Raw genomic sequence first — 113,940 nt, 5'->3', positions numbered from 1 at the left:
GGTGGCGGCCGAGCCAGTGCCATCGGTGGTCGCACCGGTCGGATCGGGGTGCCGCCCGACGGGTTCGGCGTCGGTCAGTTCCTGGTGCTGCTGGCGGCGACGCTGCTCGTCGCGGCGGCCATGGCGGCGCGACGGCTGTCGGCGCGGCTGGCTTCGACTGTGGCGCTGACGATCTCGGTGGGCATCGCGGTCCTGGAGGTGTGGTACGTCAAGCTGTACGTGGCCGCACCGGTGAGTGCGGCCTACGGGTTGTGGGTGGGGGCGGGCGCCACGCTGGTCGCGGTGGTGTTGTCGGTGTGCGCGATGGTGGCGGCGTGGTCTGATGCGGAAGGGCGGTCATGACGGGCGATCTCGAGGTGGCACCGGTGGTGCTGCGCGGTGAGTGGGTGGTGCTGGAGCCGTTGACGACGGCGCACGTCGCCGAGATCGCCGACGCGAGCACCGACGGCAACCTCGGCGACCTGTGGTACACGACGGCGCCGTCGAGTGCGACGGCGGGTGACTGGGTGGCCGCCCGGCTGGCCAATCAGCAGCCCTCGACGGGGCTGACGTTCGTGGCCCGCACGCCTGGGGGCAAGGTCGTCGGGTCCACCAGTTACCTCAACGTCGACGGCCGCAACCGGCGGCTGGAGATCGGTCACACGTGGTTCTCGGAGTCGGTGCGCCGCACCGGGGTGAACACCGAGGCCAAGCTGCTCATGCTCACTCGTGCGTTCGAGACGCTGGGTGCGGTGGGCGTCGAGTTGCGGACCCACGTCATGAACACGCAGAGCCGCGCGGCCATCGAGCGGTTGGGCGCCAAGCTCGATGGGGTGTTGCGCAGTCACATGCTGCTGGCCGACGGGTCGCGCCGCGACACGGTGGTGTACTCGATCATCGACGTCGAATGGCCTGCGGTGCGCAACAACCTGCGATTCAAGTTGACGCGTGGGGGCCGTCCCGGCCGCGAGGTCTGAGGCTCGGGTGCGGCCCGCGATTGGCGCGACGATCGCGGGATCCGCACGGGGACAGGGGTTTCGCGCCAGGATGGTTACGCCTCGACGGTGGTCTCGATGGACTTGCGGTCGTCGGCGCGGGTGATCTCGACCTTGCGGGCCTTCGCCTTCTCGGCCACCGGGATGGTGATGGTGAGCACGCCGTTCTCGTACGAGGCGGTGATCCCGGTGGAGTCGATGCCGTCGCCGAGGGACAGCTGACGGCGGTAGGTGCCGAAGAAGCGTTCGCTGGCCAACCATTGCACGCCGTCCTCCGAGCGCGCCGTGCGGTGCGCGGAGATGGTGAGCGTGCCGTTGTCGACGTCGACGTCCACCGAGCCGGGGTCCACACCGGGCAGGTCCGCGGTGAGCAGGTAGTGGTCGTCGACCTTGCAGAGGTCCATCGGCATGAACCGAGGACTACGAGTCGATCCGGTCTGGCTGTTCAGCAGGCCGCGGGTCAAGGCGTTGATGTCGGCATTGAAATCGCTGAAGGGATCGAAACGGAGCACAGCAATCCACCTCCTATGTTCAGTCCCGGCTGCCCACCCCGTGGTGGACAGGACAATCACTGTGCACTTCCATTTTTAGCACTCTCCCGTCGAGAGTGCCAAGAATTTTCTCGGCCTAGTTCGGGTCGGGCGTCACGGTGCCGCCCGTCAGCGCCTCGGCGCACTGATCGCAGGTCAGGACGCCCCGGAACGGGCTGCCGCAGGCCACGTGGTCGAGCAGCACCGCCGGGCCCTCCGGGGCCGCACGAGCGCGCTGCGCCCACTGCAGGGCGGTGATCAACACGGGGAACACCGCGCGGCCCTTCTCCGTCAGCACGTACCGCCCTCCGACCGCCCGCAGCACGCCGCGGTCGGTGAACGTCGCCAGCCGGTCGGCCAGCGAGGCGGGTGGAGCCCCCAACCAGGTCTGGAACTCGCCGAAGCGCGTCGCCCCGACGAACGCCGCGATCAGCAGGGCGAACCCCCACCGGTTTCCCAGGAACGCCATGGTCTCCGGGAACAGGCCGGCTCCGTCGGTGGTCGACCGGCGGCGCGTGGTCTGGGCGGGCATCGAGCGCGCCCACGAGCCGCTGGGACCCCACCGCACGTCGACGTCCTTCTCCGACACCGGATCCCCGCAGCTGCCGCAGGCGGTCACCGGCACGCAGTGCGCACCGCACGTCAGGTGCCGCAACGCGGGCAGCCGCTGCTGGGGCACCCAGGTGCGCTCCCACGTCCAGATCGAGGTCAGCACCGGCCACAGGGCGCGGCCGCGCGCGGTCGGCACGTACGCCGCCCGGGGCGGACGATTCTGGTAGGGCTCGCGTTCCAGGATCCCGGCCGCGATCATCGCGTTCAGCCGCGACGTCAGCACCGCGTGCGAGATCGGCAGGCGCTCGACGAATTCGCCGTACCGGCGGGCGCCCAGCAGGACCTGCTGCACGATCAGCAGGGTCCACTCGTCGCCGAGGTCGCCGAGCATCCGGCCGACGGCGTTGACCCCGCCCGGCGGCAGCGGCGTCGGCTGCACCTAGAGCCCGATCGCCTCGGCGGCGCCGTCGGTATGACGCCACCGGCGCAGCTCGGCGCCGGGGGCCCACGTCGAATGCGTGCCGCTGGACACCCGCTCCGGCAGCCGGAGCGTGCAGACGGGGCCGTCCCCGACGCGCGCCGCGTCGAACACCAGGCAGAACGAGGCGTCGGCGCCCATGTCGGTGGTGATGGTGACCAGGTAGCCGTCGTCCTCGGCGGAGCCGCCGACGCGGGGCGCCATCGCGGTCTCGCTGCCATAGACCCCGTCGCCGAACGCGTACCGCTCCTCGGCGCCGGTGTGCAGGTCGTGCTTGACCAGACCGTCGAACAGGAACCAGGCGGGCTTGCCGGTGGCGGCGTAGGCGTAGCGGTACGGGCGGCCCGCGTAACCCGAATTGATCATGCCGAACTCGGTGATGCTGTCGGACAACGACTCTTCGCGCACCGCGCCGGTCTCGAGGTTGAACCGCCAGCGGTGCAGCCGTGTCTGCATGCGGTCCATCGCCAGGAACCGAAACGCCCGCTGCCACTTGTTGCCCATGCCGTTGTCGGCGGGCTCCGGATCGCCTTGGAAGAACCCGTCGAGCACGACCTCGGCGCCGTCTTCGTAGGCGTTGGTGAAGTGCAGGACGTAGGTGGGGTCGGCCTCGAACCACCGGATCTGCGACGTGTCCCCGCGCCGCGGCACGATCGCGAACCGCGACGGCAGGTCGCGGTGGAAGCGCGGCAGGTGCACGCCGTGCTCCAGGAATTCGGGCGCCCAGAACAGGGGAAGGTCGTTGAGGATGGCGTAGTTCTCGGTGAACGCCATGTCGTGCGGCAACCGCGGGCCGGGCAACGGCACGTCGATCAGGTGTGTCAGCCGGTCGTCGGCGTCGACGACGCCGTAGTGCATGTACGGGGCGTCCTTGGAGTAGTTGAAGAACAGCAGCTCGCCGGTGGCGTCGTCGACCTTCGGATGCGCCGAGACGCCCCAGTCGGTCGGGAACGCGCCACCCCACAGGGACTTGCCCAGCATGTCGCCCGTCATCGGGTCCACGCGGTAGAGCTCGCCGCACTGGTAGTGACTCGACAGGGCGACGCCGCGGTGCACGGTGACGTCGGTGGAGGACGCGTCCTTGAGCAGTGTCCTTGCGCCCCAACCGTAGTCACGCTTGGCCAGCTCGATGGGTTCGGCGATGCCCGGCCACAGCGGGCCGCCGGCCTCGGCCTCGGCGCGCAAACCGTCGGTCTGCACGAAGCGGTTGCGATAGAACGCCTTTCCGTCCCGGAACCCGACGATGTGCAGCATGCCGTCGCCGTCGAAGGGGTGATAGTGCTTCAACGCGGGGTGCACCGGGTTCTCGGTGTTGCGCAGGTACACCCCGTCGAGGTCGGCGGGGATCTCGCCGTCGACGGCGACGAGGTCGTCGTCGTCCCATTCGGTGGTCTGGGGTCGCCACGGCCCGGTGCGGTAGGGGTGGTCGTCGTCCTCGTCGAGGGTGGACAGGTACTTGGCGACGATCTCGGGATGCGGTGGTGCGGTGGTCATCGGGGAACCTCCTGGACGACGAACGAGACGGTGGTGGCGGTGCTGCCGCCGAAGTTGAGGGTGGCGAACCGGGACGCGTCGTCCACCTGGTAGGCGCCCGCGGTACCGCTGACCTGCTTGGCGGCGTCGAGCAGCATCCGGATCCCCGAGGCGCCCACGGGGTGCCCGCCGCCGATCAGCCCGCCGCTGGGGTTGACGGGCAGGCGTCCGCCCATCTCGATGTCCCCGGATTCGACGGCCTGCCAGGAGGCGCCGGGTTCGGTGAGACCGATGTGGTCGATCGCGAGGTACTCGCTGGGCGTGAAGCAGTCGTGCACCTCGATGCCGTCGATGCCGTCCAGGCTGGTGTGCGCGCGGTGCAGGGCGTCGAGCACGGCGTGCCGGACGTGGGGCAGCACGTACGGCTGGCCGGCGGAGCGGTCGAGTTTGTGGCGCAGTCCCAGGCCGACGGTGCGGTGCCCCCAGCCCTCGATTCGTCCGAGGGGCCGGGCGTCGGGGTGGTCGCGCAGCCACGCGTCGGACACCAGCACGACGCCCGCGCCGCCGTCGGTCATCTGGCTGCAGTCGAAGCGGCGGATGCGGCCCTCGACGACGGGGTTGGCGACGTCGTCGCCGGTGAGGGGGTCGGGGATGGACCAGGTCCGCGTCTGTGCGTTGGGGTTGGCGCGGGCGTTGCCGAAGTTGAGCGCCGCGATCGCGCGCAGGTGCGCCTCGTCCACGCCGTAGCGGTGGTCGTACTCGTCGAGGACGTCGCTGAACATCGCCGGCCATGGGAACGTCGCGGTGGCGCCTTCGTGGCCGATCCAGGCGGCGGCGCCCAGGTGGCGGGCGCCGACGTCGCCGGGCACGGTCTTCTCCAGCTCCACCCCGACCACCAGCGCGCAGCCGTAGGCGCCCGAGCGCAGATCGGACATGGCGGCGAGCGCGGCGACGCTGCCGGAGGCGCACGCCGCTTCGTGCCGGGTGGCCGGAACGTCCCACAGCTCGTCGACGACGGTCGCGGGCATGGCGCCCAGATGGCCCTGTCCTGCGAACAGTTCCCCGAACGCGTTGGCGACGTGCACCACGTCGATGGCAGTGGCGGAGACGCCCGCGGCCTCCAGCGTGGCCCGTACGACGTCGTCGGTCAGGGCCGCGAAGTCCATGCCCTCTCGGGTGAGGTTGCGGGCGAAGTCGCTCTGATGTCCGCCGAGGATCCAGACGCCGGTCATCACCGCACCGTACTACGGCTAACAGAGTGACTCGGGAGATTCTGAGTTATGAGAGGCAGTCGGTACATTTCTCCTAGCTTCAATGGATTCGTCATGGAGGGACGGGCGCAGCATGACCGCCTCGCGCGACCACGACCTCGCGGTCAGGATGGCTGACCTCGCTCGGTCGATCGCGGTGCCCAAGGGCATCGACACCGTCCTCGCCGACGTCACGGCCACCGCCAAGGAGCTGATACCCGGCGTCGACGAGGCCGGCATCCTGCTGATCGGCAAGGGCAACGCGTTCGAGACGCTGGGGCCCACGTCGGACCTGTCGGTACGGCTCGACGAGTTGCAGATGCGGTACCAGGAGGGTCCGTGCGTCGAGGCCGCGCTCGACGAGATCGTGGTGCGCACCGACGACTTCCGCACCGAGACCCGGTACCCGAACTACTCGCCGCAGGTGGTCGAGCTCGGCGTCTTGGGCGGGCTGTCGTTCAAGCTGTACACCGCCGATCGCACCGCGGGTGCGCTCAACCTGTTCAGCTTCCGCGCCAACGCGTGGGACACCGAGGCCGAGACCATCGGGATGGTGCTGGCCGCACACGCGGCGGCGGCCATCCTGGCCAGCCGCGAGGGCGATCAGCTGATGTCGGCACTGTCGACGCGCGATCGCATCGGGCAGGCCAAGGGCATCATCATGGAGCGTTTCAAGATCGACGACGTGCGGGCCTTCGCGATGCTGCGGCAGTTGTCGCAGGACACCAACACCAAGCTCGTCGACGTCGCGCAGAGGGTCATCGACACGCGTGGCGGTGAGTAGGGTCGGTCCCATGCTGCGTGTGCTGACGTGCCTGTCCGCCCTGGTCGTGCTGGGCCAGCTCGGCATCGCGCCCGCCGCCGCGTTCGACGATTGGGCGTACTCCACGTGCACGGCCACCAGCGGCATCGCCCCGGGGGCCAACTTCGACGGTGTGTCCTCGCAGTGCTGCGTCGACCACGGCGGTGTGCCCACGCCCACGTCGTACGGCATGGGCTGCGCGGCGCCGGTGGCCGATCCCGCGCCGGACTACCGCCCGGTGATCTACATGCCGACGCTGCCGGCGAGCGACGGGGATCTCTCGGCCGACGAGTTGCTCAAGCAGCCCCCGCTGCCCGGCATGCCGCCCGCGCCGTAGCGCGCGTGCCCACCCGGGCACGGCATCTCAGGTGATGGCGACCACGGCGCGGTCACCGAGGGGAGCGTCGAGCGGGATCGTCAGCGTGGCCGCCATGGCGATGGCGATGCAGGCGCGGCCCACGGCTGCGGGCACGGTGCCCGACCGCAGCTTCACGGCGACGATGTCGGGTGTCTGCTGCACCTCGGCGTGCACGCCGTGGCATTCGGGCGTGCCGGAGGTGAAGGTGACGGCCACGGCGTTCGGATCGGCGACGCGGCTCCACGAGTCGACGGCCTGCGGCCGGGAGTCGAGGATTGCGGGGTCGTCGACGAACGCCGTCTGGCCGGCGGCCAGGGGCCGTTCGGGAAGCACCGTCACCGTCGGGGTGGCACCGGCGGGCGGGCTGCCGAGCAGGGTGGCCGCGGCGAGGGCGGCGACGATGGCGGTCCGAACGGCGGTCCGAATGACGTGGCTCGAGGTCACGGTCAGTCCTTCGGGTCGATCAGCGACAGTGCCAGGATGGCCGCCAGCAGACAGAAGATGATGAGCGCCGACACCAGGTCGAACCACTGGAACGGGTACAGCGCGCCGTCGATCGACAGCACGAGGACGGTCTCGACGAGGCCGAAGACGACGAGGAAACCGCCGATGAGCCAGCGGGAGCGGCCGCGGTGAATGTGCGTGCGCCGCATCTCGACGGTCATGGTGAGCAGCAGGACCGGCAGGATCTGGGCGAGCGCCGTCGCGGTCGCCGCGTCCACCAACGTGATCCGGTTGTCGCTCACGGTGTCCGACCTGCCGGGTGTCAGTTGTCGTTGGACTTGTCGGGCAGATAGGGCTGGATGGCCGCCGCCAGCTTCGACACCGTCATCGACTGCAGCCAGAAGTGTCCGGGCCCGTGCAGTTCGGCCATGAACAGGGAGTCGCCGAAGACCTTGTTCTTGACGCCTTGGACACTGGCGAAGGTCAGCTGCATCTCCGCGCGGAACATCGCGAGGTGGCCCGGGTGGATCAGGATCGATTGCCCTTGTTGCAGTTCGTATTCGACGATCTCGCCGGCCATCTGCACCCAGGCGAGGCCGTTGCCGGCGAGCCGCTGGAAGATGACGCCCGCGCCGCCGAAGATGCCCGCGCCCAGGCGCTGCTGGATGGCCACCGAGACCTCGACGTCGGGCGTGCTGGCCATGTAGGACCCGCCCTGCACCATGAACGCGTCGGCGGGGTCGATCCGCATCTCCTTGATCACGCCCGGCAGGTCGGTCGTCATCGCCATCATGCGGCCGGGAGTCTGCGCGGTGTACTGCGTCAGGAACAGGTTGCCGCCGCCGAGCATGCGCTTGAGGCCGCTCATGAAGCCACCGCGTCCGCCGGAGGCGAACCGCGTCGAGGTCTGGATGTCGAACCCGGGGGTGTACCAGGAGACGTCACCGCCCTCGGTCACGATCGACTCGCCCGTCTCGAAGGTGAGTTCGAGGATCGGCATGGTGGTCCCGACGACTTTGCTCTGCACGGTCGCGACCGTACTACTAATTGACGCTTATGCAAACACTTTCGGGAACCTCTCAGGAGATGATCCCCGTGCCGGGACTCATGTCATGCCGGCGGTGGGGTGGTGCTGAAGATCGGCCAACAGATCTCGGTCGCGCTGAACGCCATCGGGTCCGACGGCGTGGCGCCGAGGTAGTGTTCGCGGATCGGGCCCTGGTGACTGATGAGGTGCTCGTTGGCGTACGTTCCCAGAGCGGCGTAACTGCGGTCGATGCCGTCGTGGCCACCGGGATGCCTGAGCACGGCGAACTCGGCCGGAGGCAACACTTCAGCGCGGACGCCGTCCGGAGGGTCGACGGATTCCGGTGCTGGGACGAAGAGGGTTGCCGCGCCGCGTGATTCGAGAAAGAGTTCCCGGTCGTAGAGTCCGCCCGGCACGATCACGGCAGGTTCGCCGACGACGGGCGCGAGCGCGTCGCGCAGTGTTCGCAGGGCGGTGGCGAACCAGGTGTCGATCTCGGCGACGTCGACGGTGGCGCCGACGGACCACACGGCGAGCGCAGGCTCTCGCCGCACCACCACGTGGGCGGGGGCCGGTGAGGGGGACAGCAACTCGCGCAGCGCGCCGACGGTGTCGCGGGTCTGCTGCAGTTGCACCTCCATCCGTTCGAGATGGGTCGTGATGATGTCGGTGCGGGTCGCGGCGTCGTCGGTGCTCAGCAGTGCCTTGATGTCGGGAATGGACATGCCCAGCGAGCGGAACCGCCGGATGATGTGCGCATGGTCGACCTGGCTGGTGTCGTAGAAGCGGTAGCCGGTGTGGGAGTCGACGTGGACTGGTTCGAGAATGCCGAGGTCGTGGTAGTGCCGCAGCGCCTTCCGGCTCAAGGCGGTCATCACCGCGAAGTCGCCGATCGAGACCCGTGCGCCCATGGCGTCCTCCTCTGCGTACCGCCGCCCGTGTCCGGGTGGGGCCATCCTGCAGTCTGCCCCTGGGGCAAGGTCAAGGCGGGACGTGCGCTGGATCGCGTCGGTGAATCGGCTTGACCCTCCCCCTGGGGGAAGTTCCACGGTGGTGCCATGACCATCGATTGGGATGCACTCCCGGACACCATCAAGACCTTCATGACCGCACTCGACGCTCGAGACACCGACCGGGCACTCGCAACGCTCACCCCGGACGCCGTCGTCACCGACGAGGGGCACGACTACGCGGGCCACGACGACATCGGAACCTGGGTCGCCGCCGCCGCCAGCTCGTACACCTACACCACCGAGATCACCGGCGCGACGGTGCGCGAAGGGGAGACCGGCACGACCTTCGACGTCGCGCAGCACCTCGAGGGCGACTTCCCCGGTGGCGTCGCCGACCTGCACTACCGGTTCACCGCCGATGGCGCGTTGATCAGCCGGGTGGTGATCGAGCCGTGACGCGGCGCTGGTTCATCACCGGCGGCACCCCCGGCAACTTCGGGATGGCGTTCGCCGAGACGGCACTGGATGCCGGGGATCGGGTGGTGCTCACGTCCCGACGCCCGCAGGAGCTGGCGACGTGGACCCAGCAGTACGGCGACCGTGTTCTGGTCGTACCGATGGACGTCACCGACGAGGCGCAGGTGCAGCGTGCGGTGCGCGCCGCCGAGGAGCGCTTCGGAGGCGTCGACGTGCTGGTCAACAATGCCGGCCGCGGGTGGTATGGGTCGATCGAGGGGATGGCCGATGCCTCGGTGCGGGCGATGTTCGAGCTGAACTTCTTCGGCGTGCTGTCCGTGACGCGGGCGGTGCTGCCGGGCATGCGTGCCCGCGCAAACGGGTGGATCGTCAACGTGTCCTCGGTGGCGGGTCTGGTTGCGGCGCCGGGGTTCGGCTACTACAGCGCGACGAAGTTCGCGATCGAGGCCGTCACCGATGCGCTGCGCGACGAGATTGCCCCGCAGGGCATCTCGGTGTTGACGGTCGAACCCGGAGCGTTCCGGACCAACGCCTACGGCGGCTTCGCGAACGAACCCGTCGCCGAGTCGATTCCGGAGTATCACGACATGCTGGAGCAGGTTCGCGCCACGTTCCTCGCGATGGACGGCACCCAGCCCGGTGACCCGCACCGTGGTGCCCGGGCGGTGATCGCGGCGATGGCCCAAGATCCGCCGCCCCGCCGGCTGGTCTTGGGCAACGGCGGATACGACGCCGTCATCGATGCGCTCGAGCGGACTCTGAGCGACGTCCGGGCGAACGAAGTGCTGTCTCGAAGCGCGGACTTTCCCACCTAGCCGGGCGGCCCAAGGAGCGTGACGTCACGCGTGGCAGAGCCTCGCGCTTCGAATGAGGCTGGCAAGACCTGCCAAGTCAGTGAATCCGTAGACCCTCATCAGCTTGCGGATCAGAACACGGTGCGGCGTGTTCTCGAATGGTCCTACGGGAGCGCAGGTCCGGGCGCAGTGACCTTGCGGGTCGTGTAATCGGCTTCGACTAGCGGGCGAAGGACCACGTCGTCGGCAGCGCGCTTCGCATCCTTTTGCGCAGCGGTACCGAAATAGACCTTCCGTGAGACGAGTGGGAGATAGTAGGTCCGGACCAGTACGTAGGTCACGTTGCCCTCCTTCGTCGATGAGGTGGGATCGCTGGCCAGGTTCACGTTCTTGTAATCGAGGTGCACGCCGAGGGCGTCGCCCTTTCCGCCGTTGTTCCGGCTCGCCTGACGGTTCTGAAATGCCGGATGCGCGTCGGGTGAATTCGAGATGAGGTTGTCGGGGCAATCCGCGTAGTAATCGTATTGACGCGTCACGACCGTGACGTCGTAGGGAGTGTTCGCAGGTAAGCCTGGCCCCGTGAATTTGGGATGGTCGGGGTCGGGGCCCGGGTCGCTGGGATAGACGAAAGTGCAGGCTTGTTTTGCGTCCGGGTCTTCTGGGTCGTCCACTTGGCGGGCCTTCGGCACGGTCATGCAGCCGTTGCTCGCGTTCTCCGGATCGCCGGTGAGGACGAACTTGACGTCCAGCGCGTTGATGTCGCTCGTCGGTCCGTATTGGCGCAGCCAGAAGTCGGCTACTTCTGCGCCTTCACTGTGTCCGAGGACGACCTTCTTGCCGGGTGTGTCGTGCAACGCCGCATCGAGGTTGGATGCGCCCTTGGCGACGTTGCGCAGACCGGGGATGTTGACGTAGTCGACCTTCTGCCAGACATAGGGGTCTTTGTTGTAATCGCCGTGCAACCAATCCTTCGACAGGCCGAAGAACGCTGGATCCAACGCCAGGACGGTTGTCTTCTCTGCTGCGGGCGCCGCCTGGACTGGTGCAATTGCGATGCCGGCGCAGACGGCAGCACTCATGGCACTGGCGAAAATGGTTTTGGCCAATGGTTGCTTCGTCATGTCAATTGCTCCGTAGCCCGATTGAATCGAATCGATTGATGTCGAGAATGCCGATTGATGCGGCTTATCTAGGAAGCCTCAGAAATGGCTCGTCGAGCAGTGGCTTTTTCATTTCTATGCGGTTTGGTCGTCGAATCGTTGTGCGACAGGGGCGTCGGGGGCCTCGTGGTCGGATCGATCCGCCGTGTCCACGCGAGCTTCGCAGTGATCCTGTTTCATCGCCGTCGCCAGGTCTGGGTTTGGGGATGAAAACGCGTCACGCGGCAAACTCGTCAGCGCACCTCGTTCCCGTCGGAACGTTCTGAGTGCACCCGACAACCCGGTTTGCTGAAACGGTGATCGGCGCGCGCCGACAACACGTTGTGCCCCCGGCAGGATTCGAACCTGCGACACCGGCTTTAGGAGAGCCGTGCTCTATCCCCTGAGCTACGGGGGCGCACCGGATGGCAGCTTACCGCCCGGCGGGAACGTCACCGCAACTCGGCGATCACCTTCGCGAACGCCTCGGCGTGCGGCTGCTGCACCGTCACGTAGGTGATGCCGTAGGTGTCGCGGTAACCGCGGATGGTCGCCGCGATGTCGCGCACCGAGCCCGACAGCACGCCCGGGGTGCGCAACAGTTGCTCGTCGGACAGGTGCGGCAGGAAGCGACGCGTGATCGACAGGTCCGGCATCCCGGACTCGTCGATCGGCATCGCGGTCACCGACACGTTGAGTTCCAGCTCCTCGAAGCGCTGCGGCGCGGCCGATCGCACGAACGAGATGCGTTCGGCCAGCGGATCCCCGGCCTCGTCCGCGGGGTCGCCGCCGGTCAGCCCGATGACGTGCGCGTGCTCGGCCGCGATGGTCAGCAGCTTGTCGCCGTTGCCCGCGATCAGCAGCGGCACGTCGGGCAGGTGCTCGCGCAGGTACTCGGTGACGTGCCGCAGGTGTGCGACGCGTGCTCCGGCGCTGGGGTACGGCAGCTCGGCGGCCTCGAACTCCGCGCGCACGTAGCCGGCACCCAGCCCCAGCTCCAGCCGCCCGGCCGACAGGTCGCGCACCTCGGCGACGTCGCGGGCCAGCAGCGCCGGCTTGTAGAAACCGGCGTTGAGCACGAACGTCCCGAGGTGCAGCCGTTCGGTGGCCGCGGCGACGGCCGTCAGCGTGGGGAACGGCGCCGGCGCGCCCAGATGGTCGGGGACGTGCAGCACGTCGTAGCCCCAGTCCTCGGCCCGCCGGGCCCAGTCCTGAACCGAGGACAGCCGGCGAGCGGCGTGCAACCCGAACCCGAAGCGGAATTCTCGCGCCATGCCGCGAGCCTAGGGAATTGGCGGACATCCCGCGTTTGGATGACCCGACGGCGGGCATCTCGACCGACGAGCCGGGCCGGGGCGGCCGCGGCACGAGACCATTTCCTGATCCGGCCCGTCGCGCACGTCCGACGGGCCGGATCGATTTCTCACCGGTCACCGACACGGAGCGCAGCCATGTCCACCACCACCATGGGCGTCGAGGAGGAATTCCTCCTCGTCGACCCCCACACCGGCGAGCCGGTGGGGCGCAATCGCGAGACCGCCGCGCACGCCTCCGACCGCGGCGTCGAGCTGGACCTCGAGCTGACCAGCTGCCAGGTCGAGACCACGTCGCCGGTCGCCGAGACCGTGGCCGACGTGTACCAGCACCTGCGCCGACTGCGGTCCGTCGCCGCCGAGGCCGCCCAGGCGGCCGGGGCGCGGCTGCTGGCGGTGGGGTTGCCGCCGACGGTGCCGCACGAGTTCCCCATCACCGACAAGCCGCGCTACCGGCAGATCGCCGAACGGTTCGGCATGATCGCCACCGAGCAGGGCATCTGCGGCTGCCACGTGCACGTGGCAGTGCCGTCGCGTGAGGCCGCCATCGACGTGTCCAACCGGCTGCGGCCCTGGCTGCCGACGCTGCTGGCGCTGTCGGCGAACTCGGCGATCTACCGCAACGCCGACACCGGGTACGCCAGTTGGCGCAGCGTGCTGTGGGGGCGCTGGCCCAGTGCCGGCCCGCCGCCGCACTTCGCGTCCGTCGACGACTACGACGCCACGGTGCGCCTGGTGCAGGACGTCGGTGCCATGCTCGACGACGGCATGGTCTATTGGGACGTGCGGCCGTCGGCGAACTTCCCGACCGTCGAGGTGCGCGTCGGCGACGTGCCCGCCACGGTCAGCCAGACGGCGCTGTTCGCCGCGCTCGTCCGCGGCGCGGTGACGACGGCGCTACGGGCCGGGGAGCGCGGCGAGCCCGTTCGGCCGCTGGACGATCACGTGTTGCGCGCCGCCTGCTGGAAGGCGGCGCGCGAGGGCATGGACGGTTCGCTGGTGGACGTGGCCGCCGGCCACGTCCCGGTGCCCGCGTTCACCGCGGCCCATTCGTTCGTCGAGGCCATCACCCCGGCGCTCGACGCCGCGGGCGACCTCGACTTCGTGCACCGCGAACTGCAGCGGCTGAGCGACACCGGCAACGGCGCCACCCGGCAGCGGCGCGCCTACGCCGACGGGCACGATGCCGCCGACGTCGTCGCCGCGGTGGCCGCCGCGACCGTCGAGGACCTGTGACTCGTGCGGATTCACCCGCGCTCAGCGCGGAGTGTCGTGCACGAATCGTGCGTCAGGTCAGGGGCAGCTCGGCGAACGCGGGCGTCGTGGGTTGCGTCGACCCCGTGCCCGGCTCGACGGTGAACGCCAGTGCCTTCGACGATCCGATGTCGGGCAGCACCGCCGTGGTCGACGGCGACACGGCGCCGGCGTCCATGGTGCCCGCCGAGTGCGGGCCGTCGCTGCCGACCAGCCACATCTGATACACCGACCCCTGCGACGGCGGGGTCACGTTGTTCATCACCAGCACGGCTGCGTTGCGCTCCCGGGAGAACACCACGGTGGCGGTGCCGCCCGTCGGGATGGGTCCCGACACCGTGCGCACGTCGGGGGCCGCGAAGATCTGTTCGGCCACCGACGGATTGGTGGGGGAGGCCTCGGGCCGCAGCGAGATGCCCACGAACGCCGAGCCCAGCCCGATGATCACCGCCGCGGCCGCCGCCAGCGCCATGGTGCGCCAGCGCACCGACCGCGTCTGCGGGCCGACGTCGAACGGCTCGTCCGGCACCGCCCGCAGGCCCGCATCGAACTCGGGCGCCGGTTCGTCGACGGCTGCCAACAACCGGTCACGCAGGTGCGCAGGCGGATCGACGGCCGTCGACGACGACACCACGGCCATGGTCTCGCGCACGGCCCGCACCTCGTCGGCGAAGGCGCGTGCCAACAACTCGGGAGCCTCGGCCACCTGGCGCTCGATCTCGCGTTCCTCGTCCGGCGTCACCGCGTGCAACGCGTACGCCGTGGCGAGGGTCATCAGGTCCTGTGTCGGCTCGGTCACGACACCCCCAAGCAATTGCGGAGTCCACGGATGGCATCTCGCATCCTTGACTTGATGGTGGCAAGGTTCGCCGACAACCTGCCAGCGACCTCGGCATAGGTCAGACCTTCGTAATACGCGAGCTGGACGGCCTCACGCTGGACGTCGGTCAGTGAGTCCAGGCAGGCGGCGACCTGGCGGCGTTCGTCGCTGAGGATCACCGCGTCGGACACCCCGTCGGACGGCAGCTCGATGCTCGCGGCGCCGTAACGGGACTCGCGCTGGGAGGCGGCCTGTTCGGAGCGGACGCGGTCGACGGCGCGGCGGTGCGCCAGCGTCATCAGCCAGGCCAGGGGCGTGCCGGCCTTCGGGTCGTAGGCCGCGGCGTTGTGCCATACCTGCAGGTAGACGTCCTGGGTGGTCTCCTCGGAGTATCCGGGGTCCCGCAGCACGCGCATCACCATGCCGTAAACCCGGGCGCGGGTCTGGTCGTAGAAGGTGGCGAACGCCTCGACGTCGCGCTGAGCCATCTGGCGCAGCAGCGCGTCGAGGTCGGCCGTCACGCCGTGGATAGTACTAAAGGATGCCACCGCTGCTGTCACGATGCGGCCCTTCTGGGCGGACGGGGCACGAAAAACGATGTGCGCGATTGGTATTCGGTGAAACCGGGGCGTCCCGACATCATCCTCTCGGTCAGGCGCGCGCCGGTGGCGTAGACCAGGAAGTAACTCATGGCCACGGGGGACAGCACGGTGGTCAGCGAGACCCAGCCCGCGATGCCGACGAGCCAGAGCCCCCACCACACGCAGGCGTCGCCGAAGTAGTTGGGATGGCGGGTCCACGCCCACAGTCCGCGGTCCATGATCCGGCCCTTGTTGGCGGGATCGGCCTTGAACGTCTTGAGCTGATGGTCGCCGACGGCCTCGAAGAGCACCCCGAGCAGCCACACCGCGCACCCTGCGACCAGCACCGGGACCAGGGCGGACGGTGTCGGGCCCAGCGTGGCCGACAGTTGCAGCGGCAACGAGATGAACCAGGTGGCGGCGGCCTGGACCAGGAAGACCTTGCGCACCACCGTCCAGGTCGAACCGTCGCCGGACAGCATGCGCTCGTAGCGCGGGTCCTCGCCCTTCCCGCGCGTCTTGCCCACCAGGTGCCACGCCAGCCGCAGGCCCCACACCGCCACCAGCGCCAGCAGCAGGAGGCGCCGTCCCAGGTCGCCGTCGCCGAGTGCCGCCGCGACGGCGGCGACGACGACGAAGCCGATGCCCCAGGTGACGTCGACGACGTTGTACCGCCCCAGCCGGCGTCCGACGACGAACGTCGCTGCGAAGACGACGATCACCGCGCCCAGCGACGCGGCGCTCACCAGGGCGACGTTCACGGTGTCACCGTGCCCGACGGTGCGAACGTCCACTGGTAGACGTCGAGGTACCCGGACCGGAAGCCGGCCTCCGAGTAGGCCAGGTACAACTCCCACATCCTGGCGAACACGTCGTCGAACCCCAAGGCCGCGACGGCTTCCGAGCGTTCCCGGAAGCGCTCGCGCCACAGCCTGAGGGTCTCGGCGTAGTGCGGGCGCAGCGAGAGCATGCCGACGGTCCGCAGCCGGGTCTCCCGTTCGGTGATGCCGACGACGGCCTCGACCGACGGGATGAGTCCGCCGGGGAAGATGTACTTCTGGATCCACGTGTAGGTGTTGCGCGAGGCCAGCATGCGGTCGTGCGGCATGGTGATGGCCTGGATGGCCACGCGGCCCGACGGCGCGACCAGGCGGTCGAGCGTGTGGAAGTACGTCGGCCAGTAGCGGTATCCGACGGCTTCGATCATCTCGACCGACACCACGGCGTCGTAGCAGCCGTCGACCTCGCGGTAGTCCTTGAGTTCGATGGTCACCAGGTCGGAGAGGCCTGCGTCGGCGACGCGGCGCTGGGCCAGGCGCTGCTGTTCGGCCGAGAGCGTGATCGAGTGCACGCGAGCACCGCGGGAGGCGGCGCGGATGCACAGTTCGCCCCAGCCCGTGCCGATTTCGAGCACGCGGCTGCCCGCGCTCACGCCGGCGGCGTCGAGCAGCGTGTCGATCTTGTGCCGCTGCGCGCCGGGGAGGTCCGCCCAGGTCGGCTGGCCACCGTCGAACAGTGCCGCCGAGTACGTCATGGTGTCGTCGAGGAACTCGGCGAACAGGTCGTTGGACAGGTCGTAGTGTTCGGCGATGTTGGCGCGCGCCTGCGTCACGCTGTTGCGCATGGTCTGGGGGTGGCGCACCACGGCCAGCGGTCGCAGGCGTTGCAGCGCAGGCGGAATCAGGTCGGCGACGGAGTTGGCGAACACCGTCAGGAGCCCGGCGAGGTCGGAGGTGTGCCACTCGCCCGCCATGTAGGACTCGCCGAATCCGATGAGCCCGTAGCGGCCGACGCGACGGGCGAGCCGGTCGGGGTGCTGGATCACCATGGTGGGCAACGTCGGGTCCGCGGCGCCGACGATCGTGCCGTCGGGGTAGCGCAGTCGCAGCGGAAGTCGCGCGGCCGCGCGCCGCAGCAGCCCGTCGGCGATGGCGCCGTACGCGGCGGACACCGGCCCGCGCGGGACCCGCTCGACGTCGGGCCAGCGGCGCGCCGTCGGCTGGTGCCGTCCGGTGGCGTTGATGGTCACGGCTGGGGGACCCTTTCCGGTCGGGCGAGTGCCGTGCGCGGCACCACGGGGACGCGTCGGGCCCACAGCGTGATGCCGTGGATGCGAATCCACATGGCGCCCATCAGCGGCGCCAGTGGCGCCACCAGTTGGAGTTTGAGCAATTGCGCCAGCCCGGCACCGTGACGGTCGCCCGACAGCGTGGCGACGAAGGCCGGAACTTGTTCGCGGTGCAACGAGATTCGCACGTCGAGCGTGTCGTCGGGTCGCGGCGCCCGCACCAGGTAGTAGCCGTCGACCTCGTTGAACGGTGACACGTAGAGCGCCTTCTTCACGGCCACCGAGGCCTCCCCGGTGGGTGGCAGCAGGTAGGCGTGGCGCCCGCCGTAGGTGTTGTGCACCTCGGCGATCACGTGGCGCAGCGTGCCTGCGGCGTCGTGACACCAGTAGATGCTGATGGGGTTGAAGACGTACCCGAGCACGCGAGCCTGCAGCAGAGCCGTCACCCGGCCGCCGCGCAGGTCGATGCCGTGTCCGGCGAGGAAGGCGTCGACGCGGTGGCGCAACGTGTCCTCGACACCGGCCGGGGGCGGCGCGCAGAAGTGGTCGGCCGCGGCGAACGTCGCGAACGGACGCAGCCAGCGGGGCAGGTTCGGCAGGTGGTCCAGGTCGACGTACCAGCTGTAGCCGCGCTGCTCGAAGTAGTGGTGTACCGGCGAGCGGCGCAGGTGGGTGATGCGGGTGCGGTAGATGGCGGGTGCGGTCATGACACGGCCTCCAACACGTCGACGGTCCAGGTGGCGCCGAGGCGTTCGGCCGCGCGCAGGCCCGACGCGGCGCCGTCCTCGTGGAAACCCCACCCGTGGTAGGCGCCGGCGAACACGATCCGGTCGTCGTCGAGGGTGGGCAATAGTCGTTGTGCGGCAACGGAGTCCGCGGTGTAGAGCGGATGCTCGTAGGTCATCTCCGCGAGCACGCGGCGGGGATCCACGACGTGGCTGCCGCCGAGGGTGACCAGGAACCGCCGGGGCCCGCTCAGCCGCATCAGGCGGCTGATGTCGTAGGTGACGACGACGCCGCCGTCGTCTCCGGCTGCCGGCACCAGGTAGTTCCACGACGCCCGCGCGCGGGCGTGCAGGGGCAGTATCGCCTCGTCGGTGTGCAGTTGCGCATGGTTGACCGAGTAGGGGATGGCGCCGAGCACGTGCCGCTCGGCGGCGGTGGGCGCGCCGAGCAGTCGCAGGGCCTGGTCGGGGTGCGTGGCCACCACCGCGGCGTCGAAGCGGCGGGGACCGGCGGTGCCTGCGGTGAGCACGACGCCGTCGGGCGTGCGCTCCAGCCCGCTGACGGGGCTGCCGGTGACCACTTCGTGGAGGCGGCCCGCGACGGCGGCCACGTAGGTGCGCGACCCGCCGGCGACCGTGCGCCACGTGGGCGATCCGAACACGGTGAGCATGCCGTGGTGGCGCAGGAACTCGAACAGGTAGCGGGCGGGGTAGCCGGTGGCCTCACCGGGGGCGCACGACCACACCGCCGCCACCAGGGGCCTGGCGAAGTGTTCGACGAAGAACGTCGAGAAGCGGTGCCGGGTGAGGAAGCCGCCGAGGGATTCCGCGTCGCCGGCCGCCGGGTCGTCGAGCAGGGCCGTGGCGAGCCGGTGGAACTTCTTCACCTCGGCGAGCATCAGCAGGTAGCGCGGTCGGGTCGCGGACGCCAGCGTGGGGAACAGCCCGCCGAGCCCGCGGGCGCCCGCGTACTCCAGCCGGGCGTCATCGTCGCGTACGGACATCGACATGTCGGTGTCGCGCGTGGTGATGCCGAGTTCGTCGAAGAGGCGGCACAGGGTGGGGTAGGTGCGGTCGTTGTGCACCAGGAACGCGGTGTCGACGGCCACCTCGCCGCCGTTGCCGTCGTCGACGACGTGGGTGTGTGCATGGCCGCCCAGTCGCGTGTCCGCCTCGTACAGCGTGACCCGGTCACGGCCGGACAAGACGTAGGCGGCGGTCAACCCCGCCACTCCGCTGCCGATGACGGCAACCGAGCGTCCGGGCACCCTTGATGACTCCACGTTCACTATTCGGAGCCGGGGTTCGACCGGATGGGTGAAGTTCGGATTGCGAATCCCTTACGCGGGTGTACGGTCCCTTTCCGTGGCATTGACGCTCTTTCACAACGGAACCGTGTGGGCCGATGGCTCACGACCTACCACCGACGCGCTGCTGGTCGACGACGGCGTGATCACGGCGGTGGGTTCCGACGCGCACCAGCGGGCGGACGAGGCGGGCGATGTCGAGCGGGTGGATCTCGAGGGCGGCTTCCTGATGCCCTCGTTCGGTGACGGCCACGCGCATCCGATGTACGGGGGCCTGGAGTTCGTCGGGCCCGCGGTGCGCCCCTGCACGTCGATCGACGAGATCGTGGAAGCCGTCCGCCGCTTCGCCAAGGACAACCCGGACGAGGAGTGGATCGTCGGCGCCTCCTACGACGGCAGCCTGGCCGAGGGCGGCCTGTTCGACGCGCGCTGGCTCGACGAAGCGGTCGACGACCGTCCCGTCGTGCTGCGGGCGTGGGACTACCACACGGTGTGGTGCAACTCGGTGGCGTTGGAGCGCGCGGGCATCACGCCCGAGACGCCGGATCCGCAGATGGGAGAGATCCCGCACCGCGAGGACGGTTCGGTGCTGGGCACGCTGCGCGAGTGGGGTGCCGTCGACCTCGTCATGGCGGCCATGCCGCCGCGTGACGAGGACACGCGCGTCGCCGCGCTGGGCACGGCGGCCGACTACTACCTGGCTCGCGGCGTCACGTGGGTGCAGGACGCGTGGGTCGAGCCCGCCGACGTCGACACCTATTGCGAGGCGGCGCGCCGCGGGGCGCTGCGCATGCGGTTCAACCTGGCGCTGTACGCCGATCCCCGGCACTTCGAGGAGCAGATCGCCGGGTATGCCGCCGCGCGCGATCGGGTGGTCGCCCAGGAGTCGCCGTTCCTGACGGCCAACACCGTCAAGTTCTTCGCCGACGGCGTGGTGGAGAACGAGACCGGGGCGTTGCTGCAGCCGTACTGCTCGGGCCTGCACAGCCACGGCGGGCAGGAGCGCAGCGACTCGGGGGATGTCGTCGGCATGAAGGTGTGGGAGGGGGATGGCTTGGCGCAGGCGTGCCAGCGCGTGGACGAGTTGGGCTTCCAAATCCACATCCACGCGATTGGGGACGCCGCCGTACGGCAGGCGCTCGACGCCATCGAGTACGCCGTGACCACGAACGGCCCGCGGGATCGACGGCCCGTGATCGCCCACGTGCAGTTGGTCGACGACGTGGACCTGCAGCGGTTCGCCGACCTGGGCGTCATCCCGTGCATGCAGCCGCTGTGGGCGCAGCAGGATGCGCTGATGACGGTGCTGACCATTCCCCGGCTGGGTCGCGAGCGCTCCGACAAGCAGTACCGAATGCGCACCCTCGACGACTCCGGGGCCCCACTGTCCTTCGGTTCGGACTGGCCGGTGTCCTCAGGGGCGCCGCTCGACGGCATCGCGGTCGCGGTGTCCCGGCAGACCGCCGAGGGGGAGCCGGCCGGAGGCTGGACGCCCGAGGAGATCGTGGGCATCGATCGCGCTCTGACGGCCTACACCGAGGGCGTCGCGAAACAGGCGTTCGCAGAGAGCGTCTGGGGCCGGTTGGCGCCTGGCGCCAGTGCCGACCTGGTGCTGTTGGACCGCGACCCGCGAAACGCCTCCGCGGCCGACCTGCCCGGGATTACGATCCGGGCCACCTACGTGCGCGGTGCACTCGCACACTCCGCCCCCTGAACTCGCTGGGAAAACCCTGAAGGGAAGCCACATGTCAACACAGGAGCCGTTGGCCGGAATCTCGGCCGATCCGCACGAGGGGACCCTGAAGCGGGCGCTCGGCGTGCCGTCGCTGGTGCTCTTCGGGCTGGTCTACATGGTGCCGCTCACCGTGTTCACCACCTACGGCATCGTCACGGTGGAGTCCGGCGCCCGGGTGCCGCTGTCGTACGTCGTCACGCTGGCCGCCATGATCTTCACGGCGCGGTCCTACGCCCGCATGGCCGCGGCCTACCCGGTGGCCGGTTCGGCATACGCCTACACGCAGAAGACGTTCGGCGCACCCGTGGGCTTCCTGGCCGGGTGGTCGTTGCTGCTGGACTACCTGTTCCTGCCGATGCTCAACTACATGGTGATCGGGCTCTACCTGAACGCCGCGGTGCCCTCCATTCCCAACTGGGTGATCATCGTCGTCACCATCGTCATCGTGACGGTGCTCAACATCGTCGGCATCGTGTCGGTGGCGCGCGCCAACCTCCTGATCATCGCCATCCAGGTGGTGTTCATCGCCGTGTTCTTCGTCATGGCGATCGCCAAGATCTCGGGTTTCGGCACCGTCGACGTGATGGCCCCGTTCGCGGGTGACGGTTCGGCCGGGGGCATGGCCCCCGTCCTGGCCGGCGCGGCCATCCTGTGCCTGTCGTTCCTCGGGTTCGACGCCGTGTCAACGCTTTCCGAAGAGGCCAAGGACGCGCGCCGCGACGTACCCAAGGCCATCATGCTGGCCACCGTCATCTGCGGCGTGGTGTTCATCCTGCTGTCCTACGTCTCGCAGCTGGTGTTCCCGGGCAGCACGTTCACCGACGTGGACTCGGGCTCTCTGGACGTCATGCAGGCCGCCGGTGGAGCCTTCCTCTCGGCGTTCTTCACGGCCGCTTACGTGGCGGGCGCGTTGGGTTCGGCGTTGACGTCGCAGGCGTCGGTGGCCCGCATCCTGTACGCCATGGGCCGCGACGGTGTGCTGCCCCGCAAGATCTTTGGTCACGTGTCGGTGCGGTTCAGCACGCCGACGTGGGCCATCCTGGTCATCTCGGTGATCTCGCTGCTGGCCGTGGTGATCGACCTGGCGCTGCTGTCGTCCGTGGTGAGTTTCGGTGCGCTGGTGGCTTTCTCGGCCGTCAACCTGACCGTCGTGAAGCACTACTTCGTCGACGAGGGCGAGAAGAACGTCGTCAACAACCTGGTGCTCCCGGTCATCGGCTTCCTGCTCACGGCGTGGCTGTGGACCAGCCTCTCGGGCACCGCGTTGATGCTCGGCCTGATCTGGTTGGCCGTCGGCTTCGTGTGGCTGCTGGTGGTCACCCGCGGCTTCCAGCGGCCCACTCCGGTGCTGGACTTGAAGGAGACCGGCTAGGACCAGTTGCGGGCGGCGCTGATCAACCCGTTGATCAGGGCCGCCGTCGGCTTGGCCAGGCCGTCGTCGCCGGCGGGTCCGCTGCGCGGGCTGATGCCGCGCACCCGAGGCGACAATTCGAGTTGCACACCGCCGCACCGGGTTCGGTTGACCGGGTTGTCGGGGTGCAACCCGCGTAGCTCGCGGGGGATCTCGTCGAGATCGGTGATCACGTGGTGGCCGGGCACGTCGAGATGCTGGGCCACGTGGTCGGCCAGGGCACGGTTCCCGCCGCCGGCCAGGACCTGGGTGCTGCGTCCGACGCGCCCGTAGCCGTGCAGCGACACCACGTGGTCCACGCCGTCGAGGAAGGCGGCCAGCAGGTCGGATTCGTCGGCGCGGTAGGCGGCCGACGAGAGGTGGTACGGATAGTCGGCGGGGTGGTGCACGACGTAGAGCGAGGCGCCCGCCGCGGTGGCGGCACGTTCGGCGATGACGTCGGTCATGCGTTCCAGGCCGCCACCGTGGATCGCCATGAAGCCGAACCGGGAACGCAGGTCGAGGCGCTCGTGGACACCCGGTTCGCGCAGCAACTCGGTCAGCGTCTGCGGTCCGGGTTCGGCGGTGGGCGCCAGCCCGCGCGGCCAGTGCTGGGGATCCCAGCGGTGCAGGAAGTCCAGCCAGCGCTGCGGCAGGCCGTGGTGGGCGGCGCCTGCGATGATGCGTTCGAGGTACCCGGGCCGTGGTGCGCCGGCCTCGACGCGCGGATCGACGTAGACCCACGCGTCGTGGGCACCGTCGGCCGCGTGCACCACCATGCGGTCCCGGCGGTAGCGCACGGGCACGCCCTCGGCGCTGTCCAGGACGTCCAGATCGCTGCCGCTGATCTGCCAGAGCACGCCGTGCACCTCGCCGCCGTCGAGCGGTTCGATGGTCGCGACGCCGCGCTCGTTGATCAGCCAGTCGTGGTCGGCCAGGGTGGCGTGGCGGGGATTGGTCGCGTCGGGGCAGCGCCGCGCCATCTGCGCGACGTCGAGGTTGGAGCCGTAGGCGAAGTAGGCGTGCACCTAACGCGCGACGGTGAGGTAGACGAGCACCACGTTCAGCACACTAATCACACCGGCTACCAGCCAGCCACACGCGGTGGTCAGGCGATGGTTGACGTCGACCCCCATCAGCGTGCGGTCGCTGGTCAGCCGTACCAACGGGATCAGGGCGAACGGGATGCCGAAGGACAGCACCACCTGCGAGAGCACCAGTGCGCGGCTGGGGTCCACGCCGATCGCGAGGACCACCAGCGCCGGGATCAACGTGACCAGGCGGCGCAGCAGCAGCGGGTAGCGCCTCCGCAGCAGCCCCTCCATGATCATCGCGCCCGCGTAGGCCCCCACCGACGTCGACGCCAGGCCCGACGCCAGCAACCCGATGGCGAAGCACAGCGCGACGGCGTGGCCGAGGCTCGATTGCACGGCGGCGTAGGCGCCCTCGATGGAGTCGGTGTTCTGGACGCCCTGCAGGTTGGTGGCCGCCACCAGCAGCATCGCCAGGTTGACGGCGCCGGCCACGAGCATCGCCAGGCCCACGTCGTAGCGGGTGATGCGCAGCAGTCGGCGCCGTGGCGCCCCGGCATCCGGCTGGCCGTGCCGGTCGCGGGCCAGCCCGGAGTGCAGGTACACCGCGTGCGGCATCACGGTCGCCCCCAGCATGGCCGTCGCCAGCAGGATGCTCTCGACGCCGTCGAATCGGGGCAGCAATCCGGCGGCGACGTCGGACGGTGCGGGCGGCGCCACGAACAGGCTGGTGAGAAAGCCGATGGCGATGACGAGCAGCAGCCCGGTGATGACGCGCTCGAAGACGCGCTGGCCGCGGTGGTTCTGCACGGCCAGGAGTGCCAGTGACACGACGCCGGTGATGGCGCCGCCGGCGAGCAAGGGCAGGTCGAAGAGCAGGTAGAGTGCGATGGCGCCGCCGACGACTTCGGCGAGATCCGTTGCCATGGCGACCAATTCGGCCTGCAGCCAGTAGGCGACGCGGGCCGGGGTGCGGCTGCGATCGGCCACCGACTCGGGCAGCGTGCGGCCGGTGACCAGGCCCAGTTTGGCGGACAGGTACTGCACCAGACCGGCCATCACGTTGGCGACCAGGATGACCCACACCAGCAGGAAGCCGTACTGGGCGCCCGCGCTGACGTTGGCTGCGACGTTGCCGGGGTCGACGTAGGCGATCGCGGCGACGAATGCCGGGCCCAGCAGGGCGACCGCCGTCCGGGGCCGCGCGGCGGTCGTCGGTATCACCCAGCCCCCACTTTCATCCGGCTACACGAATTGGAAAGTTAGGTTAGCCGAAATCTCTGGGGTGCGCGAGCGTGTCGGATCGGTGGGGCGGGTCTCAGAAGCCGATGGCGATGCCGCCGATCCCGATGCCCCAGCCGCCGAGATTGCCGGGCCAGCCCCACGAGCCATTGGTCACCGGCGGCGACGTCACGATCGAAGCGCTGCCGTTGGTGGTGCACATGGTGGTGTTGGGGGCGGTGTTCGTACACGTGGGCAGTGCGGCTGCGGGAGCCGCGAGCCACGTGGCGCCCGCGATGGCCGCGAGCGTGAGAAGGGGTGCTGCGATCCGCGAAAACGTGCTCATGACCTGCTCCGATCAGCTGAGGTCAGTCTACGCGCGGAAGGGGGGTCGTCAGAGGACCCAAAAGTCATCTTCCCACGGGAACATGCCGTAGCCCGGCTGCTCGGGGGTGGCGTCGATCTGGGTGTTGCCCGGGGTGGAGCACTCGGTGGTCTGCCCGCCGATGACGGCCGACCCGCCCGTGTCGACGCATTGGGGCAGCGTGGGGTTCGCCGATGACAGGGGGGCGGTGGCCACGGCGGCGGCGGCGCCGGCCATGGCGAGCAGTGCAGCGGCAGTCAGACGTGCGTTCATCGCGGGATCCTCTCAGTGGATTCGCACGTAGCGTACAGCCGACGGGCGGGCCGTACGGGTGGGTCAGCGATGCGCGCCGGGTGCTCCGGGCGCGATGATCAGGGCGGGTCCGTAGAACTCGTCGTCCCACGGGTAGGGATAGGCCGGGGCGTCGGGTGCGGTGGCGTCGATCTGCACGTTGCCGGGCGTCTGGCATTCCGTCTCGCCGGTGCCGGTGAATTCGCCTCCCTGGGCGGTCTGGCAGCCCGGCAGGGTGGGATTCGGCTCGGCGGCCGCCGTGGGAGCGAGCGAGATGGCCGCGAGCGCGACGACGGCGAGGGCGGCCGAGATGGAGCCCAATCCTGCGCGCATCGGCGAATCCTCGTCCTAGGCGGTCACGTTCGGTCGCCAGCGTACAACCCGCGCCCCGTCACCAGCGGGAGATCGATGGTGGTGCGGATGCCCGGTGCCGCGGCCACCACGTCGGGGATGGCGTTGACGACGCGGGCGGCCGTGGCGACCAGCCCGGCGTGGTTGTGGTCGCCGTTGCGGCTCGACAGGCACAGGTCCAGGGCGTAGGACGGTTCCCCGGTGACCTCGATGCGGTACGAGCCACCCTCCTGTGCCGGCTGGGGCCAGTCCGGGCACAGGTCGTTGCGCAGCCGGGTGACGTGTTCGAGGACCACGGCCACCTTGCCGTCCTTCATGCCCCGCACCTCGAAGCGCATGGCCGCCGTGGTGCCCTTCTCGACGTGTCCGGCGGCGATGTCGAAGTCCTCGGGCGCGGGCTCGCGGACGTGGGTCTCGGTGACCTCGTCGAGTTCGATGCCCAGCCCGGCGGCGAGCTGGCGGACCACCGAGCCCCACGCCAGGCTCAGCACACCCGGTTGCAGGAGCATCGGCAGGTCGTCGAGGGACCGTCCGAAACCCATGACGTCGAACATCACCGGTGCGCTGTCATAGGTGTCGTAGTTGACGATCTCCATGCACCGGATCTGCTCGACCGTCTGGCACGTGCCCGCCAACGCCATCGGAAGCAGGTCGTTGGCGAAGCCAGGATCGATGCCGCCCACGAACAGGCTCGAATTACCCTGCCGCGCAGCTTCTTCCAAGGGTGTGACCATGTCGTCGGGCAACGTCTGCCATGGGTACTGCAGGAAGACCGCGCTGCTGCCCACCACGTTGACACCCGCGGCCAGCAGGCGGCGGTAGTCCTCGAGGGCTTCCATCAGGCGGTTGTCGGCCAACGCGGTGTACACCACGCAGGCCGGACGGGTGGCCAGCACGGAGTCGAGGTCGGTGGTGGCGGTGACACCGGTGACGGTGTCCAGGGCCGCGAGTTCGCCGGCGTCGCGACCCGCCTTGGACTCCGACGAGACGCCGACGGCCGTCAGCTCGAAGCGGGGGTCGCGAATCACCTGTGCCAAGGCGTGCTTGCCGACGTTGCCGGTGCCGACGACGGCGACGGGGATGGTCACGGGATGCTCCTCAGAGGTCGGGGATGGGCATGTCGAGGTTGGGGCGCGTCAGGCCACCGTCGACCTCGAGGGTCTTGCCGGTGAGGTAGGCGCCCGCGGGCGAGGCGAGATAGACGGCGGCAGCGGCGATGTCGAGCGGATCGCCGAGGCGCTTCAGCGGGGTGGCCTGCTCCATCGGATCGCGAAGGTCGTCGTTGCTGGCGACGATCTCCAGCGCCGAGGTGAGGATGGATCCCGGTGCGATGGCGTTGACCCGGATGCGCGGCGCGAGATCCAGCGCGGCCAACCGCGTGTAGTGCGCCAGCGCGCCCTTGGCCGTGCCGTAGGCGGCGAAGCCGCGGCCCGCGAGTCGACCCATGGTCGAGGTGATGTTGATGATGCTGCCGCCGCCGGAGTGTTCGAGCATCAGGGGGACGGCCGCGGTCGTCAGGGCGTGGGCGGTGGCGACGTTGAACGTGAACGCGTCGCGCAGGTCTTTGGTGGACGTGTTCAGCAGCGTGTTCGGCATGGTGCCACCGACGTTGTTGACGACGATGTCTAGTTTGCCGAACGCCTCGACCGCGGTCGCAGCGAGCGTGGCCGTCTGGTCGGGGTGGGCGAGGTCGGCGGCCACGACGTGTGCGCGTCGGCCGACGGCCTCGATCTGCGCCGCCACCTCGTCGAGCTGATCCTTCGTGCGAGCCGCAATGAGCACGTCAGCCCCCGCTTCGGCGAAGGCGACCGCCATCGCCGCGCCCAGTCCGCGGCCCGCACCGGTGACGACGGCGACCTGGCCGTCGAGCCTGAACCTGTCCAGAATCACGTGTGTCCTCGCTTCCGTTGCCGCGGCAACGCTAACAAGGCCGACGTCCGCGTGGGAGCACTTTCTGGAACACGTTCTATTTCGGCTGGGCGCGAGGGCGGTGGATCGCCGCGAGCGCAGCCGTGGTGCAGAAGTGGGCGCGAACGCCGCGAGTTCTGCACGAGGGTCGTGGGAACGCCGCGACGCGCAACCAGCACGCAGAAGTCGGCGCACACGCCGACCGTCACGACTTCTTCGCCGCCGCCTTCTTCGCGGGGGTCTTCTTGGCAGGGGTCTTCTTCGCGGCCGTCTTCTTGCCCGGCGCCTTCTTCGCCGCGGTCTTCTTCGCGGGCGCCTCGTCGGTGTCCTCGTCGGTGGCCTCGTCGGTGTCACCGGCCCCGGAACCCTTGCGGGCCTTCACGCTGGCCTCCAACTTGGCAAGCAGGTCGGAGACGTCGTCGGTCTCGTCCAGGTTCTCGGGTTCGGCCTCGTCGGAGGTGAACGCCTCGCCGCCTTCGATCTTGGCCTGGATCAGCTCCATCAGCTCTTCGCGGTAGGTGTCGTGGAACTGGTCGGGATGGAAGTCGTCGGTCATCGACTCCACCACCTGGCCGGCCATCTTCAGCTCGGCAGGCTTGATGTCGACCTCCTTGTCCAGCACGGGGAAGTCCGGCTCGCGAATCTCGTCGGGCCACAGCAGCGTGTGGATCATCATCACGTCGCGCTTGCTGAAGTCCTTGACGCGCAACGCCGCCAGCCGCGTCTTGCTCCGCAGCGTGAAGTTCACGATCGCGATGCGATCGGTGTCGGCCAGCGTCTTGGCCAGCAGCACGTAGGACTTCGACGACTTCGAATCGGGCTCCAGGAAGTAACTCTTGTCGTAGAGCATCGGATCGATCTGCTCGGCGGGCACGAACTCCAAGACCTCGATCTCCCGGCTGCGCTCCTCGGGCATGGTGGCGATGTCCTCGTCGGTGATGATGACGGTCTGGCCGTCGTCGGCCTCGTAGGACTTCGCGATGTCGCGGTACTCGACCACCTCGCCGCAGACCTCGCAGGTCCGCCTGTACCGGATGCGGCCGTTGTCCTTGGCGTGGACCTGGTGGAACTTGATGTCCCGGTCCTCGGTCGCGCTGTAGACCTTGACCGGCACGTTCACCAGTCCGAACGAGACCGAACCCTTCCAGATGGACCGCATGCCCCAGTATTGCCCACTGGGCCTCGCATCATGCGGATCTACGCATCATGCAGATCTGCGCGACGCGGCAGGTCTGCGCCCGCCCGGGCCACGACATACGCCGACACCGAGGCCGCCGCGCGCAGTGCGGTCTCGAGCGCGGCTCCGTCGATGGCGTGCAGCTGCGCACGTCGTTCGCCGCCCAGCAGATCGAGGCCCCACAGGGCGTCGATCAGTCCGGCCATGAAGGCGTCACCCGCGCCGACGGTGTCGACGACGTCGACGGCGGGGGCGTCGATGCGCACCGTGCCCGCGGCGCACACGGCGAACGAGCCGCGCGCGCCCATCGTGACGACGACGACCGCGGGCCCGAGGGCCTGCCACGCCGTCGCGATCTGCTCGGCCGAGCGGGTGGGGTCGATCCAGTGCAGGTCCTCGTCGCTGGCCTTCACGACGTCGGCCTTCTCGATCATCCGGTCGATGCGGGCGATGGCCTGTTCCCGGTCGTCGATGAGCGCCGGGCGCACGTTGGGGTCGTAGGTGACGGTGGCCGACGTGCGGTAGGCGTCCAGCAGCGCCGCGGTGGCCAGGCATCCGGGGGCCAGGAATGCGGCGATGGATCCGGTGTGGGCGACGATCGGTGGGGTCACCTCCGGGGTCCCGGAGACCTGCCAGTCCAGGTCGAAGTCGTAGGTGGCCGCACCCGAGGCGTCCAGGCGTGCCCGCGCGGTGGGCGTCCGGTGTGCTCCGGTGCTCCCCGAGACCAGGTGCACGCCAGCGGATTCGACGTACCGGACGATGCGCTTGCCGCGTTCGTCGGTGCCGACGTGGGTGAGGAAGTCGACGTCGCGGCCCAGGCGGCTCAGGCCCACGGCGACGTTGAGCGGGCTACCGCCGACGTGCTCGCCGAGCACGTCGCCGTCGCGCTCGACGACGTCGATGAGCGCCTCGCCGATCACCAAGGCCCTCATGGCCGTTCGACCAGAGCCTCGAGCGTGGCACGCGCACCGTCGCGGTGCAGCGAGTCCAGCGTCCACAGGTAGGCGTCGACGAAGCGCTGCTCGGTGGCCAGGTCGCCGAACAGTTCGGTGTTCTCGACGAACGCCAGCGGGTGTTCGCGCTGCGATCGTGCCAGCGGCACCAGGGTGTCGGCGAGCTGGTCTTGGACGTCGATGGGCTCACCCTGCTCGTCGACGCCTTCGGCGTAGCGCGCCCAGCTGGCGACGGTGGCCGCCGACATCGCGATGGGGGCGCCGGTGCGCAGGTTCTCGCGGATGACGGGCAGCAGCCACTTCGGGATGCGGTCGGAGGAGCCGAAGCACAGCCGCACGATGGTGTCGCGCACGCTCGGGTTGGCGAAGCGCTCGATGGCGGTGCGCTTGAACTCCGGGAGGTCGATGCCCGGCACGGGCTGCAGCGTCGGCGTGCCCTCCTCGTCCATGTACCGCAGCAAGAACTTCGCGAACAGGGGGTCGCCGGCGGCGTCTGCCACGAGTCGGTAGCCGGCGAGGTAGGCGAAGTAGCAGAGGGCTTGGTGGCCGGCGTTGAGGATGCGCAGCTTCATCAGCTCGTACGGCGTGACGTCCTCGACCATCAGCACGCCGACGTTCTCGTACGGTGGCCGCCCGTCGGAGAAGTCGTCGTCGATGACCCATGCGGTGAAGGGTTCGGCGGCCACGGGCCACTGGTCGGAGATGCCGAGATCGGTTGCGACGTAGTCGATGACGTCTTGGGACGTCACGGGCGTGATGCGGTCGACCATCGAGTTGGGGAAGCGGGTGTTGGCGGTCATCCACTCGGCCAGCCCGGGGTGGTGGGCCTTGGCGTACTCGGTGAAGGCTTGGCGGGCGACGTCGCCGTTGCCCTCGATGTTGTCGCACGACACGATGGTGGGGGAGCCGATGCCGCGTTCCTTGCGGCGGGCCAGGGCCGTCGTCACCAATCCGAAGACGCCGTCGGGGCCCGCGTCGGCGATGGAGTAGCCGCCCTCGGTGATGGTCAGCTCGACGATGCGGGTGGTCGGCGCGGCGATGAGTTCGATGACCGACTCGGGATCGTCTGGGGCGTAACGATAGTCGACGATCGATCCGATGACCCGCGCGTCGCGGGTGCCGTCGGGGTTCATCAACACCAGCGTGTACAGCCCGTCTTGGGCGGCCATCACGTCGGCCATCTTGCGATCGGCAGGCAGGACGCCGACGCCGCAGATGCCCCAGTCGGTGGCCTCGCCGCGTTCGAGGAGTTGGTCGACGTACATGGCCTGGTGGGCGCGGTGGAAGCCGCCGACGCCGAAGTGCACGATGCCGATGCCGACCTGGCTGCGGTCGTACGTCGGCTTGGGAATGGACACCTGTTCCAGTGTGGCGTTGCTGAGTTTCACGAGGACGTCACCACCGAATCGATCGACACCGTCCCGACGCTACCCGCGCGCCCCGCCGGAGCGGTCGCGGTCCGGCGTGCTCGGTCGTCTGCTGGTTTGAATTCCGAGGGTGTTGTGTACATCACACTTGGATGTTAGCGTGCTTGAGCATCTACTCGCACCCCTGAGCAGATGTTCACCCTCGACGTGGAAGGTGGCACGCGCATCGTGGCAGCACCGGCGCCGGCTCCAGGCGCTCAGACCACGCCGGACGATCTCCGTCTGGCGCTGCGTGCGGCGACGCTCTACTACCTGGACGGCCACACCCAGGCCGAGATCGCCGTCAAGCTCGGCGTCTCCCGCCCCACCGCAGGCAGGCTCGTCGCCCGCGCCAAGGCCAACGGGCTGGTCCGCATCGAGGTGGTCGTGCCGCCCACGCTCAAGGACGATCTGCACGCCGAGGAGGAGCGACGCCTCGAGGAGCGTTACGGGCTCACCGAGGCCGTCGTGACCAGTCATCTGGGGCGGGCGTCGGCGGCATTGCTCATGCGCAGGCTCGCCGCCGACGACGTGCTCGGCTTCACCTGGGGCCCCGAGCAGGTGGCCGCGGTGACGGCGCTGACGCCGGGTGTGGCGAGTTGCCGCTCGGTGGTGCAACTCGACGGCGCGATGTCGACGGCGTCCTACCAGACCGGCATGGAGTTCATCCTCAGTCGCAGCGCGGACATGTTGCGCGCGAACGCGATGCGGCTGCCCGCGCCGCTGTACGCCGACGCGTCGACGGTGGCGTCGCTGCGCAGCGACTCGGTGATCTCGCGGACGCTGGAAGCCGGCAGGCGCGCCGACACCATGTTGTTCGGCGTGGGCTCGGTGTCGACGTCGACGACGCTGTTCGAGGGCAGCTTCCTGGACGTCCGGATGCTCGACGAGCTGATCACCGCGGGCGCCGTCGGCGAGATCGGCGGGCGCTTCTTCGACGCCGACGGCAGACCCGTGATCACGGATCTGGAGGACCGCGCGGTGTCGGTACCGCTGGCCGACGTCCGCGCCTGCGCCAAGACCATTCTGGTGTGCAGCGGGCCGGAGAAGTACGCGGCGACGCTCGCCGCGTTGCGTGGCGGGCTGGCAAGGCTCTTGGTATGTGACATCGATTGTGCACGTTGGCTGTTGAATCAGGCCCAGCGGGCCGGGGAGGGTGGTACACCGTGAAGGCTCGACGAAGAGTCCTACAGAGGATGGGGGCGTGCGTCGCCGCGCTCGGGTTGACGTTCACCGCGGGCTGCGCGGGCGCGGGCAGCCTGGGGGCCTCGAGCAACGAGGTCACCATCGCGATGGTGTCGAACGCGCAGATGACGGATGCACAGAAGCTCTCGTCGGAGTTCGAGAAGGAGAACCCCGGCACGAAGCTGAAGTTCATCTCGCTGTCGGAGAACCAGGCGCGCGCCAAGATCACGATGTCGACGGCCATGGGCGGCAGCGAGTTCGACGTCGCGATGATCAGCAACTTCGAGACGCCCCAGTGGGCGCGTGACGGCTGGTTGCGCAACCTCAGCGACTACGCCAAGAACACCCCCGGCTACGACGAGAACGACTTCATCTCGTCGCTGCGGGACTCGCTGTCCTACGAGGGCAACATGTACGCGGTGCCGTTCTACGGCGAGTCGTCGTTCCTGATGTACCGCAAGGATCTGTTCGAGCAGGCAGGCATCCAGGTCAACCCCGACCCGAACTACCAGCCCACGTGGCAAGAGGTGCGGGAGTGGGCCAAGCAACTCAAGACCGCCGACCGGGCCGGGATCTGTCTGCGCGGCAAGCCCGGGTGGGGCGAGGTGCTCGCGCCCCTGGACACCGTGATCAACACGTTCGGCGGCCGATGGTTCGACGAGCAGTGGAATGCTCAGCTGAACAGCCCGGAGGTGAAGCGGGCGGTGAACTTCTACGTCGACACGTTGCGCGAGTCGGGTGAACTCGGCGCCGCGTCGACGGGGTTCCAGGAGTGCGCCAACCTCTTCGGTCAGGGGCAGACGGCCATGTGGTACGACGCCACGTCGGCGGTGTCGGTGCTCGAGGACCCCAAGGAATACCCCGACCTGCAGGGCAAGATCGGCTACCTGCCCGCCCCCATCATGGAGAAGCCCAACTCGGGCTGGCTGTACACGTGGGCGCTGGCCATCCCCAAGGCGGCCAAGAACCCCGACGCCGCCTGGAAGTTCATCTCCTGGATGACCAGCAAGGACTACATGAAGCTCGTCGGCGAGAAGCTCGGCTGGGCCCGCGTCCCACCCGGGAGCCGCACCTCGACCTACACGGATCTGCCGGAATACCAGGCGATCTCGCAGTCCTACGGGCCGCTCACGCTGAAGTCGATCGAGGGTGCCACCCCGGACAAGCCCACCGTGCAGCCGGTGCCGTACACCGGCGTGCAGTTCGTCGGCATCCCCGAGTTCCAGGATCTGGGGACGCGGGTCAGCCAGCAGATCAGCGCCGCCATCGCCGGGCAGAAGTCCGTCGACGACGCCATGGCGCAGGCGCAGCAGTACGCCGAGGTCGTCGGCAAGAGCTACCAGGAGAAGTGATGACACTGACTGCTGACACGGGCGCCGCCGACACCGACGTCGCCGAGCGCGTCCGAAGGATCAAGGAACGCCAGGACGTGGGCGTGAGTCGCGCCGAGGGGTGGCGCAGGCGGGGGCCGCTGCTGCCCGCCCTGATCTTCATGATCGTGGTGACGCAGATCCCGTTCCTGTTCACGCTGTACTACTCCACGTTGTCGTGGAACCTGGTGCGTCCCGGCTCCCGCCAGTTCGTGGGACTGAACAACTACGTCGCCGTGGTCCAGGACAGCCAGTTCTGGTCGGTGGCGTTGAACACCGTGGTCCTGATCGTCGGCGTGGTGCTGTTCTCGGCGTTCTTCGGGTTGTTGTTGGCGCTGCTGCTGGATCGCGCCTTCCTGGGCCGCGGCGTGGTGCGAACGTTGCTCATCACGCCGTTCCTGGTCACCCCGGTGGCGGCGGCGTTGATCTGGAAGACGACGATCCTCGATCCGAACAACGGCATCCTCAACTGGGCGCTGGGTCTGGTGGGCATCGGCAAGGTGGACTGGATCGGTCAGTACCCGCTGACCATGGTGATGGTCGAATTGATCTGGCAGTGGACGCCGTTCATGATGCTGCTGATCCTGGCGGGCCTGCAGTCGATGCCCCGCGACCAGCTGGAGGCCGGCCGCGTGGACGGTGCGGGATCCTTCCAGCTCTTCCGCGAGTTGACGTTGCCGCACCTGCGGCGCTTCATCGAACTGGGCGTGGTGCTGGGCGCGATCTACCTGGTGAACACCTTCGACGCCATCTACATGATGACCCAGGGCGGGCCGGGCATCGCGAGTGCGAACCTGCCGTTCTACATCTACCAGCGGGCGTTCCTGGGCTTCGACATGGGCCAGGCTGCGGCCATGGGCGTCGTCGTCGTGATCTTCACGATGATCATCGCGAGTTTCGCGCTGCGATTGATCTTCAAATCGTTCTCCGGCAAGGAAGAGGCCGCCTGACATGACCACTACCACCGACCGCACGTCCGAGTCGACGAGCGCTCCGGCGCCGGTGCGAAAGAAGAAGAGCCGCAAGTTCAGTCCCTGGGGCGTGGTGGCCTGGATCGCGGCGCTGGGCTTCTTCTTCCCGGTGTTCTGGATGGTGCTGACGTCGTTCAAGCAGGAGAGCGACGCGGCGACCAACCCGCCCAAGCTGTTCTTCACACCGACCCTGGATCGCTACGGGGCGGTGTTCGATCAGGGCATCGGACCCGCGATGCTCAACTCGGTGTTCGCCACGGGTGTCTCGACCGTCGTCGTGCTGCTGCTGGGCGTGCCCGCGGCGTTCGCGCTGTCGCTGCGGCCGGTGCGCAAGACCTCCGATGCCCTGTTCTTCTTCATGAGCACGAAGATGTTGCCCATCGTGGCGGCCATCCTGCCGCTGTACGTCATCGTGTCCAACATCGGTCTGCTGGACAACATCTGGGCACTCATCGTGCTCTACACGTCGATGAACCTGCCCATCGCGGTGTGGATGATGCGGTCGTTCTTCCTGGAGGTGCCGGGGGAACTGCTGGAGGCCGCCAGCCTCGACGGCGCCAGCCTGTGGCGCTCGGTGCGCGAGGTCATCCTGCCCTTGGTCTCACCGGGAATCGCGGCCACGGCCTTGATCTGCGTCATCTTCGCGTGGAACGAGTTCTTCTTCGCGGTGAACCTGACGGCGGTCAACGCGCAGACCATGCCGGTCTACCTGGTGGGCTTCATCGCCGGCGAAGGGCAGTACTGGGCCGTGCTGTCGGCGGCCGCCACCATGGCGGCGCTACCGGTGATGCTGTGCGGCTGGTTCGCGCAGAACAAGCTGGTGCGCGGACTTTCCTTCGGCGCGATCAAGTAGTCCCGCGCCTCGTGGACTCGAAGAACGAAACAGGAGAATGACAATGGCATCGATCACCTACCGCAACGCCACCTGCATCTACGAGGGTTCGGACAAGCTCGCGGTCGACAACCTCAACCTCGACATCAACGACGGCGAGTTCATCGTCCTCGTCGGCCCGTCGGGGTCCGGCAAGAGCACGGCGCTGCGCATGCTGGCCGGCCTCGAGGACATCGACGAGGGTTCCATCGAGATCGGCGGCAAGGACATGACGGGGGTGCCGTCGAAGGACCGCGACATCGCCATGGTCTTCCAGAATTACGCGCTGTACCCCAACAAGACCGTCGCCGAGAACATGGGTTTCGCGTTGAAGTTGCGCGGCGTGCCCGCCGACGAGCGGCGCCGCAAGGTCGAGGACGCCGCCAAGATCCTCGACCTGACCGAGTTCCTGGATCGCAAGCCCGCCAAGCTGTCCGGCGGTCAGCGGCAGCGCGTGGCGATGGGCCGCGCGATCGTGCGCGAACCCCAGGTGTTCTGCATGGACGAGCCCCTGTCGAACCTCGACGCCAAGCTGCGCGTGCAGACCCGCACGCAGATCGCGGCGCTGCAGCGGCGGCTGGGCACCACCACCGTCTACGTCACCCACGACCAGGTGGAGGCCATGACGATGGGTGACCGCGTGGCCGTGCTGCGCTTCGGCAAGCTGCAGCAGTTCGCCACGCCCAACGAGCTGTACGACCGTCCCGCCAACGCGTTCGTCGCGGGGTTCATCGGTTCACCGGCAATGAATCTGGTGACGCTGCCCGTGACCTCCGACGGGGTGAAGATCGGCGATTCGGTGTTGCCGCTGGAGCGGGCCGACATGGCAAAGATCAGCGAGGCGGGGCTGTCCGAGGTGACGGTCGGTATCCGGCCGGAGAGCCTGGAGATCTCCGAGACCGAAGGGGTGGAGGTCGTCGTGGACCTGGTGGAGGACCTGGGCAGCGAGGCGTACGTCTACACCCACGCCGGGTCCGGCGGCACCGAGCTGGTGGCGCGGTGCAATCCGCGCAAGGCGCCCCGGCTGGCGCAGACCGTGCGGCTGAACAGGAACCCCGACGGGGTGGTGCACCTGTTCCATCCGCGGAGCGGTGAGCGCCTCAACTAGGGTGCGCGCACCCGAATTCCGCTTGCGGACACCGACCCCCGGCCTGCTCGCGCTGCCGTGGGACCGGCCGCTGGCTCGGTGGAACGTCCCCGACGTGCCGCTGCGTGACATCGCCGTGGGCCCCAGCAGGCACCTGGTGAAGTTCGTCGAGGCCGACGGCGTGTTGTGGGCCGTCAAGGACATGCCGCCGCGCATCGCGACCAAGGAGTACGAGAACCTGCGCGGGTTGGAGGACATGGGCCTGCCCGCCGTGCACCCCGCCGGGGTGGTGCTGCAGCCGGAGTTCGAGACGGCCATCCTCGTCACGCGCTACCTCGAGGGGTCGTGGCAGTACCGCCGACTGTTCATGCGGCTGCCCCCCGAGGAGGGCAAGCACCGGGCTCGGCTGCTCGACGGGATGGCGGGTCTGCTGGTGGAGTTGCACCGGCACGGCGTCTTCTGGGGTGACTGTTCGCTGGCGAACACGCTGTTCTCGCGTGACGGGCAGTCGCTGCAGGCGTGGCTGGTGGACGCGGAGACCTCGGAGATCCATCCGACGGGGCTCAGCCGGGGTCAACGCCAACACGATCTGGACATCATGGTCGAGAACGTCGCCATGGGCATGCTCGATCTCGCCGAACGGCTGGGAACCACCGAGGAGTTCGAGGCCCGGCTGATCTCCGAGGCCGAACAGGTGCGGGTGCGCTACGGCGAACTGTGGGACGTGTTGCACGCCGAACCGGTGTTCGGCTTCACCGACCGCTACCGCGTCGAGGGGACCATCCGTCGGCTCAACGACCTCGGCTTCGCCGTGGACGAGCTGGCGCTCCACCCGGTGGGTGACGACGCGAGCCGGCTGCGGGTGCACGTCGTGGTGGGTGACCGCCGGTTTCACGCTCAGCACCTGCGGGACCTGACGGGATTGGACGTCGGCGAGGGTCAGGCCGCCATCCTGCTGGGCGATCTGCACGCCTATCAGGCCCAGTTGTGCAGGGAGTCAGGCGAAGACGTCGACGAGGCGACGGCCGCACGGTTGTGGATGATGGAGATCCTGACGCCGTACGAGCGGTTGGCGCACCAGGCCGTGCACGGTGCGGGTACGCCCATCCAGGCGTATTGCGATCTCCTGGAGGTGCGGTGGCTGCTGAGTGAGCGCGCGGGCCGCGACGTGGGGACCAACAAGGCGCTGGCCGCACTGTCGCGCGACGTGATTCCCGCGGACTCGGCGGCGAAGTTGGCCGTCGCGGAGATCCCCACCGAACCGTTCGCCGCACTGTCGCTGGACGACGACTCCTGATCCGGTCGCCGGAAGTGGGGTAGCGCCGCGCGGACGGGGTAATAGCCTCAGATGGTGGATCGCTGCGGGCGGGTGAGGCTCACCAATCCGGACAAGGTGCTGTATCCGGCGACGGGTACCACCAAGGCCGAGGTCTTCGAGTACTACGTCACAGTCGCCGATGCCATGGTGCCGCACGTCGCGGGTCGGCCGGTGACGCGCAAGCGCTGGCCCAACGGTGTGGGGCAGGCCGACTTCTTCGAGAAGCAGCTCGCGTCGTCGGCGCCGGAATGGTTGGAGCGGGCCTCGGTGACGCACCGCTCGGGGACCACGACGTATCCGCTCATCGACACGCGCGAGGGTCTCGCCTGGATCGCGCAGCAGGCGGCGCTCGAGGTGCACGTGCCGCAGTGGCGGTTCGACGACGACGGCAACCCCGGCCCGGCGACGCGCATCGTCTTCGACCTCGACCCCGGCGAGGACGTGACGTTCCGGCAGCTGTGCGAGGTGGCGCAGGAGGTGCGGGGCTACGTGGCCGACATCGGTTTGACCGCATACCCGTTGACCAGCGGCAGCAAGGGTTTGCACCTGTACGTGCCGTTGGCGGACCCGGTGAGTTCCCAGGGGGCGTCGGTGCTGGCCAAGCGCATCGCCCAGCAGCTCGAGAAGAGCATGCCCAAACAGGTCACCGCGACCATGACGAAGAGTCTGCGTGCGGGCAAGGTGTTCGTCGACTGGAGTCAGAACAGCGCGGCCAAGACCACCATCGCGCCGTATTCCCTGCGCGGACGCGACCATCCGACGGTCGCCGCCCCACGGACGTGGGAGGAGATCGAGGATCCGGCGTTGCGCCAGCTGCGGTTCGACGAGGTGCTCGAACGGGTGGCGGCCGACGGCGATCTGCTCGCCGGGTTGGATCCTCCGCTTCCGTTGTCCGACGGGCTGGCGACGTACCGGTCGATGCGGGATGCCGCCAAGACGCCGGAACCGGTGCCGCGGGCGGCGCCCGTGGCAGGCAACGACGACACCTTCGTGATCCAGGAACACCACGCCCGCAGACTGCATTACGACTTTCGGCTGGAACGCGACGGCGTGCTGGTGTCGTGGGCGGTGCCGAAGAACCTGCCGCAGACGCCGTCGGTCAACCACCTCGCGGTGCATACCGAGGATCATCCGCTGCAGTACGCCACGTTCGAGGGCACGATCCCGGCCGGTGAGTACGGCGGAGGCACGGTGACGGTGTGGGACTCGGGCACCTACGAGGCCGAGAAGTTCCGCGATCCCGGGGTCGACGGCGAGAAGCCGATCGAGGGCCGCAAGGGTGAGGTGATCGTGACGCTGCACGGCGCCAAGATCAAGGGCCGTTACGCGTTGATCCAGACCGACGGCAAGAACTGGCTGGCGCATCGGATGAAGGACCAGCCCGCCGCGCCGGCGTCGCTCGCACACGCCGGGATGGCGCCCATGTTGGCCACCCACGGTTCGGTGGCGCGGTTGACTCCGTCGGTGTGGGCGTTCGAGGGCAAGTGGGACGGGTACCGGCTGCTGGTGGAGGCCGACCACGGCGTCCTGACGCTGCGGTCGCGTAGCGGCCGCGACGTGACGGCCGAGTTCCCCCAATTACGGTCGCTGGCAGCCGATCTCGCGGATCACCACGTGGTGCTCGACGGCGAGGTGGTCGCGTTGGACGGCCGCGGCGTACCCAGCTTCGGGGCCATGCAGAACCGCGCGGCGGGCAGCAACGTCGAATTCTGGGCCTTCGATCTGCTCGCCCTGGACGGACGGTCACTCCTCAACGCGAAGTATCGCGACCGTCGCAGGCTGCTGGAGACGCTGGCCGGCGCAGGCGTGCCCATCGTGCCCCCACTGCTCGACGGCGACGGGGCCGACGCGCTGGAATACGTGCGCGCACACGGTTTCGAGGGCGTGGTGGCCAAACGCTGGGAGTCGACCTATCAGCCGGGTCGCCGCTCGAAGTCGTGGATCAAGGACAAGCTGTGGCTCACGCAGGAAGTCGTGATCGGCGGCTGGCGAGCCGGCGAGGGGGGCCGCACCAGCGGCATCGGTGCGCTGCTCGTGGGCGTGCCCGAGGAGGGTGGTCTGCACTTCGCCGGCCGCGTGGGCACGGGTTTCACCGAGAAGGACCTGGCGGCGCTCAAGCGGACGCTGGAACCGCTGCATACCGACACGTCGCCCTTCACCAAACGGCTGGCGGGGCCCGACGCCAAGGGCGTCACCTACGTCCGGCCGGAGTTGGTGGGGGAGGTCCGCTACGGCGAGCGCACCTCGGATGGCCGACTGCGACAACCGAGTTGGCGCGGGTTACGCCCGGACAAGTCCCCCGGCGAAGTGGTGTGGGAATGATTGCAGTCGCTGCAACATGGCGGTAGCGCACGTACCCATGGTCGGGCGTCCACGCCAGGTCACGGGTCGAGCATTTGGGTAGCCCGGGCGAGATCTTCGTCGGCGCGTGTTGTCAAGGCGTAGAGCGCGAACGCAATCGGGGAGGCATGCCACAGCTGGCGAGCCTGGGTCGCCAACCCCTGGTGGACGTATCCGCCTGCTGCCGAGTACGCCTCCAATGTCGTCTGCAAGAGCTCCTCGCCCGCGGCGCCGTACTGAGCGGCCAGGTCGCGAGCAGGATCGTCGACACGCGCGGTGGTCCAGTCCAATACGCCTGTGATGGTGCCGTTCTCGCCGAACAAGACGTGTCCGGGGTAGATCTCGCCGTGCGTCATCACGGTCCGGTCCGGCCAGCAGGCGTCGTCGGCGAGCCAGTCTTGCCATGCGTCGACGAGCGTCGAGGCAACGACGAACTCGGAGCGCACGTTGTCGATGTCATTGCGCCACGCTTGCCGGACCTGCGCTGGAGTACGGACGTCTACCCCGTGTGAGTTGGCCTCATCGGGAGTGATCGAGTGCAGACGCGCCAGGAGTCGACCGAGACGAATCGCGTAATCGGGACTCGCCGGATCGATGCGCCATTCGGGTTCGCCGTCATCCGTCAGAGTCAGGCCGGGTGCACCGGGCAATGCGGGATAGGCGATCAGTGACGAAGAACGTATCTGCCAGTCGGGAACCGCAACCCCGTCGACTTTCAGGACGGGCCGCACCAGGTCGAGGATGCGTGCCTCTGCGGCGATGCCCCGGGAAACGTCGGCGCGACGGGGGAGGCGAAGCACCCACGGCTTTCCGCAGTCGTCATGAGACATCACGACCCGGTAGTCCAGCCCAGCCTCGCTCAGTGTTGCGCCGTTCGGTATGAGGTGAAGGCCGTGGGAAGCCGCCAAGGCGAGGGCGTCGTCGATCTCGCTCATGGTCTCGACCTTAAGGCGTGCAGCGATTCGGTGGCCGAGTCGGACGCTGGCCCGTCAGTCGGTGCGTCGCACCGACAGCGTGACGTAGCGGTGTAGTTCCTGCTCCGGGAGATGGGGGACTTCCCGCAGTGTCACCGTGCGGTCCTGGAAGCGCGCGTCGGACGCGTCCAACGGCTGCACGCCGAGAGCCGCGTCACCGGCGCCGAATCCGGTCACCGAGATCGCGAGGCGATCGAACGCCGCGTCGACGTCGGCGTAACGGCCGGGCCCTTCGTTGAGCCGCTCCAGCAGCTCGAGTGCTTCCAGACCGTGCAGTCCGAAGACGTCCCTGCCGTCGAGGAACAGCGGGTGTCGCGGCCCGGCGGGCATGATCTCGCAGAGTCGGTCGCTCTCGTACCGCAGCACGAGGTCGCCGCGGGTTTCGGTCACGCTGTCCGCGGGTGGGCCGTGGTCCGCGTACTCCGCGACGAAGGCCCGCTTCTCGTCGTCGCTCATCGCGTCGCCGAACATCGCCAGCGTCTCGCGCAGGAGGTGGTCGGTCACGCGATCGGCGCCGCGACCGGTGACGGGTCCGTACGTCGCCGACAGGGCATCGACCCGAGCCGGGGACATGCCGAACTCGAGCCTGCCCAAACCCGTTCGGGGTCGTACGGTCCAATCCAGATCTGCTGACATGGTGACCACCAGGATCTCACGGGCGGGTCGTGGCTCGGCGGCCCCGCGGGTCGTCAGCGTCGAACGAGTTCGACCACGGGGATCTGGCGCTCGGTGTTGCGCTGGTAGTCGCCGAACTGCGGTTCGAGATCGACCTGCTTGGCATACACGTCGGCACGTTCCTGACCCTCGAGAACCCTTGCGGTGACCGCAATCTCGTCGCTGCCCAGCTCGACGGTGGTCTCGGGGTGCGCCACCAGGTTGCGGTACCAGTCCGGGTGGGTGTCCGCGCCGCCCTTGCTGGCGAAGACGTAGATGCGGCCGTCGTCGAGCAGCGGTACCAGTGGCGCGATGCGTTCGGTGCCGCTCTTGGCGCCGACGTGGTGCAGCAGTACCAGCGGTTTGCCCTCGAAGATTCCGCCCGCCGTGCCGCCCGTGGCGCGGAACTCCTCGATCACCTTGCGGTTCATGTCGTCGATGGCTGCTTTGTCCATGTGGCTAACGACCGTCGCGACGGCCCCGCTATTCCCGGCCCGGGGTTTCGCGGTCGTGCGGTGACGCGTGCGCGGGCATGACGGCGCTTGACATCGCCCGGTGTTGTGATCACGATTACAGCATCGAGTGATAATAGCTATCACACAATGAGAGTGAGGCGACGTGATGAAATTGGCAGTCCTCGGCCTGGGCGAGGCGGGCTCGCTGTACACGGCGGGCTTCTCGACGCAGGGCTGGCAGGTCAGTGGCTTCGATCCGGCCGACGTCACCACGCCTGCCGACGTCCGACGATGCGACACGGTGGACGACGCGGTGCGCGACGCAGACCTGGTGCTCAGCCTCACCAGCGCAAAAGTGGCCGTGAAGGCGGCACGCGACGCGGCGCCCCACCTGAAGGCCACCGCGGTGTACGCCGACATGAACTCCGCGGCGGTAGCGGTCAAGGAGCAGGTAGCCGCCGCCATCGCCGAGGCGCCCGGGGTGTCGTTCGCCGACGTCGCCGTGGTGGGTTCGGTGCCCGCGCACGGGGCGAAGACCGCACTCGTGATCAGTGGCTCGGGGTCATCGCTGGCCGCCGCGTACTTCGGCGCCCTGGGAGCTCCCGTCGACGACATCGGTGGAGGTGCCGGCGACGCGTCGCGCCGCAAGCTGTTGCGCAGCAGCTTCATGAAGGGCCTCGGGGCACTGATCGTCGAGGCGACCGAGGCCGGCGCCGCCGCCGACGACGAGCAGTGGCTGCGCGATCAGATCGCCGGTGCGCTGGCCGGGGGGTACGCGGCGCTGGACCGACTGCACGACGGCACGATCAAGCATGCCCCGCGGCGCGCGGTCGAGGCCGCCGCTGCGGTCGAACTCCTCGACGACCTCGACGTCGCTCCCGTCGTGGCGCGCGCCACCGCGCAGGTGCACCAGCGGCTCGCCGACCAGAATGGCCGCACGGCGGCCGATCTCCTGCCCGGCTACGAGGGTCTCCCGGTGGCGAACATCGGGGACGCGCGCCGTCGAATGGGGATGGTCGATTCGGGCATCCGCAGCATGTGGAAAGGGGCGCGCCTGGTCGGCCGGGCTCGTACCGTATGGACTCGCGCCGGAGACAACAGGGCGCTGCACGAGGCCCTGGCAAAGGTGCGGCCCGGGGAGGTGATCGTCATCAACGGCCACGGCGACGTCAACCGCGCTCTCATGGGCGAGCTGATCGCCGAACGCGCCCGGTCGCGGGGCTGTGTCGGCATGGTCATCGACGGCGCCGCCCGCGACGTCGACGCCCTCGCCGAGATCGGTTTCGGCGTGTGGGCGCGGGCCGTCAGCCCCGCAGGTCCCTACAAGGACGGTCCCGGTTACGTCGACGTCCCCGTTGCCGTCGGCGGTGTGGTGTGCCACCCGGGAGACCTGGTGGTCGCCGACGACGACGGTGTCGTGATCGTGCCTGCCGCTGAGGCGTTCGCAAGTCTCGCGGGCGGCCGGGCCGTCGAGGCCGACGAGGCCGCACGCCGCGCGGCGATCATCGCCGCCAGGAGCGCGTCGTGATCGCGGTGTGGGCGCTGGTCGCCTTCATCGTCGCCATCGTGGTGTGGAACGCCGTGTTCAAGCGCAACATCGGCGAGGCGATGATCGTCGGGCTGGTGGCCGTCGCGGCGTTCGCGGGCACCAACGCACCCGGCTACGTGTGGCACGGTTTCGTCGATGCGATCCAAGAAGAGGTGACCTTCGCCGGTCTGGCCTTCATCTTCATGAGTTTCATCCTCACCAAGACGCCCGTGCTGGATCGGCTCATCGACGTCCTGAACTCGTTCCTGGGACGCATGCGGGGTGGCCCGGTGTACACCTCCACCGTCGCGGGCGGCATGTTCGGCGCGATCGCCCACGTCGGCGCGTCGGTCACCGCGGCGGTCGGGTCGGTGACCGTGCCGTGGATGAAGCGTTCGGGTGTCAGCCCCGAACTGTCCGCCACGGTTGTCGCCGGGTGCGCAGGCATGGGCGTCACCTTCCCGTTCAGTGCCACGATGTTCATCCTGGTCGGGTCGGCCACGGTCACCGGGCTGATGGAGCCCGACGAGATCGTGATTCCCCTTGCGCTGGCTGGACTCTGGTGCCTGGCCTACCGGCTCGTGATGAACTTCTACCTCGTCCGCAAGCACGGGCTGCAGCCGATCAGCGCGGAGGACCGGTTGCCGATCGCGACCAGCCTGCGCTCCGGATGGCACTCGCTGCTGCTGTTCATCCCCATCCTCATCCCGCTACTGCTCACCCGCGGCCCCCTGGCCGGCGAGTTGTCGAGGTACACCGATCTGGTGATGTCCAAGGCCATCAGCCTGGTCACGTGGATCCCGGTGCTGATGATCGTGCTGGTGCTCTTCCTGGGACGCCGCCATCTGCCGCGGAAGGCATCGGGATGGTGGAAGGTGCTGGGAGACAGTGCCCCTCAGTTCGGCGTCATCGGCGTCACCATCGTGGCCGCGTTCACGGCATCCAACGTCCTCGGCGACCTCGGTCTGCCGGAGCAGCTCACCACGGTGCTGGAGCACGTCCACGCGCCTGCGTGGTTGATGGCCATCATCGTGGGCGTGATCATCGTGGTGATCGCGATCCCGCTCACCGCGTCGGCCACCATGGCAGCCGTCGGAGGCGTGGCCGTCGCAGCCCTGGTCGGCGTGGGCATTCCCGCCCCGGTCGCGGCCACGGCGGTGCTGGTGTTCGCGTCCACCGAAGGGGCCTCGCCGCCGTCGGGTGCGCCGATCTACGTCGCCGCAGGCATCGCCCAGGTAGACCCGGGCAAGACCTTCCTCCCGCTGCTCAAGTACTACTGCATCCCCATCCTGGGCGTCGGCGTCCTGATCGCCCTCGGCCTGCTGCCCGTCGCCTGACACACGAAGGAACCACACCGATGATCAGAACAGTCATCTCCGTCGCATTCCGAATCAGCGTCGTCGCCTTCCTCCTCGGTGGCCTCGTGGTGGTCGCACTGCAGGCCGCGGGGCTCGCCCTCGGCAACGGCGACTTCGTGGACGCCGTCTCCGACGTCGTGGCGCCCTGGGCGTACGGGGCGGCCGGGGTCGCGGGGCTGCTGGCGTTCGTCCTGTCGTACTTTCGCACCGACGAACCGCAGGCCGCCGACGGCGTGAGCACGCCGGTGCCCGAGCACGCGTGAGCGTCCACCGCGGCTCCACCTACTCGGAGCTGTTGCGGCGCACCGACGGAGCGCCGCCCGGGTCGAGTTGGGGAGTCTTCGACCACCCCGATCGTGGCACCGCCAACTTCGCCGGAGCAGACCACGTCAGGGCAGCGGCCCAGCTCGTGACCAGGGGCGCCGTGTTCAGCCTGGACCATCCGTTGAACGCCTTCGACCCGCCGATGTCGCGTGCGCGGTCGGCGCCCACGCACACCATCACGTGCGCGCACGCGCAGTCTCGCGATGATCGGCTCGACGGGTTCTTCCTCCAGGCGAGCAGTCATCTCGACGGGTTGCGGCACCGCCGGGCATCGGGTTACGGCTTCTACGACGGGGTGCCCGACGAGGACGTGGCCGCCGGGACCACCCCACTGGGGATCCAGGCCTGGGCGGACCGGCCGATCGTCGGCCGTGGGGTGTTGCTCGACGTGGAAGGACTGCTGGCGGCGGAGGGTTCGCCCGTCGACCATCGCGACGGCCCGGCGCTCGACGTCACGGTGTTGGATCGGGCCGCCGCGCGGCAGGGGTGTCGGGTTTCGGCAGGAGATCTCGTCCTGGTGCACACCGGGTGGGCGCGATGGTTCCTCGATGCCGACGCCGCTCAGCGTGCGGCAGTGCGGGACGAGCGGCGGGCGACGGGCTTCGCCCAGCAGCGGGAACTGTTGACGTGGTTGTGGGACAACAAGGTTGCCTTGTTCGCCACGGACACCTTCGCCGTGGAGGTGCTGCCGGTGCTCGAGTCGAGCCCGTTCGTCGAGAGCGCAGCCGAGGACCGCGGCATGATGCACCAGGAGCTGATCGCCAAACTCGGTGTTCCGCTGGGTGAATTGTGGAACCTCACGGAGCTGACGGTCGACGCGCGCGCGACGCATCGCTGGGACGCCTTCGTCACCGTCAAACCGCTTGCGCTGCCCGGCGGTGTCGGATCACCCTGCAACGCCACTGCCGTCCGATAGTGCCTATCGCACAGTGATAACGTCGGCGCCACCTGGCGGGTGGAAGGCGGTAGCAGCGGATGGCGGCGGTGTCTGGTCGGTGGCGCTGGGCGCTCGGCCAACAAACCGTGCTGGTCCAAGCCTCCTGGACCGGTGTCCGACTGATGATCGGCTACCGCGCGCTGTCCCTGGGCGCCGACCCGGTGATCCTCGGCGCGTTGGCCACGGCCTTTGCGCTGCCGGCCCTGGCCGTCGCGGTGCCGGCGGGGCGCTGGTCCGACCGGTCGGGGGGTCCGGTGGTGGCGCTCGCCGGTCTCGTGCTGGCTGCGGCGGGCACGGGGTGGGCAGCCGTCACGGGTGGATTGCCCGCACTGGTGGCTGCGGCCGGCGTCATCGGTCTCGGACAGATCGTGGTCATGATCGGTCAGCAAACGTTCGTCGCCCACGTCAGCAGGGGCGGTGACAGCGACGCCGCCTTCGGCACCCTGACCGTCGCTGCCTCGGTGGGGCAGCTGATCGGGCCGCCGCTCGTCACCGTGGCGTCGTCGCCGACGGCGACCGGGGTGGCGCCGAACACGACGATCGGACTCGTCGCGTGTGCGGTCGCACTCGTCCTCGGGATGCCCGCGCATGCAGCGCTGCGGCGCCTGGACGCACCGAGGACCGAAGGGCGCACCGAGAGCGGTCACGTCGATCCCGTCGGCGACCTGCTCCGGACGCCGCAGATGTGGCGCTCGCTGGTGGTCTCGGGAACCGTGCTGGTCAGCCTCGACGTGATGTACGCATTCGTGCCGGTGTGGGCGAACGACCACGGCGTCGGCGCCACCGCCGTCGGCGCCCTCCTCGCGCTGCGCGCCGCCGTGACCATCGTGAGCCGGTTCGGTCTGTCGCGGATGGTCCATCGATTCGGCAGGCGCACCCTGATCACCGCCTCGATGGGTGCGGCGGTCGTGGGTCTGATCGCGCTGCCGTTCACGAACGCGGGGGGAGCCGTGGCGGTGATGGTCGCTCTCGGCGTGGGCCTCGGCGTTCCGCAACCGCTGACCATGTCGTGGGTGACGTCGCTGACGCGGGCCGAGTCCCACGGCACGGCCCTCGGGATGCGGCTGACGTCGAACCGGCTTGCCCAGGTGTCGGTGCCGCTTGCCATCGGCGCGCTGGCGGGGCCCTTCGGCCTCGTCGGCATCTTCTGGGCCAACGCGATGATGCTCGTGGGCGCCATGGGGATCATGGCGACCACTCGACCACCGGGGCCGACCTGACCGGACGCACGTGATCGAATGTCGGGAACGCCGCCCGTGCGGCACTCAGAGACCGGGGAGGGGCCATGACGGCACCGGCCAGCAACATGCGATCACTGGACCGCTCGTTCGACGTGCTCGACGTCCTGCAAGGCGCGAAGCGGCCCATGAAGCTCGCGGAGGTCGCCCGTGCCAGCGGCCTGCACATCGCCACCGCGCAGCGCATCGTGAACGTCCTGGTGGCCCGCGGCTACGCCGCCCGCTCGGGTGAGGGGTACACGGCAGGGCCTGCCTCGCTCGCGGTTGCCCATGCCTACCTCGTCAGCAATCCCCTTGCGGCGCTTGCCCAACCGGTGTTGCAACAGTTGGCCACCAACACGGGTTTGACGGCGTCGGTCTACGTCCGCGTGGAGAACAGTCGCGTGCTGGTGGCGCGCGTGGAGAGCGCGCACCCGCTGAGCTACGTGCTGCCCGTGGGCGAGCGGCTTCCCCTGCACCTGGGCGGCGCCGGCCGAATCTTCCTCGCCGACATGGCCGTCGAGGAGCGTGAGCGGGTTCTCGCCGGTGTGGACGACGTGCGGTTGGCCAACGGGCGTTCGATGACGCGCAGCGAGTTGGACGCCGAGATCGATCGAAGTGCCACACAGGGCTATGCGGTGTCGATCGGGGAGCGACTGATCGGCATCGCCTCCGTCGCCGCACCGGTGCGCGCCGCCGACGGATCGCTGCAGGCCGTCCTGGGGCTCACCGGCCCGGCCGACGACACGAGCGAGGCGACCCTGGTCGCGGAGGTCCGGCGGGCCGCCGACGCCTTTGGGGGACGCATCCCGGTGGGCCGGTAGCCGGCGGGTCGCCTACACGCGTGCGGCCAGCGCCTCCTGCAGGCCGCGCGTGGCCAACTCGTCGGCCAGTTCGTTGTCGCCCACCCCGGAGTGCCCCTTGACCCAGAACCACTCCACGCGATGGCGGGCGCACGCCACTTGGAGCCGCTGCCACAGGTCCACGTTCTTCACCGGCTGCTTGGCGGCGGTCATCCAGCCGTTGCGCTCCCAGCCCAGCACCCACTTGGTGATGCCGTTGCGCACGTAGGTGCTGTCGGTGTACAGGTGCACCGTCACCGACCGGGTCAGCGCCTCGAGCGCCATGATCGGCGCCATCAGCTCCATCCGATTGTTGCTCGTCTGCCCGGGCTCGCCGCCACACATCTCACGCACGTGACTGCGTTGCCGCAGGACCGCACCCCACCCCCCGGGCCCGGGGTTGGGACGACACCCCCCGTCGGTGTGGATGGTCACGACGTCGTCGGGCGACGGGGCGCGGTCCGCGTTCGGCATGGGCCGAGGATAGCCACCCGCCGCCGCGTCGTCGGACGACGCGCCCGCCGCCCCGACGTGTGAAGGGTCGCGGAAACGGGCATGAACGTCGGGAGGCCAGAAGGCCGGCGTGCAACGCTGCTCGACACGGCTCGGTCAGGCGGCAGGTCGGCGCCGAATTACCTTGAAACCTTGCCGTTTTCTTACCGTCAGCAAATTAACGCCCTGTACGGTGGTGCTCGGCAATGACGCTCGACGGGAACGTCATGCCGCGATATCGACAGGTGAGGAAGCCGGGGGCGGGGGATGACAGCCGCGATGCCTGAACGGCGGTTGCCATTGGCGAACCACTACGAGTGGCTCACGGACTATCTCGTGGCGCGGGGGATGACCGGCGCCGTGCGGTTGATGATGTCGACGATCTCCGGATCGCTGGCCATCTGCGTGCTTGCGTTGCTCGTCGGCCTGGGCGGTCCGCGTGAGGGGCTGTCGGTGGTGATGATGTGGTTGGCCTTCGCCGGAGGCGTGGTCGGCGTGGCCCTCTGGGCGTTCCGGTGGCCGTCGCGCGGACAGTCGTTGACCTTCGGCCTCGTCACCAGCATGTCGGCCGCCCTGGCATGTCTGGGGTATCCGGACGGCCAGGGCGCGCTGACCGGGTGCATCGTGTTTGCCATCACCGGGGCGTACTTCGCGTTCCTGCATTCCACGAGCATGGTGCTGTACAACTTCGTCTTGGCCACCACCGTCGCGGTCGTCGCGGCCATGCGCGTCGTCGGCACGGGATACGTCGCGCTGGCGCTGGTGGGTCTGTTCATCGTCGTCCAGGTCAACATGGCCATGCCGCTGGCGATCTCCGTCATGGTCCGGGCGCTCGGGGTGGACCTCGAGCGCGCGGATCGAGATCCACTGACGGGTCTGCTGAACCGCCGCTCGTTCCAGAAGCACGTCGAAAAGTTGTTCGTCGAGGACGGTGCCGTCGGCGGCGGCCACCTCGTGGTGGCGATGGTCGACGTCGACGACTTCAAACGGGTCAACGACACCCGGGGTCACGATGCGGGGGACGACGCGCTGGTGGCCGTGGGCCGCGCGCTGGGGCACGCGGTCCGCGACACTCCGGCGGTCGTCGCGCGCAGCGGCGGCGAGGAGTTCGTCGTCGCCGCCGCCACCGTCGGTGACGATCCCGCGGCCCTGGCCCGGCGGTTGTGCGAGGCGATCTCGGAGTTGCCCATCGGCATCACGGCGAGCGTCGGGACCGCCTGCAGTCCGGTGCGGGGTGGGCACCTCGACCGCCTCGCCGTGGGTGCCATCTTGCAACGCTTGGTGTCGACGGCGGACAAGGCGATGTACGAGGCGAAGCGGGCCGGTGGCAACCGGTGCCATCACGCCGACCTCGAATGTCACTGACGGCGGCGCCGCGAATGTCACCGGCGGCGTCGCCGCATTGACCCGTCGCTCGGGCCGCACTTGAATGACGTTGTCCCGCGAGCACGTCGACGGGACCGCGAAGGGAGTTCGATGACCACCCCGCCCGTCGAGGAGCGGCCCACCGACACCGCATACGCGGCCATGGTGTCCGCCCGCCTGGCCGACTCCTACGGCCTCGACGACGTCGAGATGACGTTCCTCGGCGGTGAGCTGGACCGCAACTATCGGGTCGTGGCGCACGGGCGTACCTACCTCGCCAAGCTGCGCACCGACGACGGCGCGGGTGCGCGGTGGCAGCAGGACATCCTGCACCACCTCGCGCGCACGGACCTCGACGTGGCGGTGCCGACGCCCGTCGCGAACCTGGCGGGCAGCTTCGACGTCGTCATCGGCGAGGGGGCGACGGCGTGCCAGCTCGTGGTGTTGGACTGGGTCGACGGCGTCGAATTGGTGAAGGCACATCCACATTCCGACGATCTGATGTTCTCGATCGGCGTCGCCGCGGCGAAGGTCACGCACGCGCTCGCGGGCTTCGACGCGCCGGACGTGTGCCGCACGCACCACTGGGACGTGCTGCGGTCGGGGGACGTGATCGACGAATGCCTCGCTGCCGAGCCGGCGCTGGGGGACAACCCGGACGTGCACGTGGCACGGCAGTGGTTCGCCGACGTCGAGCCCTCGCTCGCAGGACTACCGAGGGCCCTGGTGCACAACGACTTCAACGACAACAACGTGCTGGTCGGCGTCCGCGCCGACGGCACGCAGCGGGTCTCGGGCATCTTGGACTTCAACGATGCGCTGCGCACCGTCCGCGTGGCCGAGCCGGCCATCGCCGGAGCGTACGCGATGATTCGCAAGGAGTCCCCGCTGCCGGCGATGGCCGGGGTACTCGCCGGGTACACCAGCGTGACACCGCTGACGGCGGCGGAGCTGGAGGTGGCCTACCCGCTGGCCGCGGCGCGGCTCTGCGTGCAGGCGCTGACGTGGGCCGTGCGCGGTAGGGCCCGGCCCACCGCCTACGGAGCGATGCGGTCGCGTTACACGCTGCCCGCCCTGCGGGCCGTCGTCGGCATCGATCGGGAGGTGGCGGCCGCGGCGATCCGGGCCGCCGCCGTCGCGTGCGCGCAGGACCGGCCATGACCGGCAAGCCCATGCACATGGCGAACGCGTTCGACGGATCGGCGCTCGGCGAGCTGGACGCCGCCGACCGCGAGCTGGTCGCCCGGCGAGATGCCGTGCTCGCGCCGAGCTATCGGCTGTTCTACCGCAAGCCGGTGGTGCCGGTTCGTGCGTCGGGGGTCTACCTCTACGACGCGGCCGGACGGGAGTACCTGGACGCCTACAACAACGTTCCGGCGGTCGGACACGGTCATCCGCACGTCGTGGAAATGGTGACGGCGCAGCTCGGTCGGCTCAACACACACACCAGGTACCTCACCGAGCCCATCGTCGCGTACTCCGAGCGGCTGCTGAACCTGTTCGGGCCGTGGCCTTTTCGGGTCGTCTACACGTGCACCGGCAGCGAGGCGGTGGACCTCGCCCTGCGCATCGCCCGCTATCACACCGGCGCCAAGGGGGTGTTGTGCACCAGCCACGCCTACCACGGCACCACGGCGGCAGCGGCCGAGATCTCGCCGAGCCTGGGGCCGCACAACGAGATCGGGCCCACCGTGGTCACCGTCGCCGCGCCGGACGGCCTGCGCGACGACCCGGCGGCCGCGGCGGCGGACTTCGCCGACCGCGTGCGGCAGGGCATCGCCGAGTTGCGTTCGCGGGGGCTCGGTGTGGCCGCGATGATCGTGGACTCCGTGCTCTCCAGTGACGGCGTGCAGAGCGGCCCGCAGGGCTTGCTCGCCCCTGCCGCCCGCGTGGTCCGCGAGCACGGCGGCCTGTGGATCGCCGACGAGGTGCAGCCCGGTTTCGGCCGGCTCGGTGCCACGTGGTGGGGCTACGAGCGGCACGGTCTGGAGCCCGACCTGGTGGTGCTGGGCAAGCCCATGGGCAACGGGCTGCCCATCGCCGCCGTGGTGGGCCACGAGCGCGTGATGGAACGGTTCGGCACGGACGTCCGCTACTTCAACACGTTCGGGGGCAACCCGGTGAGCATCGCGGCGGCGACTGCGGTGCTCGACGTCATCGACCGGGAAGGGTTGCGCGACAACGCCGAACGGTGCGGTGCCGTCCTGCGTTCGGGTTTGGCCGAACTCGCTGGCCGTTACGACGGGATCGGTGACGTGCGCGGCAGCGGCCTGTTCGTGGCCGTGGAGTTCGTCCGACCCGGTGGTCGAGAGCCGGACGCCGGCGCCGCCGCGCGGGCGGTCGACGCGTTGCGTGAGCGGCGCGTCCTGATCAGCGCGTCGGGTCCGCATGCGAACGTGCTCAAGATCCGGCCGCCGCTGCCGTTCACGACCGCCCACGCCGAACGGCTGGTGACCGAGCTCGACGCCGTCCTCGCCGGCGGCTCCACGGAGTAGCCCGCCGTCAGAGCAGCATCATCAGCAGCGCCACGGCGGCGAGGCACACCAGCGCCAGCAACACCGGTCCCGGCAGGGTGGGACGGCGGCCCGTCGGAGAGGGGTCCGGTGGCCCGCCGGTGTGCGGGTGGTGGGTGGGCATCGCGGTGGTGCTACCCGCCGTGACGCCCGCGAAACGCCGGCGGCGCTAGCGGTCGGTGACCCGCTGCAGGACCACCGACACCGTCAGGACCACGATGCCTGCCGCGGCGAGCAGCGCTCCGGCGGCGGCGGGCGCGGTGTACCCCATGCCCGCGGCGATCACCACGCCACCGATCCAGGCGCCCGCGGCGTTGGCGATGTTGAGTGCCGAGTGGTTCAGCGCCGCCGCCAGCGTCTGCGCGTCGTGGGCCACGTCCATCAACCGCGTCTGGAGGGCGGGTCCGATCGACGAACCGGTCGCGCCGATGAAGAACAGGCCCAGCAGCGCCGTCCACGGGTGATGGGCAGCGAGCGTGAACAGTGCCAGCACGATGCCGAGGGCGATCATCGAACCGTAGAGACCGCGGATCACCGAGCGGTCGGCCATCCGGCCGCCGACGAGATTGCCCACCACCATGCCGAGCCCGAAGGCCATGAGCCCCAACGGGACCAGCCCGCGGGACATTCCGGCGACGTCGGTCAGCGTCGTGCTGACGTAGGTGTACACCGCGAACATCCCGCCGAAGCCCACCATGCCGACCAGCAGGGCCAGCCACACCTGCACCCGCTTGAGCGCGCCGAGTTCGGTCAGTGGGCTGGTGACGTGCATGCGGTTCAGGTTCGGGACGAAGTACCAGATGGCGGTCAGCGTCAGCAGGCCGATGAGCACGACGAGCGCGAACGCGCTGCGCCACCCCAGTCGCTGGCCCAGGAACGAGGCGATGGGCACGCCGATGACGGTGGCGATGGTGAGCCCGCTGAGCACGTGTGCCACCGCCTTGGCCCGGTTCTGCGGGCCCATGAGGTGGGCGGCGACCAGCGCGGCGATGCCGAAGAACGCGCCGTGGGGGAGTCCCGCGACGAAGCGTGCGGCCATCAACGTGCCGTAGGTCGGCGCCAGCACACTGGCGAGGTTGCCCAGTGTGAACACCACCATGAGCCCCAGCAGCAGCGTGCGCCGGGGCATCCGCGCGGTGAGGGCGGCGATCAGCGGTGCGCCGACCACGACGCCGAGGGCGTAGGCGGAGATGACGTGGCCGGCGGTCGGCTCGCTGACGCCGAGGCTCGCCGCGATGTCGGGTAGCAGGCCCATGGCGACGAACTCGGTGGTGCCGATGCCGAAACCGCCGAGCGCCAGCGCGAAGACCGCCAGCCAGCGGACCGTGGGGTCGGGCGCCACGACCGAGGTGGGTCGGGTGGGCCGATCGAGGGATCTCGTCACCCGTCTCACGGTAGGGCCACTTCGGCCGTCATGCCAACTTACTTTTGCATTTTCAGGACGAAAGTGGCACAGCTTACGGCTTTGCGGTTCAATCGGAGCCATGGCCAGCGTCGGCGACGTGTTCGCGCTCATCCAGGACCTCCGCGAGACCACCCGTGCCGAACTCGGTCAGCGCACCGGGCTGTCGCGGACCGCCGTGGCCGCCCGCGTCGCCGCGCTGCAACACCTGGGGCTGGTCACCGAGACCGAACGGGCCCCCTCCACGGGCGGCCGGCCCGCGGCGATGCTCGGCTTCGCCGCCGACGCCGGCGTCGTGGCGTGCGTCGCCATCGGCATCAGCCGCACCCGGCTGGCCATCTGCGACCTCGCCGGCGAGCTGGTGGCCACCAGCGACATCGACCAGGAGGTACCGCTGGGGCCCGACGACCTGATGCCCGACGTCGTCAAGGGTCTGGACGTGCTGCTGGAGCGGTTTCCCGGCATCCCGCTGTTCGGCATCGGGACGAGCCTGCCCGGTCCCGTCGACCGGGAACGCGGCTGCAGCCGGGACTCGCCCATCCTGCCGGGCTGGGACGGCGTCCAGTTGCGGCCGTACTTCGCGGAACTGCAGGGCCGCGGGCAAGACGGTGCCGAGGTGCCGATCCTGCTCGACAACGACGCCAACGCCATCGCGATCGCCGAACGCGGCGGTGCGCTGCAGCGGCTGGACGACCTACTGGTGCTCAAGGCGTCGACGGGCCTCGGCGCCGGCATCATCGCCGGCGGCGCGCTGCAACGCGGAGCCTCGGAGGCGGCAGGCGAGTTCGGCCACAACAAGATTGCCGCGGCTGCGGGCCTGGCGTGCCGGTGCGGCGACACCGGCTGCATCGAGGCCATCGCCGGGGGCTGGGCCATGGTGCATCAGCTGCAGCAGCAGGGGCGCGACGTGCGCAACATGCGCGACGTCGTCGAACTCGTCCACGGAGGGGACCCGGAGGCGCGTCGCATGGTGCGCGACAGTGGGCGACACGTCGGTGAGGCGATCGCGGCGGCGGTCAACCTGCTCAACCCGGCGGTGCTGGTGATCGCCGGGGACATGGCGGCCGCCTACGACGTGTTCGTCGCCGGCTTGCGAGAGACGCTGTACCGCAACGCGACCGCCCGCGCCACCCGGCAACTCGAGGTGGTGCCGGCGGCTCACGGCAGCCACTCGGGTGTGGTCGGCACGTCGGCGATGGTGCTCGACGAGGTGCTCAGCGCCCGCGCCGTCGACGCACTGGCCGCACGGTGAGCGGCGCCGTCGCCCCCTGGCAAAGCTTTCGGGTTGGTGACGTCGCGCCGTGTCGCGGTTGGTTCGCGGGCGCGCACGCTACATAGACGGCATGACCGAGACGGGTGGGGCCTCGAAGCAGTCGCTACGCGCACTCGACGCACTCAACTTCTTCCTGGCCGACGTCCGCGACGGGCTGGGTCCGTACCTGGCGATCTATCTCCTGGCGGTGCGGGGCCCGTCGCACGGCTGGAACGAGGCCACCGTCGGCGCCGTCATCACCATGGCCGGGATCGCCGGCCTGGTGTTCCAGACACCGCTCGGGGCGCTCGTCGACCGGGTGACCCGGCGCCGCATGATCATCGTCGTCGCAGCGTCGGCGGTGACCATCAGCTCGCTGCTGCTGCCGTTCGTCAGCGGCTTCGCGGTGGTCGCGGCCACGCAGTCCGTCGCATCGATCGCCGGCGCGGCCGTCGCGCCGGCGATTGCCGCCATCAGCCTCGGCCTGGTGGGTCCGAAACTGCTGGCGCCCCGCATCGGTCGCAATGAGGCGTTCAACCACGCTGGCAACGCGACGTCGGCGGGCATCGCGGCGCTGCTCGCCTGGTGGCTGGGCCCGGTGGTGGTGTTCTGGCTGATGGGGCTGCTCGCGGTGTGCAGCCTGGTCTCGACGCTGCGGATCCGGGCCGACGAGATCGACGAGCGCCGTGCGCGCGGCCTGACCGAGTCGGTCGACGACGGGGCGAGCGGGCTGCGGCACCTGTTGACCAATCGCTCGCTGGTGATCTTCGCCGTCATCGCGTTCACCTTCCACCTCTCGAACGCGGCCATGCTCACGTCGGTGAGCCAGCTGCTGACCCGCGTCGTCGGCAAGGACAGCGCCACCTCGCTGGTGGCAGCCTGCGTGCTGGCGGCGCAGCTGGTGATGATCCCGGTGGCGATCACCGTGGGCCGCAAGGCCGATGCGTGGGGACGCAAGCCGATCATGATCGCGGCGTTCGGCGTGCTCGCACTGCGCGGCCTGCTCTACACCGTCTCCGACGACGCCGTCTGGCTCCTGCTCGTGCAGGCGCTCGACGGCGTGGGCGCGGGCATCTTCGGTGCCCTGTTCCCGGTGATCGTGGCCGACCTCACCCGTGGCACCGGGCGGTTCAACCTCGCGCAGGGCGCCGTCGCCACCACGCAGGGCCTGGGCGGCGCGCTGAGCGCGAGCCTGGCCGGGCTGATCATCGTGTGGGCGGGATACGACGTGGCGTTCTGGACCCTGGCCGGCATCGCGGTGGTGGGGTTGGCGCTCTACGTCACGCTGATGCCGGAGACGCGGCCGGCGGGCGATCCTGGGATGCTCAGCCGTTCGCCTTCGCAATGACGTTCTCCGCGAACCACTCCAGGTTGCGGATCTTGTCGTCGAGCGGCTCGGTGTCGGGTCCCGTGATGTAGGGAATCCGGAAGCCCACGATGACGTCGGTGACGCCCTTGTCCTCGAGGCGCTTGATGCCGTCCAGGCTGAACCCGTCGATCGAGATGACGTGGATCTGGAATTCGTCGGCCAGCCCGATGCGCTCCTCCTCGTCGCGGAACTTCGCGAGCTTGGCGAGCAGCGGGTCCAATTCCTCGGGGTCGCCGCCGCCGTGCATCCAGCCGTCGTTGCGGGCGGCGCGCCGCAGCGCCGCATCGGCGTGGCCACCGACCAGGATCGGCACCGGCTTGGTGGGCGCGGGCGTCATCTTCGTGCTGGGGATGTCGTAGAACTCGCCCTGATAGGAGAAGTAGTCACCGCTGGTGAGCCCGCGGATGACGTCGATGCACTCGTCCATCCGCTTGCCGCGCTTGGCGAACGGCACGCCCATGATCTCGTAGTCCTCCGGCCACGGGCTGGTGCCCACGCCCAGGCCCAGGCGGTTGTCGAACATCGCCGCCAGGGAGCCGGCCTGCTTGGCCACCAGCGCGGGCGGGCGGATGGGCAGCTTCAGCACGAAGATGTTGAAGTGCAGCCGCGTGGTGACGGCCGACAGCGCGCCGATCAACGCGAACGACTCGATGAACGACTTGCCGTCCAGGAACTCGCGGTTGCCGTCCTCGGTGTACGGATACTTCGAGTCGGACACCTCGGGATACGCGATGGAATCGGGGATGGTCATCGCGTGGTACCCGGCCTCGTCGGCCGCCTTGGCCAACGGGATGTAGTACTTGGGGTCGGTCATGGCTTCCGCGTAGGTGAACCGCATGCAGCCGATGCTAGAACACGTTCTAGTTCTGCGGCGACGAACGCTCGGGCAAGATGGGGCCCGTGACGGCAACCGGGCGCCGACGGCCGTGGCTCACCGGGAACGTGCGCATCCTGTCGGCGGTGTCCTTCCTGCAGGACACCGCGAGTGAACTGCTGTACCCCCTGCTGCCGATCTACCTCACGGCGGTGCTCGGGGCGCCGCCGGCCGTGGTGGGTGCCATCGAGGGGGCGGCCGAGGGGGCTGCGTCGCTGACGAAGCTGGCGTCGGGGCCCCTGGGGGACAGGTTCGCCCGGCGCCCGTTGATCGCCACCGGATACGGCATGGCCGCCCTCGGCAAGGTCATGGTCGCGGCGTTCGCCGCGTGGCCGGGGGTGCTGGCCGGTCGCGTCGTGGACCGCCTGGGCAAGGGCCTGCGCGGGGCGCCGCGGGACGCCCTGCTGGTCGCCGACGTCGACCCCGCCGCGCGCGGGAGGGTTTTTGGCTTCCACCGTGCGATGGACACCGCGGGGGCCGTGGTGGGGCCGCTGCTCGGGCTGGCCGGCTACGAGTTGCTCGATCATCGGATCGCGCCGCTGCTGTGGGTGGCGGTCGTGCCGGCGGTGCTCAGCGTGGCGCTGGTGTTCGTCGTGCGCGAACGCCGCCGCGTCGCCGCGCCGCGCGCCGGCACGTTCTCGCGCGTGCGCGAACTGCCCGGCGGCTTCTGGCGCGTGACGGGCGTGCTGGTGGCCTTCGGCGTGGTCAACTTCCCCGACGCGCTACTGCTGTTGCGCCTCAACGACATCGGCTTCTCGGTGGTCGAGGTGATCCTGGCCTACGTCACCTACAACTGCGTCTACGCGGTGACGAGCTATCCGGCCGGGCTGATGGCCGACCGCCTACCGCGGTCGGTGGTCTTCGGCGTCGGGCTGGTGTTCTTCGCGATCGGATACGGCGGGCTGGGCCTCACCACCGATCCGACGACGGCGTGGCTGCTGATCGGCGCGTACGGCGTCTTCACGGGCTGCACCGACGGGGTCGGCAAGGCGTGGATCTCCAGCCTGGTGGGCAGTGACCTGCAGTCCAGTGCGCAGGGGCTGTTCCAGGGGGCCACCGGGTGCGCGGTGCTGGTGGCCGGTATCTGGGCCGGCTTGGCCTGGGGCGCCGACGGCACGGTGCCGCTGCTGGTCTCGGGCAGCGTCGGTGCGGTGTTCGCGGTGGCGCTGCTCGGGCGCGCCGCCATCGGCCGCGACGCCTGACCCGGATCCTGGCAGGATGACCGGCCATGGGTCAGTTCCTGCTCCGCGCCGCCCTCACCGGGCTGGCGCTGTGGATCGTCACGCAACTGGTCAGCGGCATCTCGTTCGTGGGCGGCGACAGCACGGCGGCGCGCATCGGCATCATCTTCGTGGTCGCCGTGATCTTCGGTCTGGTCAATGCCGTGATCAAGCCCATCGTGCAGCTCATCTCGATCCCGCTGTACATCCTGACGCTGGGCCTCATCCACGTCGTGATCAACGCGCTGATGCTGTGGATCACCTCGAGCATCACCGAGCACACCACGCACTGGGGCCTGGCGATCGACGACTTCTGGTGGACGGCCATCTGGGCCGCGATCGTGCTGTCGATCGTCAGCTGGGCACTGTCGCTCATCGTCGGAGGCAAGGACGGGTTGCGGTGAGCCGCTGACCGGGCGCCGCGGCTGCGGCACACTGGGGGAGTGCCGGAACTCCCCGAGGTCGAAGCGCTCGCCGACCACCTGCGCCGCCATGCCGTGGGACTCACGGTGGGGCGCGTCGACGTCGCGGCGCTCTCCGTGCTCAAGACCTTCGACCCGCCCACCACGGTGCTGCACGGGCGCGAGGTCACCGGTGCCAACCGCTGGGCGAAGTACCTGGGCCTGCAGTTCGACGAGCTGCACCTCATCACCCACCTGTCGCGCGCCGGGTGGCTGCGCTGGTCGGACAAGCTCGCCGCCGCACCGCTGAAGCCCGGCAAGGGGCCCATCGCCCTGCGCGTGCACCTCGGCACTCCCGGCGAGGCACCGGGATTCGACCTCACCGAGGCCGGTACCCAGAAGCGTCTCGCGGTGTGGCTGGTCGACGATCCGAACAAGGTGCCGGGCATCGCGACGCTGGGGCCCGACGCGTTGGCGCTCGATCCCCAGGGGTTGGCCGCGGCCCTCGAGCCGCACACCGGGCGCATCAAGACCGTGATCACCGACCAGAAGGTGATCGCCGGCATCGGCAACGCCTACAGCGACGAGATTCTGCACGTGGCCAAGCTGTCGCCGTTCGCGACCGCCAACAAGCTCAGCGAAGTGCAACTGATGGCGTTGCACGACGCCATGATCACCGTGCTCACCGACGCCGTCTCCCGCTCCGTGGGGCAGGGGGCCGCCACGCTCAAGGGGGAGAAGCGCTCCGGCATGCGCGTACATGCGCGCACCGGGTTGCCGTGCCCGGTGTGCGGCGACACCGTGCGCGAGGTGTCGTTCGCGGACAAGTCATTCCAGTACTGCCCCACGTGCCAGACCGGGGGCAAGGTGCTCGCAGACCGGCGGATGTCGAAGCTGCTGAAGTAATCCCGTCAGCAGTACGACGCGGTGGCCGCGTCGAGCGCCTGGACGTACAGCGGATCCAGGTGACGGGCGTCGATCACCTCGGCGCGCGCGGCGTCGCGGGCGCGGGCACACCCCGGCCCGCGCAGCACGTCCCACTGGGTCGCCATCTCGTCGACCATGGCGCGGTTGAACCCGTCGATGGCAGAGCGTGATTCGCTGAGATCGGGTGCCGCGGTCGGCGCGGTGGCCGGGTCGAACTTCCACCGGCCGAACAGCGCATACTCCACGCCCTCGGTGGCGTGGATCTGATGCTCGAAGGCCCGCCGCACGTATCCGTCGTCGATGCCGTGCTCGCGGGCCTGGGTCGAGACGTCGTCGAGGACCTTGGCGACGCGTTCCGGATCCTCGATGGAACCGCCGTTGACCCACTTGAAGGCGGCTACGGCGTCGGCGGTGGCCAACCGCTGGGCGGCGACGTCGACCAGTCGGTACAGCGGCGACGCGGTGTCGGCGTGGGCGGGTGCGACGCCGATGGAAATGGACGCCAGCAGGCCGACGGCGAGCAGTGCGGTACGTGTCACCGCTCCATCATGCGCGATCGGTTGCGATTCGTGGAGTCTCCGTCGCGCTCAGCGGAACGGAGACTCCACGAATCGCGCGGCTCAGGCCGATCGACCGCGCTCCGCGCGGCTCAGGCCGATCGACCGCGCTCCGCGCGGCTCAGGCCGATCGACCGCGCTCCGCGCGGTAGTGCCGCACCAGGGCATCGGTGGAACTGTCGGACTGCTCGGCGGGCGCGTCGTCGGAGGTGATCACCGGCAGCAGCGCCTTGGCCTGCGTCTTGCCCAGCTCCACGCCCCACTGATCGAAGGAGTCGATGCCCCAGACCACGCCCTCGGTGAAGACCTGGTGCTCGTAGAGGGCGATCAACTGGCCCACCACCGACGGGGTGAGCTTGGTGGCGAGAATCGACGTGGTGGGCCGATTTCCGGGCATCACCTTGTGCGGGACGACGTCGGCGGCGGTGCCCTCGGCCGCGATCTCCTCGGCGGTCTTGCCGAACGCCAAGACCTGGGTCTGGGCGAAGAAGTTGCTCATCAGCAGGTCGTGCATGCTGCCGGTGCCGTCGGCCGTCGGCAGGTCGTCGGTGGGCTGGCTGAAGCCGATGAAGTCCGCGGGGATCAGCCGGGTGCCCTGGTGCAGCAGCTGGTAGAAGGCGTGTTGGCCGTTGGTTCCCGGTTCGCCCCAATAGATTTCACCGGTCTCGGTGGTGACGGGGGAGCCGTCCGCGCGCACCGACTTGCCGTTGGACTCCATGGTGAGCTGCTGCAAGTAGGCGGCGAAGCGTGCCAGGTCGTTGGAGTAGGGCAGCACCGCGCGTGACTGGGCGCCGAAGAACTCGTTGTACCAGAGGCCGATGAGACCAAGCAGCGCAGGCGCATTGGCCTCCAGCGGCGCGGTGCGGAAGTGCTCGTCCACCAGATGGAAGCCGGCGAGGAACTCGGCGAAGCGTTCCTTGCCGATGACGGCCATGACCGACAGGCCGATGGCGCTGTCCACCGAGTAGCGGCCGCCCACCCAGTCCCAGAAGCCAAACATGTTGGCGGTGTCGATGCCGAACTCGTCGACCAGCTTCTCGTTGGTGGAGACGGCGACGAAGTGCTTGGCCACGGCGTCGTCACCCAGGGCGTCGGTGAGCCAGCGCCGCGCCGCCGTGGCGTTGGTGAGCGTCTCCAACGTGGAGAACGTCTTCGACGCGACGATGAACAGGGTGCTGGCCGGGTCCAGACCGTCGAGCTTGGCCACCAGGTCGGCGGGGTCGACGTTGGAGACGAAGCGGGCGGTGATGCCGGCGTCGGCGTAGTGGCGCAGGGCCTGATAGACCATCACGGGGCCCAGGTCCGAGCCGCCGATGCCGATGTTCACCACGCACGTGATGCGCTGACCCGTCGCGCCCGTCCACTCGCCGCTGCGCAGTCGGTCGGTGAACTCGCCCATCCGGTCGAGCACCTGGTGCACGTCGGCCACCACGTCCTGGCCGTCGACGGTCAGCGACGCCCCGCGCGGCAACCGCAGCGCCGTGTGCAGCACGGCGCGATCCTCGGAGGTGTTGATGTGCTCGCCGGCGAACATGGCGTCGCGCTTGGCCTCCAGCCCCGCGGTCCTGGCCAGGTCGACCAGCAGCTGCAGCGTCTCCCGGGTGATGCGGTGCTTGCTGTAGTCGACGTACAGATCGCCGACCGACAGCGTCAGCTCGCGGCCGCGCGCCGGGTCCTCGTCGAATAGCTCGCGGAGCGTCGTCGAGCCGATGCGATCGTGGTGCTGGGCGAGCGCGGTCCAGGCTGACGTCTTCGAGATGTCCACGGTGTCGGTCATTCTCACGACCCTAGTGCGAGACGGCGGAAGGAGGAGTAAATGATGGATGTATGGACACTGCCAAGCTGCTTTCCTCCGTGCCCACCGGTCTGTGGATCGGTGGTGCGGAACGCTCCGCCGCATCGACGTTCGACGTGCTCAACCCCGCCAACGACGAGGTGCTGACCAAGGTCGGCAACGCCACCGCCGACGATGCGCGGGCCGCGCTGGACGCCGCGTGCGCGGTGCAGGAGGAGTGGGCGGGCACCCCGGCGCGCAAGCGGGGCGAGATCCTGCGGTCGGTGTTCGAGACCATCACCGACCGGGCCGACGACATCGCGGCGCTCATGACCCTCGAGATGGGCAAGGTCTTCCCCGAGAGCAAGGGCGAGGTGACCTACGGTGCCGAGTTCTTCCGCTGGTTCGCCGAGGAAGCGGTGCGCATCGGCGGTCGCTACACCCCGAGCCCGGCGGGCACCGGACGCATCATCGTCACCAAGCAGGCCGTGGGCCCCTGTTACGCGATCACCCCGTGGAACTTCCCGCTCGCGATGGGCACCCGCAAGATGGGGCCGGCCTTCGCGGCGGGCTGCACCATGATCGTCAAGCCGGCGCAGGAGACGCCGCTGACGATGCTGCTGCTGGCCAAGCTGATGGACGAGGCCGGATTGCCCAAGGGCGTGCTGTCGGTGTTGCCGACCAGTGATCCGGGCGGGGTGACGGGCGCGTTGGTCGACGACGGCCGGCTGCGCAAGCTGACGTTCACCGGTTCGACCGGCGTGGGCAAGGCCCTGGTGAAGCAGTCGGCGGACAAGCTGCTGCGGACGTCGATGGAGTTGGGTGGCAACGCGCCGTTCATCGTGTTCGACGACGCCGACGTGGACGCCGCCGTCGACGGTGCCATCCTGGCGAAGATGCGCAACGGCGGCGAGGCGTGCACGGCCGCCAACCGGTTCCACGTGGCCAACTCGGTCCGGGAGGAATTCACCGAGAAGCTGACCAAGCGGATGAGCGAGTTCACGCTCGGCGACGGGCTGGACGAGTCGGCGACGCTGGGGCCGCTGATCAACGCCAAGCAGCTGAGCAAGGTCAACGAGTTGGTGAGCGACGCGGTGTCGCGCGGTGCGACGGTGGCCACCGGCGGCGTGGCGCCCGGGGGTCCGGGCAACTTCTACCCGGCGACCGTGCTGGCCGACGTGCCCAAGGACGCCCGCATCCTCAAGGAAGAGGTGTTCGGCCCGGTGGCGCCCATCACGGGATTCGACACCGAGGAGGAGGGCATCGCCGCCGCGAACGACACCGAGTACGGGCTGGCCGCCTACGTGTACACGCAGTCCCTGGACCGGGCGCTGCGCGTGGCCGAGTCCATCGAGTCCGGCATGGTGGGCGTGAACCGCGGCGTGATCTCCGATGCCGCCGCCCCGTTCGGCGGCATCAAGGAATCGGGCTTCGGCCGCGAGGGCGGCTCCGAGGGCATCGAGGAATACCTCGACACGAAGTACATCGCGCTGACGAACTGAGCCGGTTTTGACGAAGACCGCCCGGGCACCTGCCCGGGCGGTCTTTTGGCAGGTGGCCGTGACTGTCCGCAGAGAGGTGTTGCGGTTCACGCATCATCGTCCGTGTACTTCAACCGTTGCTCGCACGCCTGGTCATCGGCGAGGCCAGGCTATAAAGCCAGTTCGAAGTAGCGTGAATGGCAGTGGGGACACAGACACATTGTTTGCGTGGGTCTCCATCGATTGGTAGGTATCAATCTTCGGTCCCGGCCTACCCGCTAGGTCGGATATGCTGCCCGCAAAATTAGTTTCTAGGGGAGCCGATGCGCGGCGCGAAGCGATGAACGCGACTAGCACCAACGAATTTCCGAAGGCACCTCGGGAAAATGCCCCGGAGCAGGCTCCCGTCGTCTCCGTGTGCATTCCCATGTACAACAACGCCGACACCATCCGGCGCAGCTTGCAGAGCGTGCTGATGCAGGACGGTGTGGACTTCGAAATCCTCGTCCTCGACGACGATTCAACCGACGGGGGTCCGGACGTGGTCCGTGACTTGCTCAGGCCCCAGGATCGGTTGATCCGGAACGGTAGTCGACTTGGCCTGGTTGGAAACCACAACAAGTGCGTCACGTTGGCGCGCGGTACGTACGTCCAGTTCGTACACGCGGACGACTGGTTGCTTCCCGGTGCGCTACGCACGCTCGCCGCTGCTCTAGACGAAGCCGATGGCGGCATGGCTTTCGCGCCACGCGAAGTGGTGACCGACGACGCCGGCTTCGTTCGTCAGTACGGGCAACTGCACAAGCACTTCCGAGGCCTTGAGAAGGCTAATGACGGCCGTAAACTCGCCATGCAGCTAGCGCTACGCGGGGCGCATCACAATTGGATCGGTGAACCCACGTGCGTCATGTTTCGTCGCGACCTGGCGCTCGAGGCGGGGCTATTTCGTAGTGACATCTATCAACTACTGGATCTCGATCTGTGGCTGAGGTTGATGGTGCGCTCTACGGTGTGCTTTCACCAGGTTGCAGTCTCGGTTCGCAACCACACATCATCGACGACATCGGTACAGAACAAGGCACAAAGACGGGATTGGTTGGACCAACTGCGGGTCCTTAGCTCCATGGTCGTCGACCCTGGAGCGCCCACCGCTATTCGGATCGTCAATCTTGTTTGGTGGGTACCGATCTGGATACGGTCTGCAGCCGAAGCGCTTGTGTTTGGCCCGCAGCGGGCGATTCGCTTGAGGGAGGCGGCAGTCGCGCCGCTCGCGGAGTTGGTACGGGCAAGAAGGGTGTTTAAGCCGCATAGGTAGCCGTTCGGGCACGCGCATTTAACGGCGAACTGTTGGTCGTAGCTGGGGGGATTATGAATTTTGCGCGGTGTGCGCACCGGGTTCTGGCGCCGAGGGCGGACCGTCGGGGGTGGAACGGACTTTGGCGCCTTTCATGCCGAATATGGGGGGAGAAGCTTGTCGTCACGAAGCTTCACGGCAGCGAGGCGATGATTAACTTCGCGAATCCCTATCCGATGCTTGTCCGCAAGTTTCCCGAGTACAACAATCCACAAGTGGCCGCAGTGCGAGAAATGGCTCGCGCGCTGTCACGCGGTGTACACGTCGTGGATGTCGGCGCTGCAGTTGGCGACACGGCGCTGAAGTTGTACGACGAGTGCGGACCGCAGATCGCGTCGATGACATGCATCGAAGGTGATCCAAAATTTGCGTCGTTGCTCCGCTCCAACGTCGGCAGACAAGGAGCAATTATCCATGAACGAATGTTGGCGGCCTCTGACGGGCTGGCGCGCGAACTCATCCATAATCAGCACGCGGGTACCGCAGCTTCGCTCGGTGCCCGTCAGGTCCCGGCTATCACTCTTGACCACGTGCTGGGTGAGGCTGAAGTCGACGTTCTGAAGATCGATACCGACGGATACGACGGGAACGTCCTCGAAGGTGCGTCAAACACGTTGGCTCGCCGGCGTCCGATTGTTCTGTTCGAATGGCATCCCATTGCGTGTGCCCTCGCGGGCACCGATGTCAATGCTCCGTTTCGACTGCTGAAGGGCTATTCGAAAACGGTCTGGTACACGAAGTACGGTTCTTTCAGCCATGTCGCGAATGATGTGACCGAGCAAGATCTATCAGATCTTGCTCGAGTGTGTCGCGAGTCATCTTTGCCTGACTGGCATTACGACGTGATAGCGGTGCCAGACGAGAGTCCTGTCTCGATCGTTGCCTTGGCCGCTACGACGAATCTTCCTCGCGCATAGGGAGGCGGTCGCGATGAATGTTAAAGAAGTGTGCCGCGGGCTGCGTGACGGCAGCGCAGGGCGTCGATCGCAGACGGAAGTGTTGCTGGTTTCCCATGGATCCGGGCTTCATGGAGGCGCGGAGTTCGTCTTCCGCGACATGGCGCTTGCCATCCGCGACCAACATCCGTCCCTCAGGATGGCGGCAGTGTTTCCTCGTCGCGGTGAGCTTAGTTCAGAATTACGCGCGAAGGACATTGCGCCGGTCATCGCACCCCTGCCGTGGTGGTCGACCAAATGCAACAGTGCAAGACCTTTTTACCTCGAGCTTCTCGCTCCTGCAATTTGTTTCATTCCCGCCGTGCTCGTAGCCGCAGCGGTTCTACTGGTCAAGCGGCCAGCCTTGGTTGTAACCAACACCCTCACGATACCGTCCTTCGCCATCGCGGCTTGGATGCTGCGCATCCCTCATTATTGGCTGAGGCATGAGTATGGACGAGCAGACCACGGTATGCGTTTCCTTGTTGGATATGAGAACTCGCTGAACTTGATGGCCAAACTATCAGTGACGATCATCTGTTGTTCGCGGGCGCTCGCCGAAGAGTTCGTTGCCGTCACGCATGCTTCCAACGTTGAGGTCGTGCATCCGGCGATCCACGCGTCAGTCGGTGTGGTGGCACGGCGTAAGTCCGACGAGACGTTGCGAGCGGTGCTGGTTGGCAGGTACGCCGTGAGTAAGGGGCAGGACCTGGCGATCGAAGCAGTTGCCCTCGCCCGCGACCGAGGGGTCGATATTCGGCTTGATCTCGTCGGGCCCGGCGACCAATCCGGCGCTCGGAGATTGACTCGTCGGCTTGCGCTTGACGATTTGGTGAGTTTTCACGGCCAAACTGAGGACGTCAGTCCCTATTGGCGAAATGCCCATGTTGCGCTGATGTGCAGCAACCTTGAGGCGTTCGGTCGTGTCACCGTTGAGGCGATGCGGTCGGGCTTGCCGGTATGCGGCACCGATTCCGGTGGAACGAAGGAACTCATAGAGCATGGTGTGAATGGACTTTTGAGCCCCGCTGGCGATGCAATCGCCTTATCCAACAATCTGATTGAGATCGCAGGAGACGAAGCCCTGCGGCAGAGTATGGCGCGGATGGCGATCGCTTCGGCTGACGAGTTTCAAAGGCCCACATACGCATCACGTATCGGCGAGATTCTGGGTCTGAGTGAAGTCGGGTGTGAGTGAATTCTTGCTCAGTGTCAGCTACATTGCACTGCGCTTGGTGAGCATGACCCGCTGCACCGCTTCGAGGAAACGGTGGCCATTGCGGAGGTCGGGCTCAAGATGACAGCCCTCGGCCCATTCGTTCCACGCGTTGATGAAGACAAGCTGTTCATCTTCAGGGAACGATGAAACACGTTCGGTAGCATCGCGAAGCCACTGTTCGAAGAGCGCTGCGTCGTCATTCTGGATGACTGTCGCGCCCGACGCTCGGCGCGAGGTGTTGTCCCAGCTCGGAAAGACGCACGGGAATCTGCGCTCAGTTGGCTCCGGTCGCTGCATGGCGACGCGCGCAAGAGCCTCGTAGTCGTAAGCAACAAACGAGTTTCGCCGCACCAGGCTCCACAACCTGCTGAGGGGGTGGCGAAGTCGAGCGCGATTGAACTGCGACTTTACTGTCTCCCAATGAGGTTCGAATCCCACGACGGCATCGAACCCTAGCTCAATCGCATCCCTGTCCGACATCCTGTGAGCATGGCTGTGAACGACACCGATGTACACCCCGGGCAGGCCCATCGCAACGGCTTTGGCGCGCCATTGAGCAATGGTCGCCCGAAGGTCGGGGAAGCCGTCGGTGTTGTAAATCAGGAACACCGGCTTGTCGTCAATGCGGATGTATCGAGAGTCGGCAAAGAACTTACCGAGATACTCGAAATGGCCTTCAAGATCGTAGTTTTCGAAGTCTTGCCCCATCAGCACTTTGTTGTGGCCGCCGTCCCAGCGGCGGGTCCACGGCTCTGTCGGCCAGCAAAGGCAGAACGGGAAGTCTGATTCTGAGTCGGCCAGCATGGCCTCAAGGGGGGTTTCGAGCAGCAGTTGGCCGTCGAACCAATAGTGGTAGTAGCAGAAGCCGCCCAAACCATACTGCCGAGCGAGATCGATCTGCGCGCGCCTGACGGCGTCGAGGCGAAGGTCGTAGAAGCCCAGATCGGCGGGCACCTGTGGCTGATGATGGCCGCGAAATCGCGGCTTCGCGCGCGCGACGTTGGTCCACTCCGTGAACCCCCTGCCCCACCATTCGTCATTCTGAGGAATCGGATGAAACTGCGGGAGATAGAACGCGATCGACTTCATGCCAGATCATCACACTGGGTGCGCGTGGCAGACCTTTGATTGAAACGTATGCAACAGCTCATGGTTTTGAGATTGAATCCCTTGTCGGCCAGTCGATGTAGTCCATCAGGTCGGTAATCGTAGACGGCTGGGCGATCGCCTGCAGCGCGAATGGTGGAGCATCGGTCCTCGTCGTCGCGCTTTGCCGGCGACGGATCGTCTGGACGAAGTCGGATGGCTTGGTCGCGGATTCGGTCAACGGCCTCAAGCTGCCTTGCGCCTTTCGCAAGAGTCGGCTTTCAGGCCACCGACAGCTCGCTGTCGAGGTGCACCGGTTGCTGTTGGCGTGGCTCCACGAATGCAGTGGCGCCAACCGTGCTCACGTCTGCGGCCAAGAACCGTTCTGCGATCCGGAACTCGGCATCCCGGGCCGAAAGCAGGTAGCGGACCCGCTGGCGTTTGGCTGGGCCCGACACCGCGCAGGACATGATGCTCTTCAGCCACACTGCCCGCCACCACAGCTTCGCGCGCGAGCGCACGATCTTGGGCGAGGCCGGATCGACGATGAGCCACGTGAGGATTCGCAGCCGGTCGAGCCAATCCTTGCGTGCGCCAACGATTCGCGCGGTGGCGGTGCTCGGTGTGTAGGAATGCACCGACAGTTGGTTGCGGTGGAAGCAGACGCGGCGGGACCGCAACATGAGTCGCAGCCAGAGGTCGTAGTCGACCAACTGGTAGATGTCCGTGCGGCACGATCCGCCGGCGAGTGCGAGATCCCTGCGGAACATCACGCACGTGGGCTCGCCAATCCAGTTGCCGTAGGCGCCTCGTGCAGCGATCTGCGCGACGAGCTCGGGACCGCTGTTGAATTCCGACAGATCACGGAAGCCCTCGTGCAGATCACTGCACCACTTCTTCCAGTTCGCATCGGTGCTGTCGATGTCGCGTGGTGCGAACGCCAACCCCACGTCGGGGTCGTCGAAGTACGTCGCCAGTGTGCGCAGCGCGCCGTCGAGGAGCCAGTCGTCGCCGTGGACGTACTGGATGAGTTCACCGCGCGCCAGCTCGAGGCACTTGTTGTGATTGCCGTTCAAGCCCAGGCGAGGCGTGTTCTTGACGTATCGGTCGCCAGGTCGCAGCATGCGCTGGGCAATGGCCGCACCGTCATCGGTCGAGTCGTCGTCGACGACGATGATCTCGAACCGCGCCCCGTCTTGGGCGAGGATGCTGCGCAGGCACCGTTCGATGGTGGCGGCATTGTTGTAGAGCGGCACGCATACGGAGATGAGCGGCCGCGTAGGCAAGTTGTCGAGTCCGGCGCTGTTCACTCTGACGCCCCCCAAATCCTTCATCCCCTGAGTGCTGCAACCGTGCCGCGTGGAAACCCCACCCGCCTCCGACGCCCGATATAGTTGAGGTGTTCTAACTAAATTGCGCGTCAAAATTCGCTGGTGGCTACGCGGTCGCCTTCACCTTAAGGTCACCTGAGGCCATCCACAAACGGTCCTGAGAAATACCTTAGGAATTGTTTTAACCGATCTTGAATACGGAATGAACTGGCTCCGATAACCGTGCGGCTGCCTTCGATTAGACCGTGTTAGCTACTCGGGCGTAGATTTCGGCGGTGCCCCAGTGCTGGCGAAACGCGAAATGAGCCGTCAAAGTTGGTTGCTCCGCCAGTTGCGCTGCTCATGCCGCCTGCTGGGTGGGATCCGGGCAGTCACATGCCGGTTCCCGCGAACGAATTCCACCGGCGGACGAATTCTGAGACCCGGTCGCTGGCCGCGATGGTTCATTCAGTGGGTCAAAGCGCCGAAGATCGAGGCGGCAGCCGATCTAAAATTTACGGGCTCGGTGGCGACGGCACGGCGGAACTCATCGAACGAGGGGGCCAGCCGATCGAAGTCCGTGACGGCGTTCACGGTGGTAGCCGCGACGTGCCGGTCGAAGGTGCGACCGCGCTCGGCGATCGCGAAGCCCGCGGGCACGGACCGATCGGCAGACGGGCCCGGCGGGGTGGTCGTCACGACGCACGCGCCCGCGGCCACCGCCTTTCGGGTGAGGAGGTTGCCGTGGGAAGGAGCGCCGTACTCGAGATGCACCTTCGCACGGGTCAGGAGGTCGAATTCGCTCTCCGGATCGTCGACGCAGACCGCCTCGACTCGCAGGCCGGTACGTCGGACGGTGTGAAGAACCCCGCGCCAGCGGCGTTCGTGCCGTGAGTCGAACGTGACCAGATCCTCGCGGGCGCGTCGGGGCTCTGTGGCGGCTTGGGCGTACTCCTCGGGTACGGGGTCGTTGAGTCGGGTCGCCGGGGTGAGGAGATGGTCGGCGCAGAAGTCTCGCGCGAACTCGCTGCGCCACAGGTGCCGTACGTGCGGCGCGCGCAGTAGCTCCGCCAGTGAGCGACGAGGCCGCAGCGGACCCAGGGGGACGAGAGAGCGGCGTCGGATTGCCGATGCGGCAGTCGACGTCAGGTCCGACCACCAGCAGTACACCGAACAGTCGAAGAACTGTGGGATCAGGCTCGCGCACTCCTCGGGGATCACCACGGTCGATCCCGGTTTGATCCAGCGCAGGTCCGCGGGCGATGCGCGGTAGTGCCGAAATGGCGCTGGTACCTCGAAGTCGAGGCTGAGTGGCGCGTACGTCATCCACGCCTTGAGGCCCTGCGCGTTCAACGCGTCGCACAACTGGTGCAACGATGCGCTGCCGTCCGACGTGCAGCCGCCAGGAGCCACGACGAACACCTCGCTCATCACCGACCTCCTCTGGCCCGTCTCGTGTGCGGCGCCCGCTGACGTGCCGCCTCCTTAAAACATACCGATGGTTTGGTTATGGTCGTGCCGCGGCGACCGGGGACCGTGCGAACGCGATCGCCCGTCGCGCACAACTCCGCAACTGCGGCCAAGGATGCTGAATTGATCCGAGGATGCGGTTGTCGGGGTGAGGATGGCGGCACTACGCTCACGCCGTGCCCCCACCGTTGATCCGCATCCGCGACGCAGCCGATCTCCTCGGCGTCAGCGACGACACCGTCCGGCGATGGATCGACGACGGTCAGCTAGACGCCACCGCCGACGAGTCCGGCCGCAAGGTCGTCGACGGCGCCCGGTTGGCGGCATTCGTCAGCGCCGCGGCCACCCGGACGCCGCAGGACCCCACCCGCGTCGGGAGTTCCGCACGCAACCGACTGGCCGGACTGGTCACCAAGGTCACCACCGACAAGGTCATGGCTCAGGTCGAGATGCAGTGCGGTCCGTTCACCGTCGTCTCCCTGATGAGCACCGATGCCGTGCGCGACCTCGGGTTGGAACCGGGCAGCATCGCCGTGGCCGTCGTGAAGGCCACCACCGTCATCGTCGAGACGCCGGGAGCGACCCCGTGAACAGAGCCGTGAGACTGGCTGCCGTCGGTTTGGCAGCAGCCGTCGCGATGTCCGGGTGCGGTGGCACCGGCAACGACGCTGCCGGTTCGGCGCCCGCAGGGGCATCGGGTTCGCTGATGGTCTTCGCCGCCGCGTCGCTCAAACAGTCCTTCACCGAGATCGGTGACCGGTTCTCGGCCGAGAACGCCGGTACGACGGTCGAATTCAACTTCGCCGGCTCGTCGGATCTGGTCACGCAACTGACCCAGGGCGCCTCGGCGGACGTGTTCGCCTCCGCCGACGTGAAGAACATGGACAAGGCGGCGGCACAGGCGGGCCTGGTGGCCGGAGCCCCCGTCGACTTCGCAAGCAACGTGCTGACCATCGCCGTCGCCCCCGGTAACCCCAAGGGCGTGTCGTCGTTCCGCGACCTCGCCAAGCCGGACCTCGCCGTGGTGACGTGCGCGCCGCAGGTGCCCTGCGGTGCCGCGACCCGACGCATCGAACAGGCCACCGACGTGACGTTGTCCCCGGTGAGCGAGGAATCCTCGGTGACCGACGTCCTCAACAAGGTGTCCACCGGGCAGGCAGACGCCGGGCTGGTCTACGTCACCGACGCGGCGGGATCCGGCGGCAAGGTCGACGCCGTCGCCTTCCCCGAGTCGGCAGGAGCCGTCAACACCTATCCGATCGCAGCACTCAAGGAGTCGAAGAACGCCGACCTCGCAAAGAGATTCGTCGACTACGTCACCGGCGCGACCGGTCAGCAGGTGCTCGGTAAAGCGGGGTTCGGCAAGCCCTGACCGCAAGCCCCGACGACAGGTCCTGAGAGGACCGTCGGGTCAATGACCCAGCCGGCCGCGGCCCAGCCGCAGCAGCAGCATCGCAAGGTCCTTGCCCTCGGGCCCCAGCACGCTGTAGCGCTCGATGACCTTCATCTCGCGGCTGTGCACCAGTCGGGTGCCGCCCGACGCCATGCGCGCCCTGCCGATGATCTTGGAGACTTCGGTGCGGCGCGCCACGGCGGCCAGGATCTCGGCGTCCAGCCGATCGATCTCCTGCCGCAGCTCGTCGATGTTGGGCGTCTCGTCGGCTTCGATACTCATGGGTGACTCCGATTTCTGAACTCGAATGATGGATGGTCCCCACCCGGCATCCAGGCCCCACTCGAGAGACGAGCCCCGGATCCGGAAGCGGACCGCGGGGCTGACGCGTTGCAGCTAGACCACGGGCACCGCGGGCCGGTACCCGTAGAAAAATCGTCCTCGCTGGCTGAGCACGAATCGAGTGTGCCACCACCGGTCGCATCGGCGCAAAAACCGCCCGGCCGGGACCGCAGTGTCCGTGTTCGGCGGTAAGTTCGAGTGGTTATGGCGTCACCTATCTCGGCACCGGCCACGGCCCTCGCCTCCTCGCACTCGGCCCCGCATTCGGCTCTCGACTCGGCTTCGGGCTCGGGGCCGGATCAGCTGCTCGACGGGCTCAACCCCCAGCAACGGCAGGCGGTCCTGCACGAGGGCACGCCACTGCTCATCGTCGCGGGCGCCGGCTCGGGCAAGACGGCCGTGCTCACCCGCCGCATCGCCTACCTGCTCGCCGAGCGCGACGTCGGCGTCGGTCAGGTGCTGGCCATCACGTTCACCAACAAGGCGGCCGCCGAGATGCGCGAGCGCGTGGTGGCGCTCATCGGCCCGCGCGCCCGCTCCATGTGGGTGTCGACATTCCACTCCACCTGCGTGCGCATCCTGCGCAACCAGGCGTCGCTGCTGCCCGGGCTGAACTCCAACTTCTCGATCTACGACGCCGACGACTCCCGTCGCCTGCTCATGATGATCGCCAAGGACATGGGCCTTGACACGAAAAAGTACTCGCCGCGGCTGCTGTCGAACAACATCTCCAACCTCAAGAACGAACTCGTCGACCCGGACCGCGCCACCAGCGAGCTGACCGACGCCAGCGACGAACTGACGAAGATCGTCGCCTCGGTCTACGCCGAGTACCAGCGCCGGCTGCGCGCCGCCAACGCCCTGGACTTCGACGACCTGATCGGCGAGACCGTCGCCATCCTGCAGGCGTTCCCGCAGATCGCGCAGTACTACCGGCGCCGCTTCCGGCACATCCTGGTCGACGAGTACCAGGACACCAACCACGCCCAGTACATGCTGGTGCGCGAACTCGTGGGCCACGACCTCGAGGACGCCGAGGTGCCGCCCGCCGAACTGTGCGTCGTGGGCGACGCGGACCAGTCGATCTACGCGTTCCGCGGGGCCACCATCCGCAACATCGAAGACTTCGAGCGCGACTACCCCGACGCCACCACCATCCTGCTGGAGCAGAACTACCGCTCCACCCAGAACATCCTGTCGGCCGCCAACGCGGTGATCGCCCGCAACGCCGGACGGCGCGAGAAGCGGCTGTGGACCGACCAGGGCGAGGGCGAGCTGATCGTCGGCTACGTCGCCGACAACGAGCACGACGAGGCGCGGTTCGTGGCGGGGGAGATCGACACCCTGCACGATCGCGGCGACCTGTCCTACAACGACGTCGCCGTCTTCTACCGCACCAACAACAGCTCCCGCGCCCTGGAAGAGGTCTTCATCCGCGCCGGCATCCCCTACAAGGTCGTGGGCGGTGTCCGGTTCTACGAGCGCAAGGAGATCCGCGACGTCGTCGCCTACCTGCGGGTGCTCGACAACCCCGGGGACGCCGTCAGCATGCGCCGCATCCTCAACACCCCGCGGCGCGGCATCGGCGACCGTGCCGAGGCCTGCGTGGCCGTCCACGCCGAGAACACCGGCGCCAGCTTCAACGACGCCCTGCAAGCGGCCGCCGAGGGCAAGGTGCCCATGCTCAACACCCGTTCCGAGAAGGCCATCGCCGGCTTCGTCGCGATGCTCGACGAGTTGCGCGCCGGCCTCGACGGCGAGCTGGGCGAGCTGGTGGAGACCGTGCTGGAGCGCACCGGATACCGGCGGGAACTCGAATCGTCCAACGATCCACAAGATCTCGCGCGCCTGGACAACCTGAACGAACTCGTCAGCGTGGCGCACGAGTTCAGCATCGACGCCGCCAACGCGGCGGCGCTGCGCGAGGAGGAAGGACAGACCCAGGATGAGGACGTGCCCGACACCGGCATGCTCGCGCAGTTCCTGGAGCGGGTGTCCCTGGTGGCCGACGCCGACGAGATCCCCGAGGAGAGCACCGGCGTCGTCACCATGATGACGCTGCACACCGCCAAGGGCCTGGAGTTCCCCGTCGTGTTCGTCACCGGATGGGAAGACGGCATGTTCCCGCACATGCGCGCCCTCGGCGACCCGACCGAACTGTCCGAGGAACGCCGGCTGGCCTACGTCGGCATCACCCGCGCCCGCGAACGGCTCTACCTGAGCCGGGCCAAGGTTCGCTCGTCGTGGGGCCAGCCGATGCTGAACCCCGAATCACGCTTCCTGCGCGAGATCCCGCAGGAACTCATCGACTGGCGCCGCGTCGAGGCGCCGTCGGCGTCGCTGTCCGCGCCGACGCGGATGTCCGGCGGCGCACCGGGCTCGGGCGGCCTCGGAGGGTCCCGCCCGTCGCCCGGACGGCCCGTCGCACGCAACCGGCCGCTCATCGTGCTGGAACCGGGTGACCGGGTCACGCACGACAAGTACGGCCTCGGCCGCGTCGAAGAGGTGTCCGGGGTGGGGGAGTCAGCCATGTCGCTCATCGACTTCGGCAGCTCCGGCAGGGTGAAGCTGATGCACAACCACGCTCCCGTGCAAAAGCTGTAGCGCTTACCGGCACCACCGGGCGGTCGCCGGGAGCGCGGCCAGCACCACCGTGGCGACCGGCAGCACGGGGATGGCGTACACCACCGCGGGCAACGCCGCGCCGGCCACGAACAGCCCGGCGAAGATCATCAGTGCCACGATGGACCCCACCCCGATGAGCAGCCGGCCGGTGCGGCGGCGCAGCAGTAGCGCGATGAGCCCCCCGATGGTGGCGGCCGCGGACACGGCGGTGAGGAAACCGATTGCCACGCAGAACAATTCGTCGGTCTTCCACCAGTTGGTGATGAGCGACGTGGCGATGACGGCAGTGGCCCAGCCCGACAGGATGGCCACCGTGGCGGTCGCCGACGCGAAGCCCGGGTGCGGGCGGCGGGGCGTCCCGACCGCTGCGGGCGACACCCGCGGCACATAGGTGGTCGGCGGATCCGCGGGGCGGTCCGCGAGCCCAGTCGGGGCGGCAGCCGTCGGAATCATCGCTGTGGGGGGTTCGGGCGGTGGCGGCGGGATCAGCGCGGTCTGCGGGCCGCTGCTCGACGCCGGCCGTGCCGTCGGGACTGGCCCGGTGGGATGACGCCGGATGATGCTCGTCTGCGGCGCCGACTCGTCGGGCACGCGCGGAAACGCCTGGGTCTCGGGGGCCCGGCGGATGATGCGGGTGCGGTCGGAAGATGGCCCGTCTGAAGAGGACGTGCGATCAGCCACCCGACCAGCCTACCGGTCGGAGACCGGCATCAACCGACGTAGCCGCCAGGAGACAGGCCACGCTGCGCCAGCCACGGCACCGGGTCGATGCGGTTCGAACCGTCGGTGAGGACCTCGAAGTGCAGGTGCGGTCCGGTGGAGTTGCCGCGGTTGCCCATGGTGGCGATCTGATCGCCCGCCATCACCCGCTGGCCCTTGCTCACCAGCCACGTGTTGATGTGCCCATACAGGGTCACCGTGCCGTCGGAGTGCCGCAGCTTGACCCAGGCGCCGTACCCCGCGGTGGGACCGACGTCGATCACGACGCCGTCCGAGGCGGCCACGATGGGGGTGCCGATGGAGTTCGCGATGTCGATGCCGCCGTGCAGCACGCCCCAGCGGTACCCGAAGCCCGACGTCCACACGCCCTTGGTCGGCATGACGAACATGGGGCGCGCCAACCGGGCCTCACGCTCGGCGCGTTCCTGCGCGAACGCCGCGCCGTTGGCGAGTTCCTGGCTGTGCACCGCCGAACTCGCCGCGGGCTGCACGGTGACGATCTGCATGCCGTCGACCGAGCCGGAAATCTGGGCGCCGTCGACGAACGCGCCCTGGCCGGCGGCCAGCATGGTCTCGGCGGGCTTGGCGTCGGCGGCGCTGGTGACGGTGTAGGCCGCGGCCGCCGTGGCCCCTGCCGCCATGGCGGCGGCGACCAGACGACCCTTGACGTGCCCACCGTCGAGCTTGCGGTGCGCGCCCCGACGGGAACCGGAGATGTCGATGACGTCGGTCTTGGCGTTGCCGTCGCTGGTGTCGGTGTGCGACGCGCGGTAGGCGCGCGACTCGCGCGGCGGCGTGATCTCGATGGGCTGGAACTGGGAGGGAACCACCAGCCGCAGCGGGACGAGGTCGTCGGTGTCGTGCATGTCGTCGAGTTCGGGGGCGTGGATGACGCGCGCCTCGCGATCGAACGCCGACGAGTTGCTGAACTCGAAGCCGTCGCCTAGATCGGGCAGATCCCCGAACTCGTTGAACGGAATGATGTCGGTGACCTCGGCGTCGAATCGGCTCGCCATGGCTCGCAGCTGCGACCTGGACGAACTGTGCTCAGCCAACCGAAATGTCCTTTGCGCCGTGACCATACCGTTACGAAGACCCCAGGCACGTTAACCAAATTCCAATGTTGGTGGCAAGCCGAGCAATCATTCCGCCCGGGATTGTGATCTGTATCACGAAGCGTGCCCGGTGAGATGTGCCACATGGGTGGTAGGGGGTTTCAGCCCTCGGCGCGGGTGTGGATAAAGTTCGAAACGGGCCAAGTCCGGCCAGACCTTCCTCATCAGCATCTCAGCAGCATCAATCGTCAACGCAGACAGACAGTGAGCCCATGGATCTCTTCGAATACCAGGCGAAAGAACTGTTCGCCAAGCACAACGTACCGACTACGCCCGGCCGCGTCACGGACAGCGCCGAGGACGCCAAGGCCATCGCCGAGGAAATCGGCAGGCCCGTCATGGTCAAGGCCCAGGTCAAGGTCGGTGGCCGCGGCAAGGCCGGCGGTGTGAAGTACGCGGCCACGCCCGACGACGCCTTCACCCACGCGCAGAACATCCTGGGCCTCGACATCAAGGGTCACGTCGTCAAGAAGCTGCTCGTCGCCGAGGCCAGTGACATCGCCGAGGAGTACTACATCTCCTTCCTGCTCGATCGGTCCAACCGCACCTACCTGGCCATGTGCTCGGTCGAGGGCGGCATGGAGATCGAAGAGGTCGCCGCCACCAAGCCCGACCGCCTCGCGAAGGTGCCCGTCGACGCCGTCAAGGGTGTCGACCTGGCGTTCGCCCGCTCCATCGCCGAGCAGGGCCACCTTCCCGCCGAGGTCCTCGACGCCGCGGCCGTGACCATCCAGAAGCTCTGGGAGGTGTTCGTCGGCGAGGACGCGACCCTCGTCGAGGTGAACCCGCTGGTGCGCACGCCCGACGACCAGATCCTGGCTCTCGACGGCAAGGTCACCCTGGACGCGAACGCCGACTTCCGTCAGCCCGGCCACGCCGAGTTCGAGGACAAGGACGCCACCGATCCCCTGGAACTCAAGGCCAAGGAGAACGACCTCAACTACGTCAAGCTCGACGGCGAGGTCGGCATCATCGGCAACGGCGCGGGCCTGGTCATGTCGACGCTCGACGTCGTCGCCTACGCCGGCGAGAAGCACGGCAACGTCAAGCCCGCGAACTTCCTCGACATCGGCGGTGGCGCCTCGGCCGAGGTGATGGCCAACGGCCTCGACGTCATCCTGGGCGACAGCCAGGTCAAGAGCGTGTTCGTCAACGTCTTCGGCGGCATCACCGCCTGCGACGCCGTCGCCAACGGCATCGTCAAGGCCCTGCAGATCCTGGGCGACGAGGCCAACAAGCCGCTCGTGGTCCGCCTCGACGGCAACAACGTCGAAGAGGGCCGGCGCATCCTGGCCGAGGCCAACCACCCGTTGGTGATCCAGGCCGACACCATGGACGAGGGCGCCGACAAGGCCGCCGAGCTGGCGAACAAGTAAGGGGCACCGAGAATGTCGATCTTTCTGAACAAGGACTCCAAGGTCATCGTCCAGGGCATCACCGGCGGCGAGGGCACCAAGCACACCGCGCTGATGCTCAAGGCCGGCACCCAGATCGTGGGTGGCGTCAACGCTCGCAAGGCGGGCACCACGGTTGAGCACGTGGACAAAGATGGTGCGCCAATCAGTCTCCCGGTGTTCGGCAGCGTCGCCGAGGCCATGAAGGAGACCGGCGCCGACGTGTCGATCGCCTTCGTGCCGCCGGCCTTCTCCAAGGACGCCATCATCGAGGCCATCGACGCCGAGATCCCGCTGCTGGTCGTCATCACCGAGGGCATCCCGGTGCAGGACACCGCCTACGCGTGGGCCTACAACGTGGAGAAGGGCCAGAAGACGCGCATCATCGGGCCCAACTGTCCCGGCATCATCACCCCCGGTGAGTCGCTGGTGGGCATCACGCCCAACAACATCACCGGCAAGGGCCCCATCGGGCTGGTGTCGAAGTCCGGCACGCTGACCTACCAGATGATGTACGAGCTGCGCGATCTCGGCTTCTCGACCGCCATCGGCATCGGCGGCGACCCCGTCATCGGCACCACCCACATCGACGCCATCGAGGCGTTCGAGAAGGATCCCGAGACCAAGCTCATCGTCATGATCGGCGAGATCGGCGGCGACGCCGAGGAGAAGGCGGGCGCCTACATCCAGGCCAACGTCACCAAGCCCGTCGTCGGCTACGTCGCGGGCTTCACCGCACCCGAGGGCAAGACCATGGGCCACGCGGGCGCCATCGTCTCCGACGGCGCGGGTACCGCCCAGGGCAAGAAGGAAGCCCTCGAAGCCGCAGGCGTGAAGGTCGGCAAGACGCCGTCCGAGACCGCCAAGCTGGCGCGCGAGATCTTCGAGTCGCTCTAGCCTCTCACCGCGAGCAGACGCAAACGTCCGGTCACACCTGGTGTTTCGTGCACGTTTACGTCTGCTCGCGGTAGTGCAGGACCCGTCGCAGTAGCGGATCGGTGAGGTCGTACCAGGTGGCGCGCCGGTCGGCGTCGTCCTTGGTGGACGTCACCCAGTGCGCGCCGCCCAACCGGCCGAGGGCCGTCGCCGCGGACTGATTCGACACCCCCACGGCGGCCGCCAAATCACCGACCGTGCGCGGCCCGTCGGCTCTGGCCAGTTCGACGACCAGGCGCTGTTCGCCGGCGGGCAGGCCCCACAGTCGCCGCTGGAAGTCCGGCACCAGCCGGTCCAGGAGCGCCTCGACGGCCGGTGTCACCGCCTGAAGCGCGGCGACGTCGGCGAACTGCGCGAGCAGCTGCCACGGCCGCGGGGCGCCCCCGAACACGCGGTAGATCTCCGCGATACACGAAGCGCCAGAGTCGGTTTCGACGAAGTCGGCCATGTCGTGCGCGCCCCGGGAACGCGCTCCGCGGGCCACCAGCGCCGCCACGTCCGACGGTGTGAGGTCACCGAGGGTCTCCACCATGAACGACCCGTACCACGGGAACCGGCGCGACGAGACCCCGGAGAACAGGGCCGGCGTGGTCGCAAAGATCGTGACCTCCGTGGACGTTTCCACCCATGCCCGCAAGCTGCCCTGCCCGTCGAGGCCGATGCCGTCGAACACGCGGTCCAGGTTCTCCACGGCCAGCAACACCATCCGGCCCGCCGCCACCGTCGAGATCGCCTGCTCGATGCCGACGGCGTCCTTGTCGCGGCGCAGCGCCCGCGCCGTGACCTCGAGGTCGGGATCGATGGCCCGGGCCGCCTCCACCAGCAGGTCCAGATACGAGCCGATGGCCAGCGAGTCCTCCGGGATCACGACCGGCAGTACGCGTTCGGCGGTGGCGGCGTCGTCGCACGCGCGCTTGAGCGCCACTCGCAGGGTGTGGGTCTTGCCGGCCCCGCGCGGTGCGACCAGCAGGGTGTGCGGCCGCGAGCCGTCGCGCGCAGCCCCGCGCAGGCGTCGCACCAGTCGGTCGAACAGCGCCTGCCTGCCGACGGTCGCCGCGTCCAGGTCGGCGACGTCGATCGCCGCGGGCGTGTGCGCGGCCGTCATCGGCGCATGGCCTTCCACGCGCGCTGGATCAGCGGGGAGGCGAAGCGATCGGTGTCGCCCTGACGCTGCAGATAGTGGTCGAGTTCCAGACGCTCGATCAACCGCACCAGACGCGAGCGATCGTCGATCGCCATGCCTTCGCCCGCAAGGAGATTCATCACGTCGTCGACGCCGAGCGGGTGGGTGGCGTGGGCGTACACGTCGAGCAGCGTGGCGATGGGACCGGCGTCGGCGCCGTAATAGGTGTCCAACCGGTCCCGGTAGTGGCGCAGGTCCCACGGGTCGGTCAGATCGTCGATGGCGGCGGTGACGAGGCCGGGGACCTCGTCGGGCGTCGGCAGCGCGCCCGTGCGTCCCCAGAACTCCTGCGAGGCCAGCACCAGGTGCTGAATGTAGTAGGGGACGTTCTCGGCGGCGGCGGCCAGCGCGGGCGCGATCCGGTGGGCGTCCTGCACGCCGGCCCCCACGCCGAGCAGGAGGCATCCGGCCAGATAGCTCGCGTGGTCGGAGCGGATGGGTCCGACCGCGATCTTGCGGATGTCGTTGACGGTGCTGGGCGCGTCCTCGGACACGTGGTGAAAACCGATGGACCCCGACAGCACCGTCGCGACGCGGCCGCCGTAGTCCTGCCGGAAGCGCCGCAGCGTGCGCAGGAAGTCCTCGCCGGAGCCCGGTTGGGACCGCTCGAGCTTGCGGGCCAGGACCGTCACCTCGTCGATGAACAGGACCACCTGCCGGTCCCGGGCCCGCGCGACGGCCTGACGGAGCAACTCGTCCATGGCCGAGGCCGCGCGGGCGTCGCGTTCGACCGTCACCGGCCCGGCGGTGATCGAGACCCGCAGCCTGGCCAATTCCTTGCGCCACCCCGGCTCGAACCGGGCGAGTTCGGCGGCCAGGGCGGCCACGAAGTCCGCGTAGGTACCGCGCTCCGCGCTGGCGGCGCCCACCAAGGCACCGGCCTGACGCACCTGGTGCTGCACGACGCGCGACAGCGACGTCTTGCCGTGCCGCCGATCACCTACCAGTACCGCGCCGCTGTGGGGCAGGGCGGCGATGACCGCCTCGACGTCGCGATACCGTCCCACCACGTCACCGGGCCTGACGACGCCGCCGACCACCAGGGTCATGGGGCGCAGCTGCCAGTCCACGTCTCGAGAATACGCCGGAGATGACGTACGTCAACGTCGTCGTACATCTGACTCGACGTACGCCGGCTCCGTCGTCGGTTGCTGAGCAGACGCAAATGTTCCGTGCCACCTGCATCGGAGCGAACACTTGCGTCTGCTCGAGGGGGCGTGCGGGGCGTCGGTTAGCCTCACGAACGAACGAACCAGGAGGGCCGCCATGCAGATCGATCCGCGCACACCCGTGCTCGTCGGCGTCGGCCAGTTCACCGAACGCATCGACGATCCCGGGTACCGCGGCATGTCGGCCGTCGACCTCGCGACCGCAGCCACCGATGCCGCGCTCGCCGACACCGGAGTCGACGCCGCCAAGGTGGCCGCAGCCGTCGACACCGTCTTCGCCCTCCGGCAGTTCGAGATCTCCGGACCCATGCCCGCCGCGCTCGGCAAGTCCAACAACTACCCCCGCTCGGTGATGAACCGCGTCGGCGGCAACCCCGCCCGCGCGGTCCTCGAACCGGTGGGCGGGCAGAGTCCGCAGAAGCTCGTGACCGAGGCGGGCAACCTCATCGCCGCGGGCGACGCCGACGTCGTCGTGATCATGGGATCCGAACCCGGCTCCACGGCACGCTATTTCGCCAATCGCGGCGACAAGCCCGACTTCACCGAACACGTCGACGGCCAGCTGGAGGACCGCGGTCACCAGATCTACAGCTACATCGACGATTACACCGTGCAGCACGGCCTGACCGGCGCACCCGTGCAATACGGGCTGCTGGACAACGCCCGCCGCGCGCGTCTGGGTCTCGGCGTCGCCGAGTACCGCCGCGAGATGGCCGAACTGTTCGCCCCGATGTCGAAAGTGGCCGCGAACAACCCGTTCTCGTCGTCACCGGTGGAACGGTCCGTCGACGAGATCATCACCGTCACCGACGACAATCGGATGATCTGCGACCCCTACCCGCGCCTGCTGGTCGCCCGCGACACCGTCAACCAAGGTGCCGCAGCCGTGCTGACGTCGGTCGAGACGGCCCGCAGACTCGGTGTGCCCGAGCAGAAGTGGGTCTTCGTCCACGGGCACGCCGACTTGATCGAACAGCCCCTCCTGGAACGCGCCGACCTGGGGGCTGCCCCCGCCTCGGTGGCCGCGATCCACGAGGCCCTGCGCGTCGCCGGCCTGACGGTCGACGACGTCGCGACGTTCGACCTCTACAGCTGCTTCCCGTTCCCGGTGTTCGTCGGCTGCGAGGCGCTGGGCGTGACACACGACGATCCACGCGGGCTCACGCTCACCGGCGGCCTCCCGTACTTCGGGGGCCCGGGAAACAGTTACTCGCTGCACGGCATCGCCGAAACCGTGACCCACATGCGTTCGTCGCCAGGGTCATTCGGGTTCGTCGGCGCCAACGGCGGCATCGCCAGCAAGTACTCCACCGGCATCTACTCCACCACGCCCGTCGAGTGGCGCGCCGATCACAGCGCACGGCTGCGCGACGAGATCGCCTCCCTGCCGAAGATCGCCGTCACCAAGCAGGTCGACGGCGACGGCACCATCGAGACCTACTCGGTGCGCTACGACTGGCCCATCCGCACGGGCATCATCGTGGGCCGTCTGGACGCCGACGGTTCCCGCTTCATGGCCACGACCGACGACGTCGACCTGGTGGCCTTGATGTCCGACGGGGACCCGTTGGGCGCCGCCATCACCGTGTGGTCCACCGAGCACGGCAACCGTGCGGCGCTCGCCTGAACCCAGCGGCTACACCAGCGCGGCGAGCTTGCCCGCCAGGCGCTCGACGTAGGCCGCCACCTCGGGCTCGGTCTTGTCCGGCAGGCCGAACAGCACCTCGGTGACGCCCAGATCGGCCCAGCGGGCCAGCTTCTCGGGATCCGGCTTGAAGTCCAGGGCCACGATCTGGGGCGCCCCGTCGCGGCCCGCGGCCGCCCAGGTGTCCTGCAACGACTTCACCGGGGCGTCGATGTCGAAGTCGCGGGGCGTGGTGATCCAACCGTCGGCGGACTTCGCGATCCACTTGAAGTTCTTCTCGGTGCCCGCCGCGCCGACGAGCACCGGCACGTGGGCCTGCCTCGGCTTCGGCCACGCCCACGACGGACCGAAGTTCACGAACTCGCCGTGGTATTCGGCCTCTTCCTGCGTCCACAGCGCACGCATGGCCTCCAGGTACTCGCGCAGCATCGTGCGTCGCCGCCCGGCGGGGACGTTGTGGTCGGCGAGTTCGTCGGTGTTCCAACCGAACCCGACGCCGAGTGACACGCGACCGCCCGACATGTGATCCAGTGTCGCGATCGACTTCGCGAGCGTGATGGGGTCGTGCTCCACCGGCAACGCCACCGCCGTCGACAACCGCACCCGCGTCGTCACCGCGGCTGCCGCGCCCAGTGACACCCAGGGGTCGAGCGTGCGCATGTAGCGGTCGTCGGGCAGCGTCTCGTCACCCGTCGTGGGGTGGGCGGCCTCGCGCTTGATCGGGATGTGGGTGTGCTCGGGCACGTAGAAGGTGGTGAAGCCATGCTCGTCGGCGAGCTTGGCCGCAGCCGCGGGAGCGATGCCACGATCGCTGGTGAAGAGAACGAGCCCGTAGTCCATGCCCAGAATTAGAACGTGTTTCAGTCCGTGTGCGCAAGACTCCTCCCAGGTGGGCTGGACGGCGGCGGGCGCACGTTGGACGCCCGCGCCCGCATTCCGCTCAGCCCGATCCTTACCCGTGACCTCGCCGGACGAAGTTGCTGGGATGGCTGTTCATGACGACAGAACGCATCGCCGACCACGTCCGGTTCGCGTACTGGGTGCCCAATGTCAGCGGCGGCCTGGTGACCAGTGACATCGAGCAGCGCACCGACTGGGGCTACGACTACAACGTCAAGCTGGCCCAGACCGCCGAACGCAACGGTTTCGAGTACGCGCTGTCGCAGGTGCGCTACGAGGCCAGTTACGGTGCCGAATACCAGCACGAGTCCACCAGCTTCAGCCTCGCGCTGTTGCTGGCCACCGAACGGCTGAAGGTGATCGCCGCGGTGCACCCCGGCCTGTGGCAACCCGCCGTCCTGGCCAAACTGGGCGCCACCGCCGATCAATTGTCCAAGGGCCGCTTCGCCGTCAACGTCGTCTCGGGCTGGTTCAAGGACGAGTTCACGCACCTGGGAGAACCCTGGCTGGAACACGACGAGCGCTACCGCCGCAGCGGCGAGTTCCTCCAGGTGCTGCGCAAGATCTGGACCGAGGACGACGTGGACTTCCGCGGCGACTTCTACCGCATCCACGACTTCACGCTCAAACCCAAGCCGTTCAACACCCCCGAGCGGCCGAATCCGGAGATCTTCCAAGGGGGCAACTCGACGGCAGCCCGCCGCAACGGTGGCCTCTACGCCGACTGGTACTTCTCCAACGGCAAGGACTTCGACGGCGTCACCGAACAAGTGGTCGACGTGCGCAACCACGCCCGCGGCGTCGACCGCGAGGTCAAGTTCGGGCTCAACGGCTTCATCATCGCCAGGGACACCGAGAAGGAAGCCAGAGACGTCCTCAGGGAGATCGTCGCCAAGGCCAACCGGCCCGCCGTCGAGGGCTTCCGCTCCGCCGTGCAGCAGGCGGGCAACTCCACCGCCGACAAGAAGGGCATGTGGGCCGACTCGAGCTTCGAGGACCTGGTGCAGTACAACGACGGCTTCCGCACCCAGCTGATCGGCACCCCGGAGCAGATCGCCGAGCGCATCGCCGCCTACCGCAAGCGCGGCGTCGACCTCATCCTCGGCGGCTTCCTGCACTTTCAGGAAGAGATCGAGTACTTCGGGTCCAAGGTGCTGCCGCTGGTCCGTGAAATCGAAACCGCAGAGGAGGATTCGGCGGAGGCGCCGGTGCTGGTCTCCGCGTGAGTGCCGGCTCGCCGCGGCCCGGCCGCGGCGAGCGGGCTCGCGCGCCCCGCGCCGCGATGGTGACGGGGTCCGTCCGACGGTGCGCTAGCGTGGGAGAGCGAATCGAGGAGCACAGGAGAGGTCATGAGCTACCCGCCCGGTAACCCTGGTTATCCGCCACCCGCGCCGACGACCCAGTTCGCGGCGCCCACACAGCAGTTCGCCAGGCCGACGGACCCCGCTCCCGCGGGACCGAGCAAGCTGCCGTTCTACCTGAGCATCGCCGTGGCCGTCTTCGGCCTGGCCGTCTACCTGTCGAACTTCGGGCCGCTGTTCACCATCAGCAACTCGGAGTTCCCGCAGCTGGGCACCGCCAGCGGCACCACCCCCGGACTCAACAACGCGGTCATCGCGTCGGTGCTCGCCGGGCTGGTCGCCGCCGTGGCCCTGCTGCCCAAGCAGAAGGCGCTGCACGGCTGGATCACCGTCATCTCGACGCTGTCGTTCCTGCTGGTGCTCGCCGAGGTGTTCAAGGCCCCGGCCGAGGTGTCCGTCGGCTGGGCGCTGTACCTCGTCATCGTGTTCACCTTCCTGCAGGCGGGCGCCGCCGTGTGCAACCTGCTGCTCGACGCGGGCATCATCACCGCCCCCGAGCCCAAGCAGCGCTACGACGCCCCCTACGGCGGCTACGCCCCGCAGCAGCAGTACTACGGCCAGTCGGGCCAGCCGGGCCAGTCGGGCCAGCCGGGCCAGCACCAGCCCGGTCAGCACCAGGGCGCGCAGCAGCGCCCCGGCTATGGTCAACCGCAGCAGGGCCAACCCCAGCAGGGCCAACCCCAGCAGTACGGCGGCTACGGTGCCGCGTCGGGCAGCCCCTACGGCGCCCAGAGCGGGCACACCGGCCCCCCGACGCCGCCCACCGGTTTCCCCGCCTACGGCCAGCCGCAGCCCCCGGGAAGTTCCGAGGACACCGGCCCGCAGGCCACCGCGGCGCCGCAACAGTCAGCACCCACACAGCAGACACAACAGTCTGCGCCGTCGCAGACCACTCCCGGACAGTCGTAGTCTCTAGCGGCGCGCACCCGTTCCGCGCGCGCACCCGCCTGCGCGAGGAGTGACCCGTCTAGTGGACAACCGGCCCGTCGGCGCACGCCAGGCCCGCGACCTGCTGAGGGTCGCGTTCGGCCCGTCGGTCGTCGCGCTGGTGATCATCGCTGCCGTCGTGCTGCTGCAGCTGCTGATCGCCAACAGCGACATGACCGGCGCGTTCGGCGCGATCGCCAGCATGTGGTTGGGCGTGCACCAGGTGCCCGTCTCGATCGGCGGCCGCGAGCTGGGCGTCATGCCGCTGCTGCCGATGTTGGCGATGGTGTGGGGCACCGCCCGCACCACGGCAGGAGCCCTGGCGCCCAACGCGTCCTGGTTCGTGGCGCGGTGGGTGGCCGCATCCGCGCTGGGCGGCCCGTTGCTCATCGCCGCGCTGACGCTCGCCGTCATCCACGACGCGTCGTCGGTGCTCACCGAACTGCAAACCCCCAGCGCGCTGCGCGCCTTCGGCGGCGTGCTGGCCGTACACCTGGCAGGAGCGGCCATCGGCGTCGGCACGCGCCTGCGACGCCGGCTGACCCACCTGCCGTGGGTCCCGCCCTGGCTGCCCGAAGCCGGCCGCGCCGCAGCCGCAGGCGCCCTGGCGCTCTGCGCCCTGTCCGGCGTCGTCACCGCCGGGTCGCTGATCGTGCACTGGGGCACCATGCACGACCTGTTCGCCATCACCGACTCGGTCTTCGGGCAACTCAGCCTCACGCTGCTGTCACTGCTCTACGTGCCCAACGTGATCATCGGCACCACGGCCGTCGCCGTCGGCTCCAGCGCACACGTCGGGCTCGCTACCTTCAGCGCCTTCACCGTCCTCGGCGGCGACGTCCCCGCCGTCCCGGTGTTGGCCGCCGCCCCCACACCGCCACTGGGGCCGGTGTGGGTGGCGCTGCTGATCGTCGGCGCCGCCTCGGCCGTCGCCCTGGGGCAGCAGTGCGCCAGGCGCCCGCTGCCGCCCGGCGGTGCCGCGGCCAAGCTCGTCGTCGCCGCGGCGCTCGCCACCGGGATCATGACCCTGCTGGCGTTCGCCGGAAGCGGACGGCTCGGCAACTTCGGCGACGTCGGCGTCGACCAGACCACCTACGCGCCCGCGCTGCTGAGCTGGTATCTGCTGATCGGCGGGCTGACGGTTCTCATGTCCGGCGGCGTCCGGTGGGTGCGCACGCCGCGGCGCCCCCGTCAGACCGCGCCGCCCACTGCGGCGCCGACGCTGACGCTGGGCGCCGCCACCCCGGTGGTCGCCGAGCGGCTCGACGACCCGTTCGCGCCGCTCGACGACACGGCCCCGCCGCCCGACGACACGGCCCCCCGCGAGCCGCAACGGTACGAGCCCGCCGACGACGACGTCGAGGATCCCGAACCCGCGCCGCGCGCGCCCTGGGTCGACGAACGGGCCGACGAGCCCGTGCACACGCCGCCGCCGCGCCCGCGTCGGGTCCGGCCCGACCCGCGCCCCGTCGACCTCGAAGACGACCCCGAGGCCCACTTCATGACCGACGAGGACGTATCGATCGATTGGCCCGGTGCCACCACCGACGAGAGACGCGGGCCGGGCGATTAGGCTGCTTCGCGTGCAGCCCGAGCGACGTGTGCCCCCCAGCGCCCCCGCGCGTCTGGTCGTGCTGGCCTCGGGCACGGGATCGCTGCTCGAATCGCTGCTGTCCAGCGCCAAGGACGACTTCCCCGCCCGCGTGGTCGCCGTGGGCACCGACCGCGCGTGCCGGGCCGTCGACGTGGCCGCCGCCGCGGGCATTCCGGCCTACACCGAGCGCCTCGGGGACCATCCCGACAGGGCAGCCTGGGACGCCGCGATCACCGCCGCCACCGACGCGCACCAGCCGGACCTGGTGGTCTCCGCAGGCTTCATGAAGATCCTTGGCCCGCAGTTCCTCTCGCGGTTCATGGGGCGGGTGGTCAACACCCATCCGGCGTTGCTTCCGGCGTTCCCCGGCGCCCACGCGGTGCCCGACGCGCTCGCCTACGGCGTGCGCGTCACAGGGTGCACCGTGCACCTGGTGGACGCCGGCGTGGACACCGGCCCCATCCTGGCGCAAGAGGCGGTGCCCGTGCTCGACGGCGACGACGAGGCGACGCTGCACGAGCGCATCAAGGTCGTGGAACGACGGTTGTTGGTGGACGTCCTCGCGGCAATGGCGATTCGCGGCGTGACGTGGACGGGACGGAAGGCGGCGCTGGGATGACCGGCACGCGAGAAGGAATGGTGACGACGTGCAGGGGAGCAGCGAAGTGAGCGACACGGACGGCCGCAGGGCGATCAAGCGGGCGCTGGTCAGCGTCTACGACAAGACGGGTCTCGCCGAACTGGCGCAAGGACTGCACGAGGCGGGGGTCACCATCGTCTCGACCGGCTCCACCGCGAAGACCATTGCGGCAGCCGGTGTTCCGGTGACCCCGGTGGAGGACGTCACCGGCTTCCCCGAGGTGCTCGACGGTCGCGTCAAGACGCTGCACCCACACGTGCACGCCGGTCTGCTCGCCGACACCCGCAAGCCCGAACACGTCACGGCGCTCGCCGATCTCGGGGTCGAGGCCTTCGAACTGGTCGTCGTCAACCTGTACCCGTTCAGCGAGACCGTGGCGTCCGGGGCCGACGTCGACGAGTGCGTCGAACAGATCGACATCGGCGGACCGTCGATGGTGCGCGCGGCCGCGAAGAACCATCCGAGCGTCGCCGTCGTCGTCGAGCCCCGCGGTTACGACGGCGTACTGGCCGCCGTCCGCGCCGGTGGCTTCACGCTGCCCGAACGGAAGCGCTTGGCATCGTTGGCCTTCCGGCACACCGCCGAGTACGACGTCGCCGTCGCCACCTGGATGGGGCAGACGCTGGCACCCGAGCAGCCCGCCGGGCCGCTGCCCGAGTGGTACGCCGGCACCTGGCGTCGCAGCGCCGTGCTGCGGTACGGGGAGAACCCGCACCAGCAGGCCGCGCTGTATCTCGACGACGCCGGCTGGCCCGGCCTGGCGCAGGCAGAACAGTTGCACGGCAAGGAGATGTCGTACAACAACTACACCGACGCCGACGCGGCGTGGCGCGCCGCGTTCGACCACGAGCAGACCTGCGTCGCGATCATCAAGCACGCCAACCCCTGTGGCATCGCGGTCTCGTCGGTGTCGGTGGCCGACGCCCACCGCAAGGCGCACGAATGCGATCCGCTGAGCGCGTTCGGCGGCGTCATCGCCGCCAACACCACGGTGAGCGTCGAGATGGCCGAGACCGTCGCCGACATCTTCACCGAGGTCATCATCGCCCCGGCCTACGAACCGGGTGCCGTCGAGATCCTGGCCCGCAAGAAGAACATCCGCGTGCTGGTGGCCGCGGAGCCGCAGCGCGGCGAGACGGAGTTCCGCAAGGTCAGCGGCGGCCTGCTGGTGCAGCAGACCGACGCCGTCGACGCCGAGGGCGACGACCCGGCGAACTGGACGCTCGCGACCGGCGAGCCCGCCGACGCGGACACCCTCGCCGAACTGGTCTTCGCGTGGCGCGCCTGCCGCGCCGTGAAGTCCAACGCCATCGTCGTCGTCAAGGACGGAGCCACGGTCGGCGTCGGCATGGGCCAGGTGAACCGGGTGGACGCCGCGCGACTTGCCGTCGAGCGTGGCGGCGACCGGGTGGCGGGGGCCGTCGCGTCGTCCGACGCGTTCTTCCCGTTCCCGGACGGGCTGGAGGTGCTGACCGCCGCCGGCGTCCGCGCCATCGTGCACCCGGGCGGATCGGTCCGCGACGACGAGGTCGCCGCGGCAGCCGCCAAGGCGGGCGTCACGCTGTACCTCACCGGGGCGCGTCACTTCGCCCACTGACCGTGCCCCGCGAGCAGACGCAAACGTCCGCTGGCTCCTGGGCCGATGCGGACATTCGCGTCTGGTCGCGGGGGTGGGTGGGGTGGGCAACACCCGTTCCCGACCTATTCCCGCCTGCGCTGATGGCGTAACCACGAGGCGAACCCGTGCCGCCGGTGGCGGGCAGTCGTAGCGTGGAGTGGTGACCGCACCCAAGAACTTGCCTGACTTGCCTGACTTGCCCCGCACCGTCGGCGAACTGCGCGCTTCTGGCCACCGCGAGCGGGGAGTCAAGGAAGAGATCCGCGAGAACCTGCTGGCCGCGCTGGCCGAGCGGCGCGACGTGTGGCAGGGCATTCTCGGCTTCGAGGACACCGTGCTGCCGCAGCTGGAACGTGCGCTGATCGCCGGCCACGACGTGGTGCTGCTCGGCGAACGCGGCCAGGGCAAGACGCGGCTGCTGCGCGCCCTGTCCGGGCTGCTCGACGAGTGGACGCCCGTCATCGAGGGATCGGAACTTGGCGAGCACCCGTTCAGCCCCATCACCCCCGAGTCGATCCGCAGGGCCGCCACCTCGGGTGACGACCTGCCCATCACGTGGCGGCACCGCAGCGAGCGCTACACCGAGAAGCTCGCGACCCCCGACACCAGCGTCGCCGACCTCGTCGGTGACATCGACCCGATCAAGGTGGCCGAGGGCCGCAGCCTCGGCGACCCCGAGACCATCGCGTTCGGGCTGATTCCCCGCGCCCACCGCGGCATCGTCGCCGTCAACGAGCTGCCCGACCTCGCCGAGCGCATCCAGGTCGCGATGCTCAACGTCATGGAGGAGCGCGACATCCAGGTGCGTGGCTACACGCTGCGCCTGCCGCTCGACGTGCTGGTGGTCGCCAGCGCCAACCCCGAGGACTACACCAACCGCGGCCGCATCATCACGCCGCTCAAGGACCGGTTCGGCGCCGAGATCCGCACGCACTACCCGCTGCAGCTGGAGGCCGAGGTCGGCGTCATCAACCAGGAGGCCAACCTCACCGCCGCCGTCCCCGACTACCTGCTGCAGATCGTGGCGCGGTTCGCGCGCAGCCTGCGCGAATCGCAGTCGATCGATCAGCGCTCCGGCGTCTCGGCGCGGTTCGCCATCGCAGCGGCCGAGACGGTGGCCGCGGCCGCCAGGCACCGCTCGACGATCCTCGGCGAGGAGGCGCCCGTCGCCCGCGTCGTCGACCTGCAGACCATCATCGACGTGTTGCGCGGCAAGCTCGAGTTCGAGTCCGGTGAGGAAGGACGCGAGCAGGCCATCCTCGAACACCTGCTGCGCCGCGCCACCGCGGACACCGCGCAGCGGCTGCTCGGCGGTCTGGACGTGGGTCCGCTGGTGTCCGCCATCGAAGACGGCGCGCCGGTGACGACGGGGGAGCGCGTGGCCGCCAAGGCGGTGCTGGCCGCGCTGCCCGACCTGCCCGTGATCGACCAGATCGCCTCCCGGCTGGGGGCGAGCAGCGAAGGAGAACGCGCCGCTGCCCTGGAATTGGCGCTGGAGGCGCTGTACCTGGCCAAGCGCATCGACAAGGTGTCGGACGAGGGTGAAACCGTCTATGGCTGATGCACACCACGGGCGGTCGTCCCGGTACTCGCGATACACCGGCGGGCCAGATCCCTTGGCCCCGCCGGTGGATCTGAGGGAGGCGCTCGAGGCCATCGGCCAGGACGTCATGGAGGGCAGTTCCCCGCGGCGGGCCTTGCAGGAGTTGCTGCGTCGGGGCATGAAGGACATGCGCGGGGCGGACCGGCTGGCGGCCGAAGCCAACAGTAAGCGGCGAAAGCTGTTGCAGCGCAACAATCTCAACGGCACGCTGCAGGAGATCAAGAAGCTGCTCGACGAGGCGGTGCTGGCCGAACGCAAGGAACTGGCCCGCGCGCTCGACGACGACGCCCGCTTCGGGGAACTCCAGCTCGAATCGCTGCCGCCGTCACCGGCCAAGGCCGTCCAGGAGCTCGCCGAATACGAGTGGCGCAGCGCAGAGGCCCGCGAGAAGTACGAGCAGATCAAGGATTTGATGGGTCGGGAGATGCTCGACCAGCGCTTCGCGGGCATGAAGCAGGCGCTCGAGAACGCCACCGATGAGGATCGGCAGCGCGTCAACGACATGCTCGACGACCTCAACGACCTGCTGGACAAGCACGCCAGGGGCGAGGACTCGCCCGAGGACTTCCAGGACTTCATGGCCAAGCACGGCGAGTTCTTCCCGGAGAACCCGCGCGACATCGACGAGCTACTCGACTCGCTGGCCGCCCGCGCCGCCGCCGCCCAGCGGTTCCGCAACAGCCTCACCGAGCAGCAGCGCGCCGAACTGGACGCGTTGGCGCAGCAGGCGTTCGGCTCGCCATCGCTGCAGAACGCGCTGAGCCGCCTCGACGGCCACCTGCAGGCGGCTCGTCCTGGCGAGGACTGGACCGGATCGTCGAACTTCAAGGGCGAGAACCCGTTCGGCATGGGTGAGGGCGCCCAGGCGATGGCCGACATCGCCGAACTCGAGCAACTCGCCGAACAGCTGTCCCAGGGCTACGCCGGCGCGCAGATGGACGACGTCGACCTCGACATGCTGGCGCGCCAACTCGGCGAGGACGCCGCCGTCGACGCCCGCACGCTCGCCGAACTCGAACGCGCCCTGATGAACCAGGGTTTCCTGGATCGCGGGTCGGACGGGCAGTGGCGGTTGTCGCCGAAGGCCATGCGCCAGCTCGGCCAGGCCGCCCTACGTGACGTCGCGCAACGACTCTCGGGGCACCACGGGGAACGCGAGACACGGCGGGCAGGAGCTGCCGGAGAACTGACCGGTGCGACGCGGCCGTGGCAGTTCGGTGACACCGAGCCGTGGAACGTGACGCGGACGCTGACGAATGCGGTGTTGCGCAGGGCCGGCGGGCAGGAGCGCAGTGACGGGGGGATCGGTCGCGACGGGGGGATGGCGCCAGCTACGGGGACGCTGGAGCGTCCGCTGCGCATCACGACGGACGACGTCGAGGTCTCCGAGACCGAGGCGCGCACCCAGGCCGTCGTCGCCCTGCTCGTCGACACGTCGTTCTCGATGGTGATGGAGCAGCGCTGGCTCCCCATGAAACGCACCGCGCTGGCGCTCAACCATCTGGTGAGCACGCGGTTCCGTTCCGACGCCCTGCAGATCATCGCGTTCGGTCGCCACGCCCGCACCGTCACTGCCGCCGAACTGACCGGCATGGAAGGCGTGTTCGAACAGGGGACCAACCTGCACCACGCGCTGGCCCTGGCCACCCGGCACCTACGCCGGCACCCCAACGCGCAGCCGACCGTGCTCGTCGTCACCGACGGGGAACCCACGGCGCACCTGGAGGACTGGGGCGGCGACGAGGGTACCGGGGTGTTCTTCGACTACCCGCCGCATCCCCGCACGATCGCGGCGACCGTGCGCGGCTTCGACGAGGTGGCCCGCATGGGTGCGCAGGTGACGATCTTCCGCCTCGGCAGCGACCCGGGGCTGGCGCGCTTCATCGACCAGGTGGCGCGCCGAGTCGAGGGGCGGGTGGTGGTCCCCGAACTCGACGGCCTGGGTGCCGCCGTCGTCAGCGACTACCTGCGGGCGCGCCGCCGCCGCTGACCGTCCGAGCAGACCCGAACGTGCCCCGAATCCCGCGATTCGGGGCACGTTCGCGTCTGCTTGCGAGTGGGAACATGTCAACACCGGCCAGTGCTTAGCCACTTTGCTGGGGGCTATTTGCTGGGCCTTTTGATCTAGTTCCAAGTATCCCCAGCGTACGGGTAAGTTGGTTTATCAGCGTCCCCGTAAATTACTGCTCAAATAGTTTGCCGCTGGCATTCCGATCTTTGCTCGTGTGTGTCATGATGTTCGCAGTCGCGCCTTTCTCAGTTTCCTCTCAGGAGTCCTCATGGCACTGCGTCCCTTCGTCACCGCCGGTGTTGCGTTCGCTGCGGCGGGTGTCATGGCCTATATGCCGGCGATCGTTCCGCAACTGACGCAGCGTGAGGAGAAGGTGGCGGCCAACGTCGCCCTGTCTGCCGACCTCGCGGACCTCATCAACGTCTACTTCGGGGACGAGCCCACCCTCATCACCCCCGACTCGCCCGGTACCGCCCGGCTGTCGGGTGTCATCTACCAGCTGCTGCTCGACCAGTTCGGTGGCTACCCGCCCAACAAGCAGACGCTGGATTCGTTCTTCCAGCAGGGCGCGGACAAGGTGGTCTACGACTACCTACTCAGCGGCACCACCAACCCCGACACCGCGAACTACCTGAGGATCTTCTTCAACCAGGGCACCCCCGACAACCCGGGGCTGCGGGGTGCCTCCGGCGTCATCTATCAGCGCCTCCTGGAATCCGAGCTGACGCCCGAGCAGAAGGGCGTGCTGACCGACTTCTTCGAAGGTGGCCTGACTCAGGTCACGCACACGCAGCTGCGCGACCGGTTCCAAGACCCCGTACAACGACAGTTTCTCGACGACTTCTATACAGGAGGCGCGACCCGGCTGGCCTACCGCCAGCTCGGCGGTGACTTCACCGACCCAAACACCTCGTCCACGCCGTACCTCAGCGCGTTCTTCAACATCAACAACCCGTACGGCGATGAGAACGCCGCTGGCATGAACACCGGCATCTCGTCGGACCCGTCGCTGCACGGCGTCTCCGGGGTGGTCTATCAGCGGATCGTGGAGGCAAACAACTCCGGAGATCTCTCTGATGAGCAGTTCGACGTGCTCGACGCCTTCTTCCACGGTGGCGCCTCGCAAGTCGTTCAGGAGCAGCTGCTGGCCCGCACGGCAGATCCGAACCAGCAGAACATCATCAACGAGTTCTTCGGCAACGGGTTCTTCGGTGTGGTGCGCTACCTGCTGACCGGCCCGGTGCCGCCTGCGGAAGAGCCTGCGGAGACGACCCAGCAGGCCCCGGACACGACCGCGCTCGTGGCGATGAGCCGACTGGCCGCGCCCGAGCAATCTGCGACACCGCAAGCCGGCGATGTCGCCGCGTCCACTCCCGAGCCGGCGGCGGCCGAGTCGACGCCCGTCGTCTCGTCGCGCACCGCCAAGCTCGCGGTGCCCGCGCCCGAGCCGGCCAAGGCGCCACAGGTCCAGCCGGCCGTCGCCGCGCCCGTCGTCGAGGTGGCCAAGGAGTCGGCGCCCGAGGTGCAGCCGGCGGCGGCCCCCGCGCCGGTGTCGACGCCTGCCGCCGATCCCGCACCGGCGGCCGATCCCGACCCCGCCCCGGTGAAGTCCACGTCGTCGGTGAAGGAGAAGAGCGGCGCCACCGATGCCACGGAAGCCATGAAGGGTGGCAACAAGGTCGAGGTGGACCCGATCATCCTCCCGGGCGGCAAGTCGGGAAGCGGCGGCGGTAGCTGGGGGATCTTCGGCCAGATCGCCGACGCCATCGGCAAGGGCATCAGCGGCGCCGGTGCGGCGTCGCCCAATGGCCCGGCGAAGTCGCCCTCGGGGTCGACCTCGGAGTCGAGTGGCGGTAGCGAAGGCTGACGTTCCACCGCGTTCCGGCGCTCCGCCCCACGTGGGAGGGGCGCCGGACGTCGTTTCCGTCCGCAAACACAGCACGGCTCGGTGCGAGGTCTCAGCGGAGCCACGGCCTCGTGTACAGCGAGTATTCAGCTAACTGGTGTAGTGCCCTGGCGCGGAGGGACCGGCGCGCGGCACCTGCGGTTCGACGTGCGACACGCCGGCGGGTGAATCCGGGGTTTGCGCGGGCATGGTGGCCCAGCGCCCGACGTCGGCATCGACTCCGGGCAGCCGAGCCTCCTGGCGGCCCGCCCGGGGCGCCGAAATTTGCTGACATCGTTGCATCCGAAATTATTATGTGACCTTAACGATATCGGTCGGCAAACTCGCGGCAGTCGAAGAAGCCGGCTCGCGTCCTGCTGTTCACGTCGTGCTCGGCGGTGAAGTTGAGCGGTTGCACAGGGTCTGACCAGAGGCCTTGGCGTCCACGCGCGTCGAGCGCCACAGATCATCCCAAGGGTATGTGACTTTCGCGTGGCAAATTTTCGCGAGCGCGTATTAGTATCCTCTTGGTCGTTTCTCAGGTTTTCCGAAGCCTCGCAGTCGTCGCAACCCGAAGGGTCCTCCCATGGCAGTAGCTCGCTCGTACCTCACCGCCGGTGTGGCCTTCGCCACGGCCGGCCTGATTGCCGTGACGCCGGCCCTGGCACCGCCGCTGGCGCCCCGCGACATTCAGGTGGCGCAGGCGACCGAGGCGCAGGTGAAGCTGGCCGCCGATCTCAAGGATCTGATCAACGTCTACTTCGGCGTGAACCCCTACAACGGCGTGCCCGGCTTCGACGAGGTGCTGCCCGGCACCACGGGCGCCACCGGCGTGCTGTACCAGCTCCTGATGGAGGCCACCGGCGACGCGACACTGGTCCAGGACTTCTTCACCGGAGGCGCCGCATCGGTGGCCGCAAGGCTCGCCGAGGCCGCGGTAGCGGGCAACCCGCTGGCCGAACAGCTCATCAAGATCTACTACACCGGCGGCGCCACCCTGCTGGCCCAGTCGCTGCTCGGCGTCATCATCCCGCCGGACAGCACCGCGGGCACGCTCACCAACGACTTCTTCGACGGCGGCGCCAGCCAGGTCGCGTGGCGTCTGCTGGGCGGCGACCCGGGCACGCCCGCGGGTACCGACCCCACCAAGCCGGCCGTCCCCACCACCACGCCGTACCTCAACATCTTCTTCGACATCGCCAATCCGATCCCCGGATCCGCGATAAGGCCCGGATTCCAGGGCATCACTGGCGTCAGCTACCAGGCGTTGATGGATGCGACGACCGATCCCGGGCAGCGTCAGTTCCTCACGGACTTCTACGGCGACGGCATCGACAAGGTCGTTCAAACGCAGGTCAGCAACGCAACCGCCGGAGACGCCAACCTGAACGAGGCCGTCAACGACTTCTTCGACGGCGGTGTCACTCAGGTCGTACAGACACAGTTGCTCCGCGCGGCGGGCGCGAACACCGTGCAAGCCGACCTCATCAACGAGTTCTTCGAAAACGGTCTTTCCGGTGTGGTCCGCTACCTGCTGGTGGGGCCGGCGCCCGTTGACCCGGACGAAGGCGATGATTCTTTGACATCACGTGTTGCGGCGAATCAGACCGTCGACACCGCCGACGCTGCGCAGACACCCGAGCAGGCCGCGGGCGTGCAGGCGCTGCAGCGCCTCAAGGTGACGTCGACCAACGGCACGTCGAAGTCCGACGTCGTCGCCGTGAGCGCCACGACCGCGGCGAAGACGCCCGCCAAGGCGGAGGCGCCCGAGACCGGAGACTCGGCCAAGACGCCCGTCGTGACCGAGGACGTGGCGCTCGAGACCGGCGGCACGACGACGCCCGAGGACGCGACCACGCCCGAGGTCAAGCCCGCGCCCGAGGTCGTCAAGCCGGTGACCAAGCCGGTCGTGGCCGACACCCCGGCCAAGCCGGCCGCGTCGCAGGCCGACTCGGCGTCCGCACCCGACGCCGCCTCGTCGCCCGAGCCGGCGAAGAAGTCGACCTCCAAGGTCAAGGAAAAGCCCGCCGCAACCAGCAGCGACGACGACACCACCAAGTCCGGCAACAAGTTCGAGCCCACCATCATCATCCCGGGTGGCGGTGGCAGCGGCGGCGGTGGCGCCACCGGCTGGGGCGTGTTCGGCGACATCGCGAACGCCGTGGTCAAGAGCGTGACCGGCGGCGGTGCGCCCGCCGGCGGCGGCTCCGACGGCGGCTCGTCCACCGGCGGTGGCGCAGGCAGCGGTAGCAAGGGCAGCGGCTCCGGCGGCGGCTCCAGCGCCAACGAGTAGACCCACGACGACGCATCGGCCCCCTCCGAATCCGGAGGTGGCCGATGTGCGTTCGACGGCAGTGGCGGGTTAGGTGGCCTTGCGTTTCTTGCGCTTGATGCTGACGCTGCCCCACAGCGAGAAGCCCTTGATCGTCACGGACGGGGCACCCGGCGACCCCATCTCGCCGACGTGGTCGAACCCACCCATGACGCCGACCCCGCGCACCCGCACGTTGACCTCGGGCGGCACCAGGATGGTCTGACCGCCGAACACGGCGTACGAGTTGATCTCGACGTCGTGCGAGGTGAAGTCCGCATAGCGCAGGTCGATGACGCCCCCGCCGAACACGGCGACCGCGGTCACGCGCTTCGGCACGTTCCACCGTCCCCGCCGCTCGAATCCGCTCATGATGGCGAGCAGCAGCGTGGACGGCGCCGGCTGGCTCGGGGTTCCGGAGGCGGCCGTCGAGGCCACGCCCGGCAGATCGGCGCACAACCTGTCCAGTTCGCCGTAGGTCTGCGCCCCGTAGGCCTTGGCCAGGCGCTGCTCGTACTCACTCATCTGGAGACGCCCCTGCGCGGCGGCTTCGGTGAGCAACTGGGCGACCTGCATGCGGTCGGCATCGGCAACGCGCATCGATTTACTACGCGGCGCTGGAGTGCTCATCATCGACGAGCCTACGACTAACCTCGGCACATGCAAGGGGGAGGTCGAACTCCTCACGGAATCCATGTAGTTTGCGTTGCCACTCCGGCAACCCGTGAAACATTCGGCAGGCGTGTCAGGCGACGTGCGCCACGGTCACGAAGGCGTCCAACTGGGCGGACGCTTCTGGAGAAACGCCATCATGCCTTCGCGCGCCTCGTCGGAGACGAACAGGGCCGCCGATTGCTCGGCCAGCCGCTGCGCGTCCCGGTCGAACGCCTCCAGCAGGGCCGCCGTCGTCAACGCCTTCGACGTCGCCAGCCCCTGCGGTGAGCCCTTGGCCACCTCGGCCGCCAGCTCGCGCACCCGCGCCTCCACGTCGTCGGCGGCCACCGTCACCAACCCGATGGCCGCGGCCTCGGCGGCGTCGAACTTCTCACCCGTGACGAAGTAGCGGCCCGCCGCGCGCGCGGTGAGCTTCGGCAGCAACGTCAGCGAGATGATCGACGGCGCCACGCCGATCCGCGCCTCGGTAAGGGCGAACGTGCTCGCAGGCCCGGCGACCACCATGTCACACGCTCCCACCAGCCCGAGCCCGCCGGCGCGGACGTGGCCGTTCACGGCGCCGATCACCGGCACGGGAAGCGCCACGATGGCTCTCAGCGTCGCGGCCATCTCCGTGGCGCGCGCCAGCGCCAGCTCACCCGGGTCACCTCCGGTCGCCTCGCTGAGATCGGCCCCCGCACAGAATGTTCCACCGGTGTGTCCCAGCACGACGCAACGCACCGCCGGATCGGCTGCCGCCCGGTCCAGACCCTGGTGTAGGGCTGCGACCAGCGTGCTCGACAGCGCGTTGCGATTGTGAGGCGAGTCGAGGGTCAACCGCGCGACGCCCGCCTCGGCCGAATAGCGGACCAGGTCGGTCATCGGTGTCCTCGCCTCTTCGCGCGGGCGCTCATCGGTGCCCTCGCCTCTTCGCGCGGGCGCTCATCGGTGCCCTCGCCTCTTCGCGCAAGCGCTCATCGGTGCCCCCGCCTCTTCGCGCACGCGCTCATCAGTAGCTCCGGGGGAGACCCAGCGACGTCTGCGCCACGAAGTTCAGGATCATCTCCCGGCTCACCGGCGCTATCCGGGCCAGTCGCGACGCCACCAGCACCGAGGCGATGCCGTACTCCTTGGTCAGCCCGTTGCCGCCCAGCGACTGCACGGCCTGATCCACCGCACGCACCGACGCCTCACCGGCCGCATACTTGGCCATGTTCGCGGCCTCCGCGGCACCGCCGTCGTCGCCGAGGTCGTACAACGCCGCAGCCTTCTGCATCATCAGCTTGGCCAGCTCGACCTCGATGTGGTTCTGCGCCAACGGATGCGCGATGCCCTGATGCGAGCCGATGGGCGTCTTCCACACCTGCCGGGTCTTGACGTACTCGGTGGCCTTGCCGATGGCGAACCGGCCCATGCCGACCGCGCTGGCCGCCCCCATGATCCGCTCCGGGTTCAGCCCGGCGAACAACTGCGCGATGGCTGCGTCCTCGGAGCCCACCAGGGCGTCCGCCGGCAGCCGCACGTCGTCGAGGAACAGCTGGAACTGGAACTCCGGGCTGACGATCTCCATCGGGATCTTCGTGTAGCTCAATCCCGGTGTGTCCGTGGGGACCACGAAAAGCGCCGGCTTCAGGTTGCCGGTCTTGTGGTCTTCGGTGCGCCCCACCACCAGCACGGCCTGCGCCTGATCCACACCGGAGATGTACACCTTCTGGCCGCTGAGGATCCAGTCGCTGCCGTCGCGTCGTGCAGTGGTGGTGATCCTGTGGGAGTTGGACCCGGCGTCGGGCTCGGTGATCGCGAAGGCCATGGTGATGGTGCCGTCGGCGATGCCGGGAAGCCACCGCTGCTTCTGCTCGGTGGTGCCGAACTTGCTGATGATCGTCCCGTTGATGGCCGGGGAGACCACCATCATCAGCAGTGCGGACCCAGCCGCGGCCATCTCCTCCATGACGAGGCTCAGCTCGTACATGCCGGCGCCACCGCCGCCGTACTCCTCCGGCAGGTTGACCCCGATGAAGCCCAGTTTTCCTGCCTCACTCCACAACTCGGTGGTGTGCTCGCCGGCCCTGGCCTTCTCCAGGTAGTACTTCTCACCGTAGCCCGCCGCAAATTGCGATACGGCCTTGCGGAGTTCCCGCTGCTCGTCGGTTTCGACGAAACTCATGTGCTTCTCCTCGGATTGGGTTACTCGACGCGTGCGAGTACGGTGCCGACGTCGACCTGCTGGCCGGCTTCGACGTGGAGTTCGGCGAGCACACCGTCACCGGGGGCGGCGATGGTGTGCTCCATCTTCATGGCTTCCAACCAGATCAACGGCTGCCCGGCCGCCACCGTGTCGCCCACGGTCGCACCGACGCGCACCACCGAGCCCGGCATCGGCGCCAGCAGCGATCCCCGGGCGACGGCCGCATCCGGGTCGCCGAAGCGCGGTGTCGCCGTCAATCGCACCGAGCCCGAGGCGCCGTCGACGTAGACACTGGAGCCGTAACGGTCCACGTCGAATGCACGCTCGACGCCGCCTGCCGACAGCACGATGCGATCGGGCGTGGACGAGACCAGGGTGACCTCGCCGTCGTCGGGAAGCTGCAGCCGACCGCGGACGAACCGGTAGCGCACCTCGAACGGCTCACCCGCGGTGTCGGTATACCCCTTGACCTGGTATCCCGACGCCAGGTTGCGCCAGCCGCTGGGCATGCCGCCCAGGACGGACGCCGATGACCGGTTCTGCGCGGCATCGGCCAGCGCCGCCGCGATGGCGGCCAGCCGGGTCGTGTTGGCGGGAGCCACGGGCGCGGCCAGCGTGGCCAGGCCGTGCGTGTCGAAGAACGCGGTGTCGGTGGCGCCGTCGACGAACGCCGGGTGCCGCAGCACGTTGACCAACAGGTCCCGGTTCGTCGTGATGCCGTGCAGGCGGGTGCGGACCAGGGCGTCGGCGAGGATCGCGGCGGCCTGGGGGCGGGTGGGCGCGAACGAGATGACCTTGGCCAGCATGGGGTCGTAGAACACCGACACCTCGGACCCACCCGTGACGCCGCTGTCCACGCGCACGCCGGTCACGCCCAGCGTGCCGAACGCCGCACGCGCGGTGGGCACCTCGAACCGGTGCACCGGCCCGGCCTGGGGCTGCCAGTCCTTGGCGGGGTCCTCGGCGTACAACCGCACCTCGATCGAATGCCCCCGCGCCGCAGGCGGTGCGGATGCCAGACGCCCACCGGCGGCCACGTCGAGCTGCAACTCCACCAGATCGAGGCCGGTGGTCTCCTCGGTGACCGGGTGCTCGACCTGCAACCGCGTGTTCATCTCCAGGAAGAAGAAGTCGCCATCGTGGTCGGCCATGAACTCCACGGTGCCCGCGCCGGTGTAGTCGATGGCCTTGGCGGCCAACCGCGCCGCCTCGAAGAGCTTCTCGCGCATCCCGGGGGTGCGTTCCACCAACGGTGACGGCGCCTCTTCGACCACCTTCTGGTGGCGTCGCTGAATGGAGCACTCGCGTTCGCCGACCGCCCACACCGTGCCGTGGGCGTCGGCCATCACCTGTACCTCGACGTGGTGTCCCGAGGCGAGGTAGCGCTCGCAGAACACCGTCGGATCGCCGAAGGCGGACTGCGCCTCACGGCGCGCGGCCTCGACCTGCCCTCGCAGCTCACCCACCTCGCGCACCACGCGCATGCCGCGACCGCCGCCGCCCGCGGACGCCTTGATCAACACCGGCAGGTCCTCGGCGGTGACGGTCGCGGGGTCGAGTTCGGCGAGGACGGGCACCCCTGCGGCGGCCATCATCTTCTTCGCTTCGATCTTCGAGCCCATCGCGCGCACCGCGGCGACCGGCGGGCCGATCCACGTCAGCTCCGCATCGACGACCGCCTTGGCGAAATCGGGGTTCTCCGAGAGGAATCCGTACCCGGGATGGATCGCGTCGGCGCCCGAGGCTCGCGCGGCGGCGATCAGCTGGTCGACGTCGAGGTAGCCGTTGCGCCCGTCGAGGCGCACGCGCACGTCGGCCTCCGCGACGTGCGGGCTCCCGGCGTCGGGGTCGGTGTACACCGCGACCGTGCCGATGCCCAGCCGGCGGCACGTCGCGAACACCCGGCGGGCGATCTCCCCGCGGTTGGCGACGAGCACTCGTTGAATCACGGATTTCCCTTCCTTGCGATTTCGGCGCGGAAACCGTCGCTGACCGAACACGAGCGCGCCGAAATCACGAGGGCGCTCACATCCGGAAGACGCCGAAGTTCGACGTCCCCTCGACGGGACCACTGGCGATGGCGGACAGGCACATTCCGAGGACCGTCCGCGTGTCGCGGGGATCGATGACCCCGTCGTCGTAGAGCCGACCCGACAGGAACGTCGGCAGCGACTCCGCCTCGATCTGCGCCTCGACCGCGGCGCGCAACGCGGCATCGGCGTCCTCGTCGACCTGCTGACCGCGGGCCTCGGCCGCCGCCCGGCTGACGATCGACAGCACGCCTGCCAACTGCGTACCGCCCATCACGGCGGACTTCGAGCTGGGCCAGGCGAACAGGAACCGCGGATCGTAGGCACGGCCGCACATCCCGTAGTGGCCCGCACCGTAGGAGGCGCCGATGAGCAACGAGATGTGCGGCACCGTCGAATTGGACACCGCGTTGATCATCATCGAGCCGTGCTTGATCATGCCGCCCTCCTCGTACTTGCGGCCCACCATGTAGCCGGTGGTGTTGTGCAAGAAGAGCAGTGGCGTGTCCGACCGGTTGGCCAACTGGATGAACTGCGTGGCCTTCTGCGACTCCTCGCTGAACAGCACGCCGCGCGCATTGGCGAGGATGCCCACGGGATGGCCGTGCAGCGTGGCCCATCCCGTGACCAGTGATCCGCCGTAGAGGGGCTTGAACTCGTCGAAGTCCGAGCCGTCCACGATGCGGGCGATCACGTCGCGGGGGTCGAACGGGATGCGCAGATCGGCGGGCACGATGCCGATCAGCTCCTCGGGGTCGTACGCCGGCGGGCGCACCGGGCCGGGAGTCGGCCCCTGCTTGCGCCAGTTGAGCCGCGCCACGATGCGCCTGCCGATGCGCACGGCGTCGGGTTCGTCGACGGCGAAGTAGTCACCGAGACCCGAAGTGCGGGCGTGCATCTCGGCGCCACCGAGGGACTCGTCGTCGGACTCCTCGCCGGTGGCCATCTTCACCAGCGGAGGCCCGGCGAGGAACACCTTCGAGCGTTCCTTGATCATCACGACGTGGTCGGACATGCCGGGCACGTAGGCGCCACCGGCGGTCGAGTTGCCGAACACCAGCGCGATGGTGGGGATGCCCGCGGCCGACAGGCGGGTCAGGTCGCGGAACATCTGCCCGCCGGGGATGAAGATCTCCTTCTGCGTCGGCAGGTCCGCGCCGCCGGACTCGACCAGCGAGATCACGGGCAGGCGGTTCTGCAGCGCGATCTGGTTGGCCCGCAGGATCTTCTTGAGCGTCCAGGGGTTGCTGGTACCACCCTTGACGGTCGGGTCGTTGGCCACCACCAGACATTCGACGCCCTCGACGACCCCGATCCCGGTGACGACGCTGGCGCCGACGGTGAAGTCGGTGCCCCAGGCCGCCAGCGGGCTCAACTCCAGGAACGGCGAATCCGCGTCCACCAGCAGCTCGATGCGTTCCCGCGCGGTGAGCTTGCCGCGCGCGTGATGACGATCGACGTACTTCGCGCCGCCGCCGCCGAGCGCCTTGGCGTGCTCGGCGTCGAGTTCGGCGAGCTTGATCGACATGGCCTCCGCGGCGGCACGATAGCCGTCACCGCGGGTGTCGAGCATCGACTTCAACGGGGTCATGCCTGAAAGCCCAGTGTCTTGGCCGCCAGGCCGGTCAGGATCTCGGTGGTGCCGCCGCCGATGCCCAGGATGCGCATGTCGCGGTACTGCCGTTCGATCTCGGACTCGGCCATGTAGCCCATGCCGCCGAACAGCTGCACGGCGGCGTTCGCCACCCACTCACCGGCCTCCACTGCGGTGTTCTTGGCGAAGCACACCTCGGTGATCAGGTTGGGGTCGCCGGCCAACTGGCGTTCGACGAGCGTGCGGGTGTACACCCGGGCGACGTCGATGCGACGCGCCATGTCGGCCAGCGTGTTCTGCACGGCCTGCCGCGAGATCAGCGGCCGGCCGAACGTCTCCCGATCGCGACACCACGCCACCGTCAGGTCAAGGCAGCGCTGGGCACCCGAATACGCCTGTGCCGCAAGGCCGACACGTTCGGAGACGAACGCCGCCGCGATCTGCAGGAAGCCGGTGTTCTCCGCGCCGATCAGGTTCGTCACCGGCACCCGGGCATCGACGTAGGACAACTCGGCGGTGTCCGAGGAGCGCCAACCCATCTTCTCCAGCTTGCGGCTCACCTCGAAGCCGGGGGTGCCCTTGTCGACCACGATCAGCGACACCCCTGCGGCGCCGGGGCCACCGGTGCGCGCCGCGGTGACCACGTAGTCCGCACGCACGCCCGACGTGATGTAGGTCTTCGCGCCGTTGAGCACGTAGGAGTCCCCATCGCGGTCGGCGCGCGTGGTGAGGTGCCCGACGTCGGAGCCGCCGCCCGGTTCGGTGATGGCCAGCGAGCCGATCTTCTCGCCGCGCAGCGTCGGTCGCACGTAGGTCTCGATGAGCCGCTCGTCGCCCGAGGCGATCATGTGCGGCACCGCGATGCCGCACGTGAACAGCGACGCGAACACGCCGCCGGGCACCCCGGCCTGATGCAGCTCCTCGCAGATCACCAGGGTGTCGGCGCTGTCGCCGCCGCCCCCGCCGACGGCCTCGGGATAGCCGGCCCCCAGCAGTCCGGCCTCGCCGGCGGCCAGGTGCAGCGACCGTGGCAGCTCGCCGGCCCGCTCCCAGTCGTCGACGTAGGGCAGGATCTCGCGTTCGGCGAACGTGCGCACGGTCTTTCGCAGCTCGTCGCGCTCGGGGCTCGTCCAGGTGGTCGGGTTCACTGCAGCAGCTCCTCGGGGATGTCGACGTGGCGGGATCGCAACCATTCGCCAAGGCCCTTGGCCTGGGGGTCGAATCGCGCCTGGTACGCGACCCCCTTGCCCAGGATGCCCTCGATGACGAAGTTGAGTGCCCGCAGATTGGGCAGGACGTGCCGGGTGACGCCGAGTTCGGCGGTCTCGGGCAGCAACTCGCGCAGCTTGTCCACCGTCAGCTCGTGGGCCAGCCAGCGCCAGGCGGCGTCGGTGCGCACCCACACGCCGACGTTGGCGTCGCCGCCCTTGTCGCCGGAGCGCGCACCCGCGACCGTGCCGAGCGGCAGCCGACGCGTCGGTCCCGCAGCCACCGGCGTGGGCAACTCCGGAGCCGGAACCGGTGCCAGCGCCCGGGTCTCGGCGGCGGGCGCGACGTCGGTGCGCGTGCCGTCGGCGTGCACGGCGACGTGGGGCACCTCGTCGGCGGCGACGTACCCGGGGGTGAACACGCCGTAGACCTGTCCGTCCGACGGCGGTGCCGTGGTGGTGAAGCCCGGATAGCTGGCCAGCGCGAGTTCGACTGCGGCCGAGGAGAAGCGGCGGCCGACGACCGCGGGGTCGGGATCGCGCACGACGCAGTGCAGCAGCGCGCTCGCGGCCTCCTCGGTGTCGGCGTCGGGATGGTCGGTGCGCGCCAGCGTCCACTCCAGTTCCGCGGGCCGGGTCCGCAGGGCGGCCTCGAGCTGACGGCGCACCAATTGGGCCTTGGCGTCGACGTCGAGGCCGGTGAGCACGAAGGTCATGGCGTTGCGGAAGCCGCCGATGGCGTTGAGTGACACCTTGAGCGTGGGTGGGGGAGCCTCGCCGCGCACCCCGGTGATGCGCACGCGGTCGGGGCCGTCTGGCGTGAGCGCCACGCTGTCGATGCGCAAGGTGACGTCGGGATTGGCGTAGCGGGCCCCGCCGATCTCGTAGAGCAGCTGGGCGGTGACGGTGTCGACGTCGACCAGCCCGCCGGTGCCGGCGTGCTTCGTGATCACCGATGACCCGTCGGCGGAGATCTCGGCCAGCGGGAAGCCGGGGCGCAGGAGCGTCTCGGGGGTCGACCGTGCGAAGAAGGCGAAGTTGCCGCCGGTGGCCTGGGTGCCGCACTCGATGACGTGACCCGCGGCGACGGCGCCGGCGAGCGCGTCGTAATCGGTTCTGGCCCAACCGAAGTGCGCGGCTGCGGGGCCGACGATCACGGAGGCGTCGGTGACCCGGCCCGTCACCACGACGTGCGCGCCGCGGTCCAGGCAGTCGGCGATGCCCCAGGCGCCGAGGTAGGCGTTGGCGGCCAGTGTGCCGTCGAAGCCGAGTTCGGCGGCGCGGCCCACCAGGTCGTCACCCTCGACGTGGGCCACGTCGACGGCCAGGCCCAGGCGTTCGGCGAGGCCGCGGACGGCCGTCGCCAACCCCGCGGGGTTGAGCCCGCCGGCGTTGGCGACGATCCGCACGCCGCGGTCGAGCGCCAGACCCAGGCACTCCTCCAGCTGGGTGAGGAAGGTCTTCGCGTAGCCGCGTTCGGCGTCCTTGGCGCGGTCGCGGGCCAGGATCAGCATCGTCAGCTCGGCCAGGTAGTCGCCGGTCAGATAGTCCAGGGCGCCGCCGTCGAGCATCTCCCGCATCGCGGAGCGCCGGTCACCGTAGAAGCCCGAGCAGTTTCCGATCCGCACCGGGCAGGCGGTCTTGCCGCCCACGCCCTCCGCGACTGTCACACGGGCTCCCATCGTCGTCGACGGCTTCAACCAACCGGTAGGGCGGTACGTTAGTCGATACCATCGGTAACGCGTCAAGGGTCGACCGCCCATCGCCGGTGGTTTGGTCGGCGAAGACCCGTGGTTTGGTCGGTGCAGAGGTCGCCCGCTATCCTGACGTGCAACCGTTGGCCGCTGTCGTGTGCGCGGCAACACCCCTGATCAAGGAGATGCTCGTCATGGCTGTGCCCAAGCGCAGGATGTCGCGCGCGAACACCCGTAGCCGTCGCGCGCAGTGGAAGGCCGAGGCCACCGGTCTGGTCACCGTCAACGTCGCTGGTCAGCAGCACAAGGTGCCGCGTCGCCTGCTCAAGGCGGCTCGCCTCGGCCTCATCGACCTCGATCGTCGCTGACGTCGATCCCTCCACCGTCGCTGGTGGGGAGGAACGCGCCGTCGACCTGACGGCGCGCCTCTCAGCCCACTCTCAGACGTGGGGTTGAAACTGTGGCTGTGCGAATTCTTGTCGTCGACGACGATCGCGCCGTTCGTGAATCCCTGCGCCGGTCGCTGTCCTTCAACGGATACTCGGTGGACCTGGCCCAGGACGGCGTCGAGGCGCTCGAGTCCATAGCCAGCGATCGGCCCGACGCCGTGGTCTTGGACGTCATGATGCCGCGGCTGGACGGTCTCGAAGTCTGTCGGCAGCTCCGCAGTACCGGTGACGACCTGCCCATCCTGGTCCTCACGGCACGGGACTCGGTGTCCGAACGGGTCGCCGGGTTGGACGCCGGCGCCGACGACTACCTGCCCAAACCGTTTGCGCTCGAGGAATTGCTGGCCCGCATGCGGGCGCTGCTGCGGCGGACCACCCTCGACGAGCGCGGCGCCGACTCCGCCACCCTCACCTTCTCGGACCTCAGCCTGGACCCCGTGACGCGGGAGGTGATGCGCGGCGAGCGGCCCATCAGCCTCACCCGTACCGAGTTCTCGCTGCTCGAGATGCTGATCGCCAACCCGCGCCGCGTGCTCACCCGGAGCCGCATCCTCGAAGAGGTGTGGGGCTTCGACTTCCCGACGTCGGGCAACGCCCTCGAGGTATACGTCGGATACCTGCGTCGCAAGACCGAAGCGGAGGGGGAGCCGCGCCTCATCCACACCGTGCGCGGTGTGGGTTACGTGCTGCGCGAGACACCTCCCTGATGGCCGCGGTGAAGCCCTGGGAGCTGTGGCGGGTGCCGTCGCGCGTCCGCGCCACCGAGACCGGCGAGCCGTCGCTGCACGACACCAGCTCGGTGTCGCTGCGGTGGCGCGTGATGTTGCTGGCCATGTCGATGGTGGCCATGGTCGTGGTGCTCATGGCCGTCGCCGTCTACGTCGTGGTGTCGCGGGCCCTCTACCAGGACGTCGACAATCAGCTGCAGAGCCGCGCCCGGCTGCTCATCGAGAGCGGATCCCTGGCCGCCGATCCCGGCAAGGCCATCGAGGGCACGGCGTACTCGGACGTCAACGCGATGCTGGTCAACCCCGGCCGGTCCATCTACACCGCCAACCAGGCCGGCCAGACGCTCCCGCTCGGACAACCCGAGAAGGACGTCATCTCCGGGGACCTGCGGATGTCGCTGCGCACCGTCAACAACCAGCGCGTGCTGGCCTATCACCTGTCCAACGGCAGCTCGCTGCTGATCTCCAAGAGCATGGAGCCCACGAGCAAGGTGCTCAAACGGTTGGGCACGATCCTGCTCATCGTCGGCGGGCTCGGCATGGCGGTGGCCGCCATCGCGGGCGGCACGGTCGCCCGCACCGGGCTCAGACCCGTCGCTCGGCTGACTCAGGCTGCCGAGCGCGTGGCCCGGACCGACGATCTGAGGCCCATTCCGGTGCACGGCAGCGACGAGCTGGCACGCCTGACCGAGGCGTTCAACATGATGCTGCGCGCACTGGCGGAGTCCCGCGAGCGGCAGGCCCGGCTGGTGTCCGACGCGGGTCACGAGCTGCGGACGCCCCTGACGTCGCTGCGTACCAACGTCGAGCTGCTGATGGCGTCGATGGCGCCCGGGGCGCCCCGACTGCCCGACGACGAGATGGCGGGCCTGCGCGCCGACGTCATCGCCCAGATCGAGGAGCTGTCCACGCTCGTCGGCGACCTCGTCGACCTGACCCGCGACGACGAAGGCATCGTGGTGCACGAGCCCGTCGACATGTCCGAGGTCGTCGACCGCAGCCTGGAGCGGGTCCGGCGGCGGCGCAACGACATCCAATTCGACGTCGCCGTGACGCCCTGGCAGGTGTTCGGCGACTCGGCCGGCTTGTCGCGGGCCGTGCTGAACCTGCTGGACAACGCGGCGAAGTGGAGCCCGCCGAACGGCCGCGTCGGCGTGCACCTGGCGCAGGTGGACGCCGTCAACGCGAAGCTGGTGGTCTCCGATCAGGGCCCCGGCATCCCTCCGGAGGAGCGCGCGTTGGTGTTCGAGCGCTTCTACCGCTCCACGTCGGCGCGCGCGATGCCCGGTTCCGGATTGGGGCTGGCGATCGTCAAGCAGGTGATCCTGCGGCACGGCGGCTCGATCTGGATCGAGGACGCCGCCCCCGGCGTCGTGCCGCCGGGCACGTCGTTCCACGTGGTGTTGCCGGGGCGTCCCGTCGCGACACGCCCGGACGTGGCGTCGGACGCGGCGCTGGGCCGCGGCGGCGGCGGAGGCCTCTGACCACCGATTCGGTCAGCGACCCGACGGGTAAGTCTCGGGTTGCCCCGAACGATCTCTAAGTGGATTCTCAGCCCTGGCGGGCATTGTCGACGCCAACGGTTCGTTTCATGGGTGAACGATCCGTGCACGCACTCGAGGGAAGAGCACACAGGGGACATGACGAACCACCCGAGGTACTCGCCGCCGCCTCCGCCGGGATCCCGGCCGGGTGGGTACGACCAGCAGCCGCACGGCCCGTACGGCAGCGCCTCGCGCACCGGCGCGCCGTCGGCCGGCTACGACTGGCGCTACGCGACGCAGCAGCAGGCCTACCGGGGTCCCCACGATCCCTATCCGGGTGGCCCGGTGCGGCCGGTGCCCCCGGCCCCGCGTCCCCCGCAGCGTCCTCGCGGCGGCAGCCTCGTCATCGGTGCGCTGGCCATCGCCCTGGTGTCCGCGGGCATCGGTGGCGGCGTGGCAACACTAGTGCAGCCCGACCGCCCGGCAGTCACCTCGTCGCTCGGCGGTGCGACGCAGTCGGAGCCGGCCGCGAGCCTGCCCGCCGGGTCCGTCGAGCAGGTGGCGGCGAAGGTGGTGCCCAGCGTCGTCAAGCTCGAGACCGACATGGGCCGCGCGTCGGAGGAGGGATCCGGGATCATCCTGTCCTCGGACGGACTGATCCTCACCAACAACCACGTGGTGGCGGGCGCCCGACCGGGTGGTCCCGGTCCCATACAGGGCGGACCGGTGCAGACCAAGGTCACCTTCGCCAACGGTGACACGACGACGTTCACCGTGGTCGGCACCGACCCGAGCAGTGACATCGCCGTGGTTCGCGCCGACGGCGCGAGCGGGTTGACGCCGATCACGCTGGGATCGTCGGCGAACCTGCGGGTCGGCCAGGACGTGGTCGCGATCGGCTCGCCGCTGGGCCTGGAGGGCACGGTCACCACCGGCATCGTCAGCGCGCTCAACCGCCCGGTCGCCGCAGGCGGCGACTCCAAGAACCAGAACACCGTGCTCGACGCCATCCAGACCGACGCCGCCATCAACCCAGGAAACTCCGGCGGTGCCCTGGTGAACATGAACGGTGAGCTGGTGGGCGTGAACTCCGCGATCGCCACGCTCGGTGGCGACTCCCCGCAGTCGCAGAGCGGTTCGATCGGCCTGGGCTTCGCCATTCCGGTCGACCAGGCGAAGCGCATCGCCGACGAACTCATCAAGAGCGGTACGGCGTCGCACGCGTCGTTGGGTGTCCAGGTGGCCAACGACAACACCGTCGACGGCGCGAAGATCGTCGACGTCACCGGCGGCGGAGCGGCCGCGTCGGCGGGTCTGCCCAGCGGCGTCGTGGTGACGAAGGTCGACGATCGCGTCATCGGCAGTGCCGATGCGCTGATCGCGGCGGTGCGTTCGAAGGCTCCCGGCGAGCAGGTGACGCTGACGTACCTGGATCCCGCGGGCAAGTCGCAGACCGTTCAGGTCAAGCTCGGCAAGGCCGACCAGTGACGATCACGTCGGGCGGTGTGTCGGTGAAGGTGCCGGTGGAGACGCCGCTGAAGATGGTCGCGCCCACCGCGGACCGGCCATATACGGTTGGCATCATGGAACAGCCGTCTGAGTTGGTAGGCCGCGCCTTGGTCGTGGTCGTGGACGATCGCACCGCCCACGGGGACGAGGAGGACCACAGCGGTCCCCTGGTCACCGAACTGCTCGGTGAGGTGGGATTCGTCGTCGACGGGGTGGTCGTGGTCTCGGCCGACGAGGTGGAGATCCGCAACGCCCTGAACACCGCCGTGATCGGTGGTGTCGACCTGGTGGTGTCGGTGGGGGGCACGGGTGTGACGCCGCGGGACGTGACGCCGGAGGCCACGCGGACCATCCTCGATCGCGAACTCCTGGGCATCGCCGAGGCGCTGCGTGCCTCGGGCCTGTCCGCCGGCATCGTCGACGCGGGATTGTCGCGGGGACTCGCAGGCATCTCGGGCTCCACCCTCGTCGTCAACATCGCGGGTTCGCGCGGGGCGGTCCGCGACGGCATGGCGACCCTCGGCCCGCTGGCAGGCCAGATCATCGGCCAGCTCTCCAGCCTGGAGATCTGAACACCGGAGACGACGTCACATACGGCAGCGGCCGGCGGATCGAACCGATCCGCCGGCCGCCGCCGTTGGTGGCCGATCGTGTTAACGTCCCATGAACTGGGCATTCGTCCGAAATGTGATCTTCATCACACTGGAGGTAAGGCGTGACCCGCGAATCGCATTGGGATCGCGATGCAGTTAACAAGATCTTTGGTAATCCGTTGCCCAATATCACCCGTGACGAGCAAGAGGAAGCGCGCCCCGCCGACGACGGGGAGCGGGATCGATGGCTGCGCGACAACGTTCCGCCGCACCACGCGTGACCTGTGGTTTCACTCTGAGCGAAGTTTGGTAATCCGGGGGTCGTCACCGGCGATGGGGAATACCTTCGGTATGTGACCGGGCCCGATGTCGGACCGGGCCCCGCGCACTCCTCGGTCATGGACCCGGCCCATGCGATGTCAGCAAAGGGCGCCCCGCAATCGGGCGTCACGGCACCCCCGAATCGTATGCGTTGCCGGTTGGTTGTCCCACCGTTATGTTTCTGGCGTCAACGATGAGCAATGCGTAAGAGAAACATGTGGGGTTTCTCATTTCCCTCACATGTTCCTCTTGCCGGGTGTGTGGTTGAGCAGCACCACCCCACACCGAACGCAGCGGTGAGCCTGCCGGATCACCTCCGACACAGCTAGGGAGAACATGAAGGCAATCAGTCGGGTGCTGGTCGCGCTCGTCGCGGCCATCGCGGCGTTGTTCGCGAGCACGGGCACCTCACACGCGGGCCTGGACAACGAGTTGAGCCTCGTTGACGGCAAGGACCGCACGCTCACCATTCAGCAGTGGGATACGTTCCTCAACGGCGTGTTTCCCTTGGACCGCAACCGTTTGACCCGTGAGTGGT

Annotated in this window: 106 protein-coding genes, 1 tRNA gene and 2 pseudogenes (1 of these 109 only partly in view); 57 read left to right on the top strand and 52 right to left on the bottom strand. The window is 68.8% G+C overall.

Annotated elements, in window-relative coordinates; all coding sequences use genetic code 11:
• Positions 1-342, top strand: the 3' portion of a protein-coding gene (locus tag AC30CM_RS07540) for a hypothetical protein (RefSeq protein WP_490116227.1). 93 nt of this gene lie to the left of the window's left edge; the window shows 342 of its 435 coding nt (coding positions 94-435); its start codon lies off the left edge, out of view; the stop codon is at positions 340-342.
• On the top strand, positions 339-956 hold the full coding sequence (locus AC30CM_RS07535; RefSeq protein ID WP_490116212.1) for a GNAT family N-acetyltransferase: 618 nt from the start codon (positions 339-341) through the stop codon (positions 954-956). The genes AC30CM_RS07540 and AC30CM_RS07535 overlap by 4 nt, the downstream gene beginning before the upstream one ends.
• 74 nt (positions 957-1,030) lie before the next feature.
• Here the strand turns inward: AC30CM_RS07535 and AC30CM_RS07530 are convergent, their stop codons facing one another.
• The 4 genes from AC30CM_RS07530 to AC30CM_RS07515 all read right to left on the bottom strand — a co-directional run bounded on the left by AC30CM_RS07530 (position 1,031) and on the right by AC30CM_RS07515 (position 5,239).
• Positions 1,031-1,486 carry an Hsp20/alpha crystallin family protein gene (locus tag AC30CM_RS07530; RefSeq protein ID WP_490116211.1) on the bottom strand — a complete coding sequence of 152 codons (456 nt, stop codon included), beginning with the start codon at positions 1,484-1,486 and terminating at the stop codon, positions 1,031-1,033.
• A gap of 115 nt (positions 1,487-1,601) precedes the next feature.
• Complete coding sequence (locus tag AC30CM_RS07525) at positions 1,602-2,447, bottom strand: winged helix-turn-helix transcriptional regulator (RefSeq protein WP_490116226.1); 846 nt, start codon at positions 2,445-2,447, stop codon at positions 1,602-1,604.
• 48 nt (positions 2,448-2,495) lie between these two features.
• On the bottom strand, positions 2,496-4,028 hold the full coding sequence (locus AC30CM_RS07520; RefSeq protein ID WP_490116210.1) for a carotenoid oxygenase family protein: 1,533 nt from the start codon (positions 4,026-4,028) through the stop codon (positions 2,496-2,498).
• Complete coding sequence (locus tag AC30CM_RS07515; RefSeq protein WP_490116209.1) at positions 4,025-5,239, bottom strand: acetyl-CoA acetyltransferase; 1,215 nt, start codon at positions 5,237-5,239, stop codon at positions 4,025-4,027. Before AC30CM_RS07515 ends, AC30CM_RS07520 begins: the two co-directional genes overlap by 4 nt.
• A 112-nt stretch (positions 5,240-5,351) precedes the next feature.
• Here AC30CM_RS07515 and AC30CM_RS07510 point away from each other — a divergent pair, with 112 nt between their 5' ends.
• Positions 5,352-6,041, top strand: a complete 690-nt coding sequence (locus tag AC30CM_RS07510; RefSeq protein ID WP_490116208.1) for an ANTAR domain-containing protein — start codon at positions 5,352-5,354, stop codon at positions 6,039-6,041.
• Positions 6,042-6,051: 10 nt separating this feature from the next.
• The gene (locus AC30CM_RS07505) at positions 6,052-6,396 is read left to right on the top strand and encodes a hypothetical protein (RefSeq protein WP_490116207.1); all 345 of its coding nucleotides are present in this window, start codon (positions 6,052-6,054) and stop codon (positions 6,394-6,396) included.
• A gap of 27 nt (positions 6,397-6,423) precedes the next feature.
• On the opposite strand, the gene AC30CM_RS07500 is transcribed toward AC30CM_RS07505, so the two are convergent.
• The 4 genes from AC30CM_RS07500 to AC30CM_RS07485 all read right to left on the bottom strand — a co-directional run bounded on the left by AC30CM_RS07500 (position 6,424) and on the right by AC30CM_RS07485 (position 8,799).
• Complete coding sequence (locus tag AC30CM_RS07500; RefSeq protein WP_490116206.1) at positions 6,424-6,861, bottom strand: hypothetical protein; 438 nt, start codon at positions 6,859-6,861, stop codon at positions 6,424-6,426.
• 2 nt (positions 6,862-6,863) lie between these two features.
• The gene (locus AC30CM_RS07495; RefSeq protein ID WP_490116205.1) at positions 6,864-7,163 is read right to left on the bottom strand and encodes a hypothetical protein; all 300 of its coding nucleotides are present in this window, start codon (positions 7,161-7,163) and stop codon (positions 6,864-6,866) included.
• A gap of 20 nt (positions 7,164-7,183) precedes the next feature.
• The gene (locus AC30CM_RS07490) at positions 7,184-7,888 is read right to left on the bottom strand and encodes an AIM24 family protein (RefSeq protein WP_490116204.1); all 705 of its coding nucleotides are present in this window, start codon (positions 7,886-7,888) and stop codon (positions 7,184-7,186) included.
• A gap of 83 nt (positions 7,889-7,971) precedes the next feature.
• Positions 7,972-8,799 carry a MerR family transcriptional regulator gene (locus tag AC30CM_RS07485; protein WP_490116203.1) on the bottom strand — a complete coding sequence of 276 codons (828 nt, stop codon included), beginning with the start codon at positions 8,797-8,799 and terminating at the stop codon, positions 7,972-7,974.
• Positions 8,800-8,946: 147 nt separating this feature from the next.
• Between AC30CM_RS07485 and AC30CM_RS07480 the strand changes: the two genes are divergently transcribed.
• Positions 8,947-9,297, top strand: a complete 351-nt coding sequence (locus AC30CM_RS07480) for a nuclear transport factor 2 family protein (protein WP_490116202.1) — start codon at positions 8,947-8,949, stop codon at positions 9,295-9,297.
• Entirely contained in the window at positions 9,294-10,133 is an 840-nt protein-coding gene (locus AC30CM_RS07475) for an SDR family NAD(P)-dependent oxidoreductase (RefSeq protein ID WP_490116201.1), read from the top strand. The genes AC30CM_RS07480 and AC30CM_RS07475 overlap by 4 nt, the downstream gene beginning before the upstream one ends.
• A gap of 143 nt (positions 10,134-10,276) precedes the next feature.
• On the opposite strand, the gene AC30CM_RS07470 is transcribed toward AC30CM_RS07475, so the two are convergent.
• The 3 genes from AC30CM_RS07470 to AC30CM_RS07460 form a co-directional block, all read right to left on the bottom strand.
• On the bottom strand, positions 10,277-11,233 hold the full coding sequence (locus AC30CM_RS07470) for a PE-PPE domain-containing protein (protein ID WP_490116200.1): 957 nt from the start codon (positions 11,231-11,233) through the stop codon (positions 10,277-10,279).
• Positions 11,234-11,596: 363 nt separating this feature from the next.
• A tRNA-Arg gene (locus AC30CM_RS07465) sits at positions 11,597-11,669 on the bottom strand.
• A gap of 34 nt (positions 11,670-11,703) precedes the next feature.
• Positions 11,704-12,525: an LLM class F420-dependent oxidoreductase gene (locus AC30CM_RS07460; RefSeq protein ID WP_490116199.1), complete on the bottom strand. Its 822-nt coding sequence runs from the start codon at positions 12,523-12,525 to the stop codon at positions 11,704-11,706.
• A 177-nt stretch (positions 12,526-12,702) separates the two neighbouring features.
• Between AC30CM_RS07460 and AC30CM_RS07455 the strand changes: the two genes are divergently transcribed.
• On the top strand, positions 12,703-13,800 hold the full coding sequence (locus tag AC30CM_RS07455) for a glutamate--cysteine ligase 2 (RefSeq protein ID WP_490116198.1): 1,098 nt from the start codon (positions 12,703-12,705) through the stop codon (positions 13,798-13,800).
• Positions 13,801-13,852: 52 nt separating this feature from the next.
• Here AC30CM_RS07455 and AC30CM_RS07450 read toward each other — a convergent pair whose 3' ends face one another.
• The 6 genes from AC30CM_RS07450 to AC30CM_RS07425 all read right to left on the bottom strand — a co-directional run bounded on the left by AC30CM_RS07450 (position 13,853) and on the right by AC30CM_RS07425 (position 19,295).
• Positions 13,853-14,617 carry an anti-sigma factor gene (locus AC30CM_RS07450; RefSeq protein WP_490116197.1) on the bottom strand — a complete coding sequence of 255 codons (765 nt, stop codon included), beginning with the start codon at positions 14,615-14,617 and terminating at the stop codon, positions 13,853-13,855.
• Positions 14,614-15,126 carry a sigma-70 family RNA polymerase sigma factor gene (locus tag AC30CM_RS07445; protein WP_490116225.1) on the bottom strand — a complete coding sequence of 171 codons (513 nt, stop codon included), beginning with the start codon at positions 15,124-15,126 and terminating at the stop codon, positions 14,614-14,616. Before AC30CM_RS07445 ends, AC30CM_RS07450 begins: the two co-directional genes overlap by 4 nt.
• Positions 15,127-15,194: 68 nt before the next feature.
• On the bottom strand, positions 15,195-15,968 hold the full coding sequence (locus AC30CM_RS07440) for a DUF1295 domain-containing protein (RefSeq protein ID WP_490116224.1): 774 nt from the start codon (positions 15,966-15,968) through the stop codon (positions 15,195-15,197).
• 8 nt (positions 15,969-15,976) lie between these two features.
• Entirely contained in the window at positions 15,977-17,248 is a 1,272-nt protein-coding gene (locus AC30CM_RS07435) for a class I SAM-dependent methyltransferase (RefSeq protein ID WP_490116196.1), read from the bottom strand.
• Positions 17,245-17,994 (bottom strand): DUF1365 domain-containing protein, encoded by a 750-nt coding sequence (locus AC30CM_RS07430; protein ID WP_490116195.1) that lies wholly within the window; start codon positions 17,992-17,994, stop codon positions 17,245-17,247. The genes AC30CM_RS07435 and AC30CM_RS07430 overlap by 4 nt, the downstream gene beginning before the upstream one ends.
• The gene (locus AC30CM_RS07425; RefSeq protein ID WP_490116194.1) at positions 17,991-19,295 is read right to left on the bottom strand and encodes an NAD(P)/FAD-dependent oxidoreductase; all 1,305 of its coding nucleotides are present in this window, start codon (positions 19,293-19,295) and stop codon (positions 17,991-17,993) included. Before AC30CM_RS07425 ends, AC30CM_RS07430 begins: the two co-directional genes overlap by 4 nt.
• Positions 19,296-19,377: 82 nt before the next feature.
• Between AC30CM_RS07425 and AC30CM_RS07420 the strand changes: the two genes are divergently transcribed.
• Positions 19,378-21,033: an amidohydrolase gene (locus AC30CM_RS07420; protein WP_490116193.1), complete on the top strand. Its 1,656-nt coding sequence runs from the start codon at positions 19,378-19,380 to the stop codon at positions 21,031-21,033.
• A 31-nt stretch (positions 21,034-21,064) separates the two neighbouring features.
• Positions 21,065-22,426 (top strand): APC family permease, encoded by a 1,362-nt coding sequence (locus AC30CM_RS07415; protein WP_490116192.1) that lies wholly within the window; start codon positions 21,065-21,067, stop codon positions 22,424-22,426.
• Here AC30CM_RS07415 and AC30CM_RS07410 read toward each other — a convergent pair.
• From AC30CM_RS07410 to AC30CM_RS07365, 10 genes are all read right to left on the bottom strand, one after another.
• Positions 22,423-23,427: a poly-gamma-glutamate hydrolase family protein gene (locus AC30CM_RS07410; RefSeq protein WP_490116223.1), complete on the bottom strand. Its 1,005-nt coding sequence runs from the start codon at positions 23,425-23,427 to the stop codon at positions 22,423-22,425. The genes AC30CM_RS07415 and AC30CM_RS07410 overlap by 4 nt on opposite strands.
• 45 nt (positions 23,428-23,472) lie before the next feature.
• Complete coding sequence (locus tag AC30CM_RS07405; RefSeq protein WP_490116191.1) at positions 23,473-24,699, bottom strand: Nramp family divalent metal transporter; 1,227 nt, start codon at positions 24,697-24,699, stop codon at positions 23,473-23,475.
• A 94-nt stretch (positions 24,700-24,793) separates the two neighbouring features.
• On the bottom strand, positions 24,794-25,042 hold the full coding sequence (locus AC30CM_RS07400) for a hypothetical protein (protein WP_490116190.1): 249 nt from the start codon (positions 25,040-25,042) through the stop codon (positions 24,794-24,796).
• A gap of 48 nt (positions 25,043-25,090) precedes the next feature.
• Complete coding sequence (locus AC30CM_RS07395; protein ID WP_490116189.1) at positions 25,091-25,333, bottom strand: hypothetical protein; 243 nt, start codon at positions 25,331-25,333, stop codon at positions 25,091-25,093.
• 63 nt (positions 25,334-25,396) lie between these two features.
• The gene (locus AC30CM_RS07390) at positions 25,397-25,684 is read right to left on the bottom strand and encodes a hypothetical protein (protein WP_490116188.1); all 288 of its coding nucleotides are present in this window, start codon (positions 25,682-25,684) and stop codon (positions 25,397-25,399) included.
• A 23-nt stretch (positions 25,685-25,707) separates the two neighbouring features.
• Complete coding sequence (locus AC30CM_RS07385; RefSeq protein ID WP_490116187.1) at positions 25,708-26,790, bottom strand: NAD(P)H-dependent amine dehydrogenase family protein; 1,083 nt, start codon at positions 26,788-26,790, stop codon at positions 25,708-25,710.
• Between the two features lie 10 nt (positions 26,791-26,800).
• The gene (locus AC30CM_RS07380) at positions 26,801-27,592 is read right to left on the bottom strand and encodes an SDR family oxidoreductase (protein ID WP_490116186.1); all 792 of its coding nucleotides are present in this window, start codon (positions 27,590-27,592) and stop codon (positions 26,801-26,803) included.
• Between the two features lie 223 nt (positions 27,593-27,815).
• Positions 27,816-28,769: a non-homologous end joining protein Ku gene (gene ku / locus AC30CM_RS07375; protein WP_490116185.1), complete on the bottom strand. Its 954-nt coding sequence runs from the start codon at positions 28,767-28,769 to the stop codon at positions 27,816-27,818.
• A 38-nt stretch (positions 28,770-28,807) separates the two neighbouring features.
• The gene (locus AC30CM_RS07370; RefSeq protein WP_490116184.1) at positions 28,808-29,719 is read right to left on the bottom strand and encodes a carbohydrate kinase family protein; all 912 of its coding nucleotides are present in this window, start codon (positions 29,717-29,719) and stop codon (positions 28,808-28,810) included.
• Entirely contained in the window at positions 29,716-31,128 is a 1,413-nt protein-coding gene (locus tag AC30CM_RS07365; RefSeq protein ID WP_490116183.1) for a mannitol dehydrogenase family protein, read from the bottom strand. The genes AC30CM_RS07370 and AC30CM_RS07365 overlap by 4 nt, the downstream gene beginning before the upstream one ends.
• Before the next feature lie 171 nt (positions 31,129-31,299).
• On the opposite strand from AC30CM_RS07365, the gene AC30CM_RS07360 reads away from it, so the two are divergent.
• From AC30CM_RS07360 to AC30CM_RS07330, 7 genes are read left to right on the top strand one after another with little or no spacing between them, the layout of a single operon-like run.
• Positions 31,300-32,316, top strand: coding sequence for a sugar-binding transcriptional regulator (locus AC30CM_RS07360; protein WP_490116182.1), 1,017 nt, complete (start codon positions 31,300-31,302; stop codon positions 32,314-32,316).
• Positions 32,317-32,342: 26 nt separating this feature from the next.
• Entirely contained in the window at positions 32,343-33,683 is a 1,341-nt protein-coding gene (locus AC30CM_RS07355) for an ABC transporter substrate-binding protein (protein WP_490116181.1), read from the top strand.
• The gene (locus AC30CM_RS07350) at positions 33,683-34,651 is read left to right on the top strand and encodes a carbohydrate ABC transporter permease (RefSeq protein WP_490116180.1); all 969 of its coding nucleotides are present in this window, start codon (positions 33,683-33,685) and stop codon (positions 34,649-34,651) included. Before AC30CM_RS07355 ends, AC30CM_RS07350 begins: the two co-directional genes overlap by 1 nt.
• A gap of 1 nt (position 34,652) precedes the next feature.
• Entirely contained in the window at positions 34,653-35,525 is an 873-nt protein-coding gene (locus tag AC30CM_RS07345; RefSeq protein ID WP_490116179.1) for a carbohydrate ABC transporter permease, read from the top strand.
• Between the two features lie 43 nt (positions 35,526-35,568).
• A complete protein-coding gene (locus tag AC30CM_RS07340) occupies positions 35,569-36,651 on the top strand; it encodes an ABC transporter ATP-binding protein (protein ID WP_490116178.1) in 1,083 nt (360 codons plus the stop codon).
• Between the two features lies 1 nt (position 36,652).
• Positions 36,653-37,927: a DUF4032 domain-containing protein gene (locus tag AC30CM_RS07335; protein ID WP_490116222.1), complete on the top strand. Its 1,275-nt coding sequence runs from the start codon at positions 36,653-36,655 to the stop codon at positions 37,925-37,927.
• A 51-nt stretch (positions 37,928-37,978) separates the two neighbouring features.
• On the top strand, positions 37,979-40,270 hold the full coding sequence (locus AC30CM_RS07330; protein ID WP_490116177.1) for an ATP-dependent DNA ligase: 2,292 nt from the start codon (positions 37,979-37,981) through the stop codon (positions 40,268-40,270).
• A gap of 59 nt (positions 40,271-40,329) precedes the next feature.
• Here AC30CM_RS07330 and AC30CM_RS07325 read toward each other — a convergent pair whose 3' ends face one another.
• From AC30CM_RS07325 to AC30CM_RS07315, 3 genes are read right to left on the bottom strand one after another with little or no spacing between them, the layout of a single operon-like run.
• On the bottom strand, positions 40,330-41,223 hold the full coding sequence (locus AC30CM_RS07325) for a macrolide 2'-phosphotransferase (RefSeq protein ID WP_490116176.1): 894 nt from the start codon (positions 41,221-41,223) through the stop codon (positions 40,330-40,332).
• 54 nt (positions 41,224-41,277) lie between these two features.
• Entirely contained in the window at positions 41,278-41,898 is a 621-nt protein-coding gene (locus AC30CM_RS07320; RefSeq protein ID WP_490116175.1) for a hypothetical protein, read from the bottom strand.
• A 53-nt stretch (positions 41,899-41,951) separates the two neighbouring features.
• The gene (locus AC30CM_RS07315; protein ID WP_490116174.1) at positions 41,952-42,371 is read right to left on the bottom strand and encodes a nitroreductase family deazaflavin-dependent oxidoreductase; all 420 of its coding nucleotides are present in this window, start codon (positions 42,369-42,371) and stop codon (positions 41,952-41,954) included.
• Between the two features lie 166 nt (positions 42,372-42,537).
• Between AC30CM_RS07315 and AC30CM_RS07310 the strand changes: the two genes are divergently transcribed.
• The 6 genes from AC30CM_RS07310 to AC30CM_RS07285 all read left to right on the top strand — a co-directional run bounded on the left by AC30CM_RS07310 (position 42,538) and on the right by AC30CM_RS07285 (position 48,559).
• Positions 42,538-43,899, top strand: a complete 1,362-nt coding sequence (locus AC30CM_RS07310; protein ID WP_490116173.1) for an RraA family protein — start codon at positions 42,538-42,540, stop codon at positions 43,897-43,899.
• Positions 43,896-45,236 (top strand): TRAP transporter large permease subunit, encoded by a 1,341-nt coding sequence (locus AC30CM_RS07305; protein ID WP_490116172.1) that lies wholly within the window; start codon positions 43,896-43,898, stop codon positions 45,234-45,236. The genes AC30CM_RS07310 and AC30CM_RS07305 overlap by 4 nt, the downstream gene beginning before the upstream one ends.
• A 20-nt stretch (positions 45,237-45,256) precedes the next feature.
• Positions 45,257-45,520: a hypothetical protein gene (locus tag AC30CM_RS07300; protein ID WP_490116171.1), complete on the top strand. Its 264-nt coding sequence runs from the start codon at positions 45,257-45,259 to the stop codon at positions 45,518-45,520.
• Complete coding sequence (locus AC30CM_RS07295; RefSeq protein WP_490116170.1) at positions 45,517-46,497, top strand: cyclase family protein; 981 nt, start codon at positions 45,517-45,519, stop codon at positions 46,495-46,497. Before AC30CM_RS07300 ends, AC30CM_RS07295 begins: the two co-directional genes overlap by 4 nt.
• A 68-nt stretch (positions 46,498-46,565) precedes the next feature.
• Positions 46,566-47,738 (top strand): MFS transporter, encoded by a 1,173-nt coding sequence (locus AC30CM_RS07290; RefSeq protein WP_490116169.1) that lies wholly within the window; start codon positions 46,566-46,568, stop codon positions 47,736-47,738.
• Between the two features lie 65 nt (positions 47,739-47,803).
• Positions 47,804-48,559 carry an IclR family transcriptional regulator gene (locus AC30CM_RS07285; RefSeq protein ID WP_490116168.1) on the top strand — a complete coding sequence of 252 codons (756 nt, stop codon included), beginning with the start codon at positions 47,804-47,806 and terminating at the stop codon, positions 48,557-48,559.
• Positions 48,560-48,571: 12 nt separating this feature from the next.
• On the opposite strand, the gene rnhA is transcribed toward AC30CM_RS07285, so the two are convergent.
• Entirely contained in the window at positions 48,572-49,051 is a 480-nt protein-coding gene (gene rnhA, locus AC30CM_RS07280) for a ribonuclease HI (protein ID WP_490116167.1), read from the bottom strand.
• A gap of 297 nt (positions 49,052-49,348) precedes the next feature.
• On the opposite strand from rnhA, the gene AC30CM_RS07275 reads away from it, so the two are divergent.
• The 3 genes from AC30CM_RS07275 (at position 49,349) to AC30CM_RS07265 (ending at position 52,929) form a co-directional block, all read left to right on the top strand.
• Entirely contained in the window at positions 49,349-50,434 is a 1,086-nt protein-coding gene (locus AC30CM_RS07275; protein WP_490116166.1) for a GGDEF domain-containing protein, read from the top strand.
• A 111-nt stretch (positions 50,435-50,545) separates the two neighbouring features.
• A complete protein-coding gene (locus AC30CM_RS07270) occupies positions 50,546-51,595 on the top strand; it encodes a phosphotransferase (RefSeq protein WP_490116165.1) in 1,050 nt (349 codons plus the stop codon).
• An 11-nt stretch (positions 51,596-51,606) separates the two neighbouring features.
• Positions 51,607-52,929 carry an aspartate aminotransferase family protein gene (locus AC30CM_RS07265; RefSeq protein ID WP_490116221.1) on the top strand — a complete coding sequence of 441 codons (1,323 nt, stop codon included), beginning with the start codon at positions 51,607-51,609 and terminating at the stop codon, positions 52,927-52,929.
• Positions 52,930-52,936: 7 nt separating this feature from the next.
• Here the strand turns inward: AC30CM_RS07265 and AC30CM_RS07260 are convergent, their stop codons facing one another.
• Positions 52,937-53,071 (bottom strand): hypothetical protein, encoded by a 135-nt coding sequence (locus AC30CM_RS07260; RefSeq protein ID WP_490116164.1) that lies wholly within the window; start codon positions 53,069-53,071, stop codon positions 52,937-52,939.
• Positions 53,072-53,116: 45 nt separating this feature from the next.
• On the bottom strand, positions 53,117-54,331 hold the full coding sequence (locus tag AC30CM_RS07255; protein ID WP_490116163.1) for an MFS transporter: 1,215 nt from the start codon (positions 54,329-54,331) through the stop codon (positions 53,117-53,119).
• A gap of 100 nt (positions 54,332-54,431) precedes the next feature.
• On the opposite strand from AC30CM_RS07255, the gene AC30CM_RS07250 reads away from it, so the two are divergent.
• Together AC30CM_RS07250 and AC30CM_RS07245 are read left to right on the top strand one after the other, a co-directional pair.
• The gene (locus tag AC30CM_RS07250) at positions 54,432-55,601 is read left to right on the top strand and encodes an ROK family protein (RefSeq protein WP_490116162.1); all 1,170 of its coding nucleotides are present in this window, start codon (positions 54,432-54,434) and stop codon (positions 55,599-55,601) included.
• 91 nt (positions 55,602-55,692) lie between these two features.
• Positions 55,693-56,949 (top strand): MFS transporter, encoded by a 1,257-nt coding sequence (locus tag AC30CM_RS07245; RefSeq protein WP_490116161.1) that lies wholly within the window; start codon positions 55,693-55,695, stop codon positions 56,947-56,949.
• Here the strand turns inward: AC30CM_RS07245 and AC30CM_RS07240 are convergent.
• On the bottom strand, positions 56,927-57,808 hold the full coding sequence (locus AC30CM_RS07240; protein WP_490116160.1) for an LLM class flavin-dependent oxidoreductase: 882 nt from the start codon (positions 57,806-57,808) through the stop codon (positions 56,927-56,929). The two genes, AC30CM_RS07245 and AC30CM_RS07240, sit on opposite strands and share 23 nt — an antisense overlap.
• A gap of 62 nt (positions 57,809-57,870) precedes the next feature.
• Here AC30CM_RS07240 and AC30CM_RS07235 point away from each other — a divergent pair, with 62 nt between their 5' ends.
• The 4 genes and pseudogenes from AC30CM_RS07235 to AC30CM_RS07220 all read left to right on the top strand — a co-directional run bounded on the left by AC30CM_RS07235 (position 57,871) and on the right by AC30CM_RS07220 (position 60,371).
• Positions 57,871-59,046, top strand: coding sequence for an MFS transporter (locus AC30CM_RS07235; RefSeq protein ID WP_490116159.1), 1,176 nt, complete (start codon positions 57,871-57,873; stop codon positions 59,044-59,046).
• A 26-nt stretch (positions 59,047-59,072) separates the two neighbouring features.
• Positions 59,073-59,468 (top strand): phage holin family protein, encoded by a 396-nt coding sequence (locus AC30CM_RS07230; protein ID WP_490116158.1) that lies wholly within the window; start codon positions 59,073-59,075, stop codon positions 59,466-59,468.
• Positions 59,469-59,507: 39 nt separating this feature from the next.
• Positions 59,508-59,750, top strand: a pseudogene (locus AC30CM_RS07225) (DNA-formamidopyrimidine glycosylase family protein); the annotation flags it as partial.
• Positions 59,751-59,903: 153 nt separating this feature from the next.
• Positions 59,904-60,371 (top strand): zinc finger domain-containing protein, encoded by a 468-nt coding sequence (locus tag AC30CM_RS07220; protein WP_490116220.1) that lies wholly within the window; start codon positions 59,904-59,906, stop codon positions 60,369-60,371.
• 5 nt (positions 60,372-60,376) lie between these two features.
• Here the strand turns inward: AC30CM_RS07220 and AC30CM_RS07215 are convergent, their stop codons facing one another.
• Positions 60,377-60,931, bottom strand: coding sequence for a chorismate mutase (locus tag AC30CM_RS07215; protein WP_490116157.1), 555 nt, complete (start codon positions 60,929-60,931; stop codon positions 60,377-60,379).
• 139 nt (positions 60,932-61,070) lie between these two features.
• Positions 61,071-62,726 (bottom strand): glucose-6-phosphate isomerase, encoded by a 1,656-nt coding sequence (gene pgi, locus AC30CM_RS07210; RefSeq protein WP_490116156.1) that lies wholly within the window; start codon positions 62,724-62,726, stop codon positions 61,071-61,073.
• A gap of 50 nt (positions 62,727-62,776) precedes the next feature.
• Here pgi and AC30CM_RS07205 point away from each other — a divergent pair, with 50 nt between their 5' ends.
• The 4 genes from AC30CM_RS07205 (at position 62,777) to AC30CM_RS07190 (ending at position 67,691) form a co-directional block, all read left to right on the top strand.
• Positions 62,777-64,225 carry an NAD-dependent succinate-semialdehyde dehydrogenase gene (locus AC30CM_RS07205; protein ID WP_490116155.1) on the top strand — a complete coding sequence of 483 codons (1,449 nt, stop codon included), beginning with the start codon at positions 62,777-62,779 and terminating at the stop codon, positions 64,223-64,225.
• A gap of 319 nt (positions 64,226-64,544) precedes the next feature.
• A complete protein-coding gene (locus AC30CM_RS07200; protein WP_490116154.1) occupies positions 64,545-65,519 on the top strand; it encodes a glycosyltransferase family 2 protein in 975 nt (324 codons plus the stop codon).
• 188 nt (positions 65,520-65,707) lie between these two features.
• Positions 65,708-66,475: an FkbM family methyltransferase gene (locus tag AC30CM_RS07195; RefSeq protein ID WP_490116153.1), complete on the top strand. Its 768-nt coding sequence runs from the start codon at positions 65,708-65,710 to the stop codon at positions 66,473-66,475.
• Positions 66,476-66,488: 13 nt separating this feature from the next.
• Positions 66,489-67,691, top strand: coding sequence for a glycosyltransferase (locus AC30CM_RS07190; protein ID WP_490116152.1), 1,203 nt, complete (start codon positions 66,489-66,491; stop codon positions 67,689-67,691).
• 18 nt (positions 67,692-67,709) lie between these two features.
• Here the strand turns inward: AC30CM_RS07190 and AC30CM_RS07185 are convergent, their stop codons facing one another.
• The 3 genes from AC30CM_RS07185 to AC30CM_RS07175 all read right to left on the bottom strand — a co-directional run bounded on the left by AC30CM_RS07185 (position 67,710) and on the right by AC30CM_RS07175 (position 71,539).
• Complete coding sequence (locus AC30CM_RS07185) at positions 67,710-68,801, bottom strand: glycosyltransferase WbsX family protein (protein ID WP_490116151.1); 1,092 nt, start codon at positions 68,799-68,801, stop codon at positions 67,710-67,712.
• 278 nt (positions 68,802-69,079) lie between these two features.
• The gene (locus AC30CM_RS07180; protein ID WP_490116219.1) at positions 69,080-70,132 is read right to left on the bottom strand and encodes a glycosyltransferase family 2 protein; all 1,053 of its coding nucleotides are present in this window, start codon (positions 70,130-70,132) and stop codon (positions 69,080-69,082) included.
• A gap of 444 nt (positions 70,133-70,576) precedes the next feature.
• On the bottom strand, positions 70,577-71,539 hold the full coding sequence (locus AC30CM_RS07175; protein ID WP_490116150.1) for a hypothetical protein: 963 nt from the start codon (positions 71,537-71,539) through the stop codon (positions 70,577-70,579).
• Between the two features lie 215 nt (positions 71,540-71,754).
• Between AC30CM_RS07175 and AC30CM_RS07170 the strand changes: the two genes are divergently transcribed.
• Both AC30CM_RS07170 and modA read left to right on the top strand, forming a co-directional pair.
• Positions 71,755-72,168 carry a TOBE domain-containing protein gene (locus tag AC30CM_RS07170; RefSeq protein ID WP_490116149.1) on the top strand — a complete coding sequence of 138 codons (414 nt, stop codon included), beginning with the start codon at positions 71,755-71,757 and terminating at the stop codon, positions 72,166-72,168.
• 47 nt (positions 72,169-72,215) lie between these two features.
• On the top strand, positions 72,216-72,950 hold the full coding sequence (gene modA, locus AC30CM_RS07165) for a molybdate ABC transporter substrate-binding protein (protein WP_490116218.1): 735 nt from the start codon (positions 72,216-72,218) through the stop codon (positions 72,948-72,950).
• A gap of 39 nt (positions 72,951-72,989) precedes the next feature.
• Here the strand turns inward: modA and AC30CM_RS07160 are convergent, their stop codons facing one another.
• Positions 72,990-73,253 carry a chorismate mutase gene (locus AC30CM_RS07160; RefSeq protein WP_490116148.1) on the bottom strand — a complete coding sequence of 88 codons (264 nt, stop codon included), beginning with the start codon at positions 73,251-73,253 and terminating at the stop codon, positions 72,990-72,992.
• Positions 73,254-73,517: 264 nt separating this feature from the next.
• Between AC30CM_RS07160 and pcrA the strand changes: the two genes are divergently transcribed.
• The gene (gene pcrA / locus AC30CM_RS07155; protein WP_490116147.1) at positions 73,518-75,917 is read left to right on the top strand and encodes a DNA helicase PcrA; all 2,400 of its coding nucleotides are present in this window, start codon (positions 73,518-73,520) and stop codon (positions 75,915-75,917) included.
• Positions 75,918-75,920: 3 nt separating this feature from the next.
• Here the strand turns inward: pcrA and AC30CM_RS07150 are convergent, their stop codons facing one another.
• On the bottom strand, positions 75,921-76,619 hold the full coding sequence (locus tag AC30CM_RS07150) for a hypothetical protein (protein ID WP_490116146.1): 699 nt from the start codon (positions 76,617-76,619) through the stop codon (positions 75,921-75,923).
• A gap of 29 nt (positions 76,620-76,648) precedes the next feature.
• Positions 76,649-77,674, bottom strand: coding sequence for a M23 family metallopeptidase (locus tag AC30CM_RS07145; RefSeq protein ID WP_490116145.1), 1,026 nt, complete (start codon positions 77,672-77,674; stop codon positions 76,649-76,651).
• 311 nt (positions 77,675-77,985) lie between these two features.
• Between AC30CM_RS07145 and sucC the strand changes: the two genes are divergently transcribed.
• A complete protein-coding gene (sucC, locus tag AC30CM_RS07140) occupies positions 77,986-79,149 on the top strand; it encodes an ADP-forming succinate--CoA ligase subunit beta (RefSeq protein ID WP_490116144.1) in 1,164 nt (387 codons plus the stop codon).
• Between the two features lie 12 nt (positions 79,150-79,161).
• Positions 79,162-80,064, top strand: a complete 903-nt coding sequence (sucD, locus tag AC30CM_RS07135) for a succinate--CoA ligase subunit alpha (protein WP_490116143.1) — start codon at positions 79,162-79,164, stop codon at positions 80,062-80,064.
• Between the two features lie 55 nt (positions 80,065-80,119).
• On the opposite strand, the gene AC30CM_RS07130 is transcribed toward sucD, so the two are convergent.
• Together AC30CM_RS07130 and AC30CM_RS07125 are read right to left on the bottom strand one after the other, a co-directional pair.
• Positions 80,120-81,208, bottom strand: a complete 1,089-nt coding sequence (locus tag AC30CM_RS07130) for a MarR family transcriptional regulator (RefSeq protein WP_490116142.1) — start codon at positions 81,206-81,208, stop codon at positions 80,120-80,122.
• Positions 81,205-82,356, bottom strand: coding sequence for a P-loop NTPase family protein (locus tag AC30CM_RS07125; protein WP_490116141.1), 1,152 nt, complete (start codon positions 82,354-82,356; stop codon positions 81,205-81,207). The genes AC30CM_RS07130 and AC30CM_RS07125 overlap by 4 nt, the downstream gene beginning before the upstream one ends.
• A gap of 196 nt (positions 82,357-82,552) precedes the next feature.
• Between AC30CM_RS07125 and AC30CM_RS07120 the strand changes: the two genes are divergently transcribed.
• The gene (locus AC30CM_RS07120) at positions 82,553-84,082 is read left to right on the top strand and encodes an acetyl-CoA acetyltransferase (protein ID WP_490116140.1); all 1,530 of its coding nucleotides are present in this window, start codon (positions 82,553-82,555) and stop codon (positions 84,080-84,082) included.
• Positions 84,083-84,091: 9 nt separating this feature from the next.
• Here the strand turns inward: AC30CM_RS07120 and AC30CM_RS07115 are convergent, their stop codons facing one another.
• Positions 84,092-84,940, bottom strand: coding sequence for an LLM class F420-dependent oxidoreductase (locus AC30CM_RS07115; protein WP_490116139.1), 849 nt, complete (start codon positions 84,938-84,940; stop codon positions 84,092-84,094).
• Positions 84,941-85,095: 155 nt separating this feature from the next.
• Between AC30CM_RS07115 and sfnG the strand changes: the two genes are divergently transcribed.
• The 9 genes from sfnG (at position 85,096) to AC30CM_RS07070 (ending at position 98,932) form a co-directional block, all read left to right on the top strand.
• Positions 85,096-86,226, top strand: coding sequence for a dimethylsulfone monooxygenase SfnG (sfnG, locus tag AC30CM_RS07110; protein ID WP_490116138.1), 1,131 nt, complete (start codon positions 85,096-85,098; stop codon positions 86,224-86,226).
• Positions 86,227-86,349: 123 nt separating this feature from the next.
• Positions 86,350-87,270 (top strand): DUF5336 domain-containing protein, encoded by a 921-nt coding sequence (locus tag AC30CM_RS07105; protein WP_490116137.1) that lies wholly within the window; start codon positions 86,350-86,352, stop codon positions 87,268-87,270.
• A gap of 61 nt (positions 87,271-87,331) precedes the next feature.
• Positions 87,332-88,861: a cell division protein PerM gene (locus AC30CM_RS07100; RefSeq protein WP_490116136.1), complete on the top strand. Its 1,530-nt coding sequence runs from the start codon at positions 87,332-87,334 to the stop codon at positions 88,859-88,861.
• A 10-nt stretch (positions 88,862-88,871) separates the two neighbouring features.
• Positions 88,872-89,501, top strand: coding sequence for a phosphoribosylglycinamide formyltransferase (gene purN / locus AC30CM_RS07095; RefSeq protein ID WP_490116135.1), 630 nt, complete (start codon positions 88,872-88,874; stop codon positions 89,499-89,501).
• Between the two features lie 46 nt (positions 89,502-89,547).
• Positions 89,548-91,119: a bifunctional phosphoribosylaminoimidazolecarboxamide formyltransferase/IMP cyclohydrolase gene (gene purH, locus AC30CM_RS07090; RefSeq protein ID WP_490116134.1), complete on the top strand. Its 1,572-nt coding sequence runs from the start codon at positions 89,548-89,550 to the stop codon at positions 91,117-91,119.
• Between the two features lie 208 nt (positions 91,120-91,327).
• On the top strand, positions 91,328-92,701 hold the full coding sequence (locus tag AC30CM_RS07085; protein WP_490116133.1) for a sigma 54-interacting transcriptional regulator: 1,374 nt from the start codon (positions 91,328-91,330) through the stop codon (positions 92,699-92,701).
• Positions 92,694-94,733: a vWA domain-containing protein gene (locus AC30CM_RS07080; protein ID WP_490116132.1), complete on the top strand. Its 2,040-nt coding sequence runs from the start codon at positions 92,694-92,696 to the stop codon at positions 94,731-94,733. Before AC30CM_RS07085 ends, AC30CM_RS07080 begins: the two co-directional genes overlap by 8 nt.
• 289 nt (positions 94,734-95,022) lie before the next feature.
• The gene (locus tag AC30CM_RS07075) at positions 95,023-96,621 is read left to right on the top strand and encodes a hypothetical protein (RefSeq protein ID WP_490116131.1); all 1,599 of its coding nucleotides are present in this window, start codon (positions 95,023-95,025) and stop codon (positions 96,619-96,621) included.
• Between the two features lie 604 nt (positions 96,622-97,225).
• A complete protein-coding gene (locus tag AC30CM_RS07070) occupies positions 97,226-98,932 on the top strand; it encodes a hypothetical protein (RefSeq protein ID WP_490116130.1) in 1,707 nt (568 codons plus the stop codon).
• A gap of 69 nt (positions 98,933-99,001) precedes the next feature.
• Here the strand turns inward: AC30CM_RS07070 and AC30CM_RS07065 are convergent, their stop codons facing one another.
• The 7 genes from AC30CM_RS07065 to AC30CM_RS07035 all read right to left on the bottom strand — a co-directional run bounded on the left by AC30CM_RS07065 (position 99,002) and on the right by AC30CM_RS07035 (position 108,252).
• On the bottom strand, positions 99,002-99,580 hold the full coding sequence (locus tag AC30CM_RS07065) for a DUF1707 SHOCT-like domain-containing protein (RefSeq protein WP_490116129.1): 579 nt from the start codon (positions 99,578-99,580) through the stop codon (positions 99,002-99,004).
• A 135-nt stretch (positions 99,581-99,715) separates the two neighbouring features.
• A complete protein-coding gene (locus tag AC30CM_RS07060; RefSeq protein WP_490116128.1) occupies positions 99,716-100,486 on the bottom strand; it encodes an enoyl-CoA hydratase family protein in 771 nt (256 codons plus the stop codon).
• Positions 100,487-100,613: 127 nt separating this feature from the next.
• Positions 100,614-101,771 carry an acyl-CoA dehydrogenase family protein gene (locus AC30CM_RS07055; protein WP_490116127.1) on the bottom strand — a complete coding sequence of 386 codons (1,158 nt, stop codon included), beginning with the start codon at positions 101,769-101,771 and terminating at the stop codon, positions 100,614-100,616.
• 20 nt (positions 101,772-101,791) lie between these two features.
• Positions 101,792-103,741 (bottom strand): acetyl/propionyl/methylcrotonyl-CoA carboxylase subunit alpha, encoded by a 1,950-nt coding sequence (locus tag AC30CM_RS07050; RefSeq protein ID WP_490116126.1) that lies wholly within the window; start codon positions 103,739-103,741, stop codon positions 101,792-101,794.
• A 76-nt stretch (positions 103,742-103,817) separates the two neighbouring features.
• A complete protein-coding gene (locus AC30CM_RS07045) occupies positions 103,818-105,413 on the bottom strand; it encodes an acyl-CoA carboxylase subunit beta (protein ID WP_490116125.1) in 1,596 nt (531 codons plus the stop codon).
• Positions 105,410-106,564 (bottom strand): acyl-CoA dehydrogenase family protein, encoded by a 1,155-nt coding sequence (locus tag AC30CM_RS07040; protein ID WP_490116124.1) that lies wholly within the window; start codon positions 106,562-106,564, stop codon positions 105,410-105,412. The genes AC30CM_RS07045 and AC30CM_RS07040 overlap by 4 nt, the downstream gene beginning before the upstream one ends.
• Complete coding sequence (locus AC30CM_RS07035; protein ID WP_490116217.1) at positions 106,561-108,252, bottom strand: acyclic terpene utilization AtuA family protein; 1,692 nt, start codon at positions 108,250-108,252, stop codon at positions 106,561-106,563. Before AC30CM_RS07035 ends, AC30CM_RS07040 begins: the two co-directional genes overlap by 4 nt.
• 260 nt (positions 108,253-108,512) lie before the next feature.
• On the opposite strand from AC30CM_RS07035, the gene rpmF reads away from it, so the two are divergent.
• The 7 genes and pseudogenes from rpmF to AC30CM_RS07000 all read left to right on the top strand — a co-directional run.
• Complete coding sequence (gene rpmF / locus AC30CM_RS07030; RefSeq protein WP_490116123.1) at positions 108,513-108,686, top strand: 50S ribosomal protein L32; 174 nt, start codon at positions 108,513-108,515, stop codon at positions 108,684-108,686.
• 98 nt (positions 108,687-108,784) lie between these two features.
• Positions 108,785-109,474, top strand: coding sequence for a response regulator transcription factor (locus tag AC30CM_RS07025; RefSeq protein WP_490116122.1), 690 nt, complete (start codon positions 108,785-108,787; stop codon positions 109,472-109,474).
• Complete coding sequence (locus AC30CM_RS07020) at positions 109,474-110,979, top strand: HAMP domain-containing sensor histidine kinase (RefSeq protein WP_490116121.1); 1,506 nt, start codon at positions 109,474-109,476, stop codon at positions 110,977-110,979. The genes AC30CM_RS07025 and AC30CM_RS07020 overlap by 1 nt, the downstream gene beginning before the upstream one ends.
• A 156-nt stretch (positions 110,980-111,135) precedes the next feature.
• Entirely contained in the window at positions 111,136-112,467 is a 1,332-nt protein-coding gene (locus AC30CM_RS07015; protein ID WP_490116120.1) for a S1C family serine protease, read from the top strand.
• A gap of 53 nt (positions 112,468-112,520) precedes the next feature.
• Positions 112,521-113,060 (top strand): MogA/MoaB family molybdenum cofactor biosynthesis protein, encoded by a 540-nt coding sequence (locus AC30CM_RS07010; RefSeq protein ID WP_490116216.1) that lies wholly within the window; start codon positions 112,521-112,523, stop codon positions 113,058-113,060.
• A 143-nt stretch (positions 113,061-113,203) separates the two neighbouring features.
• Positions 113,204-113,362, top strand: coding sequence for a hypothetical protein (locus tag AC30CM_RS07005; RefSeq protein WP_490116119.1), 159 nt, complete (start codon positions 113,204-113,206; stop codon positions 113,360-113,362).
• Between the two features lie 376 nt (positions 113,363-113,738).
• Positions 113,739-113,940 (top strand): annotated as a pseudogene (locus AC30CM_RS07000) (MspA family porin); the annotation flags it as partial.

It is taken from the genome of Mycobacterium sp. DHQP2018-32-09 (genome assembly GCF_058148405.1).
This window is presented reverse-complemented; position numbering and strand designations above follow the sequence as displayed.

Bases quoted from the DNA above. Each gene is read 5' to 3' on its own strand.
- AC30CM_RS07515 (WP_490116209.1), bottom strand. From the start codon at position 5,239: ATGACCGGCGTCTGGATCCTCGGCGGACATCAGAGCGACTTCGCCCGC.
- AC30CM_RS07510 (WP_490116208.1), top strand. From the start codon at position 5,352: ATGACCGCCTCGCGCGACCACGACCTCGCGGTCAGGATGGCTGACCTC.
- AC30CM_RS07160 (WP_490116148.1), bottom strand. From the start codon at position 73,253: ATGAGTATCGAAGCCGACGAGACGCCCAACATCGACGAGCTGCGGCAG.
- AC30CM_RS07230 (WP_490116158.1), top strand. From the start codon at position 59,073: ATGGGTCAGTTCCTGCTCCGCGCCGCCCTCACCGGGCTGGCGCTGTGG.
- AC30CM_RS07065 (WP_490116129.1), bottom strand. From the start codon at position 99,580: ATGAGCACTCCAGCGCCGCGTAGTAAATCGATGCGCGTTGCCGATGCC.
- AC30CM_RS07360 (WP_490116182.1), top strand. From the start codon at position 31,300: ATGTTCACCCTCGACGTGGAAGGTGGCACGCGCATCGTGGCAGCACCG.
- AC30CM_RS07185 (WP_490116151.1), bottom strand. From the start codon at position 68,801: ATGAAGTCGATCGCGTTCTATCTCCCGCAGTTTCATCCGATTCCTCAG.
- AC30CM_RS07115 (WP_490116139.1), bottom strand. From the start codon at position 84,940: ATGGACTACGGGCTCGTTCTCTTCACCAGCGATCGTGGCATCGCTCCC.
- AC30CM_RS07275 (WP_490116166.1), top strand. From the start codon at position 49,349: ATGCCTGAACGGCGGTTGCCATTGGCGAACCACTACGAGTGGCTCACG.
- AC30CM_RS07525 (WP_490116226.1), bottom strand. From the start codon at position 2,447: ATGCTCGGCGACCTCGGCGACGAGTGGACCCTGCTGATCGTGCAGCAG.
- pcrA (WP_490116147.1), top strand. From the start codon at position 73,518: ATGGCGTCACCTATCTCGGCACCGGCCACGGCCCTCGCCTCCTCGCAC.
- AC30CM_RS07355 (WP_490116181.1), top strand. From the start codon at position 32,343: ATGGGGGCGTGCGTCGCCGCGCTCGGGTTGACGTTCACCGCGGGCTGC.
- AC30CM_RS07320 (WP_490116175.1), bottom strand. From the start codon at position 41,898: ATGTCAGCAGATCTGGATTGGACCGTACGACCCCGAACGGGTTTGGGC.
- AC30CM_RS07430 (WP_490116195.1), bottom strand. From the start codon at position 17,994: ATGACCGCACCCGCCATCTACCGCACCCGCATCACCCACCTGCGCCGC.
- rnhA (WP_490116167.1), bottom strand. From the start codon at position 49,051: ATGCCGAACGCGGACCGCGCCCCGTCGCCCGACGACGTCGTGACCATC.
- AC30CM_RS07285 (WP_490116168.1), top strand. From the start codon at position 47,804: ATGACGGCACCGGCCAGCAACATGCGATCACTGGACCGCTCGTTCGAC.
- AC30CM_RS07190 (WP_490116152.1), top strand. From the start codon at position 66,489: ATGAATGTTAAAGAAGTGTGCCGCGGGCTGCGTGACGGCAGCGCAGGG.
- AC30CM_RS07060 (WP_490116128.1), bottom strand. From the start codon at position 100,486: ATGACCGACCTGGTCCGCTATTCGGCCGAGGCGGGCGTCGCGCGGTTG.
- AC30CM_RS07315 (WP_490116174.1), bottom strand. From the start codon at position 42,371: ATGGACAAAGCAGCCATCGACGACATGAACCGCAAGGTGATCGAGGAG.
- sfnG (WP_490116138.1), top strand. From the start codon at position 85,096: ATGACGACAGAACGCATCGCCGACCACGTCCGGTTCGCGTACTGGGTG.
- modA (WP_490116218.1), top strand. From the start codon at position 72,216: ATGTCCGGGTGCGGTGGCACCGGCAACGACGCTGCCGGTTCGGCGCCC.
- pgi (WP_490116156.1), bottom strand. From the start codon at position 62,726: ATGACCGACACCGTGGACATCTCGAAGACGTCAGCCTGGACCGCGCTC.
- AC30CM_RS07535 (WP_490116212.1), top strand. From the start codon at position 339: ATGACGGGCGATCTCGAGGTGGCACCGGTGGTGCTGCGCGGTGAGTGG.
- AC30CM_RS07410 (WP_490116223.1), bottom strand. From the start codon at position 23,427: ATGGCGCGGCGCTGCCCCGACGCGACCAATCCCCGCCACGCCACCCTG.
- AC30CM_RS07195 (WP_490116153.1), top strand. From the start codon at position 65,708: ATGATTAACTTCGCGAATCCCTATCCGATGCTTGTCCGCAAGTTTCCC.
- sucD (WP_490116143.1), top strand. From the start codon at position 79,162: ATGTCGATCTTTCTGAACAAGGACTCCAAGGTCATCGTCCAGGGCATC.
- AC30CM_RS07080 (WP_490116132.1), top strand. From the start codon at position 92,694: ATGGCTGATGCACACCACGGGCGGTCGTCCCGGTACTCGCGATACACC.
- AC30CM_RS07070 (WP_490116130.1), top strand. From the start codon at position 97,226: ATGGCAGTAGCTCGCTCGTACCTCACCGCCGGTGTGGCCTTCGCCACG.
- AC30CM_RS07205 (WP_490116155.1), top strand. From the start codon at position 62,777: ATGGACACTGCCAAGCTGCTTTCCTCCGTGCCCACCGGTCTGTGGATC.
- AC30CM_RS07120 (WP_490116140.1), top strand. From the start codon at position 82,553: ATGCAGATCGATCCGCGCACACCCGTGCTCGTCGGCGTCGGCCAGTTC.
- AC30CM_RS07395 (WP_490116189.1), bottom strand. From the start codon at position 25,333: ATGAACGCACGTCTGACTGCCGCTGCACTGCTCGCCATGGCCGGCGCC.
- AC30CM_RS07415 (WP_490116192.1), top strand. From the start codon at position 21,065: ATGTCAACACAGGAGCCGTTGGCCGGAATCTCGGCCGATCCGCACGAG.
- AC30CM_RS07260 (WP_490116164.1), bottom strand. From the start codon at position 53,071: ATGCCCACCCACCACCCGCACACCGGCGGGCCACCGGACCCCTCTCCG.
- AC30CM_RS07340 (WP_490116178.1), top strand. From the start codon at position 35,569: ATGGCATCGATCACCTACCGCAACGCCACCTGCATCTACGAGGGTTCG.
- AC30CM_RS07480 (WP_490116202.1), top strand. From the start codon at position 8,947: ATGACCATCGATTGGGATGCACTCCCGGACACCATCAAGACCTTCATG.
- AC30CM_RS07330 (WP_490116177.1), top strand. From the start codon at position 37,979: ATGGTGGATCGCTGCGGGCGGGTGAGGCTCACCAATCCGGACAAGGTG.
- AC30CM_RS07345 (WP_490116179.1), top strand. From the start codon at position 34,653: ATGACCACTACCACCGACCGCACGTCCGAGTCGACGAGCGCTCCGGCG.
- AC30CM_RS07370 (WP_490116184.1), bottom strand. From the start codon at position 29,719: ATGAGGGCCTTGGTGATCGGCGAGGCGCTCATCGACGTCGTCGAGCGC.
- AC30CM_RS07455 (WP_490116198.1), top strand. From the start codon at position 12,703: ATGTCCACCACCACCATGGGCGTCGAGGAGGAATTCCTCCTCGTCGAC.
- AC30CM_RS07145 (WP_490116145.1), bottom strand. From the start codon at position 77,674: ATGGCGAGCCGATTCGACGCCGAGGTCACCGACATCATTCCGTTCAAC.
- AC30CM_RS07310 (WP_490116173.1), top strand. From the start codon at position 42,538: ATGAAATTGGCAGTCCTCGGCCTGGGCGAGGCGGGCTCGCTGTACACG.
- AC30CM_RS07400 (WP_490116190.1), bottom strand. From the start codon at position 25,042: ATGAGCACGTTTTCGCGGATCGCAGCACCCCTTCTCACGCTCGCGGCC.
- AC30CM_RS07175 (WP_490116150.1), bottom strand. From the start codon at position 71,539: ATGAGCGAGGTGTTCGTCGTGGCTCCTGGCGGCTGCACGTCGGACGGC.
- AC30CM_RS07270 (WP_490116165.1), top strand. From the start codon at position 50,546: ATGACCACCCCGCCCGTCGAGGAGCGGCCCACCGACACCGCATACGCG.
- AC30CM_RS07015 (WP_490116120.1), top strand. From the start codon at position 111,136: ATGACGAACCACCCGAGGTACTCGCCGCCGCCTCCGCCGGGATCCCGG.
- AC30CM_RS07265 (WP_490116221.1), top strand. From the start codon at position 51,607: ATGCACATGGCGAACGCGTTCGACGGATCGGCGCTCGGCGAGCTGGAC.
- AC30CM_RS07350 (WP_490116180.1), top strand. From the start codon at position 33,683: ATGACACTGACTGCTGACACGGGCGCCGCCGACACCGACGTCGCCGAG.
- AC30CM_RS07055 (WP_490116127.1), bottom strand. From the start codon at position 101,771: ATGAGTTTCGTCGAAACCGACGAGCAGCGGGAACTCCGCAAGGCCGTA.
- rpmF (WP_490116123.1), top strand. From the start codon at position 108,513: ATGGCTGTGCCCAAGCGCAGGATGTCGCGCGCGAACACCCGTAGCCGT.
- AC30CM_RS07250 (WP_490116162.1), top strand. From the start codon at position 54,432: ATGGCCAGCGTCGGCGACGTGTTCGCGCTCATCCAGGACCTCCGCGAG.
- AC30CM_RS07520 (WP_490116210.1), bottom strand. From the start codon at position 4,028: ATGACCACCGCACCACCGCATCCCGAGATCGTCGCCAAGTACCTGTCC.
- AC30CM_RS07045 (WP_490116125.1), bottom strand. From the start codon at position 105,413: ATGACCCCGTTGAAGTCGATGCTCGACACCCGCGGTGACGGCTATCGT.
- AC30CM_RS07390 (WP_490116188.1), bottom strand. From the start codon at position 25,684: ATGCGCGCAGGATTGGGCTCCATCTCGGCCGCCCTCGCCGTCGTCGCG.
- ku (WP_490116185.1), bottom strand. From the start codon at position 28,769: ATGCGGTCCATCTGGAAGGGTTCGGTCTCGTTCGGACTGGTGAACGTG.
- AC30CM_RS07460 (WP_490116199.1), bottom strand. From the start codon at position 12,525: ATGGCGCGAGAATTCCGCTTCGGGTTCGGGTTGCACGCCGCTCGCCGG.
- AC30CM_RS07180 (WP_490116219.1), bottom strand. From the start codon at position 70,132: ATGAAGGATTTGGGGGGCGTCAGAGTGAACAGCGCCGGACTCGACAAC.
- AC30CM_RS07200 (WP_490116154.1), top strand. From the start codon at position 64,545: ATGAACGCGACTAGCACCAACGAATTTCCGAAGGCACCTCGGGAAAAT.
- AC30CM_RS07010 (WP_490116216.1), top strand. From the start codon at position 112,521: ATGGTCGCGCCCACCGCGGACCGGCCATATACGGTTGGCATCATGGAA.
- AC30CM_RS07240 (WP_490116160.1), bottom strand. From the start codon at position 57,808: ATGCGGTTCACCTACGCGGAAGCCATGACCGACCCCAAGTACTACATC.
- AC30CM_RS07505 (WP_490116207.1), top strand. From the start codon at position 6,052: ATGCTGCGTGTGCTGACGTGCCTGTCCGCCCTGGTCGTGCTGGGCCAG.
- AC30CM_RS07485 (WP_490116203.1), bottom strand. From the start codon at position 8,799: ATGGGCGCACGGGTCTCGATCGGCGACTTCGCGGTGATGACCGCCTTG.
- AC30CM_RS07470 (WP_490116200.1), bottom strand. From the start codon at position 11,233: ATGACGAAGCAACCATTGGCCAAAACCATTTTCGCCAGTGCCATGAGT.
- AC30CM_RS07130 (WP_490116142.1), bottom strand. From the start codon at position 81,208: ATGACGGCCGCGCACACGCCCGCGGCGATCGACGTCGCCGACCTGGAC.
- sucC (WP_490116144.1), top strand. From the start codon at position 77,986: ATGGATCTCTTCGAATACCAGGCGAAAGAACTGTTCGCCAAGCACAAC.
- AC30CM_RS07075 (WP_490116131.1), top strand. From the start codon at position 95,023: ATGGCACTGCGTCCCTTCGTCACCGCCGGTGTTGCGTTCGCTGCGGCG.
- AC30CM_RS07020 (WP_490116121.1), top strand. From the start codon at position 109,474: ATGGCCGCGGTGAAGCCCTGGGAGCTGTGGCGGGTGCCGTCGCGCGTC.
- AC30CM_RS07105 (WP_490116137.1), top strand. From the start codon at position 86,350: ATGAGCTACCCGCCCGGTAACCCTGGTTATCCGCCACCCGCGCCGACG.
- AC30CM_RS07245 (WP_490116161.1), top strand. From the start codon at position 55,693: ATGACCGAGACGGGTGGGGCCTCGAAGCAGTCGCTACGCGCACTCGAC.
- AC30CM_RS07300 (WP_490116171.1), top strand. From the start codon at position 45,257: ATGATCAGAACAGTCATCTCCGTCGCATTCCGAATCAGCGTCGTCGCC.
- AC30CM_RS07325 (WP_490116176.1), bottom strand. From the start codon at position 41,223: ATGAGCGAGATCGACGACGCCCTCGCCTTGGCGGCTTCCCACGGCCTT.
- AC30CM_RS07445 (WP_490116225.1), bottom strand. From the start codon at position 15,126: ATGGCTCAGCGCGACGTCGAGGCGTTCGCCACCTTCTACGACCAGACC.